General features: G+C 65.0%; 87 protein-coding genes and 1 pseudogene (1 of these 88 running past the window's edge). 43 read left to right on the top strand and 45 right to left on the bottom strand.

The genetic code is table 11. The features are described from left to right. The 4 genes from xseA to RN01_RS08905 all read left to right on the top strand — a co-directional run. Positions 1-111 carry the end of an exodeoxyribonuclease VII large subunit gene (gene xseA / locus RN01_RS08920; protein ID WP_017512868.1) on the top strand. It extends 1,275 nt beyond the left edge of the window, so only the last 111 of its 1,386 coding nucleotides appear in the window; the start codon falls outside the window, past its left edge; it ends in the stop codon at positions 109-111. Positions 112-240: 129 nt separating this feature from the next. Next, positions 241-819, top strand: coding sequence for a superoxide dismutase [Fe] (sodB, locus tag RN01_RS08915; protein ID WP_008640957.1), 579 nt, complete (start codon positions 241-243; stop codon positions 817-819). Positions 820-978: 159 nt separating this feature from the next. Then, entirely contained in the window at positions 979-1,722 is a 744-nt protein-coding gene (locus RN01_RS08910) for a TetR/AcrR family transcriptional regulator (RefSeq protein ID WP_029699532.1), read from the top strand. Between the two features lie 172 nt (positions 1,723-1,894). Then, a complete protein-coding gene (locus RN01_RS08905) occupies positions 1,895-3,229 on the top strand; it encodes an MFS transporter (protein WP_024569034.1) in 1,335 nt (444 codons plus the stop codon). A gap of 84 nt (positions 3,230-3,313) precedes the next feature. On the opposite strand, the gene RN01_RS08900 is transcribed toward RN01_RS08905, so the two are convergent. Further along, entirely contained in the window at positions 3,314-4,396 is a 1,083-nt protein-coding gene (locus RN01_RS08900; protein WP_024569033.1) for a ferritin-like domain-containing protein, read from the bottom strand. 172 nt (positions 4,397-4,568) lie between these two features. Between RN01_RS08900 and RN01_RS08895 the strand changes: the two genes are divergently transcribed. Genes RN01_RS08895 through RN01_RS08885 form a run of 3 tightly spaced genes read left to right on the top strand, consistent with a single transcriptional unit; the run spans position 4,569 to position 7,383 of the window. Further along, positions 4,569-5,588, top strand: coding sequence for a ferredoxin--NADP reductase (locus tag RN01_RS08895; protein WP_017515068.1), 1,020 nt, complete (start codon positions 4,569-4,571; stop codon positions 5,586-5,588). Then, complete coding sequence (locus tag RN01_RS08890; RefSeq protein WP_024569032.1) at positions 5,585-6,253, top strand: TetR/AcrR family transcriptional regulator; 669 nt, start codon at positions 5,585-5,587, stop codon at positions 6,251-6,253. Before RN01_RS08895 ends, RN01_RS08890 begins: the two co-directional genes overlap by 4 nt. A 32-nt stretch (positions 6,254-6,285) precedes the next feature. Next, complete coding sequence (locus tag RN01_RS08885; protein WP_024569031.1) at positions 6,286-7,383, top strand: Zn-dependent alcohol dehydrogenase; 1,098 nt, start codon at positions 6,286-6,288, stop codon at positions 7,381-7,383. A gap of 66 nt (positions 7,384-7,449) precedes the next feature. Here the strand turns inward: RN01_RS08885 and RN01_RS08880 are convergent, their stop codons facing one another. Both RN01_RS08880 and RN01_RS08875 read right to left on the bottom strand, forming a co-directional pair. Then, the gene (locus RN01_RS08880; protein WP_017511631.1) at positions 7,450-8,226 is read right to left on the bottom strand and encodes a 3-hydroxybutyrate dehydrogenase; all 777 of its coding nucleotides are present in this window, start codon (positions 8,224-8,226) and stop codon (positions 7,450-7,452) included. A 9-nt stretch (positions 8,227-8,235) separates the two neighbouring features. After that, positions 8,236-9,627, bottom strand: coding sequence for a GntP family permease (locus tag RN01_RS08875; protein WP_017511630.1), 1,392 nt, complete (start codon positions 9,625-9,627; stop codon positions 8,236-8,238). A 235-nt stretch (positions 9,628-9,862) separates the two neighbouring features. Here RN01_RS08875 and RN01_RS08870 point away from each other — a divergent pair, with 235 nt between their 5' ends. The 4 genes from RN01_RS08870 (at position 9,863) to RN01_RS08855 (ending at position 15,494) form a co-directional block, all read left to right on the top strand. After that, positions 9,863-11,407, top strand: coding sequence for a sigma-54-dependent Fis family transcriptional regulator (locus tag RN01_RS08870; protein WP_017511629.1), 1,545 nt, complete (start codon positions 9,863-9,865; stop codon positions 11,405-11,407). A gap of 68 nt (positions 11,408-11,475) precedes the next feature. Continuing rightward, positions 11,476-12,516, top strand: coding sequence for a transporter (locus tag RN01_RS08865; protein WP_017511628.1), 1,041 nt, complete (start codon positions 11,476-11,478; stop codon positions 12,514-12,516). A gap of 94 nt (positions 12,517-12,610) precedes the next feature. After that, a complete protein-coding gene (gene ppk2, locus RN01_RS08860; protein ID WP_008640944.1) occupies positions 12,611-13,561 on the top strand; it encodes a polyphosphate kinase 2 in 951 nt (316 codons plus the stop codon). Positions 13,562-13,847: 286 nt separating this feature from the next. After that, positions 13,848-15,494 (top strand): hemagglutinin, encoded by a 1,647-nt coding sequence (locus tag RN01_RS08855; RefSeq protein ID WP_017511627.1) that lies wholly within the window; start codon positions 13,848-13,850, stop codon positions 15,492-15,494. A gap of 51 nt (positions 15,495-15,545) precedes the next feature. On the opposite strand, the gene RN01_RS08850 is transcribed toward RN01_RS08855, so the two are convergent. Continuing rightward, positions 15,546-16,637 carry a substrate-binding domain-containing protein gene (locus RN01_RS08850; protein ID WP_017511626.1) on the bottom strand — a complete coding sequence of 364 codons (1,092 nt, stop codon included), beginning with the start codon at positions 16,635-16,637 and terminating at the stop codon, positions 15,546-15,548. A 143-nt stretch (positions 16,638-16,780) separates the two neighbouring features. On the opposite strand from RN01_RS08850, the gene RN01_RS08845 reads away from it, so the two are divergent. The 5 genes from RN01_RS08845 to RN01_RS08825 all read left to right on the top strand — a co-directional run bounded on the left by RN01_RS08845 (position 16,781) and on the right by RN01_RS08825 (position 22,918). Then, positions 16,781-17,290: a formate dehydrogenase subunit gamma gene (locus RN01_RS08845; protein ID WP_017511625.1), complete on the top strand. Its 510-nt coding sequence runs from the start codon at positions 16,781-16,783 to the stop codon at positions 17,288-17,290. Beyond that, positions 17,287-18,843, top strand: a complete 1,557-nt coding sequence (locus RN01_RS08840) for an NADH-quinone oxidoreductase subunit NuoF (RefSeq protein WP_017511624.1) — start codon at positions 17,287-17,289, stop codon at positions 18,841-18,843. The genes RN01_RS08845 and RN01_RS08840 overlap by 4 nt, the downstream gene beginning before the upstream one ends. 88 nt (positions 18,844-18,931) lie before the next feature. Further along, positions 18,932-21,805, top strand: coding sequence for a formate dehydrogenase subunit alpha (gene fdhF, locus RN01_RS08835; RefSeq protein WP_017511623.1), 2,874 nt, complete (start codon positions 18,932-18,934; stop codon positions 21,803-21,805). Between the two features lie 16 nt (positions 21,806-21,821). Next, positions 21,822-22,667 carry a formate dehydrogenase accessory sulfurtransferase FdhD gene (fdhD, locus tag RN01_RS08830; RefSeq protein WP_017511622.1) on the top strand — a complete coding sequence of 282 codons (846 nt, stop codon included), beginning with the start codon at positions 21,822-21,824 and terminating at the stop codon, positions 22,665-22,667. An 8-nt stretch (positions 22,668-22,675) separates the two neighbouring features. Then, the gene (locus RN01_RS08825; RefSeq protein ID WP_008640936.1) at positions 22,676-22,918 is read left to right on the top strand and encodes a formate dehydrogenase subunit delta; all 243 of its coding nucleotides are present in this window, start codon (positions 22,676-22,678) and stop codon (positions 22,916-22,918) included. Positions 22,919-22,927: 9 nt separating this feature from the next. Here RN01_RS08825 and RN01_RS08820 read toward each other — a convergent pair whose 3' ends face one another. From RN01_RS08820 to RN01_RS08810, 3 genes are all read right to left on the bottom strand, one after another. Further along, positions 22,928-23,623 (bottom strand): transglycosylase domain-containing protein, encoded by a 696-nt coding sequence (locus RN01_RS08820; RefSeq protein ID WP_017511621.1) that lies wholly within the window; start codon positions 23,621-23,623, stop codon positions 22,928-22,930. A gap of 89 nt (positions 23,624-23,712) precedes the next feature. Further along, a complete protein-coding gene (locus tag RN01_RS08815; RefSeq protein ID WP_008640934.1) occupies positions 23,713-24,762 on the bottom strand; it encodes an Ldh family oxidoreductase in 1,050 nt (349 codons plus the stop codon). Between the two features lie 61 nt (positions 24,763-24,823). Next, the gene (locus RN01_RS08810; protein ID WP_024569028.1) at positions 24,824-26,347 is read right to left on the bottom strand and encodes a DASS family sodium-coupled anion symporter; all 1,524 of its coding nucleotides are present in this window, start codon (positions 26,345-26,347) and stop codon (positions 24,824-24,826) included. 314 nt (positions 26,348-26,661) lie between these two features. Between RN01_RS08810 and RN01_RS08805 the strand changes: the two genes are divergently transcribed. After that, positions 26,662-27,447 (top strand): tyrosine-protein phosphatase, encoded by a 786-nt coding sequence (locus tag RN01_RS08805; protein WP_111733371.1) that lies wholly within the window; start codon positions 26,662-26,664, stop codon positions 27,445-27,447. Here RN01_RS08805 and RN01_RS08800 read toward each other — a convergent pair. Both RN01_RS08800 and RN01_RS08795 read right to left on the bottom strand, forming a co-directional pair. Beyond that, a complete protein-coding gene (locus RN01_RS08800) occupies positions 27,444-28,661 on the bottom strand; it encodes an acetate/propionate family kinase (RefSeq protein WP_017513566.1) in 1,218 nt (405 codons plus the stop codon). The genes RN01_RS08805 and RN01_RS08800 overlap by 4 nt on opposite strands. A 23-nt stretch (positions 28,662-28,684) precedes the next feature. Next, positions 28,685-29,635, bottom strand: a complete 951-nt coding sequence (locus tag RN01_RS08795; RefSeq protein ID WP_017513567.1) for a phosphate acetyltransferase — start codon at positions 29,633-29,635, stop codon at positions 28,685-28,687. Between the two features lie 306 nt (positions 29,636-29,941). Here RN01_RS08795 and RN01_RS08790 point away from each other — a divergent pair, with 306 nt between their 5' ends. The 5 genes from RN01_RS08790 (at position 29,942) to RN01_RS08770 (ending at position 34,886) form a co-directional block, all read left to right on the top strand. Next, positions 29,942-32,206: a DUF3141 domain-containing protein gene (locus tag RN01_RS08790; RefSeq protein WP_024569027.1), complete on the top strand. Its 2,265-nt coding sequence runs from the start codon at positions 29,942-29,944 to the stop codon at positions 32,204-32,206. Between the two features lie 89 nt (positions 32,207-32,295). Then, positions 32,296-33,075, top strand: coding sequence for an enoyl-ACP reductase FabI (gene fabI, locus RN01_RS08785; protein ID WP_024569026.1), 780 nt, complete (start codon positions 32,296-32,298; stop codon positions 33,073-33,075). Positions 33,076-33,180: 105 nt separating this feature from the next. Beyond that, complete coding sequence (locus RN01_RS08780) at positions 33,181-33,423, top strand: RNA-binding protein (protein WP_011515428.1); 243 nt, start codon at positions 33,181-33,183, stop codon at positions 33,421-33,423. A 110-nt stretch (positions 33,424-33,533) separates the two neighbouring features. After that, a complete protein-coding gene (locus tag RN01_RS08775; RefSeq protein ID WP_011515429.1) occupies positions 33,534-34,340 on the top strand; it encodes a TOBE domain-containing protein in 807 nt (268 codons plus the stop codon). A gap of 6 nt (positions 34,341-34,346) precedes the next feature. After that, positions 34,347-34,886, top strand: a complete 540-nt coding sequence (locus tag RN01_RS08770) for a class IV adenylate cyclase (protein WP_017511725.1) — start codon at positions 34,347-34,349, stop codon at positions 34,884-34,886. Here the strand turns inward: RN01_RS08770 and RN01_RS08765 are convergent. Genes RN01_RS08765 through modA form a run of 3 tightly spaced genes read right to left on the bottom strand, consistent with a single transcriptional unit; the run spans position 34,856 to position 37,098 of the window. Further along, positions 34,856-35,578 (bottom strand): ATP-binding cassette domain-containing protein, encoded by a 723-nt coding sequence (locus RN01_RS08765; protein WP_017511724.1) that lies wholly within the window; start codon positions 35,576-35,578, stop codon positions 34,856-34,858. The genes RN01_RS08770 and RN01_RS08765 overlap by 31 nt on opposite strands. An 8-nt stretch (positions 35,579-35,586) precedes the next feature. Then, entirely contained in the window at positions 35,587-36,303 is a 717-nt protein-coding gene (gene modB / locus RN01_RS08760) for a molybdate ABC transporter permease subunit (RefSeq protein ID WP_008640894.1), read from the bottom strand. Between the two features lie 18 nt (positions 36,304-36,321). After that, positions 36,322-37,098 carry a molybdate ABC transporter substrate-binding protein gene (gene modA, locus RN01_RS08755; protein WP_039016665.1) on the bottom strand — a complete coding sequence of 259 codons (777 nt, stop codon included), beginning with the start codon at positions 37,096-37,098 and terminating at the stop codon, positions 36,322-36,324. A gap of 262 nt (positions 37,099-37,360) precedes the next feature. On the opposite strand from modA, the gene RN01_RS08750 reads away from it, so the two are divergent. Together RN01_RS08750 and RN01_RS08745 are read left to right on the top strand one after the other, a co-directional pair. Continuing rightward, positions 37,361-39,454 (top strand): bifunctional 2',3'-cyclic-nucleotide 2'-phosphodiesterase/3'-nucleotidase, encoded by a 2,094-nt coding sequence (locus tag RN01_RS08750; RefSeq protein WP_017511722.1) that lies wholly within the window; start codon positions 37,361-37,363, stop codon positions 39,452-39,454. A gap of 23 nt (positions 39,455-39,477) precedes the next feature. Further along, complete coding sequence (locus tag RN01_RS08745) at positions 39,478-40,272, top strand: tetratricopeptide repeat protein (protein WP_223277307.1); 795 nt, start codon at positions 39,478-39,480, stop codon at positions 40,270-40,272. A 204-nt stretch (positions 40,273-40,476) separates the two neighbouring features. Here RN01_RS08745 and RN01_RS08740 read toward each other — a convergent pair whose 3' ends face one another. From RN01_RS08740 to RN01_RS08730, 3 genes are all read right to left on the bottom strand, one after another. Next, a complete protein-coding gene (locus tag RN01_RS08740; RefSeq protein ID WP_231582268.1) occupies positions 40,477-43,035 on the bottom strand; it encodes a fimbria/pilus outer membrane usher protein in 2,559 nt (852 codons plus the stop codon). A 2-nt stretch (positions 43,036-43,037) separates the two neighbouring features. Next, positions 43,038-43,808: a molecular chaperone gene (locus RN01_RS08735; protein WP_017511718.1), complete on the bottom strand. Its 771-nt coding sequence runs from the start codon at positions 43,806-43,808 to the stop codon at positions 43,038-43,040. A 98-nt stretch (positions 43,809-43,906) separates the two neighbouring features. Continuing rightward, positions 43,907-44,485 carry a fimbrial protein gene (locus tag RN01_RS08730; protein WP_017511717.1) on the bottom strand — a complete coding sequence of 193 codons (579 nt, stop codon included), beginning with the start codon at positions 44,483-44,485 and terminating at the stop codon, positions 43,907-43,909. A gap of 441 nt (positions 44,486-44,926) precedes the next feature. On the opposite strand from RN01_RS08730, the gene RN01_RS08725 reads away from it, so the two are divergent. After that, positions 44,927-45,448: a nucleoside 2-deoxyribosyltransferase gene (locus tag RN01_RS08725; RefSeq protein WP_017511716.1), complete on the top strand. Its 522-nt coding sequence runs from the start codon at positions 44,927-44,929 to the stop codon at positions 45,446-45,448. 4 nt (positions 45,449-45,452) lie between these two features. On the opposite strand, the gene RN01_RS08720 is transcribed toward RN01_RS08725, so the two are convergent. The 6 genes from RN01_RS08720 to RN01_RS08695 form a co-directional block, all read right to left on the bottom strand. Further along, the gene (locus RN01_RS08720) at positions 45,453-46,040 is read right to left on the bottom strand and encodes a membrane integrity-associated transporter subunit PqiC (protein ID WP_024569022.1); all 588 of its coding nucleotides are present in this window, start codon (positions 46,038-46,040) and stop codon (positions 45,453-45,455) included. Continuing rightward, positions 46,037-47,677, bottom strand: a complete 1,641-nt coding sequence (locus RN01_RS08715; protein ID WP_017511714.1) for an intermembrane transport protein PqiB — start codon at positions 47,675-47,677, stop codon at positions 46,037-46,039. Before RN01_RS08715 ends, RN01_RS08720 begins: the two co-directional genes overlap by 4 nt. After that, entirely contained in the window at positions 47,661-48,452 is a 792-nt protein-coding gene (locus RN01_RS08710; RefSeq protein ID WP_017511713.1) for a paraquat-inducible protein A, read from the bottom strand. Before RN01_RS08710 ends, RN01_RS08715 begins: the two co-directional genes overlap by 17 nt. Further along, positions 48,449-49,138, bottom strand: coding sequence for a paraquat-inducible protein A (locus tag RN01_RS08705; RefSeq protein WP_024569021.1), 690 nt, complete (start codon positions 49,136-49,138; stop codon positions 48,449-48,451). Before RN01_RS08705 ends, RN01_RS08710 begins: the two co-directional genes overlap by 4 nt. After that, a complete protein-coding gene (locus tag RN01_RS08700; protein ID WP_008643578.1) occupies positions 49,131-50,234 on the bottom strand; it encodes an AI-2E family transporter in 1,104 nt (367 codons plus the stop codon). The genes RN01_RS08705 and RN01_RS08700 overlap by 8 nt, the downstream gene beginning before the upstream one ends. An 86-nt stretch (positions 50,235-50,320) precedes the next feature. Then, on the bottom strand, positions 50,321-51,451 hold the full coding sequence (locus tag RN01_RS08695; RefSeq protein WP_024569020.1) for an HPP family protein: 1,131 nt from the start codon (positions 51,449-51,451) through the stop codon (positions 50,321-50,323). 166 nt (positions 51,452-51,617) lie between these two features. On the opposite strand from RN01_RS08695, the gene RN01_RS08690 reads away from it, so the two are divergent. From RN01_RS08690 to RN01_RS08680, 3 genes are all read left to right on the top strand, one after another. Beyond that, positions 51,618-53,411 carry a chloride channel protein gene (locus RN01_RS08690; protein ID WP_017512382.1) on the top strand — a complete coding sequence of 598 codons (1,794 nt, stop codon included), beginning with the start codon at positions 51,618-51,620 and terminating at the stop codon, positions 53,409-53,411. Between the two features lie 156 nt (positions 53,412-53,567). Next, a complete protein-coding gene (locus RN01_RS08685; RefSeq protein WP_017512381.1) occupies positions 53,568-54,446 on the top strand; it encodes a dimethylarginine dimethylaminohydrolase family protein in 879 nt (292 codons plus the stop codon). A gap of 12 nt (positions 54,447-54,458) precedes the next feature. After that, positions 54,459-55,559 carry an ornithine cyclodeaminase gene (locus RN01_RS08680; RefSeq protein ID WP_017512380.1) on the top strand — a complete coding sequence of 367 codons (1,101 nt, stop codon included), beginning with the start codon at positions 54,459-54,461 and terminating at the stop codon, positions 55,557-55,559. 104 nt (positions 55,560-55,663) lie between these two features. Here the strand turns inward: RN01_RS08680 and RN01_RS08675 are convergent, their stop codons facing one another. The 5 genes from RN01_RS08675 to RN01_RS08655 form a co-directional block, all read right to left on the bottom strand. Continuing rightward, complete coding sequence (locus RN01_RS08675) at positions 55,664-56,263, bottom strand: helix-turn-helix domain-containing protein (RefSeq protein ID WP_011515447.1); 600 nt, start codon at positions 56,261-56,263, stop codon at positions 55,664-55,666. 482 nt (positions 56,264-56,745) lie between these two features. Continuing rightward, positions 56,746-58,122: a sigma-54 dependent transcriptional regulator gene (locus tag RN01_RS08670; protein ID WP_017512378.1), complete on the bottom strand. Its 1,377-nt coding sequence runs from the start codon at positions 58,120-58,122 to the stop codon at positions 56,746-56,748. Further along, positions 58,112-59,980, bottom strand: coding sequence for an ATP-binding protein (locus RN01_RS08665; protein WP_017512377.1), 1,869 nt, complete (start codon positions 59,978-59,980; stop codon positions 58,112-58,114). Before RN01_RS08665 ends, RN01_RS08670 begins: the two co-directional genes overlap by 11 nt. A 242-nt stretch (positions 59,981-60,222) precedes the next feature. After that, positions 60,223-61,530 (bottom strand): dicarboxylate/amino acid:cation symporter, encoded by a 1,308-nt coding sequence (locus RN01_RS08660; RefSeq protein ID WP_024569017.1) that lies wholly within the window; start codon positions 61,528-61,530, stop codon positions 60,223-60,225. A gap of 293 nt (positions 61,531-61,823) precedes the next feature. Then, positions 61,824-65,189, bottom strand: a complete 3,366-nt coding sequence (locus RN01_RS08655; protein ID WP_024569016.1) for a diguanylate cyclase — start codon at positions 65,187-65,189, stop codon at positions 61,824-61,826. A 277-nt stretch (positions 65,190-65,466) separates the two neighbouring features. Here RN01_RS08655 and RN01_RS08650 point away from each other — a divergent pair, with 277 nt between their 5' ends. From RN01_RS08650 to RN01_RS08635, 4 genes are all read left to right on the top strand, one after another. Next, on the top strand, positions 65,467-65,868 hold the full coding sequence (locus RN01_RS08650) for a nuclear transport factor 2 family protein (protein ID WP_017514297.1): 402 nt from the start codon (positions 65,467-65,469) through the stop codon (positions 65,866-65,868). A gap of 193 nt (positions 65,869-66,061) precedes the next feature. Further along, a complete protein-coding gene (locus RN01_RS08645; RefSeq protein ID WP_024569015.1) occupies positions 66,062-66,940 on the top strand; it encodes a c-type cytochrome in 879 nt (292 codons plus the stop codon). A gap of 163 nt (positions 66,941-67,103) precedes the next feature. After that, positions 67,104-67,562 carry a (2Fe-2S)-binding protein gene (locus RN01_RS08640; RefSeq protein ID WP_008643561.1) on the top strand — a complete coding sequence of 153 codons (459 nt, stop codon included), beginning with the start codon at positions 67,104-67,106 and terminating at the stop codon, positions 67,560-67,562. A gap of 9 nt (positions 67,563-67,571) precedes the next feature. Next, positions 67,572-69,824: a xanthine dehydrogenase family protein molybdopterin-binding subunit gene (locus RN01_RS08635; protein WP_017514513.1), complete on the top strand. Its 2,253-nt coding sequence runs from the start codon at positions 67,572-67,574 to the stop codon at positions 69,822-69,824. An 88-nt stretch (positions 69,825-69,912) separates the two neighbouring features. Here the strand turns inward: RN01_RS08635 and RN01_RS08630 are convergent, their stop codons facing one another. Further along, the gene (locus RN01_RS08630; protein ID WP_017514514.1) at positions 69,913-70,713 is read right to left on the bottom strand and encodes an anti-sigma factor; all 801 of its coding nucleotides are present in this window, start codon (positions 70,711-70,713) and stop codon (positions 69,913-69,915) included. Then, complete coding sequence (locus RN01_RS08625) at positions 70,700-71,329, bottom strand: RNA polymerase sigma factor (RefSeq protein WP_024569014.1); 630 nt, start codon at positions 71,327-71,329, stop codon at positions 70,700-70,702. The genes RN01_RS08630 and RN01_RS08625 overlap by 14 nt, the downstream gene beginning before the upstream one ends. A 242-nt stretch (positions 71,330-71,571) precedes the next feature. Here RN01_RS08625 and RN01_RS08620 point away from each other — a divergent pair, with 242 nt between their 5' ends. Together RN01_RS08620 and RN01_RS08615 are read left to right on the top strand one after the other, a co-directional pair. After that, the gene (locus RN01_RS08620) at positions 71,572-72,462 is read left to right on the top strand and encodes a metallophosphoesterase (RefSeq protein WP_017514820.1); all 891 of its coding nucleotides are present in this window, start codon (positions 71,572-71,574) and stop codon (positions 72,460-72,462) included. Next, positions 72,459-72,833, top strand: coding sequence for a cupredoxin domain-containing protein (locus RN01_RS08615; RefSeq protein WP_008643552.1), 375 nt, complete (start codon positions 72,459-72,461; stop codon positions 72,831-72,833). Before RN01_RS08620 ends, RN01_RS08615 begins: the two co-directional genes overlap by 4 nt. Before the next feature lie 45 nt (positions 72,834-72,878). Here RN01_RS08615 and RN01_RS08610 read toward each other — a convergent pair whose 3' ends face one another. Both RN01_RS08610 and RN01_RS08605 read right to left on the bottom strand, forming a co-directional pair. Then, positions 72,879-76,079, bottom strand: a complete 3,201-nt coding sequence (locus RN01_RS08610) for an efflux RND transporter permease subunit (RefSeq protein ID WP_024569013.1) — start codon at positions 76,077-76,079, stop codon at positions 72,879-72,881. A gap of 19 nt (positions 76,080-76,098) precedes the next feature. Then, the gene (locus RN01_RS08605) at positions 76,099-77,343 is read right to left on the bottom strand and encodes an efflux RND transporter periplasmic adaptor subunit (protein WP_024569012.1); all 1,245 of its coding nucleotides are present in this window, start codon (positions 77,341-77,343) and stop codon (positions 76,099-76,101) included. 248 nt (positions 77,344-77,591) lie between these two features. On the opposite strand from RN01_RS08605, the gene RN01_RS08600 reads away from it, so the two are divergent. From RN01_RS08600 to RN01_RS08590, 3 genes are all read left to right on the top strand, one after another. Then, positions 77,592-77,876, top strand: coding sequence for a helix-turn-helix domain-containing protein (locus RN01_RS08600; RefSeq protein WP_011515461.1), 285 nt, complete (start codon positions 77,592-77,594; stop codon positions 77,874-77,876). A 133-nt stretch (positions 77,877-78,009) separates the two neighbouring features. After that, positions 78,010-79,299 (top strand): MASE1 domain-containing protein, encoded by a 1,290-nt coding sequence (locus RN01_RS08595; protein ID WP_017514022.1) that lies wholly within the window; start codon positions 78,010-78,012, stop codon positions 79,297-79,299. Continuing rightward, positions 79,296-80,519, top strand: coding sequence for an alpha/beta fold hydrolase (locus RN01_RS08590; RefSeq protein WP_017514023.1), 1,224 nt, complete (start codon positions 79,296-79,298; stop codon positions 80,517-80,519). The genes RN01_RS08595 and RN01_RS08590 overlap by 4 nt, the downstream gene beginning before the upstream one ends. On the opposite strand, the gene RN01_RS08585 is transcribed toward RN01_RS08590, so the two are convergent. From RN01_RS08585 to RN01_RS08560, 6 genes are all read right to left on the bottom strand, one after another. Then, positions 80,516-82,819 carry a patatin-like phospholipase family protein gene (locus RN01_RS08585; protein WP_024569011.1) on the bottom strand — a complete coding sequence of 768 codons (2,304 nt, stop codon included), beginning with the start codon at positions 82,817-82,819 and terminating at the stop codon, positions 80,516-80,518. The genes RN01_RS08590 and RN01_RS08585 overlap by 4 nt on opposite strands. Before the next feature lie 118 nt (positions 82,820-82,937). Continuing rightward, positions 82,938-84,737: a SulP family inorganic anion transporter gene (locus tag RN01_RS08580; protein ID WP_017512306.1), complete on the bottom strand. Its 1,800-nt coding sequence runs from the start codon at positions 84,735-84,737 to the stop codon at positions 82,938-82,940. 83 nt (positions 84,738-84,820) lie between these two features. Next, positions 84,821-85,753 carry a hydroxymethylglutaryl-CoA lyase gene (locus RN01_RS08575; protein WP_017512305.1) on the bottom strand — a complete coding sequence of 311 codons (933 nt, stop codon included), beginning with the start codon at positions 85,751-85,753 and terminating at the stop codon, positions 84,821-84,823. 201 nt (positions 85,754-85,954) lie between these two features. Beyond that, on the bottom strand, positions 85,955-87,994 hold the full coding sequence (locus tag RN01_RS08570; protein ID WP_017512304.1) for an acetyl/propionyl/methylcrotonyl-CoA carboxylase subunit alpha: 2,040 nt from the start codon (positions 87,992-87,994) through the stop codon (positions 85,955-85,957). 13 nt (positions 87,995-88,007) lie between these two features. Beyond that, positions 88,008-89,615: a carboxyl transferase domain-containing protein gene (locus RN01_RS08565; protein WP_017512303.1), complete on the bottom strand. Its 1,608-nt coding sequence runs from the start codon at positions 89,613-89,615 to the stop codon at positions 88,008-88,010. Between the two features lie 4 nt (positions 89,616-89,619). Further along, entirely contained in the window at positions 89,620-91,332 is a 1,713-nt protein-coding gene (locus RN01_RS08560; protein WP_017512302.1) for an AMP-binding protein, read from the bottom strand. A 245-nt stretch (positions 91,333-91,577) separates the two neighbouring features. Between RN01_RS08560 and RN01_RS08555 the strand changes: the two genes are divergently transcribed. The 3 genes and pseudogenes from RN01_RS08555 to RN01_RS32485 all read left to right on the top strand — a co-directional run. Next, entirely contained in the window at positions 91,578-92,324 is a 747-nt protein-coding gene (locus RN01_RS08555; RefSeq protein ID WP_017512301.1) for a TetR/AcrR family transcriptional regulator, read from the top strand. 159 nt (positions 92,325-92,483) lie between these two features. Further along, a complete protein-coding gene (locus tag RN01_RS08550) occupies positions 92,484-93,191 on the top strand; it encodes a response regulator transcription factor (RefSeq protein ID WP_017512300.1) in 708 nt (235 codons plus the stop codon). Continuing rightward, positions 93,101-94,987, top strand: a pseudogene (locus RN01_RS32485) (7TM diverse intracellular signaling domain-containing protein); the annotation flags it as partial. The gene RN01_RS08550 and the pseudogene RN01_RS32485, both read left to right, overlap by 91 nt. Positions 94,988-95,014: 27 nt before the next feature. On the opposite strand, the gene RN01_RS32945 reads toward RN01_RS32485, so the two are convergent. Beyond that, positions 95,015-100,243, bottom strand: a complete 5,229-nt coding sequence (locus tag RN01_RS32945) for an autotransporter outer membrane beta-barrel domain-containing protein (RefSeq protein WP_039016664.1) — start codon at positions 100,241-100,243, stop codon at positions 95,015-95,017. Between the two features lie 361 nt (positions 100,244-100,604). Here RN01_RS32945 and groES point away from each other — a divergent pair, with 361 nt between their 5' ends. Both groES and groL read left to right on the top strand, forming a co-directional pair. Further along, a complete protein-coding gene (groES, locus tag RN01_RS08540) occupies positions 100,605-100,895 on the top strand; it encodes a co-chaperone GroES (protein ID WP_008644494.1) in 291 nt (96 codons plus the stop codon). Positions 100,896-100,979: 84 nt separating this feature from the next. Next, positions 100,980-102,623, top strand: coding sequence for a chaperonin GroEL (gene groL, locus RN01_RS08535; RefSeq protein ID WP_017514727.1), 1,644 nt, complete (start codon positions 100,980-100,982; stop codon positions 102,621-102,623). Positions 102,624-102,922: 299 nt separating this feature from the next. Here the strand turns inward: groL and tssE are convergent, their stop codons facing one another. The 8 genes from tssE to tssB all read right to left on the bottom strand — a co-directional run bounded on the left by tssE (position 102,923) and on the right by tssB (position 112,578). After that, complete coding sequence (gene tssE / locus RN01_RS08530; protein ID WP_017514726.1) at positions 102,923-103,357, bottom strand: type VI secretion system baseplate subunit TssE; 435 nt, start codon at positions 103,355-103,357, stop codon at positions 102,923-102,925. Further along, positions 103,354-106,035, bottom strand: a complete 2,682-nt coding sequence (gene tssH, locus RN01_RS08525; protein WP_024569008.1) for a type VI secretion system ATPase TssH — start codon at positions 106,033-106,035, stop codon at positions 103,354-103,356. The genes tssE and tssH overlap by 4 nt, the downstream gene beginning before the upstream one ends. An 84-nt stretch (positions 106,036-106,119) precedes the next feature. Then, positions 106,120-106,605 carry an Hcp family type VI secretion system effector gene (locus tag RN01_RS08520; protein WP_011515476.1) on the bottom strand — a complete coding sequence of 162 codons (486 nt, stop codon included), beginning with the start codon at positions 106,603-106,605 and terminating at the stop codon, positions 106,120-106,122. 14 nt (positions 106,606-106,619) lie between these two features. After that, on the bottom strand, positions 106,620-108,338 hold the full coding sequence (locus tag RN01_RS08515) for an OmpA family protein (protein ID WP_017514469.1): 1,719 nt from the start codon (positions 108,336-108,338) through the stop codon (positions 106,620-106,622). 10 nt (positions 108,339-108,348) lie between these two features. Next, entirely contained in the window at positions 108,349-108,999 is a 651-nt protein-coding gene (locus tag RN01_RS08510; protein WP_024569007.1) for a DotU family type IV/VI secretion system protein, read from the bottom strand. Next, a complete protein-coding gene (tssK, locus tag RN01_RS08505) occupies positions 108,996-110,342 on the bottom strand; it encodes a type VI secretion system baseplate subunit TssK (protein ID WP_017515132.1) in 1,347 nt (448 codons plus the stop codon). Before tssK ends, RN01_RS08510 begins: the two co-directional genes overlap by 4 nt. Positions 110,343-110,459: 117 nt before the next feature. Further along, entirely contained in the window at positions 110,460-112,037 is a 1,578-nt protein-coding gene (gene tssC / locus RN01_RS08500) for a type VI secretion system contractile sheath large subunit (protein WP_017515131.1), read from the bottom strand. A 25-nt stretch (positions 112,038-112,062) separates the two neighbouring features. Next, complete coding sequence (gene tssB, locus RN01_RS08495) at positions 112,063-112,578, bottom strand: type VI secretion system contractile sheath small subunit (RefSeq protein ID WP_024569006.1); 516 nt, start codon at positions 112,576-112,578, stop codon at positions 112,063-112,065. Between the two features lie 288 nt (positions 112,579-112,866). On the opposite strand from tssB, the gene RN01_RS08490 reads away from it, so the two are divergent. After that, positions 112,867-115,221, top strand: a complete 2,355-nt coding sequence (locus RN01_RS08490) for a type VI secretion system Vgr family protein (RefSeq protein WP_017515318.1) — start codon at positions 112,867-112,869, stop codon at positions 115,219-115,221. Positions 115,222-115,343 lie beyond the last annotated feature (122 nt).

Below are 115,343 nucleotides of genomic sequence, written 5' to 3'. Positions count from 1 at the left end.
CTGCGGTCGCCGGTCGAGTTGCGTGCGGGCAGCATTGTCGAAGCCCATCTGGCGGACGGGGTTGCCGACATCGAAATCGCCGGTGTGCAGGCCAAGCTGGCGAGCTTCTGACAACCTCCCCCGGCCCTGTGCCGGGGAAACTAACATGAGGGCAGGGGGCTTTCCGACGTCGTTTGCGCGGGTCTGGCAAGTCACCTACAATCGGCAGTTCTCCCCACCACAAACCGCAGAGACAGAACAATGGAACACAAGCTCCCTTCTCTCCCGTACGCGCATGATGCCCTCGCTCCGCATATCTCCAAGGAGACCCTGGAGTTCCATCATGACAAGCATCACCAGACCTACGTCACGAACCTGAACAACCTGATCAAGGGCACCGAGTTCGAGAGCGCATCGCTGGAAGAGATCGTCAAGAAGTCGTCCGGCGGCATCTTCAACAACGCCGCCCAAGTGTGGAACCACACGTTCTACTGGGAATCGATGAAGCCGAACGGCGGTGGCCAGCCGACCGGCGCCCTGGCTGACGCGATCAACGCCAAGTGGGGTTCGTTCGACAAGTTCAAGGAAGAATTCACGAAGGTGGCAGTGGGCACGTTCGGTTCGGGCTGGGCCTGGCTGGTCAAGAAGGCCGACGGCTCGCTGGACCTGGTGTCGACCTCCAACGCCGCCACCCCGCTGACCACCGACGCCAAGCCGCTGCTGACCTGCGACGTGTGGGAACACGCCTACTACATCGACTACCGCAATGCCCGTCCGAAGTACGTCGAGGCATTCTGGAACGTCGTGAGCTGGGACTTCGCGTCGAAGAACTTCGCCTGAGCGAATTCGGCAAGTCGAAGCTGAGTAACAAGGCCCTCCTTAGCGAGGGCCTTGTTTTTTTGGGGCGAGGGTGATGAACGGCGGCCAGTTCGTCGTGTTTGGTACAGGGTGAATTGCCGCATAATCCACTCTGTTCCCGAACGGTCTTCACCCACTGCCATGCCCACGCCTACCAAGCCCACGACCCGGTCCGCTACCGCATCCCGCGCCAGGTCGGCCAAGCGAGGCGCCGACGAGGTGGTACGTCCTCCGTTGCAGTCGCGTAGCGAAAAGAGCCTGGAGAAGATGGTGGCGGCCTGCCGCGCGCTGGCCGAGGAGCGCGGCAATCTCGACGACATTTCGCTGAACGAGACCGTTGCCAGGGCGGGCACGTCAATTGGCGCGTTCTATGGGCGTTTCAAGGACAAGGAGGCCTTTCTCGGCTATGTGCTCGAAGTGGCGTTGCGCGAGGCGGAGGACGTCATGCAACGCTCAATCGACGAGCAGCCTGTCTGGCAGACGGGCCCCGCGCAGGCAATCGTCGAGCGCATCATCGGCAGCTACGTCAGCCAGTTTCGGCTGAATCGCGGTTTGTTCAGGGGATTCCTGCGGCACTACTCGGCGCGTGACGCGCGCGACAACCCGATGCGCGATGCCAACCGGCGGATCTACGGGCTGGTCGTGCCGTCGCTCGCGGCGCAGCTGGGCGATCGGCCCAAGGACACAGCGGAGTTCGAAGTCCGCGCCGCGCTGCAGTTCATGGTGGGCACGCTCGCCAACATCCTGCTCAACGATCCGGGGCCGCTGCATCTCGATGACGATGCTCTGGCGCTCCACCTGGATCGCATGATGGTCCGCTATCTCGGATTGCCTGAGGCAGTCGCGCCTGTCGCCTCCGCGACGCCTCGCCGCAGCAAGCGCTAGCCTCCGGCCATCGCGCGTCTCGCGTTAGGCGTTTCTCGAGCGAAACCCTATCAGTATTTGCCCTCTGCTGTCTGAACCGAAAAATAGCACTACCGTTCGGAATCCGGTCGGATGGCACATGCCTTCCGGCGCGCCCCCGGTGCGCGCGCGAGCACGCAAGGAGACCACGAATATGGCAGAAGCGTTGACATCGTCACGAGGCAATGTGTTGCCGCAAGAGGCTGAGGAAAGCGGCCCGTCCAATGTCTACCAGCCACGCAAGGCATGGACCATCGCCATCTGGCTGACTGCCTTCTCCGCCATCAACTTCCTCGACAAGGTCGTGCTGGGCATGCTGGCCGTGCCGATCATGGAAGATTTTCATCTGACGCCCACGAGCTTCGGCGTGATCGCCGGCAGCTTCTTCTGGCTGTTCTCGCTGTCAGCGGTCGTGGTCGGCTTCATCGGCAACCGGGTGGCTTCGCGATGGATCCTGCTGTGCATGGCGTTCGTCTGGTCGGTGGTCCAGCTTCCGGTCGCCTTCGCATCGAAGTCATGGGTGCTGCTGGCCTCGCGGGTGGCGCTGGGTGCTGGCGAGGGACCGAGCTTTCCGGTTTCGGCACATGCGCTGTTCAAGTGGTTCCCGCATGACAAGCGCAATCTGCCGGTGACGCTGATCAACCAGGGCGCGGTCATTGGGCTGCTGCTGGCGGGCCTGCTCGTGCCCTATGTTTCGCACAACTGGGGATGGCGCACCAACTTCATCATGCTGGCGATTGCGTCGGCGGTGTGGGGGCTGGGCTGGCTTTGTTTCGGCCGCGAGGGCACGCTGAGCTCGGCTGCCGTCGATGACGGGGCCCCGCGCGCCGCTGCCTTGCCGCGACGTGTGCCTTACCGCAAGCTGCTGACCGACCCCACGATCCTGTCGGCCTGTTTCGTCGGCTTCACAGCGTACTGGAGCCTTGCGCTGGTGCTGACCTGGATTCCTTCATATCTGGAGCAGGCGCTCGGCTTCGATCGCATCAGCGCGGGCAAGGTGTTCGCCCTGCAGGTTGCCGCGGGCATCCCCATCAGCATGACGCTGAGCTGGCTCTCGCAGCGCATGTTGCAGCGTGGCGCATCCACGCGCGTGGCCCGCGTGCTGTTCGGCGCCGTTTGCGTCGGCGTGGGCGGGCTGGGCCTGCTGGTGCCTGCATTCGTGCCGATGCCGACGCCTTATCGGCTGGTATTGCTCACCGCTGCCGCCACGCTGCCGAACATGGTGTTCTCGTTCGGCCCGGCGATCCTGGCCGAAATCACGCCCGACGCGCAGCGCAGCGCCATCGTCGCGCTCAATGTCGCGGTTTCCACCTGCGCGGGCGCCATCGCGCCGATCACGATGGGATGGTTCGTGCAGGCGCATCCGGGCGACCTTGCCCATGGATACGAACTTGGCTTTGCACTGGGCGGCGCCGTGATGCTGACAGGATTCGTGATGAGCTGGCTGGGTCAGCATCCCGAGCGCTCGCTGCGACGGTTGCAAGGCTAACGAGCAGAGGCCGGCTTGCCGGCGAATCTCTGGCACGAAAAAAAACCCGGCAAATACTTGCCGGGTTTTTTCACTTGCACGGACTCAGTGCGCGCTGTCGCTGGCCTGCTTGATGGTGTCCATCACATGGCGGCGCGCGTCGAATTCCTCGGCCACCTTGTGATCGTTGGCGAACTGGGCCTCGACGTCGACGTTGGCGAACTCGATCGCGCCCATGGCCGCAAACGCGTCCTGCACGCGCTGGCTCCACAGGCCGATGTCCTTGACCGTCGGCACGATCCGGCTGAACAGGCGCTGGCGGAACAGCCGCATGGTTTCCGAATCGCGTACCGCCTGCGCGCATTCGTCCTCGGGCAGGCCCAGCCGGCCCCAGACTTCCTTCTGGTCGAAGCGCTCGCGCATCAAATGGCAGGCTTCGATCACGAAGTCCTCGCGTTCGCGTTGTTCGGCCTCCGTCAGTTGCGGATAGAAGCCGCGCAGCGCGGTGCGGCCGAAGGCGACATGTCGCGACTCGTCCTGCATCACATAGGCATTGATCGAAGCGGCCAGCGGGTTCTTCGCGAAGTCGCGAATGCGCTGGAAGGCGGCGAGCGCCAGCCCTTCCACCAGCACCTGCATCCCGAGGTAGCAGAAGTCCCAGCGCGAATCGGTCAGCGTGGTTTCCAGCAGCGACTTCAGGCCGGGCGTGATGGGGTAGAGCAGGCCGACCTTCTCGTGCAGCAGACGCGAATATGCCTCGACGTGGCGGGCCTCGTCCATCGTCTGCGTGGCTGCGTAGAACTTGGCATCCATGCCAGGCACCATCTGCACGATGCGCGCGGAGACCATCAATGCGCCCTGTTCACCATGCAGGAACTGCGACAGCGAATGCGCCTGCTGGTGGCGGCGTACCTCGATGCGGTCGTTGTGGCCCAGCTTGTCCCACAGCTTGGTGCCGTAGATCGGGATCATGCGGTCATCGAGTTCCTGCGGGTTCTCCGGGTCCAGTTCCTGGGACCAGTCGATCCGGTCGCTCGCGTTCCACTGCTGTTTCTTGCTCGTCTCGTAGAGCTGCAGCAGCTTGGACGACCCATTGTCGTATTCCCAGTTGAACTCTGTCGCTACCTGGCTGCCGACGGACCAGCCGGTCTGGTCCACAGGCAGGGTGTAACGGTGCATCGATGTCATGACGTCTCCTTTGGCTTGCCTTGGGGTTTGGCCGATCATCGTGACCTGCTGCGCCGGAGCCGGGAAGATCGGCCTTGTTCTTGCGGGGGCTTCCGACTATAAACAGAAGAATAATTCTGTTTCTGATTAATGCAAGGAGCCGATACAGGTTCCGCAGAACGAGGAGACGCGGATGCAGTTCCATCGCCTGACCGTTGCCGATGTGGTTGCGGAGACCGAAGATGCACGTTCGTTCGCGCTTGCGATACCCGAGCCGCTGCGCGGCGCGTTTCGATATCGTGCGGGGCAGCATTTGACCTTCCGGGTGGACGTCGGCGGGGAAACCCTGATGCGCAGCTACTCGCTGTCCAGTGCGCCGGAGTCCCTTGGGCTACCGGTGGTGACGGTAAAGCGGGTCGCGCGAGGCAGGGTGTCGAACTGGTTCCACGCGAACGTGGGCCCCGGCAGCGTGCTGGAAGTGAGCGAGCCCACCGGGCGCTTCGTGTGTGACGATGGTGCGGCGCCGCTGGTGTTCTGCGCGGCGGGTAGTGGCATCACGCCAGTCCTGTCGATGATTCGCTCCGCACTAGCCACCACCACGCGCCACATCACGCTCTTCTATGCGAATCGTGATGCCACGAGCGTCATCTTTGGGCAGGCCATCGCCAGGCTGGTGGCGGATCATCCGGAACGGCTCGCGGTCCGGTGGCACTACGATGACGAACACGGCACCCCCGACGCGCAGACCCTCGGGCAAATGCTGCGGCGCAATGCGGACTTCCACCTTTATCTTTGCGGTCCCGCGCCGTTCATGGCCATGATTCAGCAGGCCGCGGGCGAAGCCGGCGTGGCGGGTGGGCGTGTGCACCTGGAGCGTTTCGACGCTGCGCCCGTGGTCGCCAGCGCCGCGGTTACCGCCACGGCAGCGATGACCTCATGCGATGCGCGCGTGACGATGAAGGGCGAACAGCATGCGGTGCGGGTGGAGGGCGGCCAGTCGCTCCTGCAGGCCATGCTGGAGGCCGGGCTCGATGTGCCATACGCGTGCGAGGAAGGCTACTGCGGATCGTGCGCGGCAAAATGCCTCGATGGCGAAGTCGCCCACGCGCACAACGACGTGTTCAGCCCTGACGAACTCGCCGCTGGTTGGATACTGGCGTGCCAGGCTCGTCCGCGTCATGATCGTCCATTGATCATCACCTACGACGTATGAATCCGACCATTCCGATGCAGACCGTGGAAGGTTTGCGCGCGCCGCGCCAGGAGCGCAGCGAGGCCTCCCTGCGAGCCATGCTTACGGCGGGGCGAGGGTTGATCAACGCATCCGGCAGCCTGACCGGTTTTTCGCTGGCCGAGCTGACCCAGGCGGCCTCCACGTCGGTGGGCGCGTTCTACACACGCTTTCGCGACAAGGAGACCTTTTGCGCGCTGGTGCTCGAGGATATGCTGACCGAACTCCGGGCCGGGCTCGATGTGCAAATGGCGCAAGATCCGGTCTGGCATGACGGACCGGCTGACGCCATCTGCGCACGCATCATCGCGTTCTACGTTGCCACCTTCCGCTCATATGCCGGTGTGTTCGCGGCCTACCTGCGACATGCCGCCAGCGGTGGACCGTTATGGGGGCCTATTCGCGATGCCAACCAGCGCATTCTCGATGTCATGGTGCCCTGCCTGTCCGGCCATCTGCGCGCGGAAGGGCGCGATTGGGCCGAGGATGAGATCCGGATGGCGATCCGGTTGGTGGTCAGTACCCTTACGAGCATCGCGCTGGAAGTGCCGCATGGCATCGGCATGGAGGACGCGGCGCTCGAGCCTCGCCTTGCCGCGATGCTGCAACGCTATCTGGCCGGGCCGCCGCACGTCCCGGCTCCGTGAAGCAAGTTGATTCAACCAAGGAGACACAGAAGATGAAAGCCGCAGTGATGGAAAAAGCAGGCGCGCCGCTCGTGATCCATGACGTTGCCATTGCCGAACCGGGTCCGCGCGAGGTGCGGGTGCGAACGGCGGCCGTGGGGTTGTGCCATAGCGATCTTCACATGATGCAGGGCACCTATCCGCTACCGCTGCCCGCCGTGCTTGGGCACGAGGTGTCGGGCGTGGTGGAGGCCGTTGGCTCGCAGGTATCCGGACTGAAGGCGGGCGATCATGTGGTGGGCTGCCTGTCGGTCTATTGCGGCCACTGCTCGGTATGCGCGTCGGGCCATCAGGTGCTGTGCCAGAACCCGGAGGTGAAGCTTCCGCCCGGCAAGGCCAACCGTCTGCGCCTGGCGGGGAATCCGCTCAGCCAGGTGTTCAATCTCTCCGGTTTCGCCGAAGAGATCCTCGTGCACGAGAACGCGCTGGTGAAGATTCGCGACGATATGCCGCTCGATCGCGCGGCGCTGCTCGGCTGCGCGGTCATCACCGGCACTGGCGCGGTCTTCCATAGCGCGAAGGTGCCGCCGGGCAGCACCGTGGTGGTGGTCGGCTGCGGCGGTGTCGGGCTGTCCGTGATCAACGGCGCGGTGATTGCCGGCGCGTCGCGTGTGATCGCCGTGGACATGCTGCCTGCCAAGCTCGAACTGGCTCGCAAGTTCGGGGCGACCGACGTTGTCAATGCGGGCGATGGGGATCCGGTCGCGCAGGTGATGCAACTGACCGGCGGCGGTGCCGAATTCGCTTTCGAATGCATCGGCCTGAAGCAGACCGCCGAGCAGTGCTATGCGATGCTGGCCCCCGGTGGCACTGCGACGGTGATCGGCCTGTTCCGTCCGGATGCGAGGATCGAACTGCCCGCACTCGACTTCCTGAAAGAGAAGCGCATCCAGGGCTCGTTCATGGGTTCGAACCGCCTGAGTCTGGATATCCCTCGATTGGTCGAGTTGTACATGCAGGGCAAGCTGCTGCTCGACGATCTGATTTCGCAGCGGATCTCGCTGGAGGATATCAATGAGGGGTTCATCGCCATGCAGTCGGGAAGCGTGGCGCGAAGCGTGATCACATTCCCTGGGGTAGGCGGGCTGTAAGGCGCCGCCAATCTGCCGCGCGCCATGCCGGATGCGGCGTGGCGCGCGGTGTCGTGACTGCTACAGCTATTGCGCGGTCCAGCCGCCGTCCATGGCCCAGGCCGCGCCGCGCACCTGATCGCCGAACGGCGAACAGAGCATCAGCACCAGATTGCCCAACTGCTCCGGCGTGACGAACTGCCCGGAGGGCTGCTTGTCCGACAGCAGCCGTGCCTGGGCCGCTTCCATCGAAATACCGTCTCGCTTCGCGATCGCATCGATTTGCGCCGCTACCAGCGGCGTCAGCACGAAGCCGGGACAGATCGCGTTGCAGGTGATGCCGGTACCGGCCGTTTCCAGCGCGGTGACCTTGGTCAGCCCGACGAGACCATGCTTGGCCGCCACGTAGGCGGACTTGCCGGCCGAGCCGACAAGCCCGTGCACCGACGCGATATTGACGATACGACCCCAGTTACGGGCCCGCATCGCGGGGATCACGTGCCGCGTCGTGTGGAAGCTCGACGTCAGGTTGATGGCCAGGATGTCGTCCCACTTCTGCGCGGGAAAGTCCTCCACCTGCGCCACATGCTGGATACCTGCGTTGTTGACCAGCACGTCCACGGTGCCAAAGCGTTCCCGTGCCATGGCGATCATCGCTTCGATCTCATCAGGCTTGCGCATGTCCGCCGGATGATGGGCCGATTGCGCGCCAGTCGCCGCGATTGTGGCGAGCGCCGCGTCGACATCGCCGAAGCCGTTCAGCACGATGTTCGCGCCAGCGCGGCCCAACGCTTCGGCGATACCCAGTCCGATGCCGCTGGTGGAGCCGGTGACCAGCGCGGTCTTGCCTTGTAGATTGACCATTGCCGCTCCTTAGACCAGACCGGTGGCGTAGAACACGAAGATGACGAAGAACACCGCCATCGTCTTGATCATCGTGATCGCGAAGATGTCGCGATACGACTGGCGATGCGTCAGGCCGGTGACCGCCAGCAGCGTGATCACCGCGCCGTTATGCGGCAGCGTGTCCATGCCGCCGCTGGCCATCGACACCACGCGGTGCAGGACTTCCAGCGGAATCTGGGCGGCGTGCGCGCCCTGGATGAAGACGTCCGACATGGCGGCCAGCGCGATGCTCATGCCGCCCGACGCCGACCCCGTGATACCCGCCAGCGTGCTGACCGACACCGCCGCATTGACCAGCGGATTGGGAATGCTGCGCAGCGCATCGCTCACCACCAGGAAGCCAGGCAGCGCGGCGATCACGCCGCCGAAGCCGTATTCCGATGCGGTGTTCATCGAGGCCAGCAGCGCGCCGGACACGGCGCTCTTGGTACCTTCGGCAAAGCGCGAACGCACCGCGCCGAATGCCGTCACGAGCACCACTACGATGCCGAGCAGCAGCGCGGCTTCCACGGCCCAGATTGCGGTCACGCTGGCGATCTTGGTTTCCACCGGCTTGGCCAGGCCGGGCAGCGACACGCTGTTGGCCTCGCCATACCAGAGCGGAATCATGCGCGTGAGCCAGAAGTTGGATACACCCACCACGATCAGCGGCAGGATGGCCAGCAGCGGCGGCGGCAGCTTGCCGCCTTCTACACGTTGCGGTTCGTTCAGCAGGTTGGTGCCGTAGCCCTCGCCATTGGCGGCGGCCACGCGACGGCGCCACTCCAGGTACGACAGGCCAACGACGATGATGAACAGCGAGCCCGCCACGCCCAGCACGGGTGCGGCCCACGACGTGGTCTTGAAGAACGTGGTCGGGATGATGTTCTGGATCTGCGGCGTGCCCGGCAGCGAATCCATCGTGAACGAGAACGCGCCCAGTGCGATGGCGCCCGGCATCAGGCGCTTCGGGATATTGCTCTGGCGATAGAGTTCGGCGGCGAACGGGTAGACCGCGAACACCACCACGAACAGCGACACGCCACCGTAGGTCAGCAGCGCGCAGACCGCCACGATCACGGCATTGGCGCGCGAGCGGCCGATATAGCGGATCGCCGCGGCGACGATCGACTCGGAGAAGCCCGAAAGCTCGATGACCTTGCCGAACACGGCGCCCAGCATGAACACCGGGAAGTAGAGCTTCACGAAGCCGACCATCTTCTCCATGAAGATGCCGGTAAATACGGGAGCGACGGCTGACGGGTCGGTCAGCAGCACTGCGCCTAGCGCGGCGATCGGTGCGAACAGGATGACGCTGTAGCCGCGATAGGCGGCGAACATCAGGAACGCCAGGGCGGCGAGCACGATGACGAAAGACATGAGGTCTCCGAAGACTTGTTATTGGATACCCCCTGGATGTGGCGCAAGGGGCAACTTTTGGGGGCCGCTTGTTCAGCACGTTCCATGCCCAGTAGATAAGTTATCTATACGTCATATATATGACGGTTTGATGGAGAATGTCTCCCGATGGAGATGTCGGGTTCTCCCGGGAGACCTTTGAGTCTCCGATATGAGACACTGCGCGTCTCCAAATCGAGAATCGAAAAACGAGAACATGCACAAGATCGCCGAACCGGGCGGCGCGCTGCTGCTCGACTACGACGATGTCGCACGGCGGGCCATGGAGTCGCTTTTCCGCACCTTCGAGAATTTTAGCGAGGGGACTTTCGTCGTGGACGACCAGGCGCGCGTGGTGTGGATCAACAAGCGCTACGCGGCGCGTTTTGGCTTCAGCAATCCGCAGGATGCGATCGGGCTCGATTGCGAGCAGGTGATTCCGCACAGCCTGATGCGCGAGGTCGTAACAACCGGCAAGCCGATCCTGTTGGACATCCTGGAGACAGGGCGCGAGCCGATGATCGTCACGCGCCTGCCGATCAAGGACGACGAGGGTCGGACCATCGGCGGTGTGGGCTTCGCATTGTTCGACGAGCTCAAGGCCCTCACGCCGATCTATGCCCACTACGCGCGGGTGCAGGCCGAGCTGGCTGCCGCGCGGCGATCGCTGGATCAGGCGCGCCGCGCCAAGTACACCTTCGCGAGCTTCGTCGGCACCAGCCGGGCGGCGCAGGAGGTCAAGCGTCAGGCGCGCCGGGCGGCCCAGGTGGAATCGCCGGTGCTGCTGCTCGGCGAGACCGGCACCGGTAAGGAGTTGCTGGCGCACGGCATTCACGCGGGTTCGGCGCGTGCCGAAAAGCCGCTCGTGACCGTCAATGTCTCGGCGATTCCCGACACGTTGCTCGAAGTGGAGTTCTTTGGCGCCGCGCCGGGCGCCTATACCGGTGTCGACCGCAAGGGCCGCGTTGGCAAGTTCGAGCTGGCCGATGGCGGCACGCTGTTTCTCGATGAAATCGGCGACATGCCGCTCGCGCTGCAGAGCAAGTTGCTGCGCGCGCTCCAGGATCGCGAATTCGAGCCGCTTGGCTCCAACCGGATCGTGCGATCCGACGTGCGCATCATTGCTGCCACGTCCGCCGACCTGCCGGGGCTGGTGGCGGCAGGCAGGTTCCGCCCGGACCTCTATTACCGGCTCAACGTGCTGACCATCGAACTGCCGCCGCTGCGGGAGCGACTGGGCGATCTGGTGCCGATGGCCTACGCAATGATCGAGGAACTCTGCATCAAGGCTGCCCGGCAGCCGATGGGGCTGGGCGCGGACGCATTGAAGCTGCTCGGCGAGTACGGCTGGCCGGGCAACGTGCGCGAACTGCGCAATGTGCTGGAGCGTGTGGTGATGCTGTGCGACGAGGATGCGATCGACGCCGCGACACTGGCGCCACTGCTTGGGCTGGGGCGCGTGCCGTCCGCCGTCCATGCGGGCCCTCAATCGGCACCAGAATCCGCACCCCATCCGACGACAGTGATTCCGGAGACACCCGTGCCGCCGGAGGTGGCAGCAGACGTGGCCATCGCCCACGTCCCCGGCGTTCAGACCACGGTGCCCGCGCAATCCTATGCCGACGCGATGGCGCAGTTCGAAGCGGCCTTCCTGCATCAGGCGCTGGACGCCTGCGGAGGCCGCGTAGCCGAGGCCGCCGCCCGCATCGGGCTCAGCCGCGCGGCGTTCTACAAGAAGCTGGCGGCCGGAAAGGCCAGGTAGTTCCGGGGCGTCACGGCGCCATGCTAACGTCGCGCGTCACACAGTTATTTCGATCCACGGGAGTCTTCATGCAATCGGGCATTGTCGAGTCGGGCTACGGGTCAGATCCGGTCGGTCTGGTCAGCGGTTTCTTGTTCGAACCGGGGCAGCCCTTGCGGGAGATCGACTCGACAGGCGCGGCGGCCTGGCTGCGTCAGAACGGCAATGCCGCGCCGACCACGGCACGCCACGACCAGCCGTTTCTCTGGCTTCACTTCAACCTGTCCCACAGCGCCTGCGAGCGCTGGATGAAAGGCCAGCTCGGCCTGCCAGAAGACTTCTTCGAAGCGCTGCGGCAGGGCTCGCATTCGACACGTATCGAGCGCCAGGACGATGCGCTGCTGGCCGTGGTCAACGATGTGATCTACAACTTCGGCGTGGTCTCCACTGACATTTCCACGCTGTGGGCCCATGCCGATCACCGGCTGCTGGTGACCGCCCGCGCACGGCCACTGCGCTCGGTGGACCGCCTGCGCGCCGCGGTGCGCGGGGGCGAGCCATTTCGCTCGCCGCTGGATCTGGTGGTGCACTTGCTGCGCGATCAGGCCGACGTGCTCGTGCAGATCGTGCGCGAGACCGGTATCAATGTCGACCAGATCGAGGACCAGTTGCTGTCCCAGCGGCTGCACTCGAACCGCGCTGACCTGGGCGCGATGCGTCGTGGCCTGGTGCGACTGCAGCGCCTGCTGGCGCCGGAGCCCGGCGCGCTGTTCCGTCTGCTGAACCGTCCGCCGGCGTGGCTGCTCGAAGGCGATTTGCGCGAGCTGCGCGAGTCGACCGAAGAGTTCTCGCTGGTGCTGAACGACCTTGCCGCGCTGGTGGAGCGGATCAAGCTGCTGCAGGAAGAGATCGCCGCCAAGCTCAACGAACAGACCAACCGCACGCTGTTCACGCTGACGCTGGTTACCGTGCTGGCGCTGCCGATCAACATCGTGGCCGGCTTCTTCGGCATGAACGTGGGCGGGATTCCTCTGGCGGATCATCCGCACGGCTTCTGGGTGCTTGTGGTGCTGGTGGCCAGCTTCACGGTGCTGGCCGGGCGCTGGGCATTCCGCAAGCAGGCCGAGTAGGCTGGCAGTCGATTCATGCAAGTGCCACACTGAAAGCGTACGATTTCCGGCGCACAGCCGTACGTCAGTCCGGCGTACGTGATGGAGGAAAGCCATGGATTACAACGACGAGGCGCTGATCCGCCGCATCCACCAGGAAGTGGCGGATTACTATGACGAAGAGCTCGAACTCGAGCTCGAAGATCGTGACCCGGGACTGGTCCAGCGTGTGCTGGATGGCGATATTGGTGGCCCGGGGGACAACAGCAACCTCAACGGCGACGATATCGAGCGCGCCGAACGCCATCGCTATTTCCGCGAACTGTTCCGCCTGCAGGGCGAACTGGTCAAGCTGCAGAGCTGGGTGGTGGAAACCGGCCACAAGGTCGTCATCCTTTTCGAAGGGCGCGATGCGGCGGGCAAGGGTGGTGTGATCAAGCGGATCACGCAACGCCTCAATCCGCGTGTCTGCCGCGTGGCCGCGCTGCCGGCGCCGAACGATCGCGAGCGCACGCAGTGGTATTTCCAGCGTTACGTGTCGCATCTGCCGGCTGCCGGCGAAATGGTGCTGTTCGACCGTAGCTGGTACAACCGCGCGGGCGTCGAGCGCGTGATGGGTTTCTGCACCGACGAGCAGTATGAGGAGTTCTTCCGCTCGGTGCCTGAGTTCGAGCGCATGCTCGTGCGCTCTGGTATCCAGGTCATCAAGTACTGGTTCTCGATCACGGACGACGAGCAGCATCTGCGCTTCCTGAGCCGGATCCACGATCCGCTCAAGCAGTGGAAGCTGAGCCCGATGGATCTGGAGTCACGCCGTCGCTGGGAAGAGTACACGCGCGCCAAGGAAGTGATGCTCGAGCGCACGCACATCGACGAGGCGCCGTGGTGGGTGGTGCAGGCGGTCGACAAGAAGCGCGCGCGCCTGAACTGTATCCATCACTTGTTGCAGCAGATGCCGTACGTGGAGCCGCAACAGCAGAGCGTCCTCCTGCCCGAGCGGGAGCGTCATGCCGATTACGTGCGGCATCCCGTGCCGGGCAACATGATCGTGCCGGAAATCTACTAACACCGGACGCCGCGCCCGGACTCCCGGCCGCGGCGCTCCCGAGATGACCGATACCCTGCGTTATCGCAAATCTTGCGCTGCACCGGGGTGATTCGGGTCTCAAGCGCAGCCATGGGCGCGTCGATATCCAAGGGTGACCCCGGGGACGACGCGCAAGGGCGCGTCGGCATCACTGGGGACCGTCTACTTTTCCTCGGGAGTCCCCTTGATGCGTCAAAACCTGGCTCGCGCGTCCGCGTGCGTACGACCCTTTCCGCGAGTTTCTGGCTGGGCTGGGTTGGCAGCGATGAGTGTGCTGGCGCTGGCAGCCTGTGGCGGCGGTGGCGATGGTGGGTCTGGCCCCACCGCCACGCCCTCTACCGCCACCACTACCACCACCACGACACCCCCCGCTGCGCCTGCGCCGTTGCTGGTCACCGGCCTTGACCAGTCGTGCAGCGGCTGCGGCGCAGCCTCCGCCAGCAGCTATGCGGGCATCGGCACCGGAATCTGGGGTCGCGCTCCGGGTAGCAGTGACATGGACGTCCAGTACGCCATCTCCGGCGTGGCCGGACGGTCGATCTCGCTGATGCTGACCAACCTGTCGAACACGCTGGTCGCCATGCCGGCCTCGGTCTCGTCGAGTGTGGCGGCGGACATGCTATCGCCCCAGGCATTGAGCGTGGTCTCGGACGCCGAAGCCACACAGCGCGCCATCGGCGAGTACAACCGCGCGGGCTGGGTGGACACCCTGCAGAACGGGCCGGCGCCACGGCTGAGCACGATGGGAGTGTCCGCGCCGCTGTCCGCGACGGTCGGTCTGGCAGTGGGGGCGCAGAAGAGCTGGTATCACACCGACAAGACCACGCGTCCGGCCACGTTGCGCACGCAGGTGACGGCCCCGGGCAATGTGCGAGTCAACTTCTGGGTCGAGGACGCCGAGTTCACCGCCGGAAACATCACGCAGGCGATGGTCGACGGTCTGGCCGCCGCGTTCGCGAACAGCGGTGGCATCTACGACAAGCTCGTCAATATCGGCGGCCCGGTCTGGGGACCAAACAGCTACGGCGGCACCATGTTGCCCGACGGTCAGCCGCTGGACATCGTCATTCTCAATTTCAATCGCGACGGCCAGCCGTTCGGTACGGTCGGCTACTTCTGGAGCATGCACAACTTCCTGAAGAGCAGCGCACAGAACAGCAACGAGGCGATCTCGCTCTACCTGGACAGCGAGACCCTGTCTCTCGGCGGCGTGTCGGGTCTGCAATCGGTCAAGACGGTCATGGCGCACGAAGGCACGCACATGCAGAACTTCTATCGTCGCCAGGTCAGCATGGGAGCTGCATATGCCTACGACACCTGGCTCGAGGAAATGACGGCGATGCAGATGGAGGACTTCCAGAGTCACGATATCGACCCGACGTACAACCCCATCCGCGATCTGCGCCTGCCGGACTTCTATCGCTATGGCGCCTATAACTGCAACGTGCTGCAGTTCACGGGATTTGGCGCGTCGTGCGAAAGCTATTCGGTGTCCGGCAGCCTCGGCGGCTTCCTCAATCGCCAGCTTGGCCTGGCGTTCTACAAGGATCTGCTGACGCGCGCCACGACGGGTTCGAAGACCGTGCTCGATCAGGCGATTCGCGCGGCACAACCGGGCTGGACGTTTGAACAGGCCCTGCTGAACTGGAAGGTGACCACGACCGCCGCGCTGCCGGCTGCGTCGGCGCCCGCCGGCTTTGGCTACCCGGGCCGGACGGACGGCGTGTATGTGCTGCCACAGATCGATCCGTCGCTGCCGGCGTATGCGGCGCTGCGCAAACTGCCGGCCATCGCCCCGATCTTCCTGCAGGGCTATGGCACTTACGCGGCTGCGCGTAGCGACAGCAACGGCGTGTACAGCGACAAGGTGCGCGTGCCGGCGGGTGCGGCGCTGTCGGTCGTGGTGTATTGATTCGGGCGTCAGGCGCGTCAGGCGCGTGGATGGGGCTTCCCCGCCACGCGCCTACGGCAGCATTCCCGGAAACGCTTCCTCGAATGACTGCACCAGTCCGGTCATCTCGCCATCGTAGCCGGGCAGCGCATTGACGCGCTCCCGGAAACTCCCGCTCTTCATCGCGTTCACCGCTCCCGTCAGCGCCGGGTTCTGCAGCGCCTTCGTCTCGATGGCGAAGAAGTAGCGCTCCTTGAGCACCGGCACGAACTCCAGCCCGAAGCGGCGCGCGGCCGTCTCCACGCCGAAGCCCACATCGGCCATGCCGCTGCCGATATATGCGGCCACAGCGGCGTGGGTGAACTCGCCGTTGTTGAAGCCTTCGATGCGGCTGCTGTCGATGCCGCGCCTTGCGAGCATCAGGTCCAGCAGCAACCGGGTGCCAGAGCCTATCTGGCGATTGACGAAGCGCACGTCGGGGCGCACCAGGTCTTCCAGCGTCAACACATTGAGCGGGTTGCCCGGCCGCACGAACAACCCCTGCGCGCGCGTGGCCAGGTGAATCAGGCAGTGGGTTTGCGGATGCAACAGGCGCGTGAATCGCCGCAGTGTCTCTTCCTCGAACTCGCCGATCGGCACGTGGAAGCCGGCGATGTCGCAGGCGCCTTCGGCCAGCGCGGCGGCGGCTTCCAGGCTGCCGCAGTACTTCAGGTCGTGCCGCACCTTCTGTTCATCGAGAAAATCGCGCAGCGCGGCCACCGCGAATCCGTGGCTGGCATGGATGCGCACGGCCGGGTCGGACTCGGCCATCAGCTTCTTGAGTTCGATCTCGAGTTCCGAGGCCAGGCTTTCCAGTGTGGGCGACAGCCGCGCGGCAATGCGCTTGCTGGCCCAGACGAGTTGCTGCGCCAGCGGCGTCAGCACCGATCCGCGCCCGCGTGTCTTGGCGATCAGCGCGCCGCCGAACAGGGTCTCCGCATCGCGCAGGATTCCCCAGGCGTAGCGATATGACAACGACACCGCTTCCGCCGACTGGGCGATATTGCCGGTGGCTTCGATATGGCCGAGCAACGCCACGAGTCGCGATACGTCGAGCGCTGGCGCCGGTGTCCGGGCCGTGTCGTCACGAATCTGCAGGTGGGGGTGGATCGAAATGCGGAGCATATGCGGAAAATAGCATATTGAACGGGGCAAACCACGGTCCTATAGTCGCACAAAGCGGCAAAAAAGCCAGCCTCGGTACCACCAAATATGTAGAAAAAAGCCGATATCGGTGGGTGCCGCAAAACGGTACGGAGACACAGTTCATGCCAGATACCATCCCCACCGGCGGTGACGCCGCGGGCGTTGCCGACGCCGTCGCACGCATCGTGGCCGCCCGGCGCGATATGCCAGGCGCGCTGCTGCCGATCCTGCACGACATCCAGGACAGCCAGGGTTTCATTCCGGCCGATGCGGTACCGGTCATCGCACGCGCGCTCAACCTGTCGCGCGCCGAGGTCCATGGCGTGATCACGTTCTATCACCACTTCCGCGAGCGGCCGGCTGGCCGTACCGTGGTGCAGGTCTGCCGCGCCGAGGCTTGCCAGTCCGTCGGCGCCGACGCGCTTGCGGCCCATGCGCGCAAGACCCTCGGGTGCGACTTCCACGAGACCACCGCGGATGGCCAGTTCACGCTCGAGCCGGTCTACTGCCTCGGCCAGTGCGCCTGCGGCCCGGCAATGACGATCGGCGATCGTTTGCATGGGCGCGTCGACGCGCAGCGATTCGACAAGCTGATCGACGCAGTCCGCGAGCGCGAGGAGGCCCAGGCATGAGCACGACGATCTTCGTACCCCGCGACTCCACCGCATTGGCGCTGGGCGCCGATGAAGTGGCGCAGGCCATCGCGCGCGAGGCGGAAAAGCGCGGCGTGGATGTGCGCATCGTGCGCAACGGCTCGCGCGGGATGTTCTGGCTGGAACCGCTCGTCGAGGTGCAGACCGATGCGGGCCGGGTGGCGTATGGCCCGGTCACCGAGGACGATGTGTCCGCGCTGTTCGACGCGGGATTCCTCCACGGCGGCAGCCATGCGCTGGGCCACGGCGCGACTGACGAGATTCCGTTCCTGAAGAAGCAGGAGCGGCTGACGTTCATGCGCGTCGGCATTACCGACCCCTTGTCGCTTGACGACTACATCGCGCACGAGGGCTTCGTCGGGCTGACCCGCGCGCTGTCGATGGCGCCCGCGGAGATCGTGCAGGAGGTCGTCGATTCGGGCCTGCGCGGCCGTGGCGGCGCGGCGTTCCCGACCGGCATCAAATGGAAGACCGTGCTCGGCGCCCGGTCCGACGTCAAGTACGTGGTCTGCAATGCCGACGAGGGCGACTCGGGCACATTCTCGGACCGCATGGTGATGGAGGACGATCCGTTCATGCTGATCGAGGGCATGGTGATCGCGGGTCTGGCCGTCGGGGCGGAGCAGGGCTACATCTACACGCGATCCGAGTATCCGCACGCGATTGCCGCGACGGAGGCAGCGATCGAGATCGCCATGCGTGCCGGCTGGCTTGGCAATGACATTCGCGGCAGCGGCCGCCGCTTCCGGCTGGAAGTGCGCAAGGGCGCCGGCGCCTACGTCTGCGGCGAGGAAACCGCGCTGCTCGAAAGCCTGGAAGGCAAGCGCGGCGTGGTGCGCGCCAAGCCTCCACTGCCGGCGCTGGAGGGGCTGTTCGGCAAGCCTACCGTTATCAACAATGTGATCTCCCTGGCTACCGTGCCGGTGATTCTCGCGCGCGGCGCGAAGTTCTATCAGGACTTCGGCATGGGCCGGTCGCGTGGCACGCTGCCGTTCCAGTTGGCCGGCAACATCCGTCAGGGTGGTCTGGTCGAGAAGGCGTTCGGCGTGACGCTGCGCGAGCTGATGCTCGACTATGGCGGCGGCACGCGCAGCGGACGTGCAATCCGCGCGGTGCAGGTGGGCGGGCCGCTCGGCGCCTACCTGCCCGAGTCACGCTTCGACACACCGATCGACTACGAGGCGTACGCGGCGTTCGGCGCGGTAGTGGGGCACGGCGGCATCGTGGTGTTCGACGAGACCGTGGACATGGCGAAGATGGCGCGCTACGCAATGGAGTTCTGCGCGATCGAGTCGTGCGGCAAGTGCACGCCATGCCGGATCGGGTCCACGCGCGGCGTCGAGGTGATGGACCGCATCATCGCCGGCGACCAGTCCGTGAAGCACGTGGCGCTGGTGCGCGATCTTTGCGACACGATGGTCAACGGATCGCTTTGCGCGATGGGCAGCATGACGCCGTACCCGGTGCTGTCTGCACTGAACGAGTTTCCGGAAGACTTCGGCCTGTCGGGCAAGGCTGCGAAGGCAGCCTGAACGCGGCCTGAGCACGGCAATCAAAAAAAGCACGACGCACTCCTCAGGAGCGCGCGACCTCACAGCAGTGAAAGACGGGAGACATCCCTTGAACGCTCGAGACGATTTCGACTACGGTACCCCGGCCAGCGACGCCGAAACGCAGGTTACGCTGGAAATCGATGGGGTATCCGTCACCGTGCCAGCTGGCACATCCGTGATGCGCGCCGCCGCCGAGGCTGGCGTGGGCGTGCCGAAGCTCTGCGCCACCGATTCGCTGAAGGCATTCGGATCGTGCCGCCTGTGCCTGGTGGAGATCGAAGGCCGGCGCGGCTACCCGGCTTCGTGCACCACGCCCGTTGAAACGGGTATGAAGGTGCGTACGCAAAGCGAAAAGCTCGGCGATCTGCGCCGTGGCGTGATGGAGCTCTATATCTCCGATCACCCGCTCGATTGCCTGACCTGCCCGACCAACGGCAACTGCGAGTTGCAGGACATGGCCGGCGTGGTGGGCCTGCGCGAAGTGCGATACAACGATGGCGCCGGCACTGCCCCGCCGATCGCCACGCACACGCATCTGGCCAAGGACGAATCGAATCCGTACTTCACGTATGACCCGTCCAAGTGCATCGTCTGCAATCGCTGCGTGCGTGCCTGCGAGGAGACGCAAGGCACGTTCGCGCTGACGATCAGCGGCCGGGGCTTTGATTCGCGTGTGGCGGCCGGCACCAGCCAGCCGTTCATGGAATCGGACTGCGTGTCGTGTGGCGCCTGCGTCCAGGCGTGTCCCACCGCCACGCTGACGGAAACGTCGGTGATCCAGCTAGGCCATGCGTCCCACAGCAAGATCACCACGTGCGCGTACTGCGGCGTGGGCTGCTCGTTCAAGGCCGAGATGAAGGGTAACGAGGTCGTGCGGATGGTGCCGTACAAGGACGGCGCCGCCAACGAGGGTCATGCCTGCGTGAAGGGTCGCTTCGCGTGGGGCTATGCCACGCACAAGGACCGCATCCTGAAGCCGATGATTCGCGCCAGGATCACCGACCCGTGGAAGGAAGTGTCGTGGGAGGAGGCGATCGGATACGCGGCGTCGCAGTTCCGGCGCATCCAGGCCGAGCACGGCAAGGATTCGATTGGCGGTATCGTTTCGTCGCGCTGCACCAACGAGGAAGGCTATCTGGTGCAGAAGCTCGTGCGAGCCGCGTTCGGCAACAACAACGTCGACACCTGCGCGCGTGTCTGCCATTCGCCCACCGGCTACGGCCTGAAGACGACCATCGGCGAATCGGCTGGCACGCAGACGTTCCGCTCGGTGGCCAAGGCCGACGTGATCATGGTCATCGGCGCCAATCCGACCGATGGGCACCCGGTGTTCGCCTCGCGCATGAAGCGTCGGCTGCGCGCCGGGGCCCGGCTGATTGTGGTGGACCCGCGCCGCATTGACCTGGTGGAATCGCCGCATATCCGCGCCGACTATCACCTGCAATTGCGTCCCGGTACCAATGTGGCGGTGGTGACGTCGATCGCGCACGTGATCGTCACGGAGGGGCTGCTGGCCGAGCAATTCATCGCCGAGCGTTGCGAGGACCGCGCGTTCCAGCAATGGCGAGATTTCGTCGCGCTGCCCGAGAACTCGCCCGAGGCACTCGAAGCGGAGACCGGTGTGCCGGCCGAACAACTGCGTGGCGCAGCCCGCCTCTACGCCACCGGCGGCAACGCCGCGATCTACTACGGTCTGGGCGTGACCGAGCATGCGCAGGGCTCGACCACGGTGATGGGCATCGCCAATCTGGCCATGGCCACCGGCAACATCGGTCGCGAAGGCGTGGGCGTCAATCCGCTGCGCGGCCAGAACAACGTGCAGGGGTCGTGCGATATCGGCTCGTTCCCGCATGAACTGCCGGGCTATCGTCATGTGTCGGACTCGACGGTGCGTGGCAGCTTCGAGGCCGCGTGGAATGTCGAGATCAACCCCGAGCCCGGTCTGCGTATTCCGAACATGTTCGAAGCGGCGATTACCGGATCGTTCCGGGGCCTGTACTGTCAGGGCGAGGACATTGTCCAGTCCGACCCGAATACGCAGCACGTGGCCGAAGCGCTGTCGTCGATGGAGTGCATCGTCGTGCAGGATATCTTCCTGAACGAAACCGCCAAGTACGCACACGTGTTCCTGCCGGGTTCGTCGTTCCTGGAGAAGGACGGTACGTTCACCAACGCGGAGCGCCGGATCTCGCGCGTGCGCAAGGTGATGCCGCCGAAGGCCGGATACTCGGACTGGGAGGCAACGATCCTGCTGTCGAACGCGCTCGGTTATCCGATGCACTACAACCATCCGTCCGAGATCATGAACGAGATTGCGCGCCTCACGCCCACGTTCGCGGGTGTCAGCTACAAGAAGCTCGACGAACTTGGCAGCATCCAGTGGCCGTGCAATGCCGAGGCCCCTGAGGGCACGCCAACCATGCACGTGGACACCTTCGTGCGCGGCAAGGGCAAGTTCATCATTACGAAGTACGTGCCGACCAGCGAAAAGGTCAACCGGAAGTACCCGCTGATTCTGACCACGGGGCGCATCCTGTCCCAATACAACGTTGGCGCGCAGACACGGCGCACGCACAACGTGCATTGGCACGACGAGGACCGGCTCGAGATCCATCCCCACGATGCCGAGGAACGCGGGATCAAGGACGGCGACTGGGTCGGGATTCAGAGCCGTGCCGGTGAAACGGTGCTGCGAGCGATCGTCAGCGAGCGGATGCAACCCGGCGTGGTCTACACGACGTTCCACTTCCCCGAGTCCGGCGCCAACGTGATCACGACCGACAACTCGGACTGGGCCACCAATTGCCCGGAGTACAAGGTGACGGCCGTGCAGGTGATGCCGGTGGCGCAGCCCTCCACGTGGCAGCGCAACTACCATGCCTTCAACGAGGAACAGCTGGCACATCTGCGCGCGGCCGGCGAACCCACACCGACGCGATGAACCAGGGAGCACGGCGATGAAGCGAGACATGCCTGACGAGAATGGCCTGGATGAAGCTGGAGTATTGCCAGTGCAGCACACGCGTGCGGTCACGCGCTGGCGGCAGGGCGCCGCCTCCGCCGAGATCGATCATCTGGCCGAGGAAATGCCGGTGGCGTTCGAGTACAACGGCATCTCCCACGCGGTGATGCTGGCCACGCCGGCGGACCTGGAGGATTTTGCGATCGGCTTCAGCCTGACCGAGGGCGTGGTCGACAGCGCGCGCGACATCTACGGCATCGAGGTGGAAGCCGCCGAGAATGGCGTGACGGTGAAGCTGGAGATCGCCAGCGCTGCGTTCGTCACGCTCAAGAGCCGGCGCAGGGCGCTGGCGGGACGTACCGGTTGCGGTCTCTGCGGCACGGAATCGCTCGATGAGGTCATGCGCGCGCCGCGGAAGGTGCATAGCACCGCGGTGTTCGATCCCGTGGTGTTCGATGATGCCTTCGCCGCGCTGCACAAGCGGCAGGCGCTGCTGCGCGATACCGGTGCCACGCACGCGGCAGCGTGGTTGCGCGCGGATGGCGACATATCGCTGGTGCGCGAGGACGTGGGCCGCCACAACGCGCTCGACAAACTGGCCGGCGCGCTGGCACGGGGCGGCGAGGACGTGAGTCGTGGCGCCGTGATCGTCACCAGCCGCGCCAGCTACGAGATGGTGCTCAAGACGGCCTCGATTGGCGCGGGTATCCTGGCGGCGGTGTCCGGATCAACGGGGCTGGCTGCGCGTCTGGCCGAATCGGCGGGCGTCACACTGGCCGGTTTCGTGCGCGGCGGCAGCTTGGTCGCCTACTCTCACCCCCAACGACTCAAGCTTGCGTAGGGTCCTTCATGCATATCGACAATCTGGTCAAGATGGCCAATCAGATCGGCACGTTCTTCGAAGCGATGCCAGATCGAGATGAAGCGCTGGGCGATATCGCCAGCCATCTGAAGCGGTTCTGGGAGCCACGCATGCGGCGCGCGCTGCTGGCCCATATCGACACGACGGGCGGGGAAGGGCTCGATCCGATCGTGCAGGCCGCCGTGGCGCGTCATCGCGACAAGGTGGCGGTGGCGCAGGCGGCCGCGTGACGCGCGAGTTTATTTCAGCCGCAGCGGTTCGAGCAGTGCGGCATCGTACTGGGCGCGCGTGATGCGGCCCAGTTCCAGCATCCGCAGCAGGATGTAGGCCTGGCGCTGGCGAGCGCGGCGCGGATTGACCACGGGGTTGTTGGCGGATGGCGCCTTGGGCAGCCCGGCCAGCATCGCGCATTCGGCCAGCGTGAGACGGTCGACCGGTTTGCCGAAATAGGTCTCGGCGGCCTCGCCGAAGCCATACGCGCCCTGGCCAAGGTAGATCTTGTTCAGGTAGATCTCCAGGATTTCATCCTTGCTCAGTGCGTTTTCGATCCGGTACGCCAGCAGGATTTCGTAGAGCTTGCGCGTGTAGGTCTTCTGGCGCGACAAATAGAAGTTACGCGCCACCTGCATCGTGATCGTCGACGCGCCTTGCGAGAGGTCGTCGGAGAGATTGGCGATGCCGGCGCGCATCGCGCCCACATAGTCCACGCCGTCATGCAGGTAGAAGCGGTCGTCTTCGATGGCGACCACGGCCTCGGGCAAGTTGTGCGGGAAATCCGCGATCTTCACGTAGCCGGGCGAATCGCGAAATGCCGTCAGCGCGTCGAGGGACGGCAATTGCCGATTCGCCATCACGATGACGAAGGCCAGCAGCAGGGCGCCACCGATGGTGGCGAGCAGAACGAATTTGACGAGGGCGGACCAGAGACGTTGCATGGCGCGTATTGTGCCATTGGCGGCTATCGCGTCTGGGAAATCTCTGATGCTCGCCTGTCTCCGGTCCGTGCGAAGCGTGCGTCAACGGCCTACGCCGCCGGCATATCCACCCCGAGATCCCCCGCCAACGCTGCCAGATGGCTCCAGATCTTCGGATTGATCTCCAGATGCGTTGCCGCAGCGGCGCGATGCATGGCCTCGTACTCGCCCGGATACTGCACCTGGTCGAAGCCCGGCGCAGGCGGCGTGTCGTGCAGGTAGCGCACGAAGGCCTCTACCTCGTCCCGTTCCCAGTTGATGCCGAGATCGAGCTCGGGATTCAGCAGCACTGCGAACAGGTTGTTCGTGGCCACGCCGCCGCGCGGGTTGTCCGGCTGGATCGTGCCGCCGCCGGACAACACCCCGGCCAGCAGTTCCGCCACCACGCCGAGGCCGTAGCCCTTGTGGGCGCCAAACGGCAGCAGCGATCCCGGTTGATCGTCGAACATGACCCCCGCATCGGTAGTCGGATTGCCTTCGGCGTCGATGATGCTGTTCTCCGGCGCGGGCTCGCCTTTCTCCGCCAGCACGCGTGCCTTGTTGATGGCGATGGCGCTGGTGGCGATATCGACGACCAGCGGCGGTCGCCCGTTCGGCATCGGCCCGGCAAAGCAAAGTGGATTGGTCGTGAGCCGTGGCACGCGGCCGCCGAAGGGCGCGACCACGGGCGGCCGGTTGATCACGTTGGTGAAGCTCAACAGCACGAAGCCCGCATGGGCCACCATCTCGCCATAGTGGCCCATGCGGCCAAGGTGGTGTGATTTGCGCAGTGTCACGATGCAGTGACCGTGCTGGCGCACACGTTCGATGGCACGCGTCATCACGGTCTTGCCGACGTGCTGGCCAAAGCCGCCGTTACCGTCGAACACCATCAGCATGTCGCGGTCGAGCACGCACGCGGCGCGGCCGGTGGGATTCACGTTGCCACTCTCGATGGCACGGCGGTAGTTCGGCAGGATCGACAGGCCGTGACTGACGTAGCCGCTGCGATCGGCTTCCACCAGGTGCTCGGCCACGTCATCGGCGATATCGGCGGGCACACCCTGCGCCGCCAGGATACTGCGCGCGAACTGCCGCGCGCTGTCTAGGGTAATTTTCATCGTTGTTGGGGGCGAAGGTTTGGGGGCGCTTGTGTCAGCGGCTAGGTTGCGTGTTTGCCGATCAGATCCAGCCGAGCCAGCGCCAGTACGTCGACGCGAACAGCAGCATCAGCAGATACCCGATGATTGTGGTCGGGATGCCGATACGCGCGAACTGTCGTCCGTTGAAGGTATCGGTGCCCAGGCAGACCATGTTCTGCGGTGCGTTGATGGGCAGGATGAAGCCGAAGCTGACCGTGAAGCCGAGCAGCATCGTCATGCCGACCTTGTTCATGTCGCCGGGTATCGTTTGCAATACCGAGATCAGGATCGGCAGCATCGCGGAGGTCAGCGCCGTGGCGCTGGCAAAGCCGAGGTGGATCAGGATCAGGAATGCCGCCAGCACGGCAAAGACCAGCAGCGTGCCGTGATTGGCCAGGCCGGAATGCGTGACGACGAACTTGCCGAGCCATTGGCCGGCCTGCGTGGTCAACAGCGCGGTGCCCAGACTGATACCGACGCCGAACACGATCAGCGTGCCCCAGGGCGTGCGTTGCTGCATCGTCTTCCAGTCCATCACGCCGATGCGCGGCAACATCAGGATCACCAGGCCGACGAACGTGATCGACGCCGTATCGAACTTGTGCAGCTTGCCCTCGGTGGCCCAGAACAGCAGCAGGCCGATGGCGACGGCGGCCAGGCGCTTCTGTGGGCCGGTCATCGGACCCAGCGCGGCAAGCTCGCGCTGCACGGCTTCCTTGCCGCCCGCAATCGCGTCGGTCTCAGGCGGAAGCAGCCAGCGCACGAGGAAGTACAGCACGATCGACATCACGATGGCCCAGGGGGCGCCGGCAATCAGCCATTGCAGCCAGGTCACGCGTTCGCCGAGCAGCTTGTCCATGAAGCCCGCGGTCAGCAGGTTCTGTGCGGCGGCGGTCTGGATACCGACGTTCCAGACGCTGGTGGCCTGGGCGACCATGATCATGATGCCGGCTGCGATGTTCGACTTCTTGTCGACGCCGAATGCGGCGATCACGCCCATCATGATCGGCACGGTACATGCGCTGCGCGCGGTGGCGCTCGGCACCACCAGGCTGAGCAGGATCGTGACGGCGATCGTGCCGATCAGGATGCGCCGGGTACTGGTGCCGATGGCCGACAAGGTGACCAGCGCGATGCGCCGGTCCAGTCCGGTCACGGTCATGGCCGCCGAGATGAACAGCGCGGCGGCGACAAGTGCCAGCGCGGTGTTCGAGAAGCCCGCCAGGGCCATGCCAAGCGCGCGCGATGTGCCGTATAGCGTGTTGGGGTCATTGACCATCGGCGAGAAGCCGATCAGGCCTGCCATCAGCGATGTGATCATGATGGCGCTGGTCTCGTAGGTCACCGCCTCGGTAATCCACACCACGACCGCGAATGCAAGGATTGCCAGCATGCGCTGACCGGCCACGGGCAGGTCGGCCGGCATCGGGATCAGGAGCACCGCGATCAGCACGACCACGGCGGCATACAGACCCCAGTGGATGTTGAGCTTGGGCGCGGCCGGGATGGCCGGCGCGGCGGTGGGGGTGCCGGGCGCGGCAGGAGGTACTTGTGTATCAGGCATCGTCGAATCCCCATGTTGGATCAGCCTGTCGGTCGCGTCGTATCGCAGGATCGCCGCGGCCGACATGGGCTCATTATGTGAAGCCAAGGCCGATGTGCCAAGGTGCCGATGACGGCGCAATTGCCGGATATCAACTCACTGCGAAGTCAGGAGTCGATACCGGCGACGGGGCATTGTGCGGATCGAGTGAGTGTGATTGCGCGTGGATAGGCGTATGCGTGGCACGGATGCATGAAGCCGTACGTGGCACCTGTCCTTCGATGCGGCGATCTGAAATAATTGAAGCCGATGTTGAACGTTTTTGGAAGGCGTGCATGACAGCACGCGTATGTGAAATGACCAACAATATGAACCACGACACACGCCCCTCCCTGGGGCTGGAGACGATCCCCAATGCGCGTGACCTTGGCGGACTGGCCGGCTTGTCCGGCCGTCGCGTCAGGTCGGGCAAGCTCTATCGCAGCGCGAATCCCGCGCTGGCCTCGGCCGCCGATCTCGATCGCCTGCATTCGCTCGATCTGGATATCGTCGTCGATTTCCGATCTCCCGGCGAGAAGTCTCCTGCCGAGGCCGCTTTCGGCGAGCGCTTTCACTGGCTCGCGGTGCCGGTGCTGGAGGGCAGCATGGCGATGGATGTGCTCGTGCCGCGCCTGCGTGCAAGCACGCCCACGCAGATGCACGACTTCATGCTCGATGTGTACCGCGATTTTCCGGTGCGCTACCGCGAGGCGTTCGGCGCGTTCCTGCGCCATGCCGAGGCCGGCCGCACGCTGTTCTATCACTGCACCGCGGGCAAGGACCGCACAGGCTTTGCGTCGTTGCTGTTGCTGTCGGCGCTTGGCGTGTCGCAGGACGAGATCGTCGCCAATTACCTCGAATCCAATCACTGGAATCGTCGCCTCAACGAAGATGTGCTGGCGCGCGTGGCCCCGATCGGGGTCGACGCGGACGTCATCATGCCGTTGCTCGAAGTGCGGCCCGAGTACCTGGAAACATCGATGGATGCGATTGCGCAGGCCTACGGCAGTGTGGAGCAATTTCTTGCCGATGACCTGCGCATCGATGTGGGGCAACTACGCGGGCACTACCTCGAAGATTAGCCGCCGTTTAGCAGGATCTTCGCGGTCGAGAGAGCGATCATGCCTTCCTCGTCCGTCTGCAGCGCCAGCACCGGCACGCGGCTTGTGTCGCTGCTGATGCGCTGGCAGTTGTCGCCATTGGCCGCGGCATCCAGCGAGATGCCGAAGAGATCGGTGAGGTGCGCGCAGACGCGTGCGCGCACGTCCGGCGAGTTGGCGCCGATACCAGCCGTGAAGACCAGTCCATCCAGGCCACCTAGCGTGACGGCGAGCTTGCCGATTTCCTGTGCGGCGCGATAGGCGTAGAAGTCCACGGCCAGTTTGGCGCGCGGCGTATCGCTGGCCAGCAGCGCGCGCATGTCGCTGCTGACGCCGGAGATACCCTTAAGGCCCGATTGCCCATAGAGCATCGCCTGGATTGCGTCGGGCGTCATCCCTTGCGCCGCCAGCCACAGCACCGCACCAGGGTCGATCGTGCCGCAGCGCGTGCCCATCGGCATGCCGTCCAGCGCCGTGAGGCCCATGGTCGATTCCACGCTCTTGCCGCCGCGCATCGCGCACAGGCTCGCGCCGTTACCGAAGTGGGCAACGATCACGCGGCCCTCGGCCAGGTCGGGCGCCACCTGCTTGAGCCGGCGCGCGATATACGCGTAGGACAGCCCATGAAAGCCGAAACGCCGGATGCCCTGCTCGTAGTACTCGTAGGGCAGCGCCATCAACTGGGCCATCGGATCGTGCCCGGCGTGGAACGCGGTGTCGAAGCACGCCACCTGCAACAGGTCGGGCGCGGCGGCCCGCACCGCGCGGATTGCCGTCAGGTTGTGCGGCTGGTGCAGCGGCGCCAGCGGTACCAACGCATCGAGCTTGGCGATCACGTTGTCGTCGATGCGCACGGCGTCGGCAAAGTCCATGCCGCCATGCACCACGCGATGGCCGATCGCTACCGGTGGCGTGTCGCGCAGGCCTTCCTGCAGCCTGGCCTGGATCAGGCGGAACGCCGCATCGTGATCGGGCACCTGCTCCACGGGAAAGCGCTCGTCGGCGACGACGGTTCCATCGGCCAGGCGCCCCTCGATATGCGGCGCCACGCCGATACCTTCGATCTGGCCGTGCGCAAGCTGCGCGGGCAGGACTTCGACGTCCTCGTGGGCAGCCTCCGGCACGGAGAAGATGGAAATCTTGACGCTCGACGAGCCAGCGTTGACGACGAGGATGACGGGGTGAGCAGTGGTCACGCGGCGAATCTCCTTAAGTGGCTTCAGACCTTGACGGCTGCCTCGGAGGCAACACGGCGCGCATGGGCGATGAGCACGGCGATCGCGCAACTACCAATGCGCGCGCGCACGCTGTCGGCGCGGCTGGTCAGGATGATCGGCACGCGCGCGCCAAGCACGATGCCAGCCGCTTCCGCACCGGCCAGGAACGTGAGCTGCTTGGCGAGCATGTTGCCGGCTTCGAGGTCCGGCACGAGCAGGATATCGGGGTCGCCGGCCACTTCGGAGTGGATGCCCTTGGTTTCGGCCGCGGCCTTGCTGATGGCGTTGTCGAACGCCAGCGGGCCATCGAGCAGGCCGCCTTCGATCTGCCCGCGCAGGCTCATCATGCACAGCGCGGCGGCGTCGATCGTCGACGGGATCTTGTCCGTCACCGTTTCCACGGCCGAGAGAATCGCCACCTTGGGGCGCTCGACGCCGAGAATGCGCACGAGGTCGATCGCGTTGCGCACGATGTCGGCCTTCTCGTTCAGCGTGGGGAAGATGTTGACCGCGGCGTCCGTGATGAACAGCGGCTTGTGATAGGTCGGCACGTCCATCGCGAAGACATGCGAAAGGCGCCGTTCCGTGCGCAAACCGCTGGTGCTGCGCGTCACGGCGTGCAGCAACTCATCGGTATGAAGGCTGCCCTTCATTAGCAGTTCGGCGCGGCCCGAGCGCACGGCTTCCACGGCGGCTTCGGCCGAAGCATGGCTGTGAGCTGTATCGATGATCGGGGTATCGCCGAGGGTCAGGCCGTGCTCTTCCGCCACTTGCCGGATGCGCCACTCGGGACCAACCAACAGTGGAGTAATCAGGCCAAGCCTTGCCGCTTCCAGTGCGCCATCGAGCGATGACTGGTCGCACGGATGCGCTACGGCAGTGGGGATGGGGGGCAGCCCCTCGCAACGCGCGAGCAGCTGGGCGTACTTGTCGGTGGACGGTGTGATCGGCATAGGCAGCGTTCCCTGGAACCAAACGGTTTTGGAGGGCAGGCATCCTGGGGGCCACGGATGCTGCAGTGCGCAAACGTCTTGCGGCAAAGTATATGCCAATGTTCCAACTGCTACGATGACACGCATATGTCATGGGTGGCCGATATGTTCGGAGTGGCGCTTCGGCCAATTGCCATGTCGCCGCGACACTGGTAGATTTTCGGTGTTGCATCGCAGCAAGCGCACCGGCGCTGATCTATCGGCCATCCGGACGACACCTCTTGCCGCGACACCCTGACTCCGCCTATCCAGACTGGGAGAAACGGAATGACCGCACGTCAACCGACCGCTGTCACATCGACAGCGGAGGCACCCTCACCGGCCGCGACCGCGCTCGCCGGGTTTCTTCCACCAGTTCCGCCTACCGCCATTGCGCATGCCGCATGGGAGTACGGCCTCGATGCCTGGCAACGCTCGATCCTGTTCCTCGACATCCTTCGGCAGCGCGGCAATGAAACCGCGGAGCACGAGCGCGGCGGCATGCCGCCAGTGCTGGTATTCGACTACGAGGTACTGATCGACGGCCGCGATTTGCCAACACCGGTCAACTACGCGCTGGTTCGCATCGTGCCACCTGAAGGGCAACCGACGGACCCGGCCAAGCGGCCGTTCGTGGTGATGGACCCCCGCGCGGGGCACGGTCCCGGCATCGGCGGGTTCAAGTCCGACAGCGAGATTGGCAACGCCCTGCGCGGTGGGCATCCGTGTTACTTCATCACGTTCTTCCGCGATCCTTGCCCGGGGCAGACGATCGAGGACGTCGCGCGTACCGAAGGCCTGTTCCTGCAGGCGGTCGCCGAGCGCCACCCCGATGCGCCCGGCAAACCATTCGTCGTCGGCAACTGTCAGGCGGGCTGGGCGCTGTTGATGCTGGCGGCTGCCGCGCCGGAAGTCACCGGCCCGATCCTGCTGGCTGGCGCGCCTGTGGCGTATTGGTCCGGAGTGCGTGGCAAGAATCCGATGCGGTACTCGGGTGGCCTGCTTGGCGGCACCTGGCTGGCATCGCTGGCTGCGGATCTGGGCAATGGCCGCTTCGACGGCGCCTGGCTCGTTCAGAACTTCGAGAAGCTGGATCCCGCGAACACGTTCTGGTCGAAGCTCTACAACGTTTATGCCAAGGCCGATACCGAGGGTCCGCGTTTCCTGGAGTTCGAGCGCTGGTGGGGCGGCCACTTCCTGATGAACCGGGGAGAGATCGACTGGATCGTGCAGAACCTGTTCGTCGGCAACCACCTCACAGCGGGTGAGGTGCGCAGCAACGATGGCAAGACGGTGATCGACCTGCGGAACGTGCGCTCGCCGGTGATCGTGTTCGCCTCCTGGGGCGACAACATCACGCCGCCGCAGCAGGCGCTGAACTGGATTCCCGATCTCTACGCGAACGTTGACGAGATCGTCGCCAACGACCAGACCATCGTCTATTGCCTGCATCCTTCGATCGGCCACCTCGGCATCTTCGTGTCGGGCAGCGTGGCCAACAAGGAGCACTCGGAACTCTTCTGCGCGCTGGATCTGATCGACGTGCTGCCGCCGGGCCTGTACGAAGCGAAGATCGATGACATCGCGCCGGGCACGTCGCACAAGGATCTGATCGAAGGCCGCTACATGGTGCGCTTCGAACGGCGCACGATCGACGACATCCTGGCGCTCGACGATGGCCGGGACGACGAACTGCCGTTCCAGGTGGTGCGCCGCGTGGCCGAGATCAACCAGCATCTCTACGATACGTTTGCCTCGCCGTTCCTGCGCGCGATGTCGAACGAGTCGATGGCGGAGGTGATTCGTGCCGTGCATCCGACGCGGCTTGAACGCTCGCTGGAAGGTGACACCAATCCGTGGATGCAATGGGTGAGCGCGATGGCGCCAGCCGTGCGCGAAGCGCGCCAGCCCGTGTCACCCGACAACCCGTTCCTGGCCATGCAAACCGCGATTTCCGACCAGATCGTGCGTTCGCTCGACCTGTACCGCGATATGCGCGATGCCTGGCAGGAACAGGCGTTCTGGTCGATCTACGCCACGCCGTGGCTGCCGGCCCTGTTCGGCATGAAGGTGGATACCGAGCGCGCCGAGTCGCCCGCCGTTACCGCGCTGCGCACGGAGGTGGCGGAACTCCGCCGTCGCGAGGCGCTGTCCCGGATCGGCGAGGGCACGCTGGTCGATGGGTTCTTGCGCATCCTGGCCTACGTGACAGGGGGCAAGTCCGCCATCGAGGAACGTCCATTCAACCTGCTACGCAAGCTGGCGGTGGAAAACCCGCCCGACGAGCGTTTCACGCTGGCCGAGTTCAAGGACGCGGTACGGCGTCAGAGCTATGTTGTCAGTCTTGACCCCGAGGCCGCGCTGCGCACGCTGCCGCAACTCGTGCCCGACATGAAGGAACGCCGCCGGGTGATGGTGCTGGCGCATCGCGTGCTAACCGTCGGTGGCCCGCTCGAGGGCGAGTGGATGGAGCGTTATCGCAAGGTCGCCGACGTGATGGGTACCGATCACGGCAAGGCCACGCGCGAGGCGGACGCCGACGCCAAGACCTGATCCCGATTACCGTTTCGCCCCGCCTCTGCGTGCCGGAGGCGGGGCGGTCGTCGCGTATCGCTCATCACGTAGCTTCGCCGGAGAATCCGATGGTGCAAGTACCGAATCCACCCCTTGCAGGGTCGCGCGTGCTCGTCGTGGGCGTGGCGAACGAGGACTCGATTGCATGGGGCTGCGCCCGGGCGTTCCGGGAAATGGGCGCCGAGATCGCGCTGACCTATCTCAACGACAAGGCGCTGCCGTACGTGGAGCCACTGGCGCGCCAGGTGGAGGCGCCGATCCTGATGCCGCTCGATGTCGAGGACGATGCACAGATGGACGCGCTGTTCGCGCGCATCGCGGCAGAATGGGGGCAACTGGATTCCGTGATTCATTCCGTGGCTTTCGCGCCGAAGGCCGACCTGCAGGGTGGACTGCTCAATTCATCGGCCGCCGGGTTCGCGCGGGCGATGGATGTTTCCTGCCACTCCTTCATTCGCATGGCGCGCCGCGCGGTGCCGTTGATGCCGCACGGCGGCACGATGTTCGCGATGAGCTATGACGGCGCCAACCGCGTGGTGCCGAACTATGACCTGATGGGGCCGGTAAAGGCCGCGCTGGAAGCCAGTTGCCGCTATCTGGCCTATGAGCTCGGGCCACGCAACATTCGCGTGCACGCGATCTCGCCCGGGCCGCTGAAGACGCGCGCGGCGTCGGGGCTCAAGGACTTCGACGCTCTGCTGGCCGAGGCGGCGGGGCGCGCGCCGTTGGGCGAACTGGTCGACATCATGGATGTGGGCTTCGCCACCGCCTACCTGGCTACGCCGTACGCGCGACGGCTGTCGGGCAACACCGTGTACGTCGATGGCGGTGTGCACGTGATGGCCTGACAGGATGGGGCGATGCTGTGTGCGATCAGCGCATAAGGCACACGACGTGACGCGGAGCGCGGCCTACAATACACCCAATGCCAACGCACCGAGAGAGAGGCCGCCATGCAGGTACTAATCCGCGGGCTGCATCGAGATGTGACGGCGGATATGCTGCGCGAGAAGCTCAAGATCTACGCCCGCGTCATCTCGATCGAAATCATGCGCGAGGGCGACGCCGATCATCCATGGGCATGGGTGGATCTGGACGTCGACGCCTTCACGGCCTGGCGGTTGCTGCGCCAGCTCGACAAACAGTATTTCGCCGGCAGCATCATGCGCTGGTACATTCCGGCGCACCAGAACTAGTGGATGCCGCGTGAATGCCGCGCCGATACCGCACTGACACCAGTGCCGTATCGGCGCGGTGTCGGCTGGCGGTACCATACGCTATCTTTCACTTCCCACACCGTTAGCACATGCTCGAACTCCAGGGAGCGATCTGGTTTCGCGCCGGCACGCATGATTGGGGCGGCAAGGACCGCATCGCGCTGCTGGCTGCCATTGGCGAACATGGTTCGATCACGGCCGCGGCGCGCGCCGTCGGCATCAGCTACAAGGCTGCCTGGGACGCCATCGACGCCATGAACAACAGCGCCGGCGAGCCGCTTGTTTCGCGCGCGGCTGGCGGCAAGGGCGGGGGCGGTACCCGACTGACCGAACGCGCCGAGCGCCTGATCCGTACCTACCATGCGATGGAGGCCGAGCACGCCCGCTTCGTCGCCTACCTTGACAAGGTCGGGAGCGCATTGAGCGATGCGGATGCCGACGACCTTCACCTGATGAGGCGATTCATGGTCCAGACCAGTGCGCGCAACAAGCTGTTCGGCCGCGTGGAAGCGGTTCGCGGCGGGGCCGTCAACGATGAAGTCACGCTGGCGCTGCCGGGTGGCCAGCGCGTCGTTTCCACCATCACGCATGAGAGCGTGGAGACCCTGGGTCTGGCGGCCGGCGCCGAGGCGTTCGCGCTCGTCAAGGCATCGTCGGTGATGATTGGCCTGCCCGACCCCAACGTGCGGCTGTCGGCGCGTAACCAGTTGCCGGGCGTGGTCTCGCGCGTGCAGCCGGGCGCGGTCAATGCCGAGGTAGTGCTCGATCTCGACGGCGGCGGCACGGTCGCGGCCATCATCACCAATGCGGCAGTGACCGAACTCGATCTGAAGGTGGGCACGCGCGCGGTGGCCATTTTCAAGGCTTCGAGCGTGATCCTCGGGACGGTGGGCTAAATCAGCATGGCACGCAATATCGAAATCAAGGCACGCATCGCCAGCGTCGAGGCGTTGATGCCGCGCGCCGCCGCCGTCGCGGATCATGGCCCGGAACTGATCGAGCAGGATGACACATTCTTCCCGTGCCCGAACGGCAGGCTCAAGCTGCGCGCGTTCAGTGCCGATCAAGGGCAACTGATCTTCTATTCGCGGCCGGACCAGACGGGGCCGAAGGAGAGTTTCTACATCCTGTCCCCGACGGCGTCGCCCGACACGTTGCGAGCCGCATTGGTCTCGGCCCACGGCGAGCGTGGACGCGTGCGCAAGGTGCGGACACTGTTCCTCGTCGGTCGCACGCGCGTGCATCTCGATCGCGTGGAAGGGTTGGGCGACTTTCTGGAACTGGAAGTGGTGCTGCGCGAAGGCGAGCCAGCGGAAGCCGGCGTCGCCGAGGCGCATGGACTGATGGCGCGTCTGGGCGTGAGCCATGACGCCCTGATCGAAGGCGCCTACGTCGATCTGCTGACTGCGGATCAGGCCACGTGCGCGGGCAGGGGCGCGTAGACCGGCGGATGCCGCTTGCCGGTGCCGCTGCCGAAGATGCGGCCCTCGCGAATCTCGAGCACGTGGTCGCCGAGGATCTCGACGTCTTGCGGATCGTGCGAGATCACCACCATTGGCACTTCGAGGTTCGCCTGCAGCGACAGCAGTTCTTCGCGCATACGCGTCCGTAGCGCCGGGTCCAGCGCCGAGAACGGTTCGTCGAGCAGAACGATATCCGGCTTGGGCGCCAGCGCGCGGGCCAGCGCCACGCGCTGCTTCTGACCGCCCGAGATCTCGGACGGATACTGATTCACGATCTCGCGCAGGCCGAAGGCATCGACCCAGTGCGCGGCCTCTGGCGGCAACTCGCGCCGCCGGGGATTGCGCCAGCCGTGGTTCAGACCGAACGCGATGTTCTGCGCCACGGTCAGATGCGGAAATAGCGCGTAGTCCTGGAACAGGTACGCCACGCGGCGCTCCTGGGGCGGCAGGTCGATGCCGGATTCGCTGTCGAACAGCGTGCGCCCGTTGAGTACGATGCGCCCGCTTTCCGGCGCCAGCAACCCGGCGATGGCGCGCAGTGTCAGGGTCTTGCCAGAGCCGGAGGGTCCGAACATCGCAATGCGGTGACTGTCCGACTCAAATCCGATGTCGAGCGCGAACTGGCGATCTCGCGACACCAGGCGCTTGCGGATGGTGATCTGCATACTCATGGCGGGCCTCACTTGCCCACGGCTTCGCGCCGGAAGGCGCGTCGCTCGTAGACCTCGCCAACGCCACGCGCGGCGGGCGGCACAAGCCGGCCGGCCACCACCAGCAGCACGATGCATGTGACCGACGTCACCAGCACCAGCAGGTTGGCAGTGTTGTCGTCGCCAGCCTGCACAGCTTCATAGATGGCCACCGAGAGCGTCTGGGTGCGGCCCGGCAGGTTGCCGGCCACCATCAACGTGGCGCCGAATTCGCCCAGCGCCCGCGCAAACGCCAGTACCACGCCAGCGGAGATGCCGCGGAGCGCCATCGGCAGCGTGACGCGAAAGAAGATGCCGGTCTCCGATACGCCCAACACGCGGGCGGCATTCTCAAGCTGGTGATCGACGCCTTCGAACGCGGCGCGCGCGGACTTCAGCACGAGCGGGAATGCCACCACGGTCGACGCCAGCACTGCGCCCTGCCATGTGAATACAAGCTCGATCCCGATCCGGTCCAGCCATGCGCCAAACACGCCGCGGCGGCCCACCAGCACAAGCAGGTAGTAGCCGAGCACGGTGGGTGGGAGAACCAGCGGCAGTGTCAGGATGGCATCCACCACATCACGCGCGGACGAGCGCCAGCGCGATATCGCATAGGCGGCCGCCACGCCAAGAATGGCGTTCAGCAGCGTAGCCCAGCCCGCTACCTTGAGCGACAGCAGCAGCGGTACCCAGACGGCATCCATGACAGCAATCAGACCTTGTTACGGTTTCTGGAATCCAAACTTGGCCAGCACGGCCTGGCCCTCGGCCGACAGCACGTACTGGACGAAGCTGGTGGCCTGCTGGGCCTGCTTCGTCTGTGTGGTGACGGCGATGGGGTAGGTGACCGGCGTGCGATTCGGCACGCGCACCGCCACCTTGACCTTCTCCGGCATGATCGCGGCATCGGTGGCGAACACGAAGCCGGCGTCGACTTCGCCGCGTGCCACGTAGTCCAGGCTCTGGCGAACGTTCTGGGCCGGCACGCCCTTGGCGGCCACGGCATCCCAAAGGCCCTCGGCCTCGAGCGCGCCCTTGGTATAGCGGCCGACCGGCACTGACGACGGATTGCCGTACGCCACGCGCTTGACGTCGGCGCGGGTCAGGTCCTTGAGCGAGCCGATGCCGAGCTTGCTGTCCTGCGGCACGATCAGCACTACCTGGTTGGCGGCAAAGTCCTTGCGGCTGGCCGATTGCACGACCTTCTCGGCCTCGGCCTTGTCCATGGTGGTCTGGTCGGCGGACGCGAACACATCGGCCGGCGCGCCCTTGACGATCTGCTGCATCAGCACGTCCGAAGCGCCGAAATTCAGCACCACCTTGGTATCCGGGTGGGCGTGCTCGTACTGCTCGGCCAGCGTCTTGAACGCGTTGGTCAGGCTGGCGGCGGCGGAGACCACGAGATCGGCGGCAAAGGCCGACGGTGCGGCGACGGTCAGGGCCAGGGCGGCGCCGACGCAGGCGGTGCGGCGCAGGAAGGGCAGGGTGCGGAAGGTCATGGCGTGAAGGGGTGCGGTGTGCGCGATCGTTACCTTGCGCAATATAAGCGGGTATATAGCGCACCGTCAATTGCCCGGATGGATAAGGGTCTTCAGCCATTTGGAATAGTCCGGCACGCGATTTGTGCATTCCCTGACTTCGCAGACATCCGTGGCGTCTGTCACGCGAATGACGCGATTTCGCCACTTTCCTGCCATCGCGGTTGCCGACAATTCCGTGGCTGCACCAAAACCAAAACAAATCAATCAGGGAACCCGAAACATGCAACTCCATCGCATCCAGGCCGCGACGCTCGCGGCCTTGCTGGTGGGGGTGACCGCGCTGGCCGCCTGCGGCTCAGACGACCCCTCGTCCTCCAACTCCGGCAACAACGGCGGCAACAACGGCGGCAACAACGGTGGCGACACCCCGACGGCGATCGTCGCAGGTACCAAGTCCACGCTGGCGCTGCTCGAGACCACCGACCTCCACACCAACGTTCTGAGCTATGACTACTTCAAGCTGGCCGAGGACAAGTCGCTGGGCTTCGAGCGCGTCTCGACGCTGATCAAGTCCGCGCGGCAGGAGTTTCCGAACAGCCTGTTGCTCGATAATGGCGACACGATCCAGGGCACTGCGCTCTCGGACTATCAGGCACTGGTGAAGCCGGTCTCGTGCACCGAGACCCTGGCGATGTACAAGGTGATGAACGCCGCTGGCTTTGACGGCGGTGGCATCGGCAATCACGAATTCAACTATGGGTTGCAGTACCTGAGCCAGGTCACCGGCAGCAAGTTCAACGTGGACGGCCTGCCCGATCCGGCCGCCCAGACCGCATGCGCGGGCCCGAAGTTTCCGCAGGTGCTGGCCAACGTCTACAGCGTCAAGACGCGCGCGCCGCTGTTCCAGCCGTACGCGATCCTGAGCAAGACGCTGACGGCTACCGGCCCGGACGGCAAGACGGTCACCGCGCCGATCAAGGTTGGCATCATCGGCTTCGCGCCGCCGGCCATCCTGAGCTGGGACAAGCGCTGGCTCGACGGCAAGGTCTACACCGAAGGTCTGGTGGAAACGGCCCAGAAGTACATTCCCGAGATGCGCGCCAAGGGTGCCGACCTCGTCGTCGTGATTTCGCATGGTGGCCTGGATAACTCGACCTACTCGCCGACGATGGAGAACGGCAGCTATCACCTGTCGAAGGTGGCTGGCGTGGACGCGATGCTGATCGGCCACTCGCACCAGATCTTCCCGGATGCCAACAGCACGGTCGGCCAGTTCAACCTGCCGGGCGTGGACAAGGTCAAGGGCACGGTCAACGGCGTGCCGACCGTGATGGCCAACTACTGGGGCAAGCACCTGGGTGTGATCAACCTGTCGCTGAACCACGACGGCAAGAGCTGGAGCGTCGATCGCACCAAAACCACCGTGGAGGCACGCTCGACCCAGAACGCCGACAAGACCTATGTGGCGGCCGACGCCAGCGTGGCGCCGATGATCGACACCGAGCACCAGGCAACGATCCAGTACGTGAAGACGCCGATCGGCAGCACCAATTACCGCATGTCGAGCTACTTCGCCGACGTGGGTGATCCGGGCGCGATTCAGATCGTCAACATGGCACAGGCTGCCTACGTGAAGGACTACGTCACCGCGAACCTGCCGGCCCTGGCCTCGCTGCCCGTGCTGTCGGTTTCGGCCCCGTTCAAGAGCGGCTTTGGCGGCGGCAGCGACTACACGGACGTGGCGTCTGGCAACCTGGCCATCAACAACGCGGCCGATCTTTACCTGTACCCGAACACGGTGTACGCGGTGAAGGTCAACGGCGACGATGTGAAGGCATGGTTGGAAACCGCGGCCAAGCGCTTCAACCAGATCGACCCGGCCAAGACGACGGACCAGCAGTTGATCAGCACCTTCCCGGGCTACAACTTCGACATGTTCACCGATCCCGACATGCAGTATGAGATCGACGTGACGCAGCCGGTTGGCAGCCGTATCAAGAACCTGACGTACAAGGGCGCGCCGGTGACCGCGGCGATGAACTTCATCGTGGCTACCAACAACTATCGTGCCAGCGGGGGCGGCAACTTCCCGGGCCTCGATGGCACCAAGACGATCTATGCCTCGCCCGATGCCAACCGCGATGTGCTGATCAGCTACATCAAGAAGGTGACCAATGTCACACGCGTGGCCAACGGCAGCGCACGTAGCTGGAAGTTCACCAAGGTGACCACCACGGGCAAGGTGGTGTTCAGCTCGGGTATCGGGATGCAGCAGCAGGCAACCGACGCCGGGTTGACCAATATCTCGCTCGACAAGGCTGACGATGGGTCCGGCAAGAACCTGTCGCAGTACAAGCTCGATCTCAGTTTGTGATTGACTGATTGACCATGCACGCCATGCCAACAACTATGGCCGCACCGCGGCGCTTTCCTCGCATCCACCCGCTGTTTGTGGCGGCCACGCTGGCTGTAACCGTTGCGGCGGCTGGGGTCGCTGGCGCTGCCATGTGGCGACAGCAATCGGACGTGCGTCAAAGCGAGATCGCGCGATGGCAGTTGATGGCGACCTCGGCGAATGATGCCGCCGCACTGTCGCGGCTGCAGCGCGCGGCTGCGGCGGGCGAGGTTGCGGCATGTGCGGCTCTCGGTGAAACATTACTGTCCCGGACGGACACCGAGAGCCGCGCGCAGGCGGAGCACTGGCTTAGCCTGGCGGCAGCGAGCGGCCACACCCGCGCGCAGTTCCTGCTTGGCAAAGCCGCGATGCTTGGTGAGTTGGCGTCCGGTCGTACGGACTTGCCTGTCGCATGGCGCGAACTCGGCGCGGCGGCAAGGGTGGGAGATGTTGGCGCAGCGTATTACCTGGGGCTGCTCTATCGCGGTGGCTATGGCCACACAGCGGATCCGGCTGCCGCCGCGCACTGGTTCAGAGTGGCTGCCGACGGTGGCGTTGCGCAGGCCATGTTCTTGCTGGCCAATGCCTACCGTGAGGGCGATGGCGTGCCGCGTAATGATGCTACTGCGGTGTCCTGGTACGAGGCTGCCGCCGAGCGGGAGCATCCGGCCTCGATCCAGGCACTGGCAATGGCCTATCGCAGCGGAGAACTTGGCCTCTCGCAAGACGAGAGCAACTACCGCCAGCATCTGGCCGAGGCTGCGCATGCACTGAAGCATCCGGCGATCAATCCTTAAGCCTGCCGCTATTGATACCTCATGGTGAACGATTGCCCGGCGTGGTGATGTCCGTCAGCGTGGTAATGACAACGGGCCGGAGAGTTGCGCCGCGTGGAATCGTTCGAGTGCGACACGATGACATTGCGCCGATAGTGATCAGGCCAAGCCTAGTCACGGCGATGGTTGGCAACATTTGGCGCGATCTGATAGCAGTATCGGCATTCACGATTCCCCCTTTGCGTTGGGCCGGCATACCGATCGGATCTGCGTGAACGACGTCGCATCGCGGACCTTCTCCGGCAGCCGATATTCGATCGTGCAACGCTGCGCGGAGTTTGCGCCCCAGGACACCTGCAAGCGTCCGGCGTCTTCGATCCCACGCGCGAAAATGATGCCGCTTTGGCCAACCACGCCGATTTCGGCATTGTCCCTATCCCGCACTGATGCGCCAAAGGGTAACGGCGCTCCATCGGGCTGGCTGGCTGAAATGATGACGGCGCGTCCGCTGAGCGCGGCGAACTTGATTTTTACCGCTGCGTTCGCGCGCGGCGCTACCTGGGCGCTGGTCGCGTCCAGCGATACATCCAGCGGTATCCCGCGTGGATCTATCTCGATCGTGTTCATGTTGTAAGGCTGGAGGTACGGCACAATGGCGTAGCCGAATGCGTCGATCCTGACGCCCGTTGCATTGGCGACGCGCGCGCCGGTAGCGCCCTTTGCTTCGACGATGCCGATGGTGTCGCCAAGGAAGTTGGCAAGTGTGATGCCTCCTTGGTGGGCGACCAGGGCGCCTTGCAGGCCACCCGAGTATTGCGTGTAACCGCCGCCGCCGCTGACAGAAGCGGAAACCGTGGTGTAAGGCGTCCGGTACTGTACGTTGCCGCCGCCGGTGGTTGTGTTCGGCGAACGGTCGACGTTCAGGCCATAGGTGAAGGCGTTGTCCTCGAGTGCAGTGCCGCTCAGCCGCATCTGTTGCGAGGATTGGCTGTCACTATGCGTGGCGCCGAACGACAGCATCGGGGCGTGGCTGCTCTTGCCAAGCGGTACGGTGAGGCTGGCGAAAACCTGGGTGGTGAACCGGCCGGTCATCGCCTCGCGTTGGCGTGAGGCCGCGATGTTGTAGGTCATCGGCAGTCCCAGCACACGCAGCGAGTTGCTGTAGCCCACCTGGAACATCAGCGCAGTACCGCCCCGATTCCAGTATTCCGCGGAAGTGCCTGTGAGATAGAAGTTGCCCCAGCGATCTCCGAGGCTCTGATTCAGCGTGAGTTGGATCTGGCTGCGCTGGCGGTCCACGGCGCGGGCATTGCCACCGCTGGCGCGAGCCGTGAATGCGTCGCTCATCGTCCAGAAGCCACGGGTCGCATACCGATAGGCGGCGAGTGACATACTCGTGCTAGTTGACGGCACGAACTTGCTGTAGCTGAGGCGCACGCTTTGTCCGCTGGTGTTGTCAACCTGGTCGATCGAGGCGTGGGCATGGGTCGCATCCAGCGCGAATGCGCCAATGGGCAGATTCAAGGCCGCGCCGATCAGGCCAGCCTGGTAGCCCTCCGAGAGGACTAGCCCGGCATAGCCCGTTACGAAGTTGTTGAACCCGTGCTGCACCGTACCCTGGACCAGTTTCTCGCGGCGGGAAGACGTGCGCGAGCCATCGCGGTACTCCCCAACCGTGGCCGAGTACCGCGTGATGCCGGGCCGCAGAAGCTGAGCCACGGATGCATAGGGCACGGTAAAGCTGCTTTGGCTGCCGTCGGCTTCTGTCACCGTGACGAGCAGATTGCCGCCATAACCGGTGGCGTAGAGATCCTTGATCTCGAACGGTCCCGGCGCCACGGTCGTTTCATAGAGCTTGTTGCCATTCTGCGTGACCGTGACACGCGCATTGGAGCGGGCGACTCCTCGGACCAGTGGCGCATAGCCGCGTGCGGAGTCGGGAAGCATCCGGTCATCGCTGGCCAGATTCACGCCGCGCACGGAAAAGCTGTCGAAGACGGCTCCATCCGTGTAGGCATCGCCAAGGGTGAGCTGACTACGCAGACGTGATATATCCCGCTGCAAGTAGGTCGCGATGTTCTGGTAGTCGTAGGTGCTTTGGCCCATGGACTGCCAACTCATCGAGGAGCGCTGCCGCAGGTGCCAGGCACCGATGTTTAATCCGGAATCGATGCCAAGGTAGGTAGAAGTGACAGATGAGCTGCCAGTAGTGTGGAACGTATTGAAATTGTAGGCGACCGTCGCGGACGGGACGCCATCATCCAGGAGTTCTGGGCTGACGCTGCCGCGCGGTGTGCGGCGTAACAATGCCTGCGCTACGCCGATGTCGAGACGCAGGTCATTGAGGTTGAACGACCAGGTGATGTCTTCCGAGATGTCAGATGGGCGCGTGCATTCGCCACTGACGGCTTGTGCTATCGCATTGCGGTTGACGGGTGGCAGCGCCTGTTCGTCCAGATTCAACCGGGTAATGAGCGATCGATCCATGCATGGGCCGACAACCTCGTCCCGGGACCGGAATCGCACTGTCTCCCGACCAACCCACGATCCGTTCAGGTAGATGTCGACCGGATGGTCGCCAGGTGAGATGGGGTTGCCCAACGCAAAACGGCTGACATCGACGCTGGTGCCATCGGAACGTTTCAGAAAATCTGAATTGAACCTGACGGCTGCGATGGTGGCCGTCTTGCCGGGTTCATCAGCAAGTACCGCGGTGGGCAGAGCGGTGGCCAGGATCCAATGCGTAGCCAGAACGCGCGAGGCGCGTGGCTTCCGGGTGCGCATCGTCATTGCCCTTTCGCTTCCTGCGTTGGCTTCGCAATGTGGACGCCAGATACACCCGCACCATAGTCCGAGATGAACGTGTAACGGACCTGCGCTGGTTCACCGGACGCGGGCGACGTGTTGTCAATGGCAAACTCGACCGTGCCGCCGGGATTCACCATCGCTCCGGCATCATTGCTGTACATATGCCCGCCAGCGGTTGCCTCGACCTTCGTGTAGGTGATGTGGTACGGCGTTGGATTCGTTGCAGTCAGTACATGATGACCGTCATCCTTGCGTGCGAAGCGCCAAGTGACCTTGGTGGGTGCGCTGTCTGCGTCGCCAGGCAATCCCGTTGGGCGGAAGAACAGCTTGATGCGTGACCGAAAGGCAAACTGAAGCAAGTTCTGCTGATCGTTGCTGCTGGATGCGACGGGTGGTACTTCGAGAACGTTGAGCCAGAACAGCGATTCCCGATCGCGGGGCAGCGTTTGCTGGAGTTGAATGATGCGTAGCGTCTGGCCTTTCTTCGCATCCAGTCTGAACAGCGGCGGCGTGAGCGCGAATGGTGACTTCGTGTTCTCCGGCGCCGCATTGGGGTCGCCGTCGTCGATCCATGCCTGCATCAGGGAGGGTGCATCGCCTTCATTGGTGAGTTTGAGGCTGACTTCCCGCTCTGACTCCGAATAGATGACGCGGGTCCCGGTCAACACCACGGACGCAAGGGTTTCAGGCGCAACCATTGCCAGGAGGACGGCAGCAATGGCTGCGCGGCAGATTGAGGTCTTGAACATGATGAACGGCGACAGGAGAGAACCGGTCCGAAGCCGGCTGGCTGGAGGTGCCGGCATGTGCGCATGCCGGCAGGTGTAGGCTGGTTAAATGGCCTGACTTACGGGTACACGATGGAATACGTCACCGAGCTGGTGATAATGCCGGGTGTGGCGGTGCCGGTTGCCACATACTGGGCGTAGTACTGCAGTGTTGCGGCGCCACTTGCAAGGGCTACACGTTGCGGGTTCTGCGTGGCGACCGCGGCCCCTACGCTAATGTTGGTCATATCGCTGTTCAGCAGACCGATCTGGACGTTACCTGCGGCCTTGACCCCCGGGTTGGTGCCAGCAGCGGGCACGGCGACTGTCGAGTTTTTCAGGCGGCCGGTGGCCAAATCCACGTTCGCGCCGGGCTCGAAGTAGACGGCCACGTTTCCGGCGTTTGGTGTGCAGCCCGTGAGTTGAATATTGAAAGGCGCGCGCCCCGCGGTGTTGCCGCCGGTGTTCAGTGTCGAGGTAGAGACGTTGGGCAGCACAACGGTGAAGTCGCCGGCGGGCCTGCCATTGCCCGAGATGCTGCAGGTCTGCCCGGTGATAAGGCCTGTAAAGGTGATCGTGCCATCTGAGGCGAATGCGGCAGGACTCATCGCGGCAAGCAGCAGGGATGTGGCAAGGATCTTTGTTCGAATATGTTTCACTTTGACCTCATATATTGATGTGATTGGTGACTGTCAAGGCGAATCGCGGAGATCCGCATAGCGAGCGATGGCAGCTGTGTCCGGAATAAGAAGCCGCACATTCCGTGCGGATATCCCCGGTATTTCGCGAGTGAAGTCGCTATGCATCGCGTCTTCCTGACAGGGTCAAAGACTATTGGCTTTGGGAAATTCTTTTAATCGTATTTATCTTGAATTTTTGATTTTCTTGGGAAGGTTCCGATTGAATGTGTCGGCGAGAGCGGTTGTGTAGGCTAAATGCGACGCATTGGAGGCAAGAAATTTCCTTGCACCTTCCGGGACGATCAATATTGGATTTACATGTAAATCGTAATTTCACTAAATTTGCTTCTGGCGGGGATCAGAAATGAAAGGCGCGCACCTCTGCGCTATTCTTGCGTCGTTCCATATGAAGGAAATGCCATGAAGATGGTCTATCTCGCCGGCTTTGATGTGTTCCGCGAGGACGCGCGCGACTGGGGTGAGCAGCTGAAGGCGCTGTGCCTGCGGTATGGCTATGAAGGCTTGTATCCGCTGGACAAGGCGGCGCCGTCAGGGCTGTCGGGGTCAGCCACAGCACAATGGATCTACGAGGCCAACATCGCGTTGATTCGTCGCGCCGATGTCGTGATGGCGAATCTCGACGACTTCCGCGGGCCGGGGGAGCCAGACAGCGGTACTGCGTTCGAGGTTGGGTTTGCCGTGGCGCTGGAGAAGCCCGTCTGGGGCTATGCGGGCGATGCCGGCACGTTGCTGGATCGCGTGCGTGTCAGGACCGATGCCGACGGGAACGCGCGCGATGCGCGCGGTTATGTGGTGGAGGACTTCGGCTTGTCGATGAACCTGATGCTGGCTTGCAGCGTGCGGCGGGTGACGGGGGATGCCGAAGCGTGCCTGGCCGCGATGGCCGAAGCGGACCGCCAACTGGCGGTCCGGAGAGATTGACGCCTCAGCGGCGCAGGGATTGCACGCCGGCGGCGATGTCGGCCGCGGTTGCCGCGACGATCTGGCGATAGGCGTTCACCACGCCATCCACCTGACCGGGCGCGGGCAACTCGGCTTCCGTGCGGCCGCCCAGGACCTTGCCATCGGGCAGCCGGCGTACGGTCCAGGCGATCGAAGCGCTGGCGCGCTGGCCAGGGTCCGCATCCAGCCGCACTACTTCCGTGGTCACGCGATAGATCGGCTCCACTTCGGACAGGCCCTGCTGATAGGTATCCACGGCACCGAGTTTCGCCTGAAGCTGCTGTGACAGCGCATCGCGCAACTCGTCCGGCAACGGCGCGGACCAGCGCGACAGGTCCAGCATCTTCACGCCGCCAGCGTTGCCGTCGGCCACCACGAACTGGGTGCGGTTCAGGCGCTCCGGCACCCTGACCGGCGACACCTCGATCCAGATGGGCTGCGTGCCGGGTGTCGGGGACGTGGCGGCCGGAGCGGCTGTGGATGCGAGCGTGTAGTAGCGGGGCTCCGGCGATGCGCAGCCGTTGAGCAGCGCGGCGGCCAGCGCCAGAAGCATCAGCGAGCGTTTCATCATTCCTTCTCCGTCTTCCCACGCAACAGCGCCTCGGGATGGCGCTCGAGATAGTCGGTCAGCGCACGCAGGGACACGGCCGTGCGCGTCAGTTCCTGCATCATGCGGCGCGTATCCTGCTGCAGCGGCGCGTCCGATGCCAGCGTGCCATTGGCGGCGTTCAGCGTACGTCGGGCATCCTGCAGCGCGGCGAGCACCTGGGGCGCCACATCGCCGTGCAGTTGCGTCACGAGCTTGTCGGCGTTATCGAGCATCTTGTTCATCGACACCACGCTGGTACGCAGATCCTGGCCGATCTGATCGAACGGCACCTTGTCGATCTTGTTGACGATATCGCCGAGTTTGGCCTGCAACTCATCGAAGGTACCCGGCGTGGTCGGCAGTTCCGGCATTGTCGCGTTGAGGTCGAGGTCCTTCGGCGGTGGCGCCTTCGGGAAGAAGTCGAGCGCCACGTAGAGCTGACCGGTCAGCAGGTTGCCAGTGCGCAGTTGCGCGCGCATGCCGCGCTTGACCAGGCCCTGCACGATGCTGCGCTTCTTGGCCTCGTCGGACACATCGCGCTCCCGGAATCCCATGCGCGACGGGTAGAACTCCACCACCACGGGCATGCGGAATGCCTTCTTGTCGCGCTGGTATTCGATGCCGATCGAGCGCACCTGGCCCACGATCACACCGCGGAAGTCGACCGGCGCGCCCGGCGACAGGCCGCGCACCGACTGGTCGAAGTTCAGCACCGCCAGCGCTGGCGCCAGTTCTTCAGGCTCCTTCATCGCCTCTGACTGGTCCGATGCCAGCAGGAATTGCGTATTCTCGGACGCCGGCTGCGTTGCGGTGGAGTTGTCGGGCGCCTGGAAGGCCACGCCGCCCAACAGCACCGTGACCAACGATTGCGTGGAGAGCTTCAGGCCGTTCGCATCGAGCTTGAGGTCGACGCCGCTGGCGTGCCAGAAGCGGGTGTCGCCATTGACGAGCTTGTCGTACGGCTTGTTGACGAACACGCGCAGCGAGATATCACGCCCGTTCGGGTCGAGCTGGTATGCCACCACCTGGCCTACCTGCACGCGGCGATAGTAGACCGGCGAGCCGATATCGAGCGAGCCCAAGTCCTGGGCGCGCAGCACGAACTGGCGACCGGACGCGTCGGCGGTGACCACGGGTGGCACTTCGAGACCGATGAAGTTGCGCGTGTTTTCCCGTGACTTGCCGGCATCCACGCCGATGTAGGCACCCGAGAGCAGCGTTTCCAGGCCGGATACGCCACTGATCGCAAAGCGCGGGCGCACCACCCAGAAACGCGTGTCCTTGACGGCGAAGCTCTCGGCGTCCTTTGTCAGCTCGATCGACGCGATCACGTGCGAGCGATCGGAAGCGAGCCGCACCGACTTGACCAGGCCGATGTCGACGTCCTTGTAGCGCACGGCGGTCTTGCCCGGTGTCAGCCCGTCGGCGGAGCGGAAGGTGACGTTGATCTCTGGCCCGCGTGAGGCGAGCGTGTTGATCAGCAGCGAGACGCCGACCACGGCGGCGACAATCGGGATCAGCCACACCAGCGATGGCAGCCAGCGGGCGCGACGCTTGCGCGCGGGCTGGGGCACGCCACCGGAGGTCGGCGGCGGGGAGGGACTATCGTGATCGGGCATTGTCGGATTCCGGCAATTCGATGGAAGAGGGGTTCGGGGTCTCGAGCGAGTCCCAAAGTAGGCGCGGGTCGAAGCTTAGCGATGCCAGCATGGTCATCACGACCACCGAGGCAAATGCCAGCGCGCCGGCGCCGGGGATGATCGTGGCCAGCGCGCCCGCGCGCACCAGCGAGGCCAGCAGCGCCACCACGAAGATATCAAGCATCGACCAGCGGCCGATGACTTCGACCAGCCCGTACAGCTTGGTCTGCTGGCGGATGCGCCATGTCGATTTCATGTGCACCGAGATCAGCAGCAGCGTCAGGATCATCATCTTCAGCAGCGGCACGACGATACTCGCGATCAGCACCACGCCAGCCAGCATGTGCGATCCGGATAGCCACAGGTAGAGCACACCGGACAGGATGGTGTCGCGCTGCACGCCCAGGATTGACTCGGTGACCATCACCGGTAGCAGGTTGGCCGGGATGTAGAGGATGTACGCGGCCAGCAGGAAGGCCCAGGTGCGCGCCAGGCTGGCAGGCTTGCGGCGGTGCAGCGTGGCGCCGCAGCGTGGACACGGTTCGCCTTCGAGCGTGATGGGGTTCACCAGGTCGCACGCATGGCACGACAGCAACCCGCGCGAGGACGCGGTGGGTACCTCCGCCAGCGGGGTGCGTTCGTCGTCGTCGGTCAGCTCCGCCATCACATCGGCGGCCACGCGCCGTGACCGCGCGATCTGGTCGCGTGCGATGGCCGTGCGTGATGGGCGCGATGGGCGTGATGGCTGGCTCATGGCGCGGGCTCCTGCGCGCCGGGCGGGGTGTCATCCCCATCCGGCGTTTCCAGGTAGTGCCACAAGTCGCGGGGATCGAACGACAGCATCGCGGCCAGCACCACCACCAGCGCGCCGAACGACCACAGTGCCACGCCGGGCAGCACTTCCGCCATGGTCGACAGCTTCACCAGCGTGACCAGCACGCCGATCATGAAGACCTCGATCATGCCCCAGGGCCGGGTCTGGCGGATGCCACGCACGATGGCGTCGAACCCGAGCGGCATCTTCCGCTGCGCCATCGGCACCAGCAGGTAGCACATCATCAGCATCTCGGAGAGCGGGAACAGGATCGTCGTGGCGAACACCAGCATGGCCACCAGCGTCATCTGGTCCGAGTAGAGCGCTTGCACCGCGCCCCAGAGCGTGGTCTCGGTGCGTACGCCCTTCAGGTCCATCTCGACGATCGGATACGTGTTCGAGATCACGAACAGGATCAGTGCGGTGAACACGAGCGGCAACAGGCGGCGATAGGCGCGGGTGCTTTCGCGATAGAGTTCGCTGCCGCAACGCAGGCAGTTGGCGCGTTCGCCTGGCGCGAGCGACGCACGCTCGTAGAGCGCGTCGCAGTACTCGCAGGCCACGAGGTGGCGCAGGTCCGGCGTCGGCGCGGACGCCGACGCCGCAGGGCCGTGGTGCTCAGGCATCCGGGGTCAGTTGGGACGGCGGCGGCGCCGTGACGGCGGTCACGCTCGCGCGTTCCTGGTTGCCGATGGTCCAGTCGCGCAGCAGCGCGTACGCCACTGCCAGCACGGTTGGCCCGATGAAGACGCCCAGGAAGCCGAAGGCCAGCGCGCCGCCCAGCACGCCCATCATGATCCAGATGAGCGGCAGGCCGGTGCCCTTGCTGATGAGCAGCGGCTTGATGACGTTGTCGGCCATGCCGACCACTGCGGCGCCCCAGACCACCATGAAGATCGCCCAGCCCGTCTCGCCGGTGTGATAGAGCCACAACGCGGCGGGAATCCAGGCCAGCGGCGGGCCCATCGGCACGACGGAAAGGAAGAACGTGATGAAGCCGAGAATCGCGGCGCCGGGCACGCCAGCGATCCAGAACCCGATGCCGGCCAGCACCGCTTGCACAAAAGCGGTGCCGAGCACGCCGTAGACCACGCCCTTGACCGTACTGCCGGCCAGTGACAGCAAGTGGTCGGCCCGATCGCCGGACACACGGCGCATGCCGCCGCGTACCCAGTCCACGGCCAATTCGCCGCCGGTATAGAAGAAAAACGCCAGGACGATCGACAGCGCGAGCTGGCCGAGACCGGCCCCGATCGACAGGCCGGCGCCGAGCAGCGCGTGTCCCACCGGCGCAATCAGCTTGCGCAGGCTGGCCACGGTCTCGGAGTCGGCAGTGATGACCTTGTTCCAGGCCGATTCGATCTGCGGGCCAACGAACGGCAGGCTGCTGAGCCAGTCCGGCAACTGCGGGATACCGTGTTCGGTATAGCGGTTGACCAGCGCGGTCAGTTCGTCGATGTGCGCCGAGAAGCTGGCGCCAGCGTAGACGAACGGCCCGAGCACGATCACGGTGGCGATCAGCACGCAGATCAGCGCGGCCAGGCCGCGGCGGTTGCCGAGCCAGCGCGTCAGCACGGTGTAGGGGTGCCAGGAGCTGTAGGCGAGGATCGCGCCCCACAGCAGGGCCGTGGCGAATGGCGCGAGTACGAGCAGCGAGCCGCCGATCAGGACGATCAGCGCGAATACGGCAGCCAGCTTCTCAATCAGTTGTCCGGAGCTCATCTTTGGCGGGCCAGGGGCGTCCACTTTATAAGAACGCCGATAGCATAGCGGAATTCGATGAGGCGTCCGGGTTTCCCCTCGATCACTCAGGCTGCGGTGGTGTCCCGGCGCAGCAGGGCAGCGACCAGATCCGACTGGGTCACCATGCCCACGACGTGCCGGTCTGCATTGACCACGGGCACGTGGTGCAGCCCGCCATCGGAGAACGCGTGCGCCAGTTCCACCATTGGCTGGTCGACATGCGCGGTCACCACCACGCGCGTCATCAGATCGCGCACGGTGCCGTTGACACGGCGCGAGTTCGAACGATGCGCGCGGAAGAAATCGCTCTGCGTCACGATGCCGAGCAGGCGGCGATTGCCGTCCACCACAGGTAGCGCCTTGATGTGGTGGCGCGCCAGCAGCGCGGCGGCATCGGCCGCGCGCTGGCCGGGGCGCACGGCCACCACGTCGCGCGACATGATGTCGCTGCAACGCACATCGCCAAAGCGGCGCGAGTAGGCACGCAGTTCGGCGGCCACCAGGATTGCCTCGAGATCGTCTTCCTCGATGTCCAGGAATTCACCGCGTGCAGCCAGCACCGCATCCAGATCCGCGCGTGTGAAGCCCACGCGCCGGCTGGGGGGCACATCCTTGGTCAGGTGCTGGGAGGGCGGCTCGGGCGGCCGGTGCGGATAGCGGCGCTGCATGAGATTGTTGAACGCCAGCGCCGTCAGAAGCAGCAGCGCCGAGTTGATCGCTACCGGCGCCACCACGAAGCCGAAACCGAGCGCCTGCACGGCAGGTCCGCCAAACACGGCGGTAATCGCCACCGCGCCGCTGGGCGGGTGCACGCAGCGAAGCTGGAACATCAGCGCGATAGCCACCGCGACGGCCACGCCGGCGGCCAGCCCCGGCTCCGGAATCCAGCGCGCGCAGGCCACGCCGACCGTGGCGGCCACGAGGTTGCCACCGATGATCGACCACGGCTGTGCCAGCGGACTGGCCGGCACGGCGAACAGCAGCACCGCCGACGCGCCCATCGGCGCCACGAACCACGGGTTGAAGCCCTGCAGGAAGTGGCGGCAGATCCATTCTGTGAGGAACAGGCCGATCAGCGCGCCGATGCAGCTCTTGATGCGCTCGCGGCGGCTCGCCGCGATGGGCATGGGGACGAAAGTGCGTAACCACGCACGTGTTCCGGCAACGGAAGTGGATAAGTCGAATGCTGCTGGCATCGAAAGCGGGGGCGGTTGGGGCGTTGGGGGCGCAACGGGGGCGTTTTTGCTGTGCGCGGGGCGCGTCGCAGCGTACCACGCTACAGGAGCGAGGCCCGCCAATATATCATGGCGTGATATATTCCGCCGGCCGGCAATCCTGCCGAAAAAGAAGCCGCCCCCGCTCATGCATACGGAAGTTCACACCGTCGAAAAACGCGACTACGCCGTCAATGGCCGCCTGCCCATGCTGGCCGCCATCGCGCTCGGCATCGGTGCTATCAGCACCGGCGCCGCCTATGTGCTGGTCAACCTGATCCACTTCTTCACCAACCTGTTCTTTTTCCAGACGCTGTCGTTTGCCGATCGCTCGCCGGCTGGACACTCGCTGGGCCCCTGGGTGATCGTGGTGCCTGCGATCGGCGGGTTGATCGTCGGCCTGATGGCGCGCTATGGCAGCGACAAGATCCGCGGCCACGGCATCCCCGAGGCGATCGAGGCCGTGCTGTTTGGCAAGAGCAAGATGTCGCCAAAGGTGGCGGTGCTCAAGCCGCTGTCGTCGGGCATCGTGATCGGTAGCGGCGGCCCGTTCGGGGCGGAAGGGCCGATCATCATGACCGGCGGCTCAATCGCCTCGCTGCTGGCGCAGTACCTGCACCTGACGGCGGCCGAGCGCAAGACGCTGCTCGTTTCCGGCGCCTGCGCAGGCATGACGGCGATCTTCGGCACGCCCGTGGCGGCCGTACTGCTGGCCATCGAACTGCTGCTGTTCGAACTGCGCCCGCGCAGCCTGCTGCCCGTGGCGCTGGCCTGCGCCGTGGCCGGGTTCCTGCGGCCGTTCGTGTTCGAAGCGGGTCCGCTGTTTCCGCTGCAGACCGCGCCGGCCAGCACACTGGCGCTCGGTTCGTGCGTGCTGGCGGGGCTGCTGTGCGGCGCGCTTGGCGCGGGGCTCACGCTCGCGCTGTATCGCACCGAGGATGCATTCGACCATCTGCGCCTGCACTGGATGTGGTGGCCGGCCATCGGTGGCCTGGTGGTCGGGATCGGCGGCTATTTCGAGCCGCGCGCACTCGGCGTGGGCTACGACGTGATCGGCGACCTGCTCAACAACCGGCTGCTCGTGGAAGCGGCGGTGGCGCTGCTTGCCGTGAAGGCGGTGATCTGGATCGCGGCGCTCGGCTCGGGCACCTCGGGCGGGGTACTGGCCCCGTTGCTGATGCTTGGCGCGGGTCTTGGCGTGGTGCTGGCGCCGATGCTGCCGGGCGGATCGCCGGGTCTGTGGGCGCTGGTCTGCATGGCCGGTGTGCTTGGCAGCGTGCTCGGCGCGCCGCTGACGGCCATCGTGTTCGCCTTCGGCCTGACGCACGATAGCGAGGCGCTGTTGCCGCTGCTGCTGACGACGGCCGTGGCCTACGGTTTCTCGGTGCTGACGATGAAGCGGTCGATCATGACCGAGAAGATCGCGCGCCGTGGACTGCATATCTATCGCGAGTACGGCGTCGATCCGCTGGAACGCGCGCATGTGGGCGAACTGATGACGCGGGACGTGGTGTCGATCGACGCCAGCCTGCCCGTCACCGAGGCGCTTCCGCGATACTTCGGTGATCATGCTGCGCATCGCGCCTATCCGGTGCTCCGGGACGGCAGGGTGATCGGTATGCTCCAGCGCGCGGCAATTGTCGCGGCACATGCCGGCGACGATGCCGGACTGACCTGTGGCGATCTGCTTGCCGATGCCGAAAATCCGAACGCCGGTCCGGCCGTGCTGTTGCCCGCACAGACCGGTCGCGCCGCCGCCGGACGCATGGCCGAACTCAGCGTGGCCAGGCTGCCAGTGGTCGAGGACGAGACCACGCTGCGGCTGGTGGGCATTGTGTCGCTGCGCGACCTGATGGCGCCCAGCAGCCACGTGCTGCATGAGGAAACCCAGCGTGAGCGGTTGCGCGGGATGGCGATAAAGGCGCTTGGCCGCACCGTGTAGCAGGAGTCGGCTGTCTCGCTGGCATTTTGTGCATGGTTGCTTCGCATATCGGCTACGAAGGATAGCAATCTGGTCAGTTTGTTAGCTGTTTTTTGACGTGCGAGGGCACCAGAATTCACTCACCGAACACGAGAGTGAAATCAAGGAGCCCCCACCGTGACAGACTGCCCGACCATCCTCCTGGTAGCGCCCACCTTCTACGACGTTTCCTACAGCATCAATCCCTGGATGGACCCCGGGGCGTGGGCTCGCGACCCGCGTGGCATGCATCGGCGCGCGATGGCGTCGTTCGACGCCCTGCGGGAAGCGCTCGGCAGGGCCGGATTTCAGGTTGAAGTCATGGAAGGCGCGCCGGGTCAACCTGACATGGTGTTCCCGGCCAACGCGGCTGTCGTGCTCGATGGCAAGGCCGTGCTGGCGCGCTTTCGCTATCCGCAGCGGCGTGGCGAGGAGGCGCCGTTCGCCGCGATTTTCGAAGACCTGCGCGCGCGCGGCCTGATCGACAGCGTCGAGACGCTGCCCGAGGGTTGCTATCAGGAAGGCGCGGGCGACTGCATCTGGGATGCGTCGCGCGGCCACTTCTGGGCCGGCTTCGGACCGCGTTCCTCCCGTGAAGCCGCCGATGCGATGGCGCGCCACTTCGGTCAGGAAGTCGTGGCGCTGGAGCTTGCCACCGAACAGAGCTATCACCTCGACGTCTGCTTCTGCCCCCTGGCCGGCGGCGAAGTCCTGTACTACCCACCCGCCTTCAGTCCTGCCGCGCTGCGCGAGATTCGCGCGCGCGTTCCGGCCGCGCAGCGCATCGAGGCCACCGAGGACGACCTGCGGCATTTCAGCGTGAACGCGGTCAATCGCGGCGACACCGTCGTGATGACGCGCACCACGCCACATCTGCGTACCGAGCTGGGCAGCCGCGGCTATCGGGTGCTCGAGGTGGATCTGTCGCCGTACATGATGTCGGGCGGTGGCGCGTATTGCATGACGTTGCGTCTGGACCGCGTCAGCACGTCCGTGCGGCGTGCGGCCGCGGCATGAAAGGAGTCGAGCATGAGGCACGCACTGAAAGAAACCGGGATGACGCGATTCCTGGATGCCGGTGACGTTGCGGCGCTGGTGCGGCGCATCGGTGTCCCGGTGGCCATCATGCAGATGGCGGACTGTGTGCGGCAGGATTTCCTGCGCTGGGATGCGTTCGAGAAGTCGGCACGGCTGGCCAGCCATTCACCGCTGGGCGTGATAGAGCTGATGCCTGTCAGCGATGGTGTCCAGTTCGCGTTCAAGTACGTCAACGGACATCCGCGCAACGCGCGACACGCGCTGCCGACGGTGATGGCGTGCGGCATGCTGGCCGAAGTGGAGACCGGATTTCCGTTGCTGCTGGCCGATCTCACGCTGGCCACGGCTTTGCGCACCGCGGCGACGTCGGTGCTGGCCGCGCGTGCCATGGCGCGGCCCGGCGCGCGGACCATGGCGTTGATCGGCAACGGCGCCCAGGCCGAATTCCAGTCGCTGGCCTTCCATGCAGGTCTCGGTATCGAAACAGTGCGCGCCTTTGACATCGACGCGCATGCCACCGCACGGCTGATGCGCAACCTCGCGGCAGTGCCGGGGCTGAGCATCGTGCCGACACGTTCGGTGCGAGAGGCGCTCGACGGTGCCGATATCGTCACCACGGTAACGGCGGACAAGACCCGCGCAACGATTCTGACACCGGACATGATCCGGCCGGGGATGCATCTCAATGCCGTGGGTGGTGATTGCCCGGGCAAAACCGAGCTGCACGTCGACATCCTGCATCGCGCGCGGATCATGGTGGAGTACGCGCCGCAGTCGCGTATCGAAGGAGAAATCCAGCAGTGGCCGGAGGCGCCGGTCAGTGAGCTGTGGCAAGTGTTGTCGGGCGCGGTGCCGGGGCGTGTCAGTGCGGATGACGTGACGATCTTCGATTCCGTTGGGTTCGCGCTGGAAGACTACTCGGCGTTACGTTGGCTCCATGCGGCGGCCATCGCGCATCACGCAGGCCAGTTCATCGAGCTCGTGGCATTGCCGCCAGATCCGCGTGATCTCTACGGATGGATGATGAAGCCGGATATCGCCATGCCCGGTGCGATGAGCGATGTTCTCGGGAAGGCAGTCGCCCTGGCCTGAGGCATCGTTGACACCAGGCGCATGGCGTGACAATTGGCGCGCCCCCAATGGCACAACGGCCCGGACTTGCGTCCGGGCCGTTGTCGTATCGGGAATCAGGCGGGTCAGGCGCCCACGCGTCCCATCATCAGTTGGGCGCGCAGAAATCCCTTGATCTCTTCCAGCGACGGTGTCTTGAGGAACACCATGATGCCCCATTGCTGGAGCGCGTCAGCCACGCCGTCGTAGGCCTGGCGGTTCGTGATTACCGCGAAGACCACGTGCTGGCGCGAGAAGAAATTCTGCAGCTTCTCGATCGTCGCCGATTGCGCGTCATTGAGTTCTTCAACGTAGTAAAGCACCACGCGCGGACGTGAATCAACCGATGTGATCACCGTGTCCACTACGTCCTCGAGCACCTGGCTTTTGAGCGGCAACGACCATTTGCCAAGCTGCGCGCTGATGCGCTGTGCTTCCACATGGTTCGGATGGAAGACCAGCAGATCGAGATCGTGCTCCATCGCCGCGTCGGGCGCGGACCGGCTGGCGAGCAACCGGTGCACCGTTTCCTTGTGGATACGGCGGTGGCCGCCGTTGGTTTTCCAGGCGCCAAGCTCACCCCGTTCGACCATCTTCTGGACGGTGCCCAACGAGACGTTCAGGAGTTTTGCTGCGGTGCGCGTGCTGTAGTATGGCTTTTCGGCCAGTTCTGGATCCAGTTTCATCCAATCACCCGTAGTATCGATCAGCAGCTCGGCGCGCAACGCGCACGCCGTGGCGCCTTCGGACACGCCACGCCGGTTTAATACCGGGCTGTCGAATTTTTACTGACCCTGATGCGTGCGACCCGCTCCCCGGCTGGTCTTTGTTGCTTTTGCATTTGCTACCTGACATGCCACGGCAACAGGATGCCGTGCACGTTTTCGGTGCCTGCAGTCTTGCGCTGCTTGGTACCTGACTACACCATCAAATCGCATCTCTGCGAAAACGTCACTAGTATGGCCCCTTGATACGCACTCGTCACAGCCTGAGTCATGACTGGGGTCACACTTTTGTCGTTTAACGTACGCTGCGCGGATCGCGTGGACAGGTGAGTGCAATGATCATGTTGCGATATGTATCAGACGTTCTTCACATGACGATTGCAGAGACTCCCCGCGTGGCCACCAGTTCCCATCAAGATGGCATTTTGTAAATTGCCACATTCTCATGACGAAAGTCCGTACTTGCGGACCTTGTCGAAAAGAGTGGTCTTGGCAATACCGAGCGACTCGCCGGCGCGTGTCAGATTGCCATCATGGCGGCGCAGTGCGTCTGCTATCAGTGCACGTTCGAACTGTTCTACCGCCTGCGCCAGCGGCAAGGCCGCAGGTGGCGCCATATCGTGTCCGCCTTCGCCTGGCCGGCATCCCAGCCCCAGCACATGGCGCTCGGCGAGGTTGCGCAATTCGCGCACGTTGCCGGGCCACGGGTAGGCCATCAATCCGGCCATCTCGGCTGGCGTGGGCGGAATCGCCTCGCGTTCGAATCGCAGCGCGGCCTGCGCGACGAAGTGCTCGAACAGCAGCGGGATGTCTTCCCGGCGCTCTCGCAACGGCGGAAGCTCCAGCGTGACGACATTGAGACGGTAATAGAGATCGGCGCGGAACTGGCCCATGTCGGCTGCCGCGCGCAGATCGGCCTTGGTGGCCGCCACCACGCGCGCGTTGACCTGCACCGCCTGATTCGAGCCCAGCCGCTCCACCACGCGCTCCTGCAACACGCGCAGCAGCTTGATCTGCATCTGCATCGGCATGCTCTCGATTTCGTCGAGAAACAGTGTGCCGCCTTCAGCGTGTTCGATCTTGCCAATGCGGCGTTTGGCCGCACCCGTGAACGCGCCGGCTTCATGGCCGAAGATCTCGGATTCAAACAGTTGCTCGGGCAGCCCGCCGCAATTGATCGGCACGAAATGCCGCGCCCGGCGCGCGCTGGCTTCGTGCAGGCAGCGTGCCACCAGTTCCTTGCCGGTGCCGGTCTCACCATGAATCAGCACGCTCGCGGTGGTGTTGCCGAGGCCGGTGATCATCTGGCGCAGGCGCTCGATGGCGGGCGAATGACCGATCAGGCGCGCGGAGAGCGATTCCTGCCCCGCCAGCCGGGCGCGCAGGTCTGCCACCTCGAGCGCCAGGCGACGCTTCTCCAGCGCGCGCCGGCAGGTGGCCACGAGCCGTTCTGGCGAGAACGGCTTCTCAATGAAATCGTAGGCGCCCTGTTTCATGGCTTGCACGGCCAGCGTGATATCGCCGTGGCCGGTGATCATGATGACGGGCAGTGCGGCATCGCGCGATGCGAGTTCGCGCAACAGCGCCATGCCGTCCGATCCCGGCAGGTTGATATCGCTGACGACGATGCCCGGGTAGCCGGCATCGACCTCACGCAGCGCGGCTTCGGCGCTGCCGACCGCGCGTGTGGCAAGGCCTTCGAGGCGCAGCGCCTGTTCGCAGCCGAGCCGCACGTCGGCGTCGTCCTCGACGATGAGCACGGTCAGCACGGGGCTCGTTGCCTCGGCGTCCAGGGGCGCTTCGATTGGGTTAGCCGACATGGCGAAGTGTCTCGCGCGCCTGCGGCAGTGCCAGCGTGAAGCAGGCGCCGCCATCGGGGTGATTGATCGCGCTCAGGTTGCCGCCGTTCTCGTTGAGGATGCCGGCCGACAGGGTGAGCCCAAGGCCGAGCCCTTCGCCCGCGGGTTTGGTAGTGAAGAACGGTTCGAACAGCTTCGCGAACGCGGCTTCGGAGAGGCCGGGGCCGTTGTCCCGCACCGTCAGATGCACCATGCCGCCGTTTTCGCCGGTTTCGTAGGCGTGCAACGACAGCAGGGGATCGGGGCGGTCGCGCAGCGCGTCGAGCGCATTGCCGATCAGGTTGACCAGCACCTGTTCGAGGCGGTTCGGATCGCAGGCCACGGCCAGGCGCGCGTCGATCTGGCGCTCGATGCGCGGCGCCACGGCCGCCACACGCGTTTCCAGCAGGAACAGCGCGTTTTCAACCGCGTCGCCCAGATACGCCACGCTGCGCTGGCTGGCCGATGGGTTGCGGGCGAACGACTTGAGCGCGCCCGTGATGCGACCCATCCGTTCCACCAGTCCGACGATCTTGTCCAGGTTGTGCTGCACCGTCGCGTAGTCGCCGCGTTCCAGAAACTTGCCCGTGTTGCCGGACAGCGTGCGCAGCGCGGTCAGGGGCTGGTTCAGTTCGTGCGCGATGCCGGCCGACATCTGGCCTACGGCGGCGAGCTTGCCGGCCTGCATCAGGCCGTCCTGGGCCTGGCGCAACACTGTTTCGGTGCGGATCCGTTCGGCCACTTCGGCATGAAGCTGCTGGTTGGTGGAGGACAGATCGGCGGTGCGCTCGGCCACCTTGCGCTCGAGTTCGCTGTTGGCCGCTTCCAGCGCGGCGCGCGCGGCCAGCCGTTCGCTGATGATGCGACGCCGCACGTTCCAGGCGGCGGCCAGCAGCAACACGAAGGCCGACAGCACGCCGGCCAGCGCGGCGCTGTTGAGCGCGGCCACGCGTGCCTGGGAGGTGTTGGTGAGCAGGGTGAGATTCCAGTCCGTGCCGGCCAGCGCCAGATGCTGGGCCAGCATTGGCGGGCCCTGGCGCAGACGCATCAGCGCGTCGCCGCCCTCGGCCGGGCCGCTGCCGAGCGCGCGGACCTTGGACAGTTCCAGTTGCGGCAACGGCGCGCGGTTGTACTGCAGGCTGCGGTCCAGCTTCGCGCGTTGGTCGGCGGAGAGCGGCCGCATGGCGGCCAGCTTCCATGATGGATCGGAGGCCAGGATCACGACGCCATTCTCGTCGGTCAGCAGCATCTGGCTGTCGTTGCCCTGCCAGCGGTTCTCCAGCGGTTCGAGGCCGATCTTGACCACGGCCACACCCTGAGGCCGGTCACGGTCGCCGAGCGGTGCGGACAGGTAGTAGCCGGATTCGCTGCGCGTGGTGCCCACGCCGTAGAAGCGCCCGAGCTGGCCGTCGATGGCCGTGCGGAAATAGGGGCGGAAGCTCAGGTCTTCGCCCAGGTAGCTGTCGGGGCGCTGGTAGTTGCTAGTTGCCAGCACCTTGCCGCGGGCGTCGAGCACATAGACGACGCGCGTGCCAGCGCGGATGTTCAGCGACGCCAGATAGGCATTGGCCTGCGCCACGCGCGCGGGGTCGCCCGGCTCGCGCAGCAGCCCGTCGATCCGCGCGTCCAGCGACAGCAGGCTCGGCACGTAGTCGTAGCGCGCCAGCTCGCTTTCCAGCGCCTGGGCGTAGAGCCGCAACTGCACCTGGCCGCGCTCGGCCTGGCGGGCCAGCGCGGTGTCGTACGTATAGCGATAGCCGAGCCACCCGGCCAGCGTGACCAGGGCGGCCAGCGCGAGCAGGGCGACGAACGGCGCGACGCGACGCCATGGCGAGGGCATACCGCCGCCCTCGGACTGGCCGGGAACGGGGATGGATTCAAGGGGGGCAATCATGCGGAATCGGTGATACGGGCGCCAATGAGTGCTGTATAGGGCATTTATCGAATGCTTTCACGCATTCGGGTGATGCGAGCCATCGGCAAGGCGACGTTTTACCACACCCGGCGCTACAGCCGCCAAAAAGCAAAAAGGCCCGGTTACCTGATCGGTAACCGGGCCCTGGCACGCCTGGGAGCAATGTCTTACTTGCTCGCCAGGACCTGAGCGGGTGTCAGGCCGGTATTGCTGTCCTCGGAGGTGTCTGCCTCCTCGGAGAGTTCCGGCGCGCCGATCGCGCCTTCGCTTTTGGCGACGACGGTCGTGGCAATGGCATTGCCAAGCACATTGGTCACGGTCCGGCCCATATCGAGGATATGGTCGATACCGAGGACGAGCAGGATGCCGGCTTCGGGCAGGCCGAACATCGGCAGAACGGCGGCTACCACCACCAGCGAGGCGCGCGGCACGCCGGCGATGCCCTTGCTGGTGACCAGCAGCACCAGCAGCATGGTGATCTGCTGGGTCAGCGAAAGCTGGATCCCGTACACCTGCGCCACGAACAGGGCGGCAAAGGAGGTGTACATGATCGAGCCGTCAAGGTTGAACGAGTAGCCCAGCGGCAGCACGAAGTTCGTGATGCGCGGCTTGACGCCGAAGCGCGTCAGCTGGTCGATCACCTTCGGGTAGGCCGATTCGCTGCTGGCCGTGGCGAAGCCGATCATCAGCGGCGTGCGCAGCGTGCGCATCAGGCGGAAGACGTCGCGACCCAGGAAGAAGTAGCCACCCGCGATCAGTGCCAGCCACAGCAGTGCCAGCGCCGCGTACACGCTGCCCAGCAGCTTGGCGTAGACCACCAGCACGCCCAGGCCCTGCGCCGAGATCACGGCGGAGACGGCGCCGAACACGCCCAGCGGCGCGAAGGCCATCACGTAGTTGGTGACCTTGAGCATGATGTGGCCCAGGCCATCGATACCGGCCAGCACGGGCTTGCCCACGCCGTCCTTGAGGGTACCCAGCGCGAAGCCGAAGAACAGCGAAAACACCACGATCTGCAGCACTTCGTTGGTGGCCATCGCCTCCACGAAGCTCTTCGGGAACATGTGGGCGATGAAGTCGCGCAGGTTCAGCGCGCCGGTCTTCAGGTTCGACGCGGCGTCGGCGGCCGGCAGCGGCAGGTTCATGCCGTGGCCCGGGGCCAGCAGGTTGGCCATCAGCAGGCCCAGCAGCAGCGACGTGATCGACGCGGCCATGAACCAGGCCATCGCCTTCAGGCCGATGCGGCCGACGGTCTTGCCGTCGCCCATGCTGGCAATGCCGGAAACCAGTGTGGCGAACACCAGCGGGCCGATGATCATCTTGATCATCCGCAGGAACACGTCGGTCAGGATCGACAGGTGATCGGCGATCGACTTCGCGGTTGCGGCGTCCGGCGACATGTTGTGCACGGCAGCGCCGACGAGCACGCCTAGCAGCATCGCGATGAAGATCAGGGTTGGCAGTCGTTTTGTCATCGTGGGTACATCCTCCTTTGTACTGTGGCGGCCCGCGTGTTTCCTCTTGGGGATGGCGCGGCCGCGCTTGTGTGCCCTACGGCGGCGCCTAAATCGCACGAGCCGTGCCAGCCCGGTTGCATCTGGATACAGATGTAAGTGGATGAATACAAAGGGATTTTCTGAGTGATGCGTACGCGCCGTTCGGAAATCCGGATGCGGAAGCAAAAACGCCGTTCGGATTTCCGAACGGCGCAAGGGGAGGGGAAGTGCCGGGAGTGCCGCAGAGGGCACCCGGGGGAGATGCAGGCTCGTCAGGTGTCTGCGTTCTCGCAGATCTCCAGGAAAATCTCTATCGGCATGGGGCGGCCGATAGCGTAGCCCTGTGCGTAGTCGACGCCAATCGCGCGCAGCACGCGCAGCGTGGCTTCGTCCTCGACCCATTCGGCCACCGTGCGCACGCCGAGCCGGTGGCCGATGTCGTTGATCGAGCTGACGATCTCGCGATCCACCACGTTGTCGGCCAGGTTGCGGATGAAGCTGCCGTCGATCTTCAGGTAGTCCACCGGGAACTGCTTCAGGTACGCGAACGACGACAGCCCCGAGCCGAAGTCGTCCAGCGCCACGGTGCAGCCCGCGTGGCGCATCTCCTTCAGCAGGCGGCTGGCGGCGGTCATGTTGTGGATCAGCGCGGTTTCGGTGATCTCCAGCAGCAGGCGCTCCGCGGGCAGCATCGAATCTTCCAGCGTGGTGTGCAGGAATGGCAGCAGGAACGGTTCACCGAGCGAGTTGGCGGACAGGTTGATCGACACCACCAGATCCGCCACCCGCGCCAGCCGTTCGCCGAACTGGTGGAGCACGTTGCGGATCACCCAGCGGTCGACATGGCCCATCAGGTCGTAGCGTTCGGCTGCGGGGATGAACGCGCCCGGCATGATCAGCGTGCCCTGTTCATCGACCATCCGCACCAGCACTTCCACGTGGCGAGCGTGCTCGGTCTCGGGCTGCAGCGGTTGGATTTCCTGCACGTACAGGCGGAAGCGGTTGGCCTCCAGCGCCGAGTGAATGCCCGCCGCCACCTCGAGTTCGCGGTGGTGGCGCCTGGCATCGCTTTCGTCGCGGCGATAGACCGATACGCGGTTGCGGCCGGCTGCCTTGGCGGCGTAGCAGGCCACGTCGGCACGGCTCATCAATTCGCTGACCGGCGGCGCGTCGGCGTCGATCGCCGCAATGCCGATACTGGCGCCCACGTCATAGACGCGCCCTTCCCACGGAAAGCGGCGCTCGCGGATCGCGTTGATGACCTTCTGGCAGACCTGTTCGGCGTGGTCGATGCTGCAATCCTTGAGCAGCAGCGCGAACTCGTCGCCCCCCAGGCGCGCCAGCAGGTCGTCGGGGCGTACATGGTGGCGGATTACGTAGCCAAGCTCGCGCAGCAGCACGTCCCCGGCCCCGTGGCCAGCGGTGTCGTTGACGATCTTGAAGCGGTCCAGATCGATGAAGCAGAGCGCGGTGCGGTGTCCGTGCAGGCGCGCCTGCTCGCACGCCTCGCGCAGGCGCTTTTCGAACCAGGCCCGGTTGGGCAGCCCGGTCAGGGCGTCGTGGGTGGCCGAGTGGGCCAGTTCGCGCTGCATCGCGCGCGACGAGGTGATGTCCTGGAACACGAGCACCGCGCCCAGCACGGCGCCATCGTTGGTCAGCACCGGCGCGGCGGAGTCCTGCACATCGTGCCGCTCGCCGGTCAGGCTCTGCAGCACCGCGCCTTCCTGCAGGTAGGCGGGGCGCAGCGTTTCCAGGCATTGCTCGACCGGGCTCGGGATCGTGAGTCCGGTGATCTCGTCGACGATGCGGAACACCTGATCGAGTGGCTGGCCCATCGCGGCATCCAGACTCCAGCCCGTAAGCTGTTCGGCGATCGGGTTCATGAACGTGACGCGCATCACGCGGTCCGTGCAGATCACGGCGTCGCCGATCGAGCGCAGCGTGATCTGCAGCCGTTCCTTTTCCTCGAACAGCGCGCGTGTCAGCGTGCGTTGCTCGGTGATGTCCCAGTTCGTGCCGACCAGCGAGTGGGCGGTGCCGTCCTCGTGGCGCGAGATCATGGCCATGGCGCGCACATGCCGGGTCTCGCCGGCGGGGCGAACGATGCGGTATTCGGTATCGAACCGGCGCGCGCCGCGGATGGCCTGGCGCATCTCCGAACTGACGCGGCTGACATCCTCGGGATGGATCTTCGCGATCCACTCGGCCAGCGAAGGCGGCCCGAGTTCCATATCCGCACCATGCAGCGCATGCATGCGGGCGTCCCACGTGATGGCCGCCGTGTTGAAGTCCCATTCCCAGATGCCGACGCCACCGGCCTCGACGGCGAGCTGTGTGCGGCGGGTCTGCGCCTCAAGCTGTTCCTGGGCCAGCTTGCGCGTGTGAATGTCCTCGATCTGGGCGATGAAATGCCGGGGCTCGCCCGAGTGCTCGTCGCGCACCAGCGAGACCGCCAGCAGCGCCCACAGGTAGTGGCCTTGCTTGTGCCGGTAACGTTTCTCGAGCCGGTATGCGTCGATCTCGCCCGCCAGCAGCCGGTCGAGCTGGCTCAGGTCGGCGGCGAGGTCCTCGGGGTGGGTCATGACCTGGAACGGCAGGTCGCGCAGTTCCTCGGCGCTGTAGCCGAGCAGGTCCACCATCGCGCGATTGACCAGTTGCCACTTGCCATCGAGCCCGACCAATGCCATGCCAATGGCCGAATGTTCGAGCGCCTGCCGGAAGCGGCGTTCGCTACTGCGCAGCTCGGCCCGGCCATTGCGGTTCTGCTCGGTCATGAACGCGATGCAGATCGGGAAGACCAGGATCAGCGCGCCTGACAGCGGCGTGGCGCGCGAGGCCAGGAACTGCATGCCGCCCAGGTGCGCGATGCCCTCCAGAGCCAGCGCCGACACCAGCGTCAGCAGCGCCGTGGCGAACGGATTGCTGGCCAGCGCCACAATGACCAACGGCAGCGACATCACGACGAACGGCTCATGGCCGGCCACGATCGCGCCCGTGCCGATCGCCATGCACAGCACGAACAGTGCAATCAGGCGGAGCAGCATCGGGCGGCGGAGCGCAGCCTGCACGCGCTCGCGCGAGATCGACACCATAAGCGGCAGCAGCATCACCATGCCGATGGCGCCGGCGTTCCACCACGCCCACCACACGCGCGGGAACTGGGTGCCGTATGCGGTGGCCAGCACGGCGGCGCCGGGCACGCCGCTGATGGCCGGCCCGAGCGTGGCCGCCACGCCGATCTTGAGCGCGAAGGTGGCCAGCGGGCCGGTGCGTGCGAGGGTGCCACTGCCGGACATCAGCCGCAGCAGCATGGCCATGCCGCCGATCTCGAGCAGGTTCGCCCCGGCCAGCAGCAGCGCCACGCCAGCCGTGTGGTCGGCCAGCAGGTTGGCGACGACGTCCGCTGCCAGCATCGACGCGAGCAGTGCTGGCGTCTCCTGTCGGGGGCGGTGCAGCAGCAGGCCCAGCCCGAAGGCGTTGCCCATCCACAGCATGGCGCCGGTGCCGGGCTGCCGGCCCAGCCAGATCCCCGCTGTCGCCAGCGCGAAGTAGCCCACGGCGGCCAGCAGCAGGCCCCAGCGGGCAGCCGGCACAGGTATTGGGAGGGTGGAACGGGTCGCGGCCGTCTCAGGCGTCATCTTTCTCGCTATCCGGGGGCGCAGGCGCCGGGCATTGCCGGTATGGGTGCGATGGTCGGACCCTGCCCAGCGTATGGCGCACTTTATTCCCGCCGGGTGGAATCCAAGCGGAAATAAAGAGGGTTTGCCGAGGCTTTGTTTGGGGTGGCGTCCGCGGCGGAAGTTTGGTATGGGCGCGAATTGCGGCGATTACCTCATGCGTAATCGCATCGCTTCGGGCGGGCGACGATCATGCAGACATACCGCATCACAACCCGCAGACATCAAGGAGCGCAACATGACCGAAATCGCCGCCAACATCGCCAACGTCGCCCTGACCGATCTGGCTGACCGCTATCTCGCCGCCTGGAACGAAACCGACGCAGCCCGTCGCCGCGACCTGATTGGCCGCGCCTGGACCGAGTCGGCGATCTACGTCGATCCGCTGATGCGCGGCGAGGGCCATGCGGGCATCGAAGCGATGATCGCCGGAGTGCAAGCCCGCTTCCCCGGCTTCCAGTTCCGCCGCGTCACGCCGGTGGACGCGCATGGCGAGCACCTGCGCTTCACTTGGGAACTGGGCCCAGCCGGCGAAGCCGCGCTGGTGGTCGGCACCGACTTCGCGACGGTTTCGGCCGACGGGCGGTTCAAGGGCATGACCGGCTTCATCGACCGGGCGCCGGCCGGGCTGGCCGGGTGAGCAGGCGGGGTGAGCGAGCCTCCCCGCTGACGCGGTCCCCTCTTCCATCTTTCCCATCTTTTCCATCATTGGAAGAGGGGAGCAACTTCCCCCCCCCACTCGCCACCGTCCCGCTTCGTCTGTACCATCCCGCACGGAACATCCGGCACGCAGCCGCTCCAATCAGCCCGGCGGCTTCAGAGGGGGGGTACCGATGGACGTCAAACGTTTCTACCGGATTGCCAGTTCGGCGGCGGTCGCATTCATCGTATTCGTGGTGATCGCGGTGGGCAGCACGTACTGGTGGGGCGGGCGCAAGCTCGTGCGCAAGATCGACGTGGCCGTGCAGCCGGTGGCCTTCCCGACGGATGCCGGGGCGGTCGACCACGGCAAGTATCTCTACGAATCGCGCGGATGCATGGATTGCCACGGTGCCAACGGCGCGGGCAAACAGGTGTTTGACGAAGCCAATGGCCTGCGCGTGCGTGCCCCCGACATCACGCGGGGCAACCCCGACATCGACAAATATCAGCCACGTGACTGGGATCTGGCGATCCGTCACGGCGTGGCGCCTTCCGGGCGTCCGCTGCTGATCATGCCGAGCGAGGACTACAACCGGCTTTCCGATAACGACTTTGGAGCGCTCGTTGCCTACGTCCGCAGCCTTCCTGCCGGGGGCGGTCAGCCGGCCGAGATCCATCTGCCGTGGTTCATCCAGGGCCTGTACGGCGCAGGGGTGGTCAAGGATGCGGCCGAGAAGATCGACCATAGCCTGCCGCCGTCGCCACCGATCGCGGCTGCCTTGAATGCGCAGTACGGTGCCTACGTCGCCAATTCCTGCAAGGGATGCCACGGCGCCACGCTGCGTGGTGGCAACATTCCCGGGGCGCCGCCCGACTGGCCGGCCGCCGCCGACCTGCGCCCGTCCGGCGCGATGAAGACGTATCCGCAGGCGGAACAGTTCGTCGCCATGATGCGCAGCGGCAAACGGCCCGATGGCAGCGAGGTGAGCCGCGTGATGCCGTTCGGCGCGTTCGCGAAGATGAACGATACCGATCTCAATGCGCTGTATCTGTTCCTCGCCGGGAAATAATCCCGCTTTCGGTGCGCGCTGCCCAATGTGAGCGGCGCTGCGCAAGTTTTTTCCGTTTGCACTATGCTCCTCGGGTCTGCCGGTCTGGCCAGCCCCTCGTGTCGCCAGGCCCGGCGGTAGATCGAACAACCGACTGGGCAATGCACCCAAGGAGTTTCCCCCGATGACTTCCCTCACCATCAACGGCAAGACCGTGGAGGTGGACGCCGATCCGTCCACGCCACTGCTGTGGGCCCTGCGCGACAACCTCGGCATGACTGGCACCAAGTTCGGCTGCGGCATGGCCTCGTGCGGCGCCTGCACGGTCCATATCAACGGCACGGCCACGCGTAGCTGCGTGATGCCGATTTCCGGCACCGCTGGCAGCAAGATCACGACGATCGAGGCGATGGGCGACGACAAGGTCGGTCGCGCAGTGCTGGCCGCCTGGCTCAAGCACGACGTCGCGCAATGCGGCTACTGCCAGAACGGCCAGGTCATGAGCGCGGTGGGTCTGCTGCGCAGCAAGCCACGGCCGACTGACGCCGACATCGACCAGGCCATGGCCGGCAACGTCTGCCGCTGTGGCACCTATCAACGGATTCGCGCGGCCATCAAGGACGCAGCGCACGCCATCGCCTGAGGAGCCAACATGCGAATTCGTGGGATTGAAGCACTGGCCGGCGGCAGCGGCGAAGCAGTGAAAACTGGCGAGGCCGTGGCGCCGCTGACGCGCCGTGGCTTCCTCAAACTGACCGGCATGGCCGGTGGCGGGCTGGCGCTCGGCATCGGTAGCGTCGTGGAATCGGCCCATGCGCAGGGTGCGGCCAAGCCGGCTTCCTCGCCGCAGGCCTTTCTGCAGATCGCGCCGGACAACACGGTGACGGTTGCCGTGAACCGGCTCGAATTCGGCCAGGGCGTGCACACCGCGCTGCCGATGGCGCTGGCCGAGGAACTCGACGTCGACTGGAAGAACGTGCGCGCCATCCTGGCGCCGGCAGGCGATCCGTACAAGGACCCGATGTTCGGCATCCAGATGACCGGCGGCTCCACGGCGGTCAATCATTCGTTCGAACAGTACCGCGAGCTGGGCGCGCGGGCGCGCGCGATGCTGATCGCCGCGGCGGCCCAGCAGTGGAAGGTGGACCCGGCAAGCTGCGCGACGTCGCTCGGCGTGGTGACTTCGGGCGCCAACCGCGCCACGTATGGCGAACTGGCGCAGGCCGCCATGGCGCAGCCGGTGCCGGCGCAGGTCAAGCTCAAGGACCCGGCGCAGTTCCGCATCGTCGGCAAGCCGACGCCGCGCCTGGATGCCGCTTCCAAGCTGCATGGCGATGGCGTGTTCGGCCTGGACGTGAAGCTCAAGGATATGAAGGTGGCCGTGGTGGCCCATCCGCCGCGCTTCGGTGGCAAGGTCAAGTCGTTCAATGCGGACAAGGCGCGCAAGATCAAGGGCGTGGCCGATGTCTTCCTGGTGCCCGTCGATCGTGGTGGCACCGGCGTGGCGGTGGTAGCCGACGGCTACTGGCCGGCCAAGACCGCGCGCGAGGCACTGGAAATCGTCTGGGAAGACGCAGGCTCGAAGGTCAGTTCGGCGGCGCTGTTCGACGAGTACAGCAAGCTGGCCGCGCAGCCGGGCACCGTGGCCAGGGCGCTGGAAGGCGGCAACATCGATACGGCGCTGTCCGGTGCCGCGAAGGTGATCGAGGCCGAGTACCGCGTGCCGTACCTGGCCCATGCGCCGATGGAACCGTTGAACTGCACGATGCAGGCCGAGATCGCCGCGAACAAGGCCACGGCCGTCAAGGTGTGGGTGGGCTCGCAGTTCCAGACCATCGACCAGGCCGCGATCGCGCGCACGCTGGGGCTCACGCCGGACAAGGTCACGCTCAATACGATGATGGCGGGCGGCGGCTTCGGACGCCGTGCCGTACCGACTTCCGACTATCTGGTGGAGTCGGCCAACGTGATGCGTAGCTGGATCGCAGCTGGCCACACCGAACCGCTCAAGGTGATGTGGAGCCGTGAGGACGACATCAAGGGTGGCTACTACCGTCCGCTGCACGTGCACCGCGCGCGCGTCGGCGTGGACGCGCAAGGCAAGGTGGTGGGCTGGCAGCATACGATCGTCGGCCAGTCGATCATCACCGGCACGCCGTTCGAGCCGATGATGGTCAAGAACGGCGTCGATGCGACCATGGTCGAGGGCATCATCGAGAACGACTACGGCCTGCCGCTGCAGCTGAACGTGCATCACCCGAAGACCGACGTGCCCGTACTCTGGTGGCGCTCCGTGGGCAACACGCACACGGCGTTCGTCAAGGAAACGCTGGCCGACGAGATGGCCACTGCCGCCAAGCAGGACCCCGTGGCATGGCGCATGGCGCGGCTCGACGAGAAGGCGCACGCTCGTCATCGCGCGGCGCTCCAGCTTGCCGTGGACAAGTCGGGCTACGGCAAGAAGAAGTTGCCCAAGGGACACGCCTGGGGCGTGGCCGTGCATGAATCGTTCGGCTCGGTGGTGGCGTACGTGGTTGACGTGTCGATCGAGAAGGGCCAGCCGAAGGTGCACCGCGTCACGGCGGGTGTGCATGCCAACCGCGTGGTCAATCCGCTGACCGCGGAAGCCCAGGTCCAGGGCGGCTGCGTGTTCGGCATTTCGATGACCAAGCCCGGGTTTGCGATCGAGATCGAGAACGGCGTGGTGAAGAACAGCAACTTCCCCGACTATCCGCCCCCCCGCATTACTGATGCGCCAGTGGTGGACGTGTTCTTCGTGCCGTCGAACGACAACCCGACCGGGCTCGGCGAGCCGGGCGTTCCGGCGATCTCGCCGGCGATCGCCAACGCGCTGTTCCGGCTGACGGGCAAGCGTCAGCGTCAGATGCCGTTTGTGCTGACCTGAACGTTTGCGCGTTTGCGTCAAGGTGGGTTTGCTCCCCCGCTCCCACAAATGGGGGCGGGGGAGCACAACACGAGCAATCCCACGGCACCTAGCGTTCCACTCCCCCTTCCGCATTCCTCCACGCCTGCACGAACGCGCGCAGGTCGCCGGCCGAGGCATCGGTCACGGCCCAGTAGCGCATGCCGTGCGCGCTCCAGGTTTCGATCTGGTAGCCCTGGCGTTCCCGTTCCCCCAGTGACCCCGAGTTGTTGCCCGGTATGACGAACACGTCGATCGGATGCTGGTTGCGCCGGTAGACGATGACCGCCACACGCTGACCATCGACGTAGTCGAGCCGTCCGCCTACCAGCGGAAATCCTGCCGCGCCCAGGTCGCGCACGTCGGGCGCGTAGTCGATGCGGCCGTTGAACCAGGGTTTGACGGTGTGCTGGTCCGACGACACGACGTCGATCGCGCGATTCGAGATCAGGCCGCGCACGTGGCTGGCGACGATCGCGTTCGCGGTCAGGTCACCCTCCGACGGCTGCTGATTGAACTGGAACAGGCTCAGTCCCACGGCCGCAGCCGTGATCGTGGCCAGTGCGGCGTTGGCGGCGGGCGACCATGTGAACCAACTGCGCCAGCCCGCGGGCTCGGCAGCGCCAGAGTCGGCAAATCCGGGCTCGGCGGGGGCGGGTAGCGATGCCAGGATGCGCGCGCGCAGATCGGCTGGCGCGCGATGGTAGGCCGCGCCATGGCGGGTGGCCGCGCGAAGCGCCTGCAGGTTGCGCAGGCTGTCGACGCAAGACTCGCAATCTTCGAGGTGGCGTTCCAGACGCACGCTGTCGGCCGCGCCGGCTTCGCCATCGGCGCAGGCCTGCAGTAGGTTGCGGGCGTCATTGCAGTCCATGGCGGGTGCCTCCTGCGGGTTGAACGATATCGGCCGGGGCGTTGGCGGTGCCGGGGGCGTCGGGATGGGCCAGCCGTACCGCGCCTTCGTCGCGCAAGGCCACGACCGCGGCGGCCAGCATTCGCCTGCCACGTGCCAGCCGCGACATCACGGTGCCGACCGGAATATCGGCGATGCGTGCGATGTCGCGGTAATGCAGTTCCTCCAGTTCGCGCAGCACCAGTACCTCCCGAAACACGACCGGCAGTCGCTCCAGCGCGGCATGCACCAGTCGCACATCCTCCTCGCGCACCAGCCACTGTTCCGGGTCGCCGGGCCCGCCATGCCAGTCGGGCAGCTCACCCGGCGGCGCGGCTTCGTCGTACTCCACCTCGGCCGCCGCCTTGCGCTTCTGCCACGTGGTGAACCACGTGTTGCGCACGATGGCCAGCAGCCAGGGCCGGGGCTGGTCGCCGCGGAAGCTGCCGAACAGCCGGAACGCGCGCAGGAATGCTTCCTGCACCACGTCATCGGCATCGCCCGGATTGCCGCATAACCAGCGGGCGAGGTTGTAGGCGGCGTCCAGATGCGGCAGCACCAGGTCGTCGAAGCGGCGGCGCGTGTTGGCGGCGTCCAAGTCAGTCCTTGCGTGTCGGCTGGTCGAAATGGCATAGCGGCATGAGTGCGTCTCCCCCGTTATACCGGCGCTGGGCCGATTCTATTCCCGGCGCTTGTCCTGCGCCAATGGTGTTCTCACCACTCCCGTGTGGCGGCGCGGTGGTGGTGTGGTGGTGGTGCATCAGAATTCCACCGCCCCGGGAATAAACGCCGGGCGGCTCCGGTATGACAGTCACCACCCACAGAACGAAGGAGGCTGTCATGCACGGAAACTGGAGTCGGCGCGACATATTGCGCCTGGCGGGCGCGGCAGGCGGTGCCGTGGTCGCATCGGCGCTGCCCGGCTGGGCGGCGGGGCGTGACGAGGACTTTGTGTTCGTGCAATTGTCCGATTCGCACTGGGGGTTCGAAGGGCCGCCGAATCCGGACGCGCGCGGCACGTTGCCCAAGGCCGTGGCGGCCGTCAACGCATTGCCGAGCCAGCCCGATTTCATCATGTTCACGGGCGACCTGACGCATTCCACCGACGACCCGGCCGAGCGCCGCCGCCGCATGACGGAGGTACGCGACATCATCGCGCCGCTGCGTGCGGGTGCGGTACACCTGATGCCGGGCGAGCACGATGCCAGCCTGGACGCGGGCGAGGCATTCCGCGAGCTGTTCGGGCCCACGCACTACACGTTCGATCACAAGGGCCTGCACGCCATCGTGCTCGACAACGTGTCCGATCCGGCCGGGATGGTGGGCGAGGCGCAGCGCAAGTGGCTGGCCGACGACCTGGCGAAACAGTCGCGCGACGCGCGCATCGTCGTGTTCACGCACCGGCCGCTGTTCGATCTCTATCCACAGTGGGATTGGGCCACGCGCGACGGCGCGCAGGTCATCGACATCCTGATGCCGTACCGCAACGTCACGGTGTTCTACGGCCATATCCACCAGGAGCATCACCATATGACCGGCCACATCGCACACCATGCGGCGCGCTCGCTGATGTTTCCGCTGCCGGTCGCGGGGTCGCAGCCGAAGCGCTTGCCCATACCGTGGGATGCCGCGCATCCGTATCAGGGTCTGGGCTGGCGTCAGGTGACGGCCACACCGTCGCCTGACGGGTTCCAGCTGGCTGAGGTCTCCGTTAACGGGAGCAAGGCATGAGCACAGCCAATGCAAGCCGTCGCACGCTGCTGGGCTGGATGCTGGCCGCCGCGGTGGTGCCGGTGGTGTCGGTGGTGAGCCGGAGTGATGCCGCGGCGCCGCGCGTGATCCCGATGCGCGCGCGGCGCTTCGTGTTCATCCCGGATCGCGTGAAGCTCAAGGCGGGTGAGACCGTGGTGCTGTCGATCACGGCGGAAGACGTGGTGATGGGATTCTCCGCGCCCGACTTCGACGTCCGTGCGGACCTGCCGCCCGGCCAGGCGATCAAGGTGACGCTGACGGCGGGCAAGCCCGGCAGCTATGGCTTTCTGTGCGACATCTTCTGCGGGTCGGGGCACGAGAACATGAGCGGCCTCATCGAGGTGACGTAGAGACGCCATCTAAATGGTTCTGGCGTCTCTCCGGTCGAAAGGCCGTCACTCGCCCTCGCCACCCATGTACTCGTGCGACTTGCCGTGCGGTGTCTGTTGCGTGGGTGGCGGCTTGCCGCCGCCGCGCGCCGCCTTGCGGCGCATGTACCAATAGTGCGCGCGATCCAGGTAGAGATAGACCACCGGCGTGCTGAACAGCGTGAGCATCTGCGACACCACCAGCCCGCCGACCATCGCGTAGCCCAGCGGCCGACGCAGTTCGGACCCTGCGCCGTGCCCGAGCATAAGCGGCAGCCCCGCCAGCAGCGCGCACATCGTGGTCATCATGATCGGGCGGAAGCGCAGCAGACACGCCTCGTAGATCGCGTCGCGCGGAGACATGCCGCGCTCGCGCTCGGCCACCAGCGCGAAGTCGACCATCATGATGCCGTTCTTCTTGACGATGCCGATCAGCAGGATGATGCCGATCAGCGCGATCACGGTGAAGTCGTAGCCACCCAGCATCAGCACCAGCAGCGCGCCGACGCCGGCGGACGGCAGCGTCGAAAGAATCGTCAGCGGGTGGATATAGCTCTCGTAGAGCAGCCCCAGCACGATGTAAACCGCGATCAGCGCGGCGGCGATCAGGTAGGGCTGCGAGGCCAGCGACGCGCCGAATGCCTGCGCGGTACCCTGGAACGCGCCGCCGAGCGTGCGTGGCCGCCCCATGCCGGCCAGGGCCTTGTTGATGGCCTCCACGGCGTCACCCAGCGACGCGCCCTGCGCCAGGTTGAACGAGATGGTCACCGCCGGGAACTGCCCCTGGTGGCCGATCGACAGGTAGGCCGTGCGGTTCGTGTCGATCTTCACGAACGACGATAGCGGCACCTGCTCGCCGGTGATCGGGGACGTCAGGTAGAGCTTGTCGAACAGGCGCGGGTCGTCCTGCAATTGTGGCGTGGCTTCGAGGACCACGTGGTAGCTGTTGATCTGCGTGAAGTACTGTGCCACCTGGCGCTGGCCGATCGCGTCGTAGATCGTGGCGTCGATCAGCGCCGGTGTGATGCCGAAGCTCGACGCCCGCGCGCGGTCGATCGTCAGCATGGCCGCGGCTGCGGAGTTCTGCTGGTCGGAGGCAACGTCGGCCAGTTGCGGCAACTGGCGGAACCGCTCCAGGACGCGCGGCGCCCAGTCGTTGAGTTCGGCGAGATTGGCGTCGGTGAGCGTGTACTGGTACTGCGTGCGCGACAGCCGCCCGCCAACGTTGATGTCCTGTCCGGCTTGCAGGAACAGGTTGGCGCCCTCCACCTTGGCCAGCTTCGGCCGCAGCCGCGCGATGATCTCGTCAGCCGTGGCCGTGCGGCCTTCCTCCTTCGGGCGCAGCGCGATGAAGAAGTTGCCAGTGTTGACCGTGTTCTGCCCGCCGGTCATGCCGACGGCCGAGATGTCTGGGTCGCTGCGGACCACGTCCGCCAGCGCCACCATGCGCGCGTTCATCGACTTGAATGATGCATCCTGCGCGGACTCCGCGGTGCCGAACACGAAGCCGGTGTCCTGCTGGGGAAAGAAGCCCTTCGGGATGATCACGAACAGCACTACCGTGGTGGCCACGGTCAGCAGGAACACGCACAACGTCAGGAACTGGTGATCGAGCACGTGATCGAGCCCGCGCCGGTACGCACCGAGCATCGCATCGAAGCCGCGCTCGAACATCAGGTAAAGCCGTCCGTGATGGCGGGCGTGGGCCGGGTCGTGCGGCTGCAGGAATTTTGCGCACATCATCGGCGTCAGCGTCAGCGAGACGATCACCGATACCGCGATCGTCAGCGTCACCGTGACCGCGAATTCGCGGAACAGCCGGCCGACGATGCCGCCCATCAGCAGCAGCGGGATGAACACGGCCACCAGCGACACGGAGATCGACACGATCGTGAAGGCGATCTCGCCGGCACCCTGCAGCGCGGCCTCCAGCGGCGACATGCCCGCTTCCACGTGGCGATAGATGTTCTCCAGCATCACGATCGCATCATCGACGACGAAGCCCACGGCAATGGTCAGCGCCATCAGCGACAGGTTGTCGCGGCTGTAGCCCAGCAGGTACATGCCACCGGCCGTGCCCAGCAGCGCCAGCGGCACGGTGATGCTCGGGATCACCGTGGCCCATACGTCGCGCAGGAACACGAAGATGATGCCGACCACCAGCACGATGGTCAGGATCAGCGTGAACTCGACATCGGCTTCCGAGGCGCGGATGTTCTGCGTGCGGTCAGCCAGCACGTTGACGTTGACCGCGGCTGGAATCGAGAGCTGCAGGCGGGGCAGGGCGGCCTTGATGCGGTCCACCGTGGCGATCACGTTGGCGCCCGGCTGCTTGGTCACGGCCAGGATGATCGCGCGGCCGTTGTGGAACGTGTTGTCAGCGGGGGCGGCGGCGCCGGCGAACGCCCAGCCCGCGAGCCGGTTGTTCTCGGGGCCATCCACCGCCACGCCGACATCGCGCACGCGCACCGGGGCGCCGTTGCGCCACGCCAGCACCATGTCGTTCCACGGCGCCGCGCGGGTGATCTGGTCGTTGGTGTAGACGTTGAAGGCCTTGGTCGCGCCATCGGTGGCGCCGGTTGGCTGGTTGACCGTGGTCGCCGCGATCACGCCACGGATGTCTTCCATGCTCAGGCCCATCGACGCGAGCTTGGCCGGGTCTACCTGGATGCGCACGGCCGGTTTCTGCTGGCCGCCAATGTTGACCAGGCCAACACCTTCGATCTGCGAGATCTGCTGCGCCAGGATGTTGTCGGCGAAGTCGTTGACGGTGGTCAGCGGCAGCGCGTCGGACTGCACCGCCAGCACCAGGATTGGCGCGTCGGCGGGGTTGATCTTGCGGAACGTCGGGGGTGTCGGCAGGTTGGACGGAAGCTGGCCGCCCGCGGCGTTGATGGCGGCCTGCACGTCCACCGCGGCGGCGTCGATGCTGCGGTTCAGGTCGAACTGCAGCGTGATCTGCGTGGTGCCTTGCGCGCTGGTCGACGTCATCTGCGACAGCCCCGCGATCAGCGAGAACTGCCGTTCGAGCGGCTGCGCCACGTTCGACGCCATCGTCTCGGGATTGGCGCCCGGCAGGTTGACCGTGACCTGGATGGTCGGAAAGTCCACTTGCGGCAGCGGGGCGATCGGCAGCAGCGGCCACGCGGCCAGGCCAACGAGCAGCAACGCGAGCGCCAGCAGCGAGGTGCCGATCGGCCGCTTGATGAAGGTGGCCGAAATACTCATGGGTGGCTCATCGGAAGGCTCACTGGCGCGCGGCGGCAGTGGCGCTGGCGGCGACAGCAGGGGAGGTGCCGGCAGTGGATTCGGCGGCCGCCCCGCCAGTCGGTGCGGCGCCTGGCCGCGCGGGCGCCTCGGCGATCAACGCGCCGGGCTTGAGCTTGTACTGGCCATCTGCCACCACGCGCTCCCCGGCCTGGACGCCCTTGGCGATCACGGCCCGCGCGCCCTGGAGTTCTGCTACCTCCACCGGCTGCAGCTTCACGGTCTGGTCCGCCTGCACGGCATAGACGTAGGTGCCGGCATCGTTACGTTGCACCGCTGACGCCGGAATGACCACTGCGCGGTCACGCTGGCCCAGCACGAGCCGGGCGTTGACATACTGGCCCGGCCACAGCAGGTGCTTCGGGTTCGGAAAGCGCGCCTTGAGCTGGATGGTGCCGCTGGTGGTGTCGATCGTGTTGTTCAGCAGGATCAGGCCGCCGTGCCCGAGGTCGGCGTCGGTGCCGCGCTCGTGGGCGAACACCACCAGTGGCGACTGGCTGGCCTGCATCGCGCGGTTGATGCGGCCGAAGGCGTCGTCGGGCAGCGTGAAGACGACGTCGATCGGGTCGATCTGGCGGATCACGACGAGGCCGGTGGTGTCGGTGGCATGGACGATATTGCCGGGGTCGACCAGCCGGGCGCCGACGCGGCCGGAGAGCGGCGCCGTGATGGTCGTGAAATCGAGCTGCACCTTGTCCAGCGCGATCTGCGCTTCGTCATTGCGCACGGCGGCGGCAAGCTGGTCGACCAGCGCGCGCTGGGTGTCGAGTGTCTGGCGCGTGGTCGAGTCGACCTTGATCAGTTCCTCATAGCGCTTCAGGTCCAGACGGGCGTTGGCAAGCTGCGCCTCGTCGCGCGCCTTGGTGGCCTGCGCCTGCTGCAGTTGCGCCTGGAACGTGCGCGGGTCGATCTGCGCCAGCACCTGACCTTCCTTGACGTCCTGGCCTTCGACGAAGCCAACGCGCTCGAGCTGCCCATCCACGCGTGGCTTGACCGTCACAGTCTGCATGGCCTGGACTGTGCCGACGCCGGTCAGGCCGATATCCACGTCTTCGCCCTGCGCCGCGGCCGTGGTAACCACGATGGCCGGGCTCGCCTGCGCGGCCTTGGGCGGGAGCAGCCATCGTCCCAGTGGCCTGGCAACCAGCCAGACCACCACGATGGCGATGACGACGTACAGGGCGATGGCCAATGGCCGCCGGCGGGGGGGAGGCGAAGCAGACATGCGTGACATTGGTCGCTTGACTCGACAAGCATAGTCCGTGGCTGTCATGTGAGATATGACCGCCTTATTACTGATTATTTCAGGCTCACGATGTGACTCGCGCGTCAAGCCTCGGGCCCTTGCGTGGGCCTCCATCCATTCTCCTATTGCGCTGCCACGATGTGCAGCGTAGAAGATAGGCGGGAGGCCGCAATTCGTGGCCAGCGGCCTGTCACAACAACGAAAGGGTTAGAGGAAAGGGGTAGACCATGGAGACTCAGGAAAGCGCCCTCGTCTTGGCACTGCTGACGGCTCCCGTCCGCGTCACGATCTGCCGGGCCCTGCTCGAGGCGGGCGAGGAAGGCATGTCCGCGGCGGAGCTGGCCGAACTGGCCGGCCTGACGCTGCGCCACGCTGCGCACCACTTCCAGGAAATGACTCAGGGCGAGATTCTGGCCCTGGCGATTCGCGACCGCCGTGTCTGTTATACGCTCAAGGCACGCGTGGCTGTGCGCGAGGCGCTCGGCTACGTCGACGCCAGCGGCATGAATTGACGCCACAGCGCGGTCTTGCCTGACCCTGCTGTGTACAATCCGCCACACTTCTGGCGGCCCAGGTCAACGGCGGGCCTCGTCTTGCCGTTCAGATCATGGTGATAGTCAGTCATACTGAATCGGGAACATCACAGTGAATCTCACCAACCGGGCCGTCACATTGCCGCTCTGGGCAATCCTGTATTTCGTCCTCGGATACTTTTCGCACAAATTCAATGGGCCGTTCACGGCCGCCGGCTACATCTGGCTGCCGGCCGGCGTGACCGTGGCCGCTTTCATGCTGGCGCCGATGCGCCGCTGGCTCGGGCTCGGCCTGGCGTTCCTGGTGGCGCAGATGCTGCTGGGCATGGTGGAAGGGCGCGATGCGTTCCGGATGGTGCTGTTCTCGCTCGACGAGATCGGCTTCGCGGCGCTGGCCGTGGCCGTGATCCACCTGACCAAGTTCTCGCTGGAAGGGCTGGCGTTCCTGCGCGGGTTGCTGCTGGCCGGCGTGATCGCCAGTGTCGGCGGGGCGGTCATCGGCGCGGGCTGGTTCTGGCTGTTCCTTGATGTGCCGTTCTGGGCTACCGCCAAGGTGTGGGCCGCGGCTGACTTCGTCGGGGTGCTGATCGTCACGCCGGTCTTCGCCGGATGGGCGCGGTTTCGCGCCGCGCGTTCGGGCGGCCGCCAGCCCGGCGAGTTCTTCTTCGGCCTGGCCGCGCTGGCATGTGTGCTGGCGACCGCTGCACTGGTGTTCGACGGCACGCGGATTGCGCAGCTCTCGCTCGGCGTGGCCTATGCGCTGACCTATATTCCGTTGTTCTTCGTGGCCATCGTGGCGTTGCTGCTGGGTGGGCGTGGCGGATCGGTCGCCGTGGCGTTGCTGACCGTGCTTGTGCTGGTCAATACCGCGCAGGGCGACGGCCCGTTCGCCGAAACCGCGCTGTACCACGGCGACTCCCTGTTGATCGCGCAGCTTTACCTGGCCGTAGCCGCGCTGCTGACGCTGCTGATCAACACGCTGCGAACGGCGCGTGAGCAGACGAACGCGCAGGCCGCCGCACGCCAGAATGACGTGGAACTGGCGCTGGCTGCCAGTGGGCAACTCGTCTACCGCCTTGATCCGCATAGCGGGCGGCTGCGCTGGAGCGGCAGCGTCGAACGCGCGCTGGGCCTGCACGACTCGGCGTTGTCCACGCTCGACGATGTCCTGGCCCGCGTGCATCCGGACGACCGTGCCGAGGTGCGCCGCCGCTGGCTGCGCGAATGCGATGGCGAGATGCGCGGCGATCTGACGTTCCGGCTCTTGCTGCCGGCGGGTGCCACCACGACGATCGTCGACATGAGTGGCCCGCTGCTCGACGGCGACGATTCCGTCGCGTTGATTGCCGGCGCATGGCGCGTGATCGCCTCCCACGACACGGAAGGGCGGCGCGCGGCATGACAACGCAACAGGCTCCACGCATCGGAGCCCTGCTGATTCACGGCTTGGGCGGTACCCAGTACGACCTCGGGCCGATGCACAAGGTGCTGCGCCGCGCGGGCGTGGAGACGCATGCCGTGACGCTGCCCGGTCATGGCGGCGTGCCCGAGGACCTGTTGCCCGTGGTGGCGGAGCAGTGGATGGACGTGGTGACCCAGTCCTACGACGAACTGGTCGGCCAGTACGACACGTTCCATGTCATCGGCATGTGCATGGGAGCGCTGCTCGCGCTGGAACTGGTCGCGCGGCGCCAGCATCGCAAGGGCCAACTGGTGGCGCTGGCCGCCCCGGTCTATATCGACGGCTGGTCCACGCCGTCCTACCGCTGGCTGCGGCACGTGGTCTATCACCTGCCGGGGCTGCCCACGCGCATCAAGGTGGAGGAGAACGAGCCGTTCGGCATCAAGAACGACCTGGTGCGCGCCATCGTCAAGGCCAAGTTCGAGCGCGGCGACAACTTCCACTATCGCTGGGTGCCGTTGACCTGCATCCGGCAGGTGGACCGTCTGCGCCGCTGGGTGCTGGACAGCGCGCACCGCGTGCCTTGCCCGACGCTGGTCGTCAACGCGCGCGAGGACGAGCTGACCACGCTGCGCTCGTACGATTTCCTGCTCGGCGCGGTGCCGCAGGTGCGGGGTGTGGTGCTCGAGAACAGCTATCACATGATCTGTGTGGATAACGATCGCGAGCAGGTCATCGCCAGCGTGCTCGAGTTCCTGGGGCTGGAGGCGTCCGCCGGCAGACCCCGCGCGCGTCGGTCCGTGGAGATGCCGATGGCGGCGGAAGCCGTCGCCACGCTGGTGGGCGAGTATCTCTCCGCGCTGACCACGCGGCATTTCGAGACCGTCTATCCGCTGCTCGATCCGGCCATCGAATGGCGCCATCTGGGTGAGCATCCGCTGGCAGGGGTCTATGCAGACCGGGATGCCGTGATCGGTCTGTTCCAGCGCGTGGAGCAACTGGCTGGCGATAGCGTTCGGATCGAGGTGGCCGGCGCGCCGCGCATCGACGGCCAGACGGTGGAAATCGACATCGCGGCGTCGTACCGGTTCGACGGTCAGCCAATGGATGGCCGTGGCACGCAGACGCTACGACTAGCCAACGGCCGCATCCGCGCGGTCGAGTATCGTCCCGAATCGGCGGCGGATAGCGATGCGCCGCTGGTCCGCCAGGCGGGCTAGAACACGCGGCCCAGCTGCAGGTAGATATTCCACACACCCTGCGGCGCCGCCGCGACGCCAAAGTAGAGCGGGCCGATCACGCTGTTGCCGCCGATAAACAGACTGGCGCTGGACTTGTAGGGCCCGCTGCCGAAGTTGCGGCGCCTGAGCCAGACGTCGCCCACTTCGAGGCTGGAGCCGAACACAGTTGTGCGCAGCCCCGGCAGCACGAATTCACGCAGATCGTTCAGGTACGTGATGCGGCCGTAGAGCAGGTAGTTGCCCGAGAACTGGTCCGGCGCATAGGCTGACAGGCGCTGGAATCCACCCAGCGTGAATCCCAGGCCGCCACTGACGCTGCCGGAGGTGCGGTGGTCGTTGTAGGTCATCGCCCCCTCGGCCGCCAGGTTCAGCGTATGGCGCCCGTAGCTGCCCGCCCACAGGGCCTTGCCGTGGACGTCGTCGAAACTGTTGTCCGTGCCGCCGAACGATAGCTGGTTCACTGCATTGAAGTAGTAGCCCTTGCGCGGAAAGAGCGGGTCATCGAGCTGGTCGATCGTCAGTTCCGCCCGTACCACCGGCTGCTGCACCGAGGCACTGAATTTGCCGTTGTTTGACGCGCCAATCAGATAGTCAGAGTAATAGCGGACCTGCTGATAGTTCGCGCCGACCCGGAACTCGCCCAGCCTGCCGATTGGTAACCCGAGGTCGACGCCTGCCAGCGCCGTGTCCACGCGCACGGCGGTGAGCGGCGTGGTGCTGCGGGTGGGGCTGCTGTCGGGGTAGATGTCGACGTGCTTGCGGCCGTATTCGAGGTATGGGGCGATATAGAAGCCCAGCCGGTCCAGCACCGGTTGGCGAAGCTCCGTGTGCCACTTGGCCTGGGTGCTGCCCAGCACGATGTCGTTGCGCCACTCCAGACCGCTTTGCGTCAGCCACGGATAGCGGTGACCCAGTTGCAGGTTGAACGCGCCCTTGCCGTCGAACGTTGTGGACATGCCAAAGCCGAAGAGCAGGAACTGCGGCCCCCACGATTTCTCCTGCGCGTCGATCTTGAGCACGGACCGGCCGTTCTCGGTGACCACATCCTGCGTCACGCTTTCGAAATTGCCGGTGGTGGAGAGCTGCGAGAGATCGCGGTTGATCGCTTCGGCGTCATAGGTGTCGCCTTCGCGCGTGCGCAGATACTGCTTGATGTAGGCGGGCGGAATGCGCCCCGAGGCATGGATCTCGATGGCGTCGATGCGCTTGGGCTCGAATCGCGCGCCATGCGTTTCCCGGGCGGCGATGTACTGGTCCCATGCGTCGGGCGGCAACGCGAGCGCGGCCAGCCGTGGCGCGATGCCTTCAGCCGCCGTGTAGCCAAGCTGCACACCACGGCGCGCATTGGAGAAGTCGGTGAACGACAGATCGCCGAGATCGGGTTCCAGCAGCACATCCCGCTGACCCAGCAATGCCTTCTGCGCGGCGAGATTCTGGTTCATCAGGATCGTCACCATTTGCTGGGTGACGGCCGCTGGCGAATCGAGGTTGGAAGGGTCGTCGAGTGGCGAGGCCACATTGACCGCGATGACGATATCGGCGCCCATGTCGCGCGCCATCTGCACAGGCAGGTTGCTGACCAGGCCACCGTCCACCAGCGTGCGCCCATCCACCTTGAACGGCGCGAACAGGCCCGGCACGGCCGCGCTGGCGCGGATCGCGCGCGGCAACGACCCTTTCTCGAGCACTACGGGCGCACCCGAGCTGAGGTCCGTGGCGATGGTGCGGAATGGAATGGGCAGTTTGTCGAAATCGATGTCGCCGGGCCACGGGGCCGTCCAGTCCTGCAGCAGTGCCAGCAGCCGGTTGCCCTGCACCAGCCCGCCGGGCAGCTTGACCTTGCCGTCGCCATAGCCGACCGAGAGGCCGATCGGGTATTCGAAACTGTCCTCGCGCAGCGTCTGCGGCAGGTGCGCGCGTTCGTTACGGTCGAAGACGATGTCGCTCAGGTTGATCTGCGACAGCCGGGTGTCGAGTTCGTTTGCCGGAATCCCGCTCGCATACAGTCCGCCGACCACCGCCCCCATGCTGGTCGCCGCAATGCAATCGATTGGCACGTGCATCTGTTCCAGTGCCTTGAGCACGCCAATGTGGGCATAACCGCGCGCGCCGCCGCCGGACAGCACCAGGCCGATGCGCGGTCGTGCGGCATCGGCGGCGGAGGTGTGGCTGGCGCTGCACTCGGCGTAGGCCTGCTGGAACAGGCCCGCAATGAGCAGGCAAAACAAGGGCAGCCAGCGCAGCGGTGCGCGGCGCGGCCCGGAAACGAGTCTCGACATGATGGCGGTGCCGGGAGGGGAACGATCGGCAGCGCCGGGCGGAGGCAGGCCGCGAATACGTCGCGATGCCTCCGTCTGGCGCCGACAGGGCGGACGGGGAAATCCACCAGGCAGGAGTTTAACCGGGTGGGCGGGACTCGGGCGGCGGCGTGTCTGGCGGCGTGCCTGGCTGTGTCACGGGCCCCCACACGGCATCGGCGTGTTCCGTCTGGAACCGGACCGCGGCCAGGTCCATTGTGAAGAACATCCGCTCATGCGTCAGGGTCTGGCCCAGCGCCGAGCGCCGGACCATGTCGAGCACGTCGGGATTCATCCCGATCAGCCAGAGCATGACGCCATCCTCCTCGCGCAGCACTCGTTCGGCATCGGTCAGCATGTGCAGTGCCGTGTATTCCATGTCAGAGACGGCGGTCAGGTCGAGCGCGACCACCTTCGGCTTGTCGTTCAGGATCATTGGCCGAAGTTTGTGACCGATACGCCGCGCGTTGACGAAGTAGACGCGCCCCTCGGGCCGCAGCATCAGCAGGCCGGGTACGGTCTCGTCGTGCGGGTGCGCGTCTGATTGCGGACGGAATACGTTGGTGCCGGGCTTGCGCGCCAGCTTGTAGACCGGCGGATCGGACGTTTGATAGGCCAGGGCCAGCATCGATACGACGATCGCCACGACGATGCCCTGCAGCGTGCCCAGGGCCACCACGCCAGCCAGGGCGACCAGCGCCCAGATGAATTCGGTGCGGCGGATGCCAAGGATCGCCAGAAATTCGGCCGGCTTGATCAGAGAGACGGAGTAGACGATGACCACCGCGGCCAGCGTGGCTTCCGGCAAACGGCCGACCAGCGGGGCGAGCAGCAGCATCGTGCCAAGCGCGGCCAGCGCCGTGACCAGGCCGGCCAGTTGCGAGCGCGCCCCTGAGAGCCGGTTGACGGCGGTCTGCGTCGTGCCGCCGCCTGCGGCCATCGCGCCTAGGAACGCGCCGCCGAGGTTGGCCAGTCCGGTGGCCGTCAACTCGCGGTTCGCGGCAGGCGCGTGCTCGCCAACCTGGGTGAACGCGCGCCCGGCGGCGATGGTTTCCGTGAAGCTCATCAGAGCGATACCCAGCGCTTCGGGCCACAGCCGTTCCATCATCGTCGGGTCAGGCAGGGTGACCGGCGGCAGGCCGGTCGGCACCGCGCCGACGATGGCCACCCCATGCGCGGTCAGGTTCAGCAGCCATACGCCGATGATCCCCACGGCCACCGCGATCAATGGCGCCGGTGCACGTGGAAACCGGTGCTCCATGCCCAACAGCAGCAGGACCATGAGGATGCCGACCGCGGCCGTGGCGACGGATGCGTGCGGAATGTTCTGGATGATCGCCAGCACGTTGTGGAAAAACGGGCCTTTCGTGAAATGCATCCCGAGCAGTTTCGGGATCTGGTCCACCACGATGACCAGCCCGATGCCCGCCTTGAAGCCGATCAGTACCGGCTCGGAGATGAAGTCGGCCACGAAGCCCAGCCTCAACAGCCGGGCCACCAGCAGCACGGCGCCGACCAGGAAGGTCAGCGTGGCCGAGGCCGTGATCAGCGTTTCGGCGCTGGGCGATGGGCCCACGTGCCGGAACGCGGCGGCCACGAGGATTGCCAGTGTCGTGGTGGTGCTGACGCTGAGCGTGCGCGAACTGCCGAGCAGCGCGTAGATCAGCATCGGGGCGAACACGGTGTACAGGCCGACCTCGACGGGCAGGCCCGCGATGGTGGCGTAGGCCAGGGCCTTGGGGATGACCACGGCGGCGGCGGTCAGCCCGGCAATGACGTCGGGCGCCAGCCATTCCTTCCGGTACGTCAGCAGCCACCCGGGGATGGGCAGCGTGGCGGCGCCAGATGACTGGCGCCTGGACAGCTGGGGGCAGGGGTGCGGCCGCCGTTGTCGTCTCATGGTTCTGTTTCCGAGCGGACTTCACAGAACCTGAGTCTAGGCGCGATCACGGCCGCCGCAAGGACGGCGTGTCAGTGGTCAGGTTACGCGCAGGTCGCCTCGCCCGCCTGGGAGGCCCACTTTGTCAGCAACGCCCGGCCAACGCGCGAGCTGTTGGCGCGGCCGATGGCCTGCGAGATGAAATCGCCGGCACGCACCACGTCATCGAGTTCGATGCCGGTGTGCAGGCCCATGCCGTGCAGCATGTACAGCACGTCTTCGGTCGCCACGTTGCCGGTGGCGCCTTTCGCGTAGGGGCAGCCACCCAGGCCGGCCACCGACGCGTGGAAGATGGCGATGCCGACCTCGAGGCTGGCCAGGATGTTCGACAGCGCCTGGCCGTAGGTGTCGTGGAAATGGCCGGACAGGCGGTCGATCGAAAACTCGGCCGCCGCGGCGCGCATGACTTCCTGGACCCGGGTAGGCGTGCCCACGCCGATGGTGTCGGCGATGTCGATCTCGTCGCAGCCGAGTTCGCGCAGGCGGCGCACGACGTCCACCACGGCATGCACCGACACCTCGCCCTGATACGGGCAGCCGAGCGCGCACGAAATGCTGCCGCGCAGCCGCACGCCAGCTTCCTTCGCGGCAGCGGCCACCGGTTCGAAGCGGGCGATCGACTCGGCGATCGAGCAGTTGATGTTCTTCTGCGAGAAGGCCTCGCTGGCCGCGCCGAAGATCACCACCTCGTCGGCACCGGCGGCAACGGCGCCCTCGAAGCCCTTCATGTTCGGCGTCAGCACCGAGTACAGCGTGCCGGGGCGTCGCGTAATGCGGGCCATCACGTCGGCGCCGTCAGCCATCTGCGGCACCCACTTCGGCGAGACAAACGATGCGGCCTCGATGTTGACGAAGCCCGCGTCGGTCAGCCGGTTGATCAGCGCCACCTTGACGTCGGTGGGCACCATCGCCTTTTCGTTCTGCAGCCCGTCGCGCGGGCCGACTTCGACGATCTTTACGTATTGGGGGATTGTCATGGGGGTCTCCAGAGCCTGTTTGTCACGCCAGGCCGATGTGATGCGCTGCCCCTCTCCCGCACAGCGGAGGAGGGGAGCCAAAACAGTTAGAAGCCATCTCAAAACGATTCTGGCGTCGTTGCAGGGCCTTGCCGTACGACTTGTACTGTCTGCGGCCCCGCGTCTAGCCAGAACCGCTTCGCTTCATTCTGAAACAGCGCCTTAGGCAGTTGCCTCCGCCAAGGCGAATGCCAGCAGTTGCGCGCCCTCGCTCACCTGTTCGCCCACGCCGTAGAGCACCTCGCTCACCACGCCATCGGCCGGCGCGGCGATCGTGTGTTCCATCTTCATCGCTTCCATCACCAGCAGCGGCGTGCCGCGCGTGACCTTGCTGCCGGCCTCGACCATCACGGCGATCACCTTGCCCGGCATCGGCGCGGTCAGCTTGCCGCCTTCGCCTTCACTCTCGCTGGCGTGCGCAAGCGGGTCGAGCCACTCCAGCACCGTATGGCGGCCGTCGTGGAAGACGTGGAACGTGTCGCCTTCCACGTGCACCTGGCCGTGCGTGCGACGCGTGCCAAGGTCGACGCGGATATCGTCGGCATTGAACGTGTACGCGAACGGCGCGGCCTGGTCGGCGTAGATCAGCGTGTTCTTGCTGGTGTCGCTGGCGTTGCCTTTCAGCACGGCCTCGAGCTTGTGGCCGCCGCCTTGGAAGTGCAACGTGCGCACGTCGCGGCCGTTCAGTCGCCAGCCGCCCGCGTGGGTCCACGGTGAGTGGCGGTCCGCCTCGTCGATGCGGCGTGTGCGCGTCTCGCGTTCGAGCAGTGCCGCCATCGCCAGCGCGATCGCTTCGATGCCAGCCGTCTTCTGCGGCGGGAACAGTACTGTCTGGTTGCGTTCGATCAGGCCGGTATCGAGGTCGGCGGTACGGAAAGCCTCCGATTTCACCAGCCGCTGCAGGAAGGCGACGTTGGTCGACAGCCCCACCACGTGATACCCGGCCAGTGCCTGGGCCATGCGCGCCAGCGCTTGGTCACGGTCGCGGCCCCAGACAATCAGCTTGGCGATCATCGGGTCGTAGTACGGGCTGATCGTGTCGCCTTCGCGCACGCCCGCGTCGATGCGGACCGCAGCCGGCGCGTTGGCATCGCCGCCGCGCATGAACTGCACCGCGGGCGGCGTGCGCAGGAAGCGCAGCGTGCCCGTGGACGGCAGGAACTGCTTGTCTGGGTTCTCGGCGTAGATGCGCGCTTCCAGCGAATGGCCGTGGATGGCCAGTTGCTCCTGCGCCAGCGGCAGCGCCTCGCCGGCCGCGACGCGCAGTTGCCACTCCACCAGGTCCTGGCCAGTGATCATCTCGGTGACCGGATGCTCCACCTGCAGGCGCGTGTTCATCTCCATGAAGTAGAACGAGCCATCCTGGTTGGCGATGAACTCGACCGTGCCCGCGCCGACGTAACCCACCGCGCGCGCCGCGGCCACCGCCGCCTCGCCCATCGCGCGGCGGCGTTCCTCGGTCATGCCCGGCGCCGGCGCCTCTTCCAGCACCTTCTGGTGGCGACGTTGCACCGAGCAGTCACGCTCGAACAGGTACACGCAGTTGCCGTGCGAATCGGCAAAGACCTGGATCTCGATATGGCGCGGCCGGGTCAGGTATTTCTCCACCAGCACCTTGTCGTCGCCGAAGCTGGCCGACGCCTCGCGCTTCACCGAGGCCAGCGCGGCGTCGAAGCCATCACCAGCTTCCACCACGCGCATGCCCTTGCCGCCACCGCCCGCGCTGGCCTTGAGCAGCACCGGATAGCCGATACGGTCGGCCTCGCGCCGCAGCAGGGCGGCGTCCTGGTCTTCGCCGTGATAGCCGGGCACCAGCGGTACCGCGGCCTTTTCCATCAGTTGCTTGGCGGCGCTCTTGCTGCCCATCGCGTGGATTGCAGAGGCCGGCGGGCCGATGAACACGAGGCCGGCTTCGGCGCAGGCGCGCGCGAAGTCCTCGTTCTCGGACAGGAAGCCGTAGCCAGGGTGGATCGCCTGGGCGCCGGTCTCCTTCGCCATTTCGATGATGTGGTCCGCGCGCAGGTAGCTGTCTCGCGCGGCGGCGCCACCAATATGCACGGCCTCGTCGCAGAAGGCGACGTGCCGCGCGTTGGCGTCGGCGTCGGAGTAGACGGCCACGGTGCGGATGCCGAGGCGGCGGCAGGTGGCCGCCACACGGCAGGCGATCTCGCCGCGGTTCGCAATCAGGATCTTCGTGAACATTATTGTTTTCCCCTTACATGCGGAACACGCCGAACTTCATGTCGCCGATCGGGGCGTTGAGGCTGGCGGACAGGCCCAGGCCGAGCACGGTGCGCGTCTGCGCGGGATCGATGACGCCATCGTCCCAGAGTCGCGCGCTGGCGTAGTACGGATGTCCCTGCAGTTCGTACTGGTCGCGGATCGGAGCCTTGAAGGCTTCTTCCTCCTGCGGGCTCCACTGGCCGCCCTTGGCCTCGATGCCATCGCGGCGGACCGTTGCCAGCACGCTGGCGGCCTGCTCGCCGCCCATCACGGAGATCCGCGCGTTCGGCCACATCCACAGGAAGCGCGGCGAATACGCGCGTCCGCACATGCCGTAGTTGCCCGCACCGAACGAGCCGCCGATGATCACCGTGAACTTCGGCACTTGTGCCGTGGCCACCGCCGTCACCATCTTGGCGCCATTGCGTGCGATCCCCTCGTTCTCGTACTTGCGGCCGACCATGAAGCCGGTGATGTTCTGCAGGAACACCAGCGGGATCTTGCGCTGGCAGCACAGCTCGATGAAGTGTGAACCCTTCAGCGCCGACTCCGAGAACAGGATGCCGTTGTTGGCGACGATGCCGACCGGGTAGCCCCAGATCCGCGCGAAGCCGCAGACCAGCGTGGTGCCGTAGCGGGCCTTGAATTCGTCGAACTCGGAGCCGTCGACGATGCGGGCGATGACCTCGCGCACGTCGTACGGCTTGCGCGTGTCGGTCGGGATCACGCCGTACAGTTCTTCGGGCGGATACAGCGGCTCGGCCGGCTCGTGCAGGCGGATCTGATCCGGCTTGCGGCGGTTCAGGTGCTGCACGATATTGCGCGCCAGCGAGAGCGCGTGATGATCGTTCTGCGCGAAGTAGTCCGCGACGCCCGAGAGGCGGGTATGCACGTCGGCGCCGCCCAGGTCCTCGGCGGTCACTTCCTCGCCGGTGGCTGCCTTCACCAGCGGCGGGCCGCCCAGGAAGATCGTGCCCTGGTTCTTGACGATGATCGACTCGTCGCTCATCGCCGGCACATACGCGCCGCCGGCCGTGCACGAGCCCATCACCACGGCGATCTGCGGAATGCCTTGCGCCGACAGGTTGGCCTGGTTGTAGAAGATGCGGCCAAAGTGGTCGCGGTCGGGGAACACCTCGTCCTGGTTCGGCAGGTTCGCGCCGCCGGAATCCACCAGGTAGATACATGGCAGGTTGTTCTGCTCGGCGATCTCCTGCGCACGCACGTGTTTCTTGACCGTCATCGGGTAGTACGTGCCGCCCTTGACCGTGGCGTCGTTGCAGACGATCACGCATTCCTGGCCGGCCACGCGACCGATGCCGGTGATGATGCCCGCGCCCGGCGCCGCATCGTCGTACATGCCGTACGCGGCCAGTTGCGACAGTTCCAGGAACGGCGTGCCCGGGTCGAGCAGTTGCTGCACGCGGTCGCGCGGCAGCAGCTTGCCGCGCGACAGGTGCTTGTCGCGCGCGGCCTCGCCACCGCCTTCGGCCAGCTTCGTGATCTTCTGCCGGAGATCGGCCACGAGCGCCTGCATCGTCTCCGCATTGGCCTTGAACGACTCGGAGCGGGCGTTGAGTTTGGTTTCTATGGTTGGCATGGCTTCACTTGGCCTTGGGGCTGATTCCGAGTTCCTGGGTCATCTGGTCCCGCATGACGAACTTCTGCACCTTGCCGGTGATCGTCATGGGCATCTCGTCTACAAAGCGAATGTAACGGGGGATCTTGTAGTGGGCAATCTGGTCGCGGCAGTAATTCCGGATTTCCTCGTCGGTGGCGCTCTGGCCCGGCTTCAGGACGATCCAGGCGCAGACTTCCTCGCCGTACTTCTCGTCGGGCACGCCGAAGACCTGCACGGACTGGACTTTCGGGTGCCGGAACAGGAATTCCTCGATCTCGCGCGGGTAGACGTTCTCGCCGCCGCGGATCAGCATGTCCTTCACGCGGCCGACGATGTTGCAGTAGCCTTCTTCGTCGATCGTGGCCAGGTCGCCGGTGTGCATCCAGCCGTCGCGGATTGCCTCGCGCGTGCGTTCCTCGTCGTCCCAGTAGCCAAGCATCACCGAGTAGCCGCGCGTGCAGAGTTCACCGGTGGCGCCGATGGGCAGCGTCTGGCCATCCACGTCGACCACCTTGCATTCCAGATGCGGCTGCACGCGGCCGACCGTCGACACCCGTTTGCCGATCGGATCGTCGGTGGCGCTCTGGAACGACACCGGGCTGGTTTCGGTCATGCCATAGGCGATGGTGATCTCGGCCAGGTGCATGTCCGCCACGACGCGCTTCATGACTTCCACCGGGCAGGGCGCGCCGGCCATGATGCCGGTGCGCAGGCTGGAGAAGTCGTACTTCGAGAAGTCGGGGTCGTCGAGTTGCGCGATGAACATGGTCGGCACGCCATGCAGGGCCGTGCAGCGTTCCTCGCTGACGGCGGCCATCGTGGCGCCGGGGTGGAATGCCTCGCCCGGGAACACCATACTGGCCCCGGTGGACACGCAGGCCAGCACGCCCAGCACCATGCCGAAGCAGTGGTAGAACGGCACCGGGATGCAGAGCTTGTCCTGTTCGGAAAAGCGCATCGCGCCCGCGATCGAACGGCCGTTGTTGACGATGTTGCGGTGCGTGAGCGTGGCGCCCTTGGGCGCGCCGGTGGTGCCGCTGGTGAACTGGATATTGATGGGGTCGCGCGCGTCGAGCCCGGCGGTGATCTCGTCGAGCGCAGTCTTTGGCACGTTTGCGCCGCGCGCCAGCAATTCGCGGAAGGTCAGCATGCCGGACGTCGGCACATCTTCCATGCGGATAACCCAGCGCAGCAGCGGCAGCCGGGCGGCGTTCAGCGCGCCCGGTTCGGCTTTGGCCAACTCGGGGGCCAGTGTTGCCAGCATGTCCAGGTAGCGCGAGGTCTTGAATGCTTCCGGCGCGATGATCGCCTTGCAGCCAACCTTGTTCAGCGCGTATTCGAGTTCCGCAAGGCGGTACGCCGGGTTGATGTTGACCATGACCAGGCCAACCCGGGCCGTTGCAAACTGCGTCAGCAGCCACTCGAAGCGGTTAGGAGACCAGATGCCGACCCGGTCGCCCTTGCGCAGGCCCAGCGCGTGGAGGCCGGCGGCCATCCTGTCCACTTCGGCGCTGAATTCATTCCAGGTCCAGCGGATGTTCTGCTCCCGGAATACCACTGCTGGCCGGCTGCCGTGGAGCGCGGCAGTGTTCGCCAGCAGCGCAGGCACCGTCAGTTCGCTGAGTGGTGGGGTGTCGGACCCTTTCACGTAAGACAGCCCCCCAATGGGCAGGGAGGTTCCCGGTTGCATCGCCATACCTGTCTCCTGTCGCGGCCGGATCGCCGTGAATTGAGTAATACTCAATCTCAGGAAATCAAGCCTATTGAGCGTTATATTAGGAATACGATGCGGAGACTGTATACTCTGCTGGATCAAAGGGCAAACGAAATTTGAGTAACATTCAACTTTCGGGCGCGCGCGGTCGGACAGGCGTGCCGAGCGCCGCTCGCGCCCTATAATTCCGGGCCATCACCGTTCAGGTTACGCAACAGGGACCGCAAATGCAGCAGATCGTGAATCAGCGTCGTATCCCGGCAGGCGCCAAGGCGGAGCAGCGTATTCGCGACATCTTGCGCGTGGGCCGCGAAGTGTTCTCGGAGCTTGGCTACGAGCGGGCGACCACGACCGAGATCGCGCAGCGTCTGGGGATTTCCGAGGGCACGATCTTCACGTACTTCCACAGCAAGCGGGACCTGTGTGTCCGCGTGATCCAGGACTGGTACGACGAGATCATCGCGGCGATGGAGGGCGGCATGCCGCGCGAGGGCACCGCCCGTGCGCAACTGGAGTTTTTTATCGGCACGCACCTGCGGCTGTTCCTGATCCATGGCACCGGCCTGTGCGCGCTGGTGCTGTCGGAGGGGCGCGCCAAGGGGCAGGGGCTCGACGAGGTGTTCGTGCCGTTGCAACGGCGCTACACGGCGCCGCTGATGGCGCTGCTGGCCGCCGCCCAGGCGGGTGGGGAGATCCGGGCCGATATGCCGTTGCGGCTGATGCGTTCGGCCATTCTGGGGCCGATGGAGCATATTCTCTGGGATGCCATCGTGAGCGGCCGCCCGGTCGACATCGACCGCACCACGCAGGACATGATCGCGCTGCTGTGGCCCGCGCTGCAGCCGCAGAACCTGCAGGCCGCCGCGCTGGGGCAGTTCTATGGCGAGGTCAGCGCGGCGCTGGCCCGGGTGCAGGCGGCGGGCGGGACGGCGGGTGGGGCGGCGGGCTCCGCCGAGGGTTCCGAAGCCTCCTGACGCCGCATCGCCGGTATCCCCGGCTACCTGTATTCGGGGATGCCATATCCGGCCCGTTTCTGGCAGGCTGGCATGACCTTGTCCGGAATCGTCCGGGCGTTCGCCAAGCCCGGCGGTAGTACGGCTACACTCAGGCCGCGCCCCCACCACTGTCACCCCATGATCCAACCCTTGCCCGACACGGCTGAATCGGTGTTGCCAGCGCCCCTGCTGGTCGTTGAAGACGAGCCGCCGATGCAGTCCAGGCTACGCACGATCCTGGCCGCACTGGGTTATGGCGACGACGCCATATGGTTTGCCGGCAGTCTCGAGGCCGCCAACACGCTGCTGGCCACGCAGCCGTTCGCCATGGCGCTGGTTGATGTGGGACTGCCCGACGGCAACGGCATCGACCTCATTCGGGTGATGCACGAGCAAGACCCGGCCCTGCCAATTTTGGTAATCTCCACGTGGAATACGGAACGGGTCATCGTAAGCGCGCTGCAGGCCGGTGCCACCGGCTACCTGCTCAAGGAGCGCGACGACGTCGAGATCATCCTGTCGATTCGTAGCGCGCTGCGGGGTGGCGCGCCGATCGACCCCTTCGTGGCCAGGCGCATTCTCGATCTGGCTGGAAAGATGGCGCCGCTGGCTGGCGGCGCGGAAGTCCAGGCCGGGCCGACGGTCGGTGCGCCGCCACTGAGCGCGCGGGAAATAGAAATCCTCTCGCTGGTAAGCAAGGGTCTGACCAATCGGGAAATTGCGGAGGTGCTGTCCTTATCAAAGTTGACGGTCGAATGCCATATCAGAAACACATACAAGAAACTGGCAGTTCACTCCCGCACCCAGGCCGTCTTCGAGGCGCGTGCCTCTGGCTTGTTGCGCTGATCTGCGGCGTCGTGCTGCTTGCCGGCGCAGCTAGCGCCCGGGCGCAATCGGAGGCCGTCACCTTTACCCGAATCGAAGCCGCACAGTCGACCTGGCAGGACGATGGCCCGCCCGTCACCGGCTGGGTACCCGTGTCGCTGCCGGACATCTGGTCCACGCGCTGGCCCGGCTTCGACGGCGTGGTCTGGTATCGCCTGAGCTGGCAGGGCGCCGACCCACGCCAGCCCGTGGCGCTGCTGCTCGACTACCTGAACATGGCCGGCGCGGTGTATCTCAACGGCAGTCTGCTGATGCGCGACACGAGCCTGGTCGAACCGCTCACGCGTGCCTGGAATACCCCGCGCTACCAGTTGCTGCCCGCCGCGCTGCTGCGAGAGGGCGCCAACACGCTGCTGGTTCGCGTCTCGGGGTTGTCGGCCTACCAGCCCGGCCTCGGGCCCGTATCGATCGCCGCCCCTGAACACCTGCGGCCCGCATACGATCGCGCGTACTGGCTGCGGCACGATCTGCAACTGATCAGCCTTGCCGTTACCGTCGCGCTCGGCTGCCTCTTTTTTTCGCTCTGGGTGATGCGTCGGCAGGAAGCGGCTTACGGATGGTTCAGCCTGATGTCGCTGGCCTGGTGGTGCGTGGCGCTGAACCAGGTGGCGACTACCACCTGGCCGTTCGCGAGTACCGACGCCTGGGAGCGTGCGAACACCGTCGCGCTGCTGGTCTACAGCGTCGCGTACATGTTATCCATGGCGCGATTCTGCGAGCGGCGTCTGCCGCGTGTCGAAGGCGGACTCTGGTTGCTTGCTGCAGTGGGAGCGGCGGTGGTGATCTGGGCGCCGACCGAATCCCTGTCCACGGTGCGCAACGTGCTCACGCTGTGGGCGGCGTGCGTCTTCTTCGCGACGTGCATCGTGTTCCTGGGCTTCGCCTGGCGTCATGGCCGCACCGATCATCGCATCCTGTCAGTTTGCATCGCCATCTTCCTCGTCGCGGCCGTGCACGACCTGCTGTCCTTTCTTGGCATCCTGACGGACAACGCCTACTACGCGGCGCTGACTTCGCAGGTCCAGATGATCGCTATGGCGCTGGTGCTGGCATGGCGCTTCGTGGCCAACCTGCGTCGGATCGAACGGTTCAACGACGAGTTGCACGGCAAGGTTTCCGAAGCCAAGGCCGAACTCGTCGTCAACCTGGGGCGCCAACGCGAGTACGAGGTTGCCAACGCGCGGCTCAACGAGCGGCTCAATCTGGCGCACGACCTCCACGACGGGCTCGGCGGCACACTTGTCAGCGGCATCGCCACGCTGGAGCGCAGCCCGCATGACATCCCGCCAGACGAAGTGCTGTCGATGCTCCGGGCGTTGCGCGACGACCTGCGCATCATCGTCGATACGACTGCCAGCCAGCAGTTCGGCGAGCCGGCGCTGGCGGGGCAGATCGTGCCGCTGCGCCATCGCCTGAGCCGGTTGCTGGAGAGCCATGACATCGCGTGCCATTGGCAGCTCGATGGCCTTGAGCATTGCCATCTGCCGACTTCGCGGATTCTCGATGTCATGCGGACCTTGCAGGAAGCGCTGACCAACGTGATGAAGCACAGCAAGGCCAGCCGCGCGGACGTCGCGGTACGCGTCGGCGCGCGCGGGCTGGAGCTGTTGGTCAGCGATAACGGCGTCGGCTTCGATCCGGCCGCCGCAGGGCGGCACGCCGGTGCCGGCATGCGCAGCATGCGCGCGCGTACCGAGCGCCTTGGCGGCACGTTCAGCGTGCGATCAACGGGAGAGGGGACCGTGCTTGCCGTTCATATTCCGCTCGACGCCAGTGGCGCTGGCCTACCACTTGACCTGCAACCCGGCGGAGCCAAGGATCGAGTTTCTGACCTTGGCATTGCCGCCGGCGGCCCAGATCCTGCCCACCTCGCCGTACAGGCTGAAGCGTCGGTTCAGGGCCGCGGTTAGGCCCGCGGCCACTTCGATGCTCGTGCCGCCGGTCGCTGCCACGATGTCGGTGGTGGCGGCCGGGTTCGTGAAGCGGGCGACGTCGCTACCGTTCGACGCCATGTAGAGGTTGACGCGGCCATATGGCCGCAACGCGGCGGAGCCTGCCTCCATTTCCCCCTTCACCCGTGCGCCGACGCGCGCGAGCCAGCTGCTGTTCACGTCGGTCTGGACCATTGCTCCGGGGATCTGCGCGTTGTCAAGGTGAATGCGTTGGTGAATCACCTGCAACTGGGGCTCGATGCTCCAGGCGCTGCCGCCAAGCGGAAAGGCGCGTCCCAGTTCCAGCGATGCCAGCAGGCTGTCTCCCTTGGTCTCGACCCCGGAACTGGACGCTGGCGTCACCGTGTAGCGGTGACGGCCCAACTGCAGCACGGCGTCGGCGTAGAAGCCGCTGTTCCCGGCATACGTGCCGTAGAAGCCCAGATACTGGTTGTGCAGATCGTTGCGGCCGGCGCCAGCATTGGCGATGCCGCCGACGAAGCCATTGACGCTTACGTTGCCATCCAGCTGGCCGACGTAGAGCCCGGCGCGCCAGTCTTGCGTGGCCAGCAAATCCGTGCCGGCCTGGAAGCCGGTCAACCGGCCCTTGCTCTTGGGCGACACCGTGCCGTCCTGGCTGACGTCGACATCGGTGGTCAGCACGCGGGCCCATGCCCGGCGATCGCGACCGGCAGGGGTGCCGGATGGGGTGCCCGATGGGGTGCCCGATGTGGCGGACCTCGGATCGTCATCGCCCACGCGCTGGTGCAGGTTGCCGATCATGGCGAGGTTGCTCTGGCGCAGTTGACTCGGCAGCGCCGCGTACAGCGCGGCTTCGGCACGGTAGGTCGTGACGGGCGGGTCCGCAGGTTCGGTGGTCGGGGTGGTTTCGGTAGGCTCGCCGGTCTCGCCGGTCTCGCCGGTTTCGCCATTGGAGCGCAGATACCAGTTCTCGCCCGATCCCTTGGCGTCGGCAGCGTACAGGCGGTACTGGTAGGCGCCGGCATCCACATGGCCACCGGCGAGCACGAACGCGTTCTTGCTGGTCTGCGCCGTGGTGCTGGCGCCATTGACGGCGCTGATCACCTCGATGCCGTTGCCCGCGGTCAGCGCGCCAAGCCCATTCAGGTTGGTGATCTGCAGCGTGGTCTGACCGCTGGCGATGGCGGCGGGGCCGCTGAGGATCAGCCGGTCACTCACGCCGGTGCTGTCACCGAGCGCAGTGCCCATGCGCAGCGAGCCGTTGTTGCCCGTGTAGGGGCCCGTCACCGTCAAGGTCGCGCCCGGTGTCGTGCCCATCAGCGAGACCACGCCCCCGTTGTTCAGTCCCGCGACACGCTGGCTGAAACCGGCGAGATCCAGCGTGGCGCCGCTGGCCACCGTGTGAACGGATGCCGCGCTGAAGGTGTTGGCCGCCCCCGCCCGTAGCGTGCCGGCCGCAACGTTGGTGGCGCCGGTGTAGTCGTTGGCGCCGGCAAGCGTTAAGGCGCCACTGCCGTTCTTGGTGAGAAAGCCCGAACCACTGATGGCCCCGGCGAGCGTGGCATTGAAGGCGCCGGTGTCGATCACAGGATCGTTGCTGCCCGTCAGGCGGATCGCATTGGCGATGCGCAGCCCATCGGTGGCAATGCCGAGCGTGGTGCCGTCGTCCATCGAGAGTGTGCCGGTCCCTAGCGCGCCGTTGCTGCCAAGGTCGATGCGTCCTTGCTTGAGCGCGGTGCCGCCACTGAAGCTGTTGTCGCCGCCAAGCGTCAGGGTGCCGCTGCCGGTCTTGAGCAAACCGCCCGTGCCGGAGATGGCACCCGACAAGGTGCCACTGCTATTGTCACCGCCCGTTGCCAGCGTCCTGGTGCCCAGCTTGATCTGGCCAGCGCCACTCAGGCTGCCGAAGCTGGCTTGCGCCGCGGTGATGCCAGAGATGTCGAGGGTGCCCGCTGCATCGACTTGCACACCGCTGGAGTTGGCGATGTTGCCCGCGCCGGACAGGGCAAGCGTGCCCCCGGCGACCTGTGTCGCGCCGGTGTAGGTGTTGACGCCAGTCAGGGTCAAGGTGCCGGTGCCTTGCTGGACGAGATTCCCGGTGCCGCTGATGACGTCGGCGTAGCCGATGCTGTCGGTCCGGTTGAACATCAGTGTGCCGTTGTTGACCACGTTGCCGCCAATGCTGCCGGTGGTGGTGGCATTGCCGATGCGCAGTGTGCCGCTGCTGAGTTGCGTGGTGGCGGCCCGCACGTCCCCCAGCGCGAAGATCCACTGGCCGGCGCTAGTACTGAGCGCGAGTTGTCCGCTGGCCGTCACTGGCCCGTACAGCGCGATGGCGTCGCGGGCGGAGATCGTGACATTGCTGCCGCTCAACGCGGCATTGGCCAGCAACGTGCCGCCGTTGGCCGCGAGTTGCAGATTGCTCGTGCCGGTGTCGATTGCCGATACCGGTAGCGTCAACGCTCCGCCAGCGGTCAGGCTGACCGCGCCGTTCGTGCTGTTGTTTAGCGCCGAGACGTGCAGATCGCCAGCCGCGCGAAAGGCCACGCTGGAGCCCGTTGCAGCGATCGGGCCCTGAAAGGTGTTGCCCGCGTCGGTCAATGTGATGGCGCCAGTGCCGGCACTGATGGTGGTGCTACCGGCAACGCTGAGCGCGCCGCTTTGGGTGATGGCCTTGTCGATGGTGGATGCCGACAGGTTGCCTAGCACCGTGCCGGTGCCAAGATTCATTGGACCCAGGCTCGTGGCAAGCAACGTATCCGTATTGACGTTACCGAAGGTCAGGGCCGAGGCGCTGCTGATTATCGTGGTGCCACCGGTCAGGTTTACCGCGCCAGCGAACGAATTGCTGGCGTTGGTCAGCGAGATGGCGTTCGTTCCCGCATTGATCGTGGTATCGCCACCGACCGCCAGCGCGCCGGATTGTCCAAGCGAACGGGTCGTGGTCAACGCGAAGTCGCCGCCCGTGCTGATCGGCCCGAGCGCAGCGATGTTGTTGCTGCTCTGGTTGAGCGTCATGTTGCCGATGGCGCTGCCTGTCAGGGTTCCCGCCGTCAGGCTGCCCCCGGTCTGGCGGACGTCCCCCGACGATTGCAGGCTGATCTGGCCCGTCCCGGCGGCCAGCGTGCCACCGATCTGGACACTACCGCCCGAGATGGCGATCGGGCCCTGAAAGCTATTGCCCGCGTCGGTCAATGTGATGGCGCCAGTGCCGGCACTGATGGTGGTGCTACCGGCAACGCTGAGCGCGCCGCTTTGGGTGATGGCCTTGTCGATGGTGGATGCCGACAGGTTGCCACGCACCGTGCCGGTGCCAAGATTCATTGGACCCAGGCTCGTGGCAACCAATGTATCCGTATTGACGTTACCGAAGGTCAGCGCCGAGGCGCTGCTGATGGTCGTGGCGCTACCGGTCAGGTTCACGGTGCCACCGAACCAGTTTCCGACATTGGTTAGCGAGATAGCGCCCGTGCCGGCATTGAAGGTGCTGTTGCCCGCAATGGTGAGCGCACCGTTTTGCATGATGAAGCCGCGGTTGCTCGTTGCCGACAGGCTACCGCTTACGGCGGTGGTGCCGAAGACCAACGCACCCGTGCTTGTGGCGGTCAATGTGCCGGTGTTGACGGTGCCCAAGTTCAATCCCGCGCCACTGGTGATCTGCGTGGCGCCACCGGTCAGGTTTACCGCGCCACCGAACGAATTGCTGGCGTTGGTCAGCGTAATGGCGTTCGTGCCCGCGTTGATCGTGGTATCACCACCGACCGCCAGCGCGCCGGATTGTCCAAGCGAACGGGTCGTGGTCAACGCGAAGTCGCTGCCCGTGCTGATCGGCCCGAGCGCGGCGATGTTGTTGCTGCTCTGGTTGAGCGTCATGCTGCCGATGGCGCTGCCTGTCAGGGTTCCCGCCGTCAGGCTGCCCCAGGTCTGGAGGACGTCCCCCAACGATTGCAGGCTGATCTGGCCTGTCCCGGCGGTCAGCGTGCCACCGAGCTGGACACTACCACCCGAGATGGCGATCGAGCCGCCCGACGTCGTGCCCGACGCGTCGATGTTGCCCCCCAGGCTCACGGCGGCGTCCGACGTGATCTGAACCTGCCCAGCTTGGGACTGGCCACCCTGCGAGACGTCGATGCCGCCGGTGTTGACGACGGCGCCCCCTGTTCCGCTCAGGCTGACGCTTCCACCATTGGCCTTGATGACGCCGCTGTTGTTGACGAGCGTGCCGTACAACCCCGGCTGGGCTGCTGCCGCCATGACGATCGTGCCTCCGGTTGCCAGGAGGGTTCCGGTATTGACGACTGCGGTGCTGCCCTGCGTGGTGCTCAGTGCGCCGGAAATGGCAACATTCATTAGGCCACTGCCGTCGAACGTCATCGTTGCGTGGTCCGCGGCCACCAGGCTGATTCGCCCGCCATTGGCCATCAGCAAGCCATTGTTCGATACGCCGGCGCCGACGAGTGCCGCCGAGTTGCCATTGAATGTTGCACCGCCAGCAAATGCTACGGTGCTGCGCATGGCCGCTGCATCCAGGCTGTAGCTGCCGCCCGTCGTGCCAGGGGTGGAAACACCGAGCGAGGTGGCGAGAAGTCCGCCGGTTGATGTCGTGCCACCGAAAACCAGGCCGTTTGCATTGGCAAGGATCGTCTGCCCGGCTGCCGACACGGATCCGTAGATCTGGCTGGCTGTAGTGCCAGAAATGTTGTTGAGGGTGACGGCGTTGGAACCCGTCGTGAAATTGACCGCACTGTACGCAGCAACATCGAACGAGGACCAGTTGATCGTGCCCGATGACGAATATTGATTGACTGTCGTGGTGGTGGTCCCTGTCGAGTTGACAGTCCCGCTCCCGCTGATCCAGACCGGGCCAGTTGGCAGCGTTCCGGCAATCGGTGTGGCAGCCATCGCAATGGCGGGGAGCAGGCCCGCGGAAAGCGCTGACAGTGCCGGCAAGCCGACGCTCCAGCCGGTACGCCGCCGGGAAGCCGTTGGGGCGATGGTTGCGGTGCCCGTGCCTCCCGAGCCCTGGCTTCCGGCCGTTTCCGGCGCCACCTTCAATGCGCACAGCGTGCGATTCCAGACAAGTCGATAGATATGGTTCAAGGTGCGGCCTCCCCGGTGGCTGCGAATGCCCCAGAGGGCGGCAAAGCCCAGAAGTTACAAATTGCAACAACTACAGGGAATCCCAAGAACTAGGGAATTCGGGGTGGGAGGACCGGATTTTTGTGTGATCTATGGGGCGTATTCACCGACTGGGACTGTTTTCCTCGGCGCATTCTTGTGATCTGTACGGGAAAACCCCCATTCAGCCCGCGTCTTGAAAACGAAATACCCCGTCCCTATAATTAGCACTCGCTGGGGGAGAGTGCTAACAGTCGCCCCCGCGCTACCCGAAACCCGATGGTCGTCGCTATCAGACGACCATTTTGTGATTTAACACTCACTTTTGTATCTAGGAGTCCGTATGAACCTGCGTCCTCTGCACGACCGCGTGATCGTGAAGCGTCTGGACAATGAAACCAAGACCGCATCCGGCATCGTGATTCCCGACAATGCTGCCGAGAAGCCCGATCAAGGCGAAGTGCTGGCGATTGGCCCTGGCAAGAAGGATGACAAGGGCAACAACATCGCCCTCGACGTCAAGGTGGGTGACCGCGTGCTGTTCGGCAAGTACGCCGGCCAGGGCGTGAAGGTGGATGGCCAGGAACTGCTGGTCATGCGCGAAGAAGACATCATGGCTGTCGTCAACAAGTAATCGACGCCCACAAGCCACCCAATTCCCGATCGTCCCCCTGACAATCCAGCGGGACGCATCCATCCAGATTCGGAGATTTAGAACATGGCAGCAAAAGACGTAGTGTTCGGCGACGCCGCCCGTGCCAAGATGGTCGAAGGCGTGAACATCCTCGCCAACGCAGTGAAGGTGACCCTGGGCCCGAAGGGCCGCAACGTGGTGCTGGAGCGCAGCTTCGGCGGCCCGACCGTGACCAAGGACGGCGTGTCCGTGGCCAAGGAAATCGAACTGAAGGACAAGCTGCAGAACATGGGCGCGCAGATGGTCAAGGAAGTGGCTTCCAAGACCAGCGACAACGCCGGTGACGGTACCACCACCGCAACCGTTCTGGCCCAGTCGATCGTGCGCGAAGGCATGAAGTTCGTTGCCGCCGGCATGAACCCGATGGACCTGAAGCGCGGCATCGACAAGGCCGTTGGCGCCGCCGTCGAAGAGCTGAAGAAGCTGAGCAAGCCGACGACCACCAGCAAGGAAATCGCCCAGGTTGGCGCGATCTCGGCCAACAGCGACGCCTCGATCGGCGAGCGCATTGCCGAAGCCATGGACAAGGTTGGCAAGGAAGGCGTGATCACCGTCGAAGACGGCAAGTCGCTGGCCGACGAGCTGGAAGTCGTGGAAGGTATGCAGTTCGACCGTGGCTACCTGTCGCCGTACTTCATCAACAACCCGGAAAAGCAGGTTGTTCAGCTGGACAGCCCGTTCGTTCTGCTGTTCGACAAGAAGGTCTCGAACATTCGTGACCTGCTGCCGGTGCTGGAGCAAGTGGCCAAGGCTGGCCGCCCGCTGCTGATCATCGCTGAAGACGTGGAAGGCGAAGCCCTGGCCACGCTGGTGGTGAACAACATCCGTGGCATCCTGAAGACCGCCGCCGTGAAGGCTCCGGGCTTCGGCGACCGCCGCAAGGCCATGCTGGAAGACATCGCCATCCTGACCGGCGGTACCGTGATCGCCGAGGAAATCGGTCTGACGCTGGAAAAGGCCTCGCTGCAGGACCTGGGCCAGGCCAAGCGCATCGAGATCGGCAAGGAAAACACCATCATCATCGACGGCGCCGGCGACGCATCGGCGATCGAAGGCCGCGTGAAGCAAATCCGCGCCCAGATCGAAGAAGCAACCTCGGACTACGACCGTGAGAAGCTGCAAGAGCGCGTGGCCAAGCTGGCCGGCGGTGTTGCCGTGATTAAGGTTGGCGCTGCCACCGAAGTCGAAATGAAGGAAAAGAAGGCACGCGTGGAAGATGCACTGCACGCTACCCGTGCTGCCGTGGAAGAAGGCATCGTCCCGGGCGGTGGTGTGGCCCTGCTGCGTGCTCGTGCTGCAATCGCTGGCCTGCACGGCGAGAACCCCGACCAGAACGCCGGTATCAAGATCGTGCTGCGCGCCATGGAAGAGCCGCTGCGCCAGATCGTGCTGAACGCTGGTGAAGAAGCTTCGGTCGTGGTGGCCAAGGTCATCGAAGGCAAGGGTAACTACGGTTACAACGCGGCTTCGGGCGAGTACGGCGACCTGGTGGAAATGGGCGTCCTGGATCCGACCAAGGTGACCCGCACCGCGCTGCAGAACGCCGCTTCGGTGGCTTCGCTGATGCTGACGACCGACTGCGCCGTGGCCGAATCGCCGAAGGACGAGTCGGCTCCGGCAATGCCGGGCGGCATGGGAGGCATGGGCGGCATGGAAGGCATGATGTAATTCATGCCGGACTGCTGAGCCAATCAGCCTGTCTGAGAAAAACCCCCGAGGGCGCGAGCCCTCGGGGGTTTTTCATTGGCCGGGTCAGATTGCGGACAACTCCTTTCCAAGCGCTGCCGCAGGGGCGGTCAGCCTACCCAGAATGGGCTCGGGGATGCGAATCACCTCGGACAGCAGTTTGAGTTTGGCCAGTTGTTCGGCAATGCCTTTGGCGCCACCGCCGGCGCGTTCGGCGATTTAATAGTGTGCGGAGGCATGTGCCGCTGAGATCCCTGGCAGCGCTCAGAGCGGATTGATGGTTAGTCGTGATCGTGCGCCGACCTCTGTAGCTTGAGCCGTGTCTTGCCGTCCGGCATGAAATGCGTGCCGAATCGCACCAGTCCAGATTGGTGTAAATGGCAGGTCATCGTGAAGCTCAACAGCATGCCCGGTTCGGGTTCCTCGATCTCGAGGTCGAGGGCCTTCAATCTCGGCTCGTAGCGCAGGAGTGTCGTCTCGATTTCCCGCTTGAGCGTGTGCGCCGAGGCAGGCAGGTGACGGTAGATGCGGGACAGATCTCCCAGTCCGTAGTCAGGCAGATGCGCAAGGCCACCGCGTCGACTGTTGAGGATGCGCTGGATGTTGTCCTGGACCGACAGGAAGGTCTGGGTCGACGCATCTAACTCGTCAACGGCAACGCCATTCGCAAAGAACCCGGTGACAGCTTCGAAGAGACCTGGCCCGCCGCGCGTCACGCGTGTTCCTCCGTGGTGGTTGCCACATCATCGAAGTCCAGCCCAATGCCGTCCTCCGCGGAGAACGAGAGCCGGATAGATACAGGTGCCTGCCTGCTGGCCATGCGTACCAGCAATTCACGCGACAGCACGGGCAAGATCTGCTGGTCGAGCAGGCTGTCGATATTGCGTGCGCCAGAATCAGGCAGCAGGCAGGCGCGCACCAGTTCGGCCACCAGGGCGTCGTCGCAGCGCAGCGGCACGTCGAACCGGCGTTCGATGCGCTCGGCCACCTTGGCCAACTTCATCCCTACGATCGTGGCCATGGCCTTCGCGGCGAGCGGCCGGTACACAATGGTCTGGAAGCGCGCCAGCAGCGCGGGTTGGAAACGGTCGATCAGGAGCGGCCGGATGGTCTCCATCAGCGTGCTGGCGGGGATTTCCACGCCAGCCTCCGCTGCGGCGTCGGTGGCCGCCAGGATTTGCTCGCTGCCGAGATTCGACGTCATCAGGATGACGGTGTTGCGGAAATCAATGACCCGGCCTTCGCCATCGCGCATGAAGCCGCGATCGAAGACCTGGTAGAACAGGTTGAGCACGTCCCGATGGGCCTTTTCCACCTCATCCAGGAGGACCACGCTGTAGGGGCGCTGACGGACAGCCTCAGTCAGGATGCCGCCCTCGCCATAGCCGACATAGCCCGGCGGCGATCCCTTCAATTGCGATACGGTGTGGGCTTCCTGATACTCCGACAGGTTGATTGTGATGAGCGAGCGTTCGCCGCTGAACATGAGATCGGCCAGTGCCCGTGCCGTTTCGGTCTTGCCGACCCCGGAAGGGCCCACGAGGAGAAAGACGCCCAGCGGTGCCTCCTCGGATTTCAAGCCCGCCTTGGCGGCGCGCAGGCTTTTGCCGAGCGCGGCCAGCGCCTCGTCCTGCCCGACCACGACCCGTCCGAGGCGTGCCTCCAGTTCCAGCAGGGTGGCCAGTTCATTCGACAACAGGTTGTCAACCGGCACGCCGGTCCAGTCGGCAATTACCTGCGCCACGACGGTCTCAGCAACTTCTGCATGTAGGAGTGTCGCCTGACCGTGCGCGGCCAGGACCTGGTGGGCGGCCTGAATGGAGGACGCGAGATCGTGGCGCTCGGAAGCGTCGGTAGCGGCCTGCCATTGGGCACGCAGTACCATCAGCTTGTCGGCAGCGTCCTTCTGCTCCGCTAATTCGAACTCAAGCTGTCCGAGTTCGATGGCAAGCTCGCGTAGGCGCGTCTCGATGGCCGACAGACGATTGCGCTTGTCCTCGCCGGTGGCACCCTGATCCTGCTGCAGCGCCGAGTACTCGACCCCCAGCGCCGCGCGTTCGGCTTCAAGGGTGCAGATCGCCACGGGCCTGGCCTCCTGACTCATGCGCACCCGCGCAGCCGCCGTGTCGATCAGGTCAACCGCCTTGTCGGGGAGTTGGCGCCCAGTCAGATAGCGACGTGAAAGACGGACAGCGGCTACCACTGCGGCATCGGTAATATGCACGCCGTGGTGCTGCGCATACCGATCCTTGAGCCCGCGCAACATCAGGCAGGCGTTCTCATCATCGGGCTCATCGACCTTCACCATCTGAAAGCGGCGCTCCAGCGCCGCGTCGCGCTCGAAGTACTGCTTGTATTCGGACCAGGTGGTCGCCGCGATCGTGCGTAGTTCGCCCCGTGCCAGTGCAGGCTTGAGCAGGTTGGCGGCATCGGCGCCACCGGCCGTGTTGCCGGCGCCAATCAGGGTGTGCGCCTCGTCGATGAAGAGCAGGATGGGCGTCGGCGACTGCTGGACGGCCTCAATGACATTCTTGAGGCGCTGCTCGAACTCGCCCTTGACGCCCGCACCGGCTTGCAGGAGGCCCATATCCAAGGTGAGTACGGTTACGTCCCGGATGGTCGTGGGCACATCCTCTTCGGCGATTTTGAGCGCCAGCCCTTCGACGAGCGCAGTTTTGCCGACCCCCGGTTCGCCGACCAGAATCGGATTGTTCTTACGGCGCCGGGCGAGGATATCGACCATCTGCCGTATCTCGACATCGCGGCCAAACACAGGGTCGATCTTGCCATCGCGCGCCTTCTGCGTGACGTCCGTGGTGAAACGAGAGAGGGCTGAGCTGTCGGGCTGGCCGGCAGGGCGCCTTGTAGCGATGGTCGCCGGTCCCTGGCTAGGGGTGATCTGCGATGTTGCCTCGACAGATATCTTGTCCAGTTCAGGCATCAGCCGCTCAATCTGCGCGGCAGACACGCTCAGCAGCGGCCAGGCATCCGGGGCGCGCAACAGGTGCGGCGTCTCCGCCAGTGCCGCCAGCAAGTGGGCCGAACGAATCGATCTGTCTACACCCGGGGCCGTGGATTCGAGCGAGGCACGCATCCACGCGGCCTCCAGCCACTGGCCCAGGCGCTGCGATAGCCCCGGCTTGCCCCGGAGGCCATGCGGCAGGTGGTCGACCGCAGCCAGCAGTCCGTTCCAGATCCCATCGATGTCCAGTTCGTAGCGACGCAGGATGGCAAGCAGGTCGCCTTCACCCTGTTCCATCAGCTTGATCAGCCAGTGCTCCACCTCGATGTCACGGTGCGCGCGGGTTTCGCAAAGACTGGCTGCATCCGCCAGAGCACGGGCGCAGTGGTCGTTCAGGCGTCGCAGAAAGGGAGAGTAATCGCGGGTGGTCATGGTGGCGTATCGCTGCGGTGGCGCAGTGGAGGAGACGAGAGCGCTGGTTCGCTAGCCGACGCCAGGCACCGGCCGCGATGGCGCTTACGAGCGCTCGTTCCAGCTGTCGGCGTGGATGATGTTGCCGTCCTTGTACGACCAGGTAATCCTCTCGTAGCGCAGCTCGACGTCTTCGAGGTGATTGTGTTTTTCGTAAGCCGGGTTCTTGATGTCCAGCATCTTGGCCGTCACGCCAACCACCTTCACGTTCTCCAGCTTGGTGTTGAAGTACTCCTTCTCCTTGCCGGCGTCGTCAATCTTGTACCACTTGATCTCGATCGACTTGAGCGTCTGGCCGCTGGTGACCGCCTTGTATAGATACGGGGTCGAAGCGTCGGTTTCCTTGGTGAACAGGATCGGCTTGTGCACGCGCGTGCCGGTCAGCTTGCCCGTGTTGGAGTCGGTCGGGATGTTGACCGAGTGATCGAATGCCACGACTTCGACGCTGCCCTCGCGCTCCGTGACGGTGACCGAGCCTTTGATATCGGCGCCACCGTCGTCCTTGATCCACATATATGCGGGAATTGCCATTTCTCTTGCTCCTTTTACTGCGATGTACAGGCCGGATGGCCCAGGGATTCCCGATTGTCGCGCTGCTCATCGCGACAATCGGGGACTAGCGTGATCTCGACGCGGCGGTTGGCCGCACGGCCGGTTTCCGACTCGTTGGGTGCCTTCGGACGGGTCTCGCCGTAGCCCTGGATGGCAAAGCGGGTGACTGGCAAGTCGGCGGCATCCGCCAGCCAATCCCGCACGGACGCGGCGCGTGCTTCGGAGAGTTTCAGGTTGGCCCGCGAATCTCCCACTGAGTCTGTGTGCCCAGCCACGAGCACGCGTTTGTCGGGATGGGCCTTGATCATCTCCAGCGCACCGATCAGCACGCGATTGGAGCCGGGGTTGAGCAGCGCGCTACCGCTCTTGAAAAGCGACAGGCTGTCGAGTTCGATGGTCGCGGGCAGCGGCGCAGGGGGTTGATAGGCGGCGATCAGGGTATTGAGCGGCGCGAGGAGTCCGGCACCGCGGTAGAAGCCCAACCCGAGGCGAGGCGGCACGCCGGACCGGCTGTATTGATCGAGCTCGTCGCGGTTCCGCTTGAGCGCCTGCAGTGCATCCACGCGCGCCACATCATGCTCCGGGCCGATCACTCGATAACGAGCCATGTCCGTCATGACACGTGCGACCAGGGCGCGGTTCTGCCACGCGGAGGCCGTAGCCGCTGCGCAGAAGGCGAGCGCGAGCCAGGCGAACGCATGCGCCATTGCACGCGGCATGGCCCGCTGCACAGGCTGCAAGGCGATGCCGCGCAGTAGCGGCTCCGGCAAGGGATAAGACGCGTTGCGTACCGCTCCCGGGCCGCGTGCCAACCCGGTTACTTGCGTCACGAAGCGCGCATAGAGAGAATCCGGGACCGGCACACCGTCGATGGCGGTCACCCCAAACGCGGTGATATCGACGGGAGGGCCGCTGCGCAAGCCATCACGACCCTCGTCACGCAACGGTGGCAACAATGCGCCGGCCGCCCACCTGACCAGCGCGTCGAGGCGGGCCGCACGGTGCATATGTGCATCGCGGTCTGCCGGGACGGTTGCCCGTGGATAGCTCGCGAGACTATCCGAAAGCTGCGCGCACAGCGTACCGGCTGCAGGGACGGTGGCGCCGGACACGCCGAACCATGCGCAATCGTCGACCGGTCCTCCGGCTTCTTCGGCATAGACGGCAACGCAGACGGGCAAGGAATAGCCAACGGCCCGGCTGGCTTCGCCAATGGCGACACGCCAGCGCTTGAGTGCGGCGGTCAGCACGGCGGCGTCGCGAGCGTGATCCGCAGCAATCAGGCAGGCAACGGTGTCCGGGCCTTGTCCTTCGCGCCAGCGCTTGAGTGCGTCGGCTACGTGCGCAAGCCGCGTTGCATCGTCGACGCGCACCCAGATCGCTGTATCGGTGATCTGGACCAGCGCTTCGCCGAATGCCCGTGCTGGCGCTCCGCCGCAATCTCCCATCACCAGCGCCAACGGTGTGTTGCGGCGAATGTCGCCCGGCAGCGCATCCAGCGACGCGTTGATGGCCTCAAGCACGTCTCGGGAGGCACGTTGGCACGCACGGACGCGCCGAGTGGCTACCACGATGGCGATAACTACCACCGCGATGACGAACGTCCCGAGTAATAGGTTCCACGCAGGCTGCCAGGGAGAGCTGAACGCCAGCCAGGCCAGCGCGAGCACGCCGATCCAGCCGAACAGGCTGCGGTAGGGGTAGTCGGTCACGACATCCCTTTTAGCTGGCCAGCCGGGCGATAGAGACGGCCAGCCATCGATCCAGCGCAAAATACACCAGACCAGCGCCGACCAGTGCAATGGCCACCCAGGCCAGCGGCGACAGGCCGCGCCATCCCCGCATCTTGCCGGCTGTGACGATGACCGGCCCGGTAGTCTTCTGCACGCCGGCGCGCTGAAGGCGTTCATCGATGGTATGCACCAGCGCATCTCGGGCGGCGTTGCCTTCCAACGCGAACTTGCCTTGGAAGCCCAGGCCTAGTACCGCATGAAAGACAACCAGCAGGGGAATGACCGGCTGCGCTTCCGCCAGCCTGCGTTCGATGCGCGCAATCAACTCCTCGCCAGCGTTATGACTCTGGAACTCCTGGACCTGCAAGGGTTCGCGCTCCCAGGCGCTACGCTCGTCGCCCGTGAGCCGGCGCAATGCGTACTCATCCAACAAGGCACACTGCGCATAGGCGGCATCCTCGACCACGGCCGGGGGGTGGCCCGCGGCCAGGAACTCCTCCCGCAGGCGGGTCACCTGCTCGAGACACTTTTTCCGAAACATTGCGAAGGTGTCGCGGGGCGCAGCCTCATCGGCTAGCTCTGTCACGGTGAGCGCGGTGTCGCGGAGGGCGAGGGGCAGAATGGTGGTCAGCGTTGTCATGCTGGCAATACCGCAAAGAGCTCAAGGGAGACATCTGGCACCGAAGCGGGGACATAGAACTGGCAGGCCCGCGCAGCCAGCATGCGTTGGAATGCTGGATGGCCACTGTCGAGCGCGAAATACTGGTTCTCGATCCGAACCGGAATGGCCGCGGGCAGCCGTGGCATGGTTCGCAACGGAATTCCCGGCAAGGCCGAATTGAGGATCTGTTCGGCCTCGTCGGGCGCCCCGGCCTTGCACAGACGGGGCAGTTGCTCAAGCAGCGTGTGGGCGGGCAGTCCCGCCTGGACCGACAGGTAGTATTCGGCGCCTTCGACAAGCCGCTCGTCGAGGATCTTGCCCATCCAGACCGTGGGCCGGATTTGCTCGAGCGCCACGGGAACGACCCGCGACGGAATTACCGTATCCAGCAGCGTACGGATCAGCGATTCCAGCTCCGCGAACATTGGTTCGGGCGTCTGGTGGTCATAGGCCGGGATGGCCTGCAGCGTTTCTGTGGTGGAGAAGGTCAGCAGCGACCCGGCCAGACGGGAGAGAACAACATAGAGCCGTTCCGGATGCTGCTGCGGTGCTGCGCACAGGCGGGCCAACTCCGGCCAGGTTCCGTTCACGCTGTGCAGTAGCCAAAAGAGCGCGACGTCGGCGACTGCAAAATCGGCAATCTGGTCGGAACGCTCACGCCTGCGCACAGCAAGGCTCGCGCTCTTGGCAGCCAGGATTTCCGAGAGTCGGCGCATGCGCTCGGTGAGTCGGTCGTTCGCTGACAGGAAGAGGCACGGTGGCACGAACACCGGATCGAGTTCGAATCGCCCTTGCGGCGTGCGCACGAGCCGCGCGATTGGACAGGTCACGTAGTCGCCGTGCGTCTCGAAATCGAAGAGCAGGGCCAGTGCGTGCCGCTCGACACTGATCTCTTCCTTGCCTTCCCCATGCAGGTCGGCGACTTCCAGATACTCGTGCAGGAAACGCCGCGGCCGGACGGGCCGCTCGCCGGTCTCGATGCAGTTGCCGCCTTGCGTATCGACCAGAGGCAGGCCGATCAGCACCACGACGCTGTCGACGTTGGACGGCACGTCGGCGAGATCGCGTGCGGGTGGGGTATGGTCCGCAGTGTCTGTGTCGATCACCGTGCCATCTGGCAGGCGGATCGCCAGCGCATCGACCATCAGTCGATGGATGGACAGCGCCTGCGAATCGATCCCCACCCGCACCGTACCCCACGGCTCGGGGCTCGCGATACACGCAATGTGCTCGTTGGTGTACTGTTCCCACAGCGCTTGTTGCTGGAAATGCTGCGGGGTCATGAAAATGCCCTGCGCCCACAGCGGTCTTGCTATCTTCATCGTGATCGGCTCATCGTGATTGGCTGGTACGCCGAAACAACTCTTACCGCATGGGAGACGCCGCACGGTGACTCATAGCTACCGTGCGGCAGGACTCAAGACATGTTTGCGATCTGTCTAAATCGCCGTTGAAGCGGACAGCAGTCGATCGGCTTTCGCCTTGGGCATCTGCGAGACCAGCGACAGGTTGATATCCATCCCTTCGATCTGGAAGTGCGGCACGATGAAGAGCTTGACGCGGAAGAAGCCCGGGTTGTCTTCGATGTCCTCGACGATCACCTTGGCCTCGCGCAGCGGGTGCGAGGCCTGAAGTTCATCGCCCGGATCTGTCATCTCGGTGACGAGCGTCTTGACCCAGGTGTTCAGCTCCAACTCCAGCACGCGCCGATCCTTGGTGGTGCCTATGTTCTCGCGCTGAATCAGCTTCAGGTAGTGGGCGATGCGTGACAGCAGGAAGATATATGGCAGGCGCGCATTGACGCGGCTATTTGCCGTGGCCTCCTTGGTGTCATAGAGCGCTGGCTTCTGGGCCGAGTGGGCCGAGAAGAAGCACGCGAAGTCGTGGTTCTTGTAGTACGACAGCGGGATGAAGCCGAGATTGGCAAACTCGAACTCGCGCGTCTCCGGGATCAGCACCTCGGTCGGGATTTTGGCCTGGTTGCCGGTGCCCAGGTCATACAGGTGGATTGGTAGATCCTCGACGAGACCACCGGCCTGCGGGCCCCGGATCTGCACGCACCAGCCGTTCTTGATGAAGCTCTGCACCATGTTCACGGCAAAGGCGAACGAGGCGTTGCCCCACAGATAGCGGCTGTGATCCGGCCCCTTGACGGCTTCGGTGTAGTTGAAGGCGCGCACCGGTACCGTATCCGGGCCATAGGGCAAGCGCGCGAGGAAGCGCGGCAGGGTCAGGCCGATATAGCGGGCGTCATCCGAATCGCGGAAGCTCTTCCACTTCAGATTCTCGGCGCGATCGAAGTAACTACCGATATCGCGGATGCTGGCCACCTCCTCCATCGAGTCCTTGCCAAAGAACTTCGGCGACACCGAGCCGATAAACGGCATATGGGCGGCGGCGGACACCTTGGAGATATTGCGCAGCAAGACAATATCCTGCTGGTTTCTGTCGAACTCGTAGTTGGAGATGATCGAACCGATGGGTTCACCGCCCGGGGTGTCGTACTCCTGAATGTAGGTGTGCAGGTACAACCCGCTCTGGATGACCTCCGGGGTGTCCTCGAAATCCTGGCGCAGCGCGTCCTTGGACACATCCAGCACTTCGATCGTGACGTTCTTGCGGAAGTCCGTCCGGTCGACCAGGAACTTCAGGCCGCGCCACGCCGACTCGATCTGTTGGAATGTCTCATGGTGCATGATCGCGTCCAACTGCTGGCTGATCTGCTGGTCCAGATGCGCGATATGGAAGTCGAGTAGGCTCTTGTCTAGACGATCGACCTGTTGCGATGAGTCCTGGATCATCTTCAGGAACACGCTCATCGCCTGGGCGACACGCTCATCCAGCGACGATTCGGACAGCGCATCGGCGCTCTGGAACGACTCCATCGGGCGCGCGGCCTTGACCGGGGTCAGGTTGATCTTCTCGCACAGGGACTCATAGACGCTCTTGCCCGGCGCATCCAGGACGACGGTGTCGGTTTCGCTGTTGGCGCTGGGGGACATTTCATGCTGGGCCATGGGGCTCAATCCTCAAGAATTCGGGTTACTGGGCAGATTGGGAAATCGGTGCAGCCTCGCCGATCTTTTGCAGGTCGGCCCGCAGGCGCTCGGACAGGCCAGGGTCCTTGAGGATTTTCTCGAGTTCGCGACGAAACATGGCGTTGTCGAGCAGGTTCGACTTCAGGTCGCGCAGCAGGTTGCGTGCGGCCATCAGCGCGCGCAGCTCTGGCACGCGGCTCGCGACGACTTCCGGCTTGAAGTCATCCATGGACTTGAAGTCCAGATCGACCGGCAGCTCCGAACCATCCCGCGCGAGGGTGCTCTCGACCGCGATCCGAGCCTTCGGGTTGAAGTCGGCGAGGACCGAATTGAAATTGTTCTTGTTGATCGACACCTTCTCGCGCTCAGCGAGGGCTCTTGTTTCCCGGCCGTTGCTGTAGTCGCCCATCACCAGCAGTTTCAGGGGTAGCTCGACTTTCTTCTGCGCACCACCCGTATGCAGGTCGAGCTTGATGTTGACCCGTGCCTTGGGCACTTCATTCTGAAAACTTTCGGCCATATGCAATCCTGTTTAATTCGAGAAACTCGCAATTAAGCGATCTTCAATTCCGAAGGTTTGTGCAACCAAGGAACAACGATCCGGCAGGCAGGATAGTGGAATCCAGTCGGCAGGGAAATCGCATTTATCCGGTTTTGTACTGGACCTTGCTTTGCACTCAACTGAGGCTGGAATCGCATTCCCGGTACCGCAATTTGCAGGTAGCGTTCGATGCGCGGGAGCGCACATCGGCGCTAGATGTTGGCTCCTTGCAGTTGGTTCGATCACGCTGACAACGGAGCAGGAAGCATGGCGGGTGTGCTGGGTGAACTGAAGGCGTACGGAGCGGAGGCGCTGCGCAATGCGGTGGCTGTGACGGTTACCGGGCGGCAGGCGTACTTCCTCGAGGTGCCAGGATCCGTCAGTGCCGCGGGGTTGTCAGTGGTGTCTTTCGAGGCAGTGGAGCGCCTGGGCGAGCCATATGAAGTCCGGGTACGGCTTACACATCCGCTGGAGTTGGACCGGGCTGAGTACCTGAACCGGGATGCCACCTTCGTCATCGATGCGGGCGAGGATAGTGAGCCGCGCAAGTTCGCGGGCTGGATATCAGAGTTCTCGAAGACCCGCCAGACCCGTGACTTCTGCGCGTACGAGATGGTCGTGGTGCCGCAGGTCGCGCGGCTGAGGCTGACGAAGCGCAGCCGCATTTACCAGCAGAAGACTGCCCCACAGATTATCGAGGCCATCCTGCGTGGCCATGAGCTGAAGGGTCATCAGTTCGCTTTCAAGACCCGGCGTACCTATCCGCAGCTCACCTTTCGCATGCAGTACGAGATGACCGATTGGGACTACATCCGGCTGCTGATGGAACAGGAGGGGTTGTATTGCTACTTCATGCCAGGCAAGTTCGGCGAGATGGTGGTGTTCGGGGACGACATCGACCACTACATCTACCAGCCAGAGCTGCGCGTGCCCTACCGCGAAACAGCAGGACTTGAGTCGGGCCTGGAAGCGGTCTACGAAATCCAGACGCACGCAATAACGGTGCCGGCGTCAGTCAAGGTGGCGGACTACAACTCGGCCGATTCGTGGGAACGAAAAGTGGCCGAGGCCAACATCGCCTACAAGGACAAGACGACCTACGGCCAGCCCTACGTCTACGGCACGCATCACCTGGACCAGGCCGGAGCGAAATGGCAAGCGCAACTGCGGCACGAAGCGGCTATCGCTTGGCAGCTCATCTACGCGGGTCAAAGTAACGTGCTGGCATTGCGTCCGGCGCGCATTCTGCGCATCGACACGACCTTGCCAGATGCGCCCAATGGGCAGGTCATCACCGAAGTCATCCACACCGGCGCCCGCGATCAAGCGTACCGCAATACCTACAAGGCCATTCCTTGCGACCGGCGCTTCCGCCTGCCGATGGACGAGTCCAAATGGCCACGCATTGCCGGAACGCTCAGTGGCCGGGTCACGTCGCCAGGCCAGTACAAGTATGCGTACCTGACGCAGGACGGGCACTACATCGTCCGGTTCGACTTCGACTTCGACGAGTGGCCCAAGGGCGGCGAGAGCGTGCCGCTGCGCCTCGCCAAGCCGTTTGCGGGGGGCTTGCAGACAGGATTTCACTTTCCGCTGATTGACGGTACCGAGGTGGCGATTGCCTTCCATGATGGGAATCCCAACAAGCCTTTTATTAGTGCCGCATTACACGCAAGCCTGCAGCCCGATCACATCACCAATCAGGACCGGTGGATGTCGCGCAACGTCTTCCGCACGCAGGCCAATAACAAGCTGCGCTTCGAGGATTGGCAGGGGCAGGAGAGCATCAAGCTATCCACGGAGTACGGTGGCAAGACCCAGTTGAACCTCGGCTACCTGGTAGACCGCAAGAAGAAAAGGCGAGGCGAGGGATTTGAGCTGCGTACTTCGGGTTGGGGTGCGATCCGGGGTGGCAAGGGGCTGTTCCTATCGGCGGATGATCAGCCGGGCGCGACAGGCCAGCAGCTCGCCATGGAGGATCCCGAAGCCACGCTCAAGCAAGGCAAGGAGATACTGAACTCTCTCAATGACTCGGCCAGCGCCGCCAAGGCTTGGCTCGCAGACATCGACCAGCAACGCGCACTCATTGAACAGAGGCTGCTGAGCCTGCAGAAGCCTGTCCTCATTGCCACGGCGCCGCATGGCGTAGGCGTGACGAGTGGGGAGAGCATGCAACTGGCAGCGCGCAAGCAAATGTTCGTGACCGCTGGCAGTGGTCTGGACATCGGCGTTCTTAAACGAATGACGATCGCCGCTGGGGAGGCCATATCGCTATTTGCCGCGAAGCTGGGTATCCGTCTCTTTGCGACCAAGGGCAAGGTTCAGATCCAGGCGCAAGGTGATGCGTTGGAGTTGATGGCGTTGAAGGACGTTGTGGTCAGTTCGTCCGAGGGCAAGGTCATGGTCACCGCGTCTCAGGGCATCACGTTGGGCGACGGCTCCGGCGCGTACATCACGATTGGCAACGGAAAGATCGTGCTGGCCAGCCCGAGCGGTCAGATCGAAGCCAGGGGCAACCTGAATGTCGAGGATCCCGCAGGCGGCAACTTTACTTTCCCGAACTGGATGAACGCCCCGGTGAAAGACATCAAGGGCGACATGAACTTCGGGTTCTCCGAGTAAGGCAGCGCATGGCGACGACCCCGACGACCCCGTCTCTGCCACCACTGAAGCCATTGCGCTTCACGTTCCCGTTCCGCAAGAAGGGCAATGGCACCGCATCCGTCGAGATTACGGACGAGCAC

Source organism: Cupriavidus sp. SHE (assembly GCF_000812445.1).
In the GTDB taxonomy this organism is placed as follows: Bacteria; Pseudomonadota; Gammaproteobacteria; order Burkholderiales; family Burkholderiaceae; genus Cupriavidus; species Cupriavidus metallidurans.
This window is presented reverse-complemented; position numbering and strand designations above follow the sequence as displayed.

What these genes read in the sequence shown, in the direction of transcription:
- RN01_RS08895 (WP_017515068.1), top strand. Translation starts at nt 4,569, where the DNA reads ATGCAGTTCCATCGCCTGACCGTTGCCGATGTGGTTGCGGAGACCGAA.
- RN01_RS08840 (WP_017511624.1), top strand. Translation starts at nt 17,287, where the DNA reads ATGAGCACGACGATCTTCGTACCCCGCGACTCCACCGCATTGGCGCTG.
- RN01_RS08585 (WP_024569011.1), bottom strand. Translation starts at nt 82,819, where the DNA reads ATGTCGAGACTCGTTTCCGGGCCGCGCCGCGCACCGCTGCGCTGGCTG.
- RN01_RS08620 (WP_017514820.1), top strand. Translation starts at nt 71,572, where the DNA reads ATGCACGGAAACTGGAGTCGGCGCGACATATTGCGCCTGGCGGGCGCG.
- tssC (WP_017515131.1), bottom strand. Translation starts at nt 112,037, where the DNA reads ATGGCCCAGCATGAAATGTCCCCCAGCGCCAACAGCGAAACCGACACC.
- groL (WP_017514727.1), top strand. Translation starts at nt 100,980, where the DNA reads ATGGCAGCAAAAGACGTAGTGTTCGGCGACGCCGCCCGTGCCAAGATG.
- RN01_RS08700 (WP_008643578.1), bottom strand. Translation starts at nt 50,234, where the DNA reads ATGAGCTCCGGACAACTGATTGAGAAGCTGGCTGCCGTATTCGCGCTG.
- RN01_RS08745 (WP_223277307.1), top strand. Translation starts at nt 39,478, where the DNA reads ATGCCAACAACTATGGCCGCACCGCGGCGCTTTCCTCGCATCCACCCG.
- RN01_RS08715 (WP_017511714.1), bottom strand. Translation starts at nt 47,677, where the DNA reads ATGCCCGATCACGATAGTCCCTCCCCGCCGCCGACCTCCGGTGGCGTG.
- fabI (WP_024569026.1), top strand. Translation starts at nt 32,296, where the DNA reads ATGGTGCAAGTACCGAATCCACCCCTTGCAGGGTCGCGCGTGCTCGTC.
- RN01_RS08775 (WP_011515429.1), top strand. Translation starts at nt 33,534, where the DNA reads ATGCTCGAACTCCAGGGAGCGATCTGGTTTCGCGCCGGCACGCATGAT.
- RN01_RS08560 (WP_017512302.1), bottom strand. Translation starts at nt 91,332, where the DNA reads ATGGCGATGCAACCGGGAACCTCCCTGCCCATTGGGGGGCTGTCTTAC.
- RN01_RS08510 (WP_024569007.1), bottom strand. Translation starts at nt 108,999, where the DNA reads ATGACAACGCTGACCACCATTCTGCCCCTCGCCCTCCGCGACACCGCG.
- RN01_RS08740 (WP_231582268.1), bottom strand. Translation starts at nt 43,035, where the DNA reads ATGCGCACCCGGAAGCCACGCGCCTCGCGCGTTCTGGCTACGCATTGG.
- RN01_RS08880 (WP_017511631.1), bottom strand. Translation starts at nt 8,226, where the DNA reads ATGGTCAATCTACAAGGCAAGACCGCGCTGGTCACCGGCTCCACCAGC.
- RN01_RS08720 (WP_024569022.1), bottom strand. Translation starts at nt 46,040, where the DNA reads ATGATGAAACGCTCGCTGATGCTTCTGGCGCTGGCCGCCGCGCTGCTC.
- RN01_RS08890 (WP_024569032.1), top strand. Translation starts at nt 5,585, where the DNA reads ATGAATCCGACCATTCCGATGCAGACCGTGGAAGGTTTGCGCGCGCCG.
- RN01_RS08645 (WP_024569015.1), top strand. Translation starts at nt 66,062, where the DNA reads ATGGACGTCAAACGTTTCTACCGGATTGCCAGTTCGGCGGCGGTCGCA.
- RN01_RS08870 (WP_017511629.1), top strand. Translation starts at nt 9,863, where the DNA reads ATGCACAAGATCGCCGAACCGGGCGGCGCGCTGCTGCTCGACTACGAC.
- groES (WP_008644494.1), top strand. Translation starts at nt 100,605, where the DNA reads ATGAACCTGCGTCCTCTGCACGACCGCGTGATCGTGAAGCGTCTGGAC.
- RN01_RS08765 (WP_017511724.1), bottom strand. Translation starts at nt 35,578, where the DNA reads ATGAGTATGCAGATCACCATCCGCAAGCGCCTGGTGTCGCGAGATCGC.
- RN01_RS08865 (WP_017511628.1), top strand. Translation starts at nt 11,476, where the DNA reads ATGCAATCGGGCATTGTCGAGTCGGGCTACGGGTCAGATCCGGTCGGT.
- RN01_RS08635 (WP_017514513.1), top strand. Translation starts at nt 67,572, where the DNA reads ATGCGAATTCGTGGGATTGAAGCACTGGCCGGCGGCAGCGGCGAAGCA.
- RN01_RS08600 (WP_011515461.1), top strand. Translation starts at nt 77,592, where the DNA reads ATGGAGACTCAGGAAAGCGCCCTCGTCTTGGCACTGCTGACGGCTCCC.
- fdhD (WP_017511622.1), top strand. Translation starts at nt 21,822, where the DNA reads ATGAAGCGAGACATGCCTGACGAGAATGGCCTGGATGAAGCTGGAGTA.
- RN01_RS08605 (WP_024569012.1), bottom strand. Translation starts at nt 77,343, where the DNA reads ATGTCTGCTTCGCCTCCCCCCCGCCGGCGGCCATTGGCCATCGCCCTG.
- RN01_RS08640 (WP_008643561.1), top strand. Translation starts at nt 67,104, where the DNA reads ATGACTTCCCTCACCATCAACGGCAAGACCGTGGAGGTGGACGCCGAT.
- RN01_RS08795 (WP_017513567.1), bottom strand. Translation starts at nt 29,635, where the DNA reads ATGCCGATCACACCGTCCACCGACAAGTACGCCCAGCTGCTCGCGCGT.
- RN01_RS08885 (WP_024569031.1), top strand. Translation starts at nt 6,286, where the DNA reads ATGAAAGCCGCAGTGATGGAAAAAGCAGGCGCGCCGCTCGTGATCCAT.
- RN01_RS08770 (WP_017511725.1), top strand. Translation starts at nt 34,347, where the DNA reads ATGGCACGCAATATCGAAATCAAGGCACGCATCGCCAGCGTCGAGGCG.
- RN01_RS08905 (WP_024569034.1), top strand. Translation starts at nt 1,895, where the DNA reads ATGGCAGAAGCGTTGACATCGTCACGAGGCAATGTGTTGCCGCAAGAG.
- tssB (WP_024569006.1), bottom strand. Translation starts at nt 112,578, where the DNA reads ATGGCCGAAAGTTTTCAGAATGAAGTGCCCAAGGCACGGGTCAACATC.
- RN01_RS08790 (WP_024569027.1), top strand. Translation starts at nt 29,942, where the DNA reads ATGACCGCACGTCAACCGACCGCTGTCACATCGACAGCGGAGGCACCC.
- modB (WP_008640894.1), bottom strand. Translation starts at nt 36,303, where the DNA reads ATGGATGCCGTCTGGGTACCGCTGCTGCTGTCGCTCAAGGTAGCGGGC.
- RN01_RS08615 (WP_008643552.1), top strand. Translation starts at nt 72,459, where the DNA reads ATGAGCACAGCCAATGCAAGCCGTCGCACGCTGCTGGGCTGGATGCTG.
- ppk2 (WP_008640944.1), top strand. Translation starts at nt 12,611, where the DNA reads ATGGATTACAACGACGAGGCGCTGATCCGCCGCATCCACCAGGAAGTG.
- modA (WP_039016665.1), bottom strand. Translation starts at nt 37,098, where the DNA reads ATGACCTTCCGCACCCTGCCCTTCCTGCGCCGCACCGCCTGCGTCGGC.
- sodB (WP_008640957.1), top strand. Translation starts at nt 241, where the DNA reads ATGGAACACAAGCTCCCTTCTCTCCCGTACGCGCATGATGCCCTCGCT.
- RN01_RS08845 (WP_017511625.1), top strand. Translation starts at nt 16,781, where the DNA reads ATGCCAGATACCATCCCCACCGGCGGTGACGCCGCGGGCGTTGCCGAC.
- RN01_RS08680 (WP_017512380.1), top strand. Translation starts at nt 54,459, where the DNA reads ATGAGGCACGCACTGAAAGAAACCGGGATGACGCGATTCCTGGATGCC.
- RN01_RS08815 (WP_008640934.1), bottom strand. Translation starts at nt 24,762, where the DNA reads ATGAAAATTACCCTAGACAGCGCGCGGCAGTTCGCGCGCAGTATCCTG.
- RN01_RS08655 (WP_024569016.1), bottom strand. Translation starts at nt 65,189, where the DNA reads ATGACGCCTGAGACGGCCGCGACCCGTTCCACCCTCCCAATACCTGTG.
- RN01_RS08805 (WP_111733371.1), top strand. Translation starts at nt 26,662, where the DNA reads ATGACAGCACGCGTATGTGAAATGACCAACAATATGAACCACGACACA.
- RN01_RS08735 (WP_017511718.1), bottom strand. Translation starts at nt 43,808, where the DNA reads ATGTTCAAGACCTCAATCTGCCGCGCAGCCATTGCTGCCGTCCTCCTG.
- RN01_RS08565 (WP_017512303.1), bottom strand. Translation starts at nt 89,615, where the DNA reads ATGCCAACCATAGAAACCAAACTCAACGCCCGCTCCGAGTCGTTCAAG.
- RN01_RS08590 (WP_017514023.1), top strand. Translation starts at nt 79,296, where the DNA reads ATGACAACGCAACAGGCTCCACGCATCGGAGCCCTGCTGATTCACGGC.
- RN01_RS08875 (WP_017511630.1), bottom strand. Translation starts at nt 9,627, where the DNA reads ATGTCTTTCGTCATCGTGCTCGCCGCCCTGGCGTTCCTGATGTTCGCC.
- RN01_RS08520 (WP_011515476.1), bottom strand. Translation starts at nt 106,605, where the DNA reads ATGGCAATTCCCGCATATATGTGGATCAAGGACGACGGTGGCGCCGAT.
- RN01_RS08850 (WP_017511626.1), bottom strand. Translation starts at nt 16,637, where the DNA reads ATGCTCCGCATTTCGATCCACCCCCACCTGCAGATTCGTGACGACACG.
- tssH (WP_024569008.1), bottom strand. Translation starts at nt 106,035, where the DNA reads ATGACCACCCGCGATTACTCTCCCTTTCTGCGACGCCTGAACGACCAC.
- RN01_RS08855 (WP_017511627.1), top strand. Translation starts at nt 13,848, where the DNA reads ATGAGTGTGCTGGCGCTGGCAGCCTGTGGCGGCGGTGGCGATGGTGGG.
- RN01_RS08900 (WP_024569033.1), bottom strand. Translation starts at nt 4,396, where the DNA reads ATGACATCGATGCACCGTTACACCCTGCCTGTGGACCAGACCGGCTGG.
- RN01_RS08570 (WP_017512304.1), bottom strand. Translation starts at nt 87,994, where the DNA reads ATGTTCACGAAGATCCTGATTGCGAACCGCGGCGAGATCGCCTGCCGT.
- RN01_RS08820 (WP_017511621.1), bottom strand. Translation starts at nt 23,623, where the DNA reads ATGCAACGTCTCTGGTCCGCCCTCGTCAAATTCGTTCTGCTCGCCACC.
- RN01_RS08550 (WP_017512300.1), top strand. Translation starts at nt 92,484, where the DNA reads ATGATCCAACCCTTGCCCGACACGGCTGAATCGGTGTTGCCAGCGCCC.
- RN01_RS08705 (WP_024569021.1), bottom strand. Translation starts at nt 49,138, where the DNA reads ATGCCTGAGCACCACGGCCCTGCGGCGTCGGCGTCCGCGCCGACGCCG.
- RN01_RS08825 (WP_008640936.1), top strand. Translation starts at nt 22,676, where the DNA reads ATGCATATCGACAATCTGGTCAAGATGGCCAATCAGATCGGCACGTTC.
- RN01_RS08610 (WP_024569013.1), bottom strand. Translation starts at nt 76,079, where the DNA reads ATGAGTATTTCGGCCACCTTCATCAAGCGGCCGATCGGCACCTCGCTG.
- RN01_RS08490 (WP_017515318.1), top strand. Translation starts at nt 112,867, where the DNA reads ATGGCGGGTGTGCTGGGTGAACTGAAGGCGTACGGAGCGGAGGCGCTG.
- RN01_RS08630 (WP_017514514.1), bottom strand. Translation starts at nt 70,713, where the DNA reads ATGGACTGCAATGACGCCCGCAACCTACTGCAGGCCTGCGCCGATGGC.
- RN01_RS08660 (WP_024569017.1), bottom strand. Translation starts at nt 61,530, where the DNA reads ATGACAAAACGACTGCCAACCCTGATCTTCATCGCGATGCTGCTAGGC.
- RN01_RS08575 (WP_017512305.1), bottom strand. Translation starts at nt 85,753, where the DNA reads ATGACAATCCCCCAATACGTAAAGATCGTCGAAGTCGGCCCGCGCGAC.
- RN01_RS08710 (WP_017511713.1), bottom strand. Translation starts at nt 48,452, where the DNA reads ATGAGCCAGCCATCACGCCCATCGCGCCCATCACGCACGGCCATCGCA.
- RN01_RS08555 (WP_017512301.1), top strand. Translation starts at nt 91,578, where the DNA reads ATGCAGCAGATCGTGAATCAGCGTCGTATCCCGGCAGGCGCCAAGGCG.
- RN01_RS08670 (WP_017512378.1), bottom strand. Translation starts at nt 58,122, where the DNA reads ATGTCGGCTAACCCAATCGAAGCGCCCCTGGACGCCGAGGCAACGAGC.
- RN01_RS08910 (WP_029699532.1), top strand. Translation starts at nt 979, where the DNA reads ATGCCCACGCCTACCAAGCCCACGACCCGGTCCGCTACCGCATCCCGC.
- RN01_RS08810 (WP_024569028.1), bottom strand. Translation starts at nt 26,347, where the DNA reads ATGCCTGATACACAAGTACCTCCTGCCGCGCCCGGCACCCCCACCGCC.
- RN01_RS08695 (WP_024569020.1), bottom strand. Translation starts at nt 51,451, where the DNA reads ATGCCAGCAGCATTCGACTTATCCACTTCCGTTGCCGGAACACGTGCG.
- RN01_RS08665 (WP_017512377.1), bottom strand. Translation starts at nt 59,980, where the DNA reads ATGCCCTCGCCATGGCGTCGCGTCGCGCCGTTCGTCGCCCTGCTCGCG.
- RN01_RS08780 (WP_011515428.1), top strand. Translation starts at nt 33,181, where the DNA reads ATGCAGGTACTAATCCGCGGGCTGCATCGAGATGTGACGGCGGATATG.
- RN01_RS08725 (WP_017511716.1), top strand. Translation starts at nt 44,927, where the DNA reads ATGAAGATGGTCTATCTCGCCGGCTTTGATGTGTTCCGCGAGGACGCG.
- RN01_RS08580 (WP_017512306.1), bottom strand. Translation starts at nt 84,737, where the DNA reads ATGAGACGACAACGGCGGCCGCACCCCTGCCCCCAGCTGTCCAGGCGC.
- RN01_RS08675 (WP_011515447.1), bottom strand. Translation starts at nt 56,263, where the DNA reads ATGAAACTGGATCCAGAACTGGCCGAAAAGCCATACTACAGCACGCGC.
- tssK (WP_017515132.1), bottom strand. Translation starts at nt 110,342, where the DNA reads ATGAAGATAGCAAGACCGCTGTGGGCGCAGGGCATTTTCATGACCCCG.
- RN01_RS08650 (WP_017514297.1), top strand. Translation starts at nt 65,467, where the DNA reads ATGACCGAAATCGCCGCCAACATCGCCAACGTCGCCCTGACCGATCTG.
- RN01_RS08750 (WP_017511722.1), top strand. Translation starts at nt 37,361, where the DNA reads ATGCAACTCCATCGCATCCAGGCCGCGACGCTCGCGGCCTTGCTGGTG.
- RN01_RS08690 (WP_017512382.1), top strand. Translation starts at nt 51,618, where the DNA reads ATGCATACGGAAGTTCACACCGTCGAAAAACGCGACTACGCCGTCAAT.